Source organism: Thalassolituus maritimus, assembly GCF_900156675.1.
In the GTDB taxonomy this organism is placed as follows: domain Bacteria; phylum Pseudomonadota; class Gammaproteobacteria; order Pseudomonadales; family Oceanobacteraceae; genus Thalassolituus; species Thalassolituus maritimus.
Genome location: NZ_FTOH01000001.1, coordinates 1 through 115,343, shown reverse-complemented (window position 1 = coordinate 115,343; position 115,343 = coordinate 1). Strand labels below are relative to the sequence as shown.

Below are 115,343 nucleotides of genomic sequence, written 5' to 3'. Positions count from 1 at the left end.
TGAGACGTATTGGTCTTCCTGAATGACTTCGAAAATAAATCCCGTACGCCCGTTCCACTCTGGATGTTCAGATTCGAGTATGGGTGTAAAACTGAGGTTTTCGCCCTGAGTTTCCCATTCCCGGAATTCTTCGAGCAGGTAGAAGTCATCAATATCCTTATTGGACCAATACACTCTGACGTCTGCACTCGGATCTCGTGCCACTATTTCTTCGGCCAGGCATTTTATTTTTGATATCCCCGACCCTGCCGCGACCAGCAGATGGGGTTTTTTCAGGTTGCTTTGTAAGAACGCGCGCCCCATTGGCAGTGCCACGGTCAGGTGTTCCTGGCGGCCACAAATTTGCACAAGGCGGCGTAACAGCTTCTCGGTGAACAGACTGCCGTTCTGTATGAAGAGTTGTAACCTGCCCGGTTGTTTACTGTCAGGTCGATTAGCGACCGAGTAAAACAAAGAGTGAGCCTGCCCATCAATATCGATATTCAACTGTAAATAATGGCCAGCGATATAGCGTAGGGCAGCACCTGTCGACGATTCCAGTTCCACCTGGAATGTCCCCCGGTTAAGGAAGCGTACACTCGCTACCCGGCACTCAAGGGAATATCGTTCTGGTACTTCTACTGCGGCCACTTCACTCATTATTCATCCACTCACGTTGTTAGGGCCTGTTAGCACTAATTAAGCAGGTCCTCGGTGCCCACTTCCGGGCTATGACTTCTGATAGGGATAAGCTTAGAAAACTCGTTTGATGAATGAAAATGGTATATTTTCACCATTCAATTACTTTTCCTCATTATTAGATGGATAAGCTATGATCGAACGTAGTCATCTCAGAATCATTCAGGCCGTCGAAGAGCATGGCTCACTGACGGCCGCTGCCAGAGAGCTGTGCGTCACTCAGTCCGCACTCAGTCATACGGTGCGCAAACTCGAAGACAACCTGGGAACGCCTGTCTGGCTTCGCGAGGGTCGCAGTCTCAGACTCACTCAGGCAGGCCGGTACTTGCTCAACATCGCCAACCGGGTGCTGCCTCTGCTCTTTCACGCCGAAGATAAACTGAAGCAGATGGCTATGGGGGAGCGTGGCACTCTGCGTATCGGGATGGAATGTCACCCATGCTACCAGTGGCTCCTGAAGGTAGTGTCTCCGTTTCTGGATGCATGGCCGGATGTGGATGTCGATGTTAAACAGAAATTCCAGTTCGGCGGCGTCGGTGCCCTGCTCGACTATGAAATTGATCTGCTGGTTACCCCTGACCCCTTTTACAAAAGTAACCTGAGCTTTACCCCGGTGTTCGATTATGAGCAGGTACTTGTAGTGCCCAAAGATCATGCTCTCACGAATCAGCCATTCGCGGAGCCTGAAGACTTACGCAATGAGGTCTTGCTGACCTACCCCGTCGCCACCGACCGTCTGGATATCTACTCACAGTTTCTGACGCCTGCCGGCGTCGTACCAAAGCAGCATAAAACCAGCGAGACCACCGAGATCATGCTGCAAATGGTCGCCTGTCAGCGCGGTGTAGCCGCTTTGCCTCGCTGGTTAGCGGAAGAATACTGCCAAAAACTGCCACTCGACGTTGTCCGCCTCGGAGAACAGGGCATCGCGAAGCAGATCTATCTCGGAACCCGTGAAGGCGACGAGGAGATCGGTTACCTGAAGGCCTTTATTGATCTCGCGAAGGATTATGAGCACCCGTTTTCCGGCTGAGCCAATGAGTAATCTACTCTACTTCGGTATACGACCATTTCCACAGTCATAGTGGGCAAGGTGTCCTCGCCGCCCATCATTTCATTATATTTACTCATACATTGATTATATAAAATCAATTTTACTCATGCATAAAACAGCGTAAAACGTGCTCTCAGATCGCATCCGAGACGGTTATCAGCCAGTTTCGGAACAATGACATCGAACACTGAACCTGGGAAACGGGAGATACGCAGCCATGAGTAACGGTTTTTCATACACGATCAAGCGTGTGATCTTTGATGAAGATTACACGCCCTCTGATGCCACACGCGTCACCACTAACTTCGCTAACCTTGCTCGGGGTGAGCAACGCGAAGAAAACCTGCGCAGCGCCTTGCGAATGATTGATCGTCGCTTTAATGCTCTGGCTCCATGGGACAACTCACGTGGCGACCGCTACTCGCTTGAGCTCGAAATCATTTCTGTCGATATTGATGTCGAGGGCAATGGCCACGGCTTCCCCTCTATCGAGATACTGAAAACTAATATTATCGATCACAAGACCAGTAAGCGTATCGAAGGGATCGTCGGTAATAACTTTTCATCGTACGTGCGTGACTATGACTTCAGCGTACTGCTTCGTGAATACAATGCCGGCCAGAAACAATTCAGTATTCCTGACGACTTTGGTGAACTGCATGGCAAGCTATTTAAAGACTTTCTTAAGTCCGATACGTACAAAGAGAATTTCAGCAAACTACCGGTTGTCTGCCTCAGTGTTTCAGACACCAAAACGTATCACCGCACTGAAAACCAGCATCCGGTTCTTGGGGTTGAATACACTCCAAATGAAACCTCGCTGACAGAACAATACTTTCGCAAGATGGGCTTCGACGTCCGCTATTTTATGCCACCAGACAGTGTCGCTCCGCTGGCATTTTACTTTATCGGTGACTTGCTTACGGACTACACGAACCTGGAACTGATCAGCACCATCAGCACCATGGAAACCTTCCAGAAAATTTATCGACCTGAAATTTATAACGCTAACTCGGCCGCCGGGTACGAGTACCAACCTGACCTGACACACAGTGACCACTCACTTACTCAGGTTGTGTATGACCGCGACGAACGCAGCCAACTGGCGATTAAACAGGGCAGGTTCGCTGAGGAAAACTTCATTAAACCGTACCAGAAAATTCTTGAAAAATGGTCAGCCGATTTCACCTGATCCGTTACCTGTATTCAGATAGAGCCAACGATAGACTTAACAACAGAGCTAACAATGAAAAAGCTATTTCCAACGTCAACGGCAGGTAGCCTGCCTAAACCCACATGGTTAGCTGAACCCGAGAAACTCTGGTCGCCATGGAAACTCGAAGGTAAAGCGCTCCTCAATGGGAAGCAGGATGCGCTGCGCGTCTCACTTCAGGAACAAACTGTCGCGGGTATCGATATCGTCAGTGATGGCGAACAGACCCGCCAACACTTTGTGACCACCTTTATCGAAAACCTGAGCGGCGTCGATTTTGAGAATAAGAAAACGGTGCGTATCCGCGACCGTTACGACGCCAGCGTACCTGGAGTGATTGGGCCAGTAAGTCGTCAGAAGTCGGTATTTGTTGAAGACGCTAAGTTCCTGCGTAGTCAAACAGATCAACCGATTAAGTGGGCTCTACCCGGACCTATGACCATGGTTGATACCCTCTACGATGATTACTATCAGGATCGTAAGACACTCGCATTCGAGTTCGCCAAGGCTCTGAATGAGGAAGCTCGCGAGTTACAGGCGGCCGGCGTTGATATTATTCAGTTTGATGAACCGGCTTTTAATGTATTCCTCGATGAGGTTAATGACTGGGGTATCGAAGCGCTGGAAAGGGCGACGGAAGGTCTGACCTGTGAGACCGCTGTGCATATCTGTTATGGCTATGGCATTAAAGCCAACACCGACTGGAAAAAGACGCTCGGGGCTGAGTGGCGTCATTACGAAACAACGTTTCCCGCGATCCAGAAATCCAGCATCAATATTGTTTCGCTGGAATGCCACAACGGCCGTGTTCCGATGGAAGTTCTGACTCTACTTAAGGGTAAGAAGATTATGGTGGGCGCCATCGACGTAGCAACCGATACGATTGAAACGCCAGAAGAAGTCGCAGCGACGCTTCGTGAAGCACTGAAATACGCCGATGCCGATAAGATTTATCCTTGCACTAACTGTGGCATGGCCCCTCTTTCACGGGAGATTGCGCGTCAGAAGTTGCAGGCTCTGGCGGCTGGCGCAGAGATCATTCGCAGAGAACTGGCGGATTAAACATGAATATTATTGAATTTATGTCGGGTCATCTGATGACCATTCTGGCATTAGTAGTGACAGGGGTATTCGCTGGAATTCTTGCTGGGCTGCTGGGCGTGGGCGGTGGTATTGTGATTGTGCCTGTGCTGTATTTCCTGTTTCAGGGATTTGGCGTTTCGGCCGACTCAGCCATGTTAGTCGCGACAGCCACTTCACTCGCAACGATCATTCCCACCTCCATCAGTTCAATCCGCTCACATCACCGGCTTGGCAATGTAGATCTTGATCTGTTTAAACGCTGGAGTCTGTTTATCCTGACGGGTGTTCTGGCAGGAAGCTGGCTGGTAACTCGCGCAGACGGCGACTGGCTGACCCTCCTGTTCGGTATCATTGCAACACTTGCGGCACTGAACATGTTGTTCAGAGCAGGAAAGCCCGCATTGTTCCCGGGATTACCCAATTCTGGCGGCCAGGCCGTTATGGGATCGTCAATCGGCTTTTTCAGTGCGATGGTCGGGATAGGAGGGGGCACACTTTCTGTACCACTGCTTACGCTGTTTAACTACCCAGCACATAAAGCCGTGGGAACGGCAGCGGCAATCGGGCTAATTATTGCTTTGCCAGGCGCACTGGTGATGCTTTTACTAGGTGCGGCCCCAGAAGATGCACCCGTTGGCACCTTTGGTTTAGTCAACCTGATCGGCTTTATCTGCATAGTGCCGTTGACGGTACTGTTCGCACCCGTGGGCGCCCGGCTTGCCTCATCACTTGATGCGGGATTGCTCAAAAAAATCTTTGCCATTGTTCTGCTGTTTACCGGGTTACGTATGTTGGTACAACTCTCGCTGTAGTTAACGTCATAAATCGCCTGACTGCCTGGCCAGACTCTAGCGGACACTCTCTGCAGGAGACTGTATGAGCGGTCTGGCTTTCTCTCCACTCATAGTCGTCTCACTTAATTGCATTACTCCTCGCTTTAACCTTATCCTCTTGAGCCCGATTCGTGGTTACTAGTCATCGCCACGACGTAACCCCCCAATCCAGGCCCACCTGTATTCAACAGTTCCTTTACTCTTCTTGCAATGCTCAACACCCAGCCAGATAGACACCCGTCAATGAAAGGTAAATTTCCCGGTCAATAAGATAGATTGTGACTTGTATGCACTACTTTGCTGCCACTTGAGGCTATTCTGGGCATCAAGAAGCTGAGTTTTACCACGTGTAGAGCAGCTCAGAATCTAACAATAAGGAGCACGATTAAGTGCCAGTTCCGAGCATCATCAGGGGATCACGCCACGCAGTACAATTGAGTGCTGGGTTGGTTGTCGCCTGCTTGTTACTGATGTTCAACGTTCAATCGCACGCCAGTGACATACGGACACTCGACCTGCAGCAGCTGACGGATGAGATCTCGCTTTCCAGTTATGTTGTTCAGGTCCAGCCGGGCTCCGGTGAAGACAGCTTGTCGGAAATCATGGCATTGCCCAACAGCCGCTGGTCTGGTGTTCCTCAAACCAGCCGAAGCCTGGGGCGCGACTATGGTACCACCTGGTTCCGCGTTGATCTTACGAGCACGAATAATCTGAAGGCAGACAGCGCTTACTTACTACTCGGTTACCCTCACTACGATTTCGTCGATGTCTTTCTGGTATCTGAATCGGGTGTGGTACAGAGCTTTTATACCGGCGACCAACGTGGCTTTCACTCCCGCCCTGTCGACCAACGAACGTTTCTGTTTCCTCTTGAAAAGCTGAATCAGTCGACAGACGCTAAGGTGTATTTCCGCATCAGCACTCCAGGTCCACTACTGATCCCTTTCAGCCTGGTCACCGGTGCTGAGAGCAAACTCCAGGATCGTAATACATCGATGGCCCTTGGCATTTACTTCGGTATTCTGCTCATCATGTTCGCCTACAATGCCTTTATTTCAGGCTCTCTGCGCGATACAGCTTACATCTATTATCTCGTGTATATGGCGAGTGTCGGGCTACACCAGTTAACTCTTCAGGGGCTTGGGTATCAGTACTTCTGGCCAGACACGTCTCTGTTCGACAATAACTTTGCAGTCGCATTGAGTAGCGCGCTGATGCAAGGCACTGCTGTTGCCTTCGTTATCCGCTTTATCCGCCTGTACGAGAACTTCGGCCGTTTTGAACGGGTCGCAGGAACGGTTCTTCTTATTTACTCCTGGTTGCTGGTCACCGGGGCTCCATTTATGGAGTACGCAAGCTTCCTGACCGTAGTCAACGTTACCGGTGCGGTCAGTGTGTGTTGCGGTCTCTATATCGGAATTATCGGCTGGCGGAAGCGGGTCCCCTACGCTCGCCTGTTCGCGATGGCCTGGTTTATCTACCTGATCTTTATTGCATGGTATTTGCTGGAGCTTGCTTCCATACTGCCAACCAGTCCTTTTGGAGAACACATTCTGGCCTTTGGTTCGGTCATAGAGCTGGCGCTGCTTTCTATCGCGTTTGCTGACCGAATCAACCATGAACGTGAACTACGATTACGAAGTCAAAGCAAACTTATGGACGTTCAGGTGGCCATGAACGCAGAACTGGAAGAAAAGGTTCGTTTACGTACCAGTGAGCTGGAAGAAGCCAACCGACGTCTGGAAATACTGAGTACGACCGACGGCCTGACAGGCTTATTCAATCGCCGCCACTTCGATGAACTGTATGAAAAAGCCTACCTTCAGGCCTGCCGGGACGGTAAACCTCTGGCCGTACTCATGATCGATATTGATCACTTTAAACAGCTCAACGATAACTTCGGTCACCGATTCGGGGACTTGTGCCTGATAGATGCTGGCCGTCTGATCCGCAATGTGGTCGCCGGTCAGGAAGCGATCTGTGCACGCTACGGTGGCGAAGAGTTTGTCGTGATTCTGCCCGATGCCAGCCCGGAAGAAGCACAGAACAAAGCAGAAGCTTTACGTTTGGCCTTCGCACGCCACAAAGTAACCGATGGCGCCAACGAGAAGATAATGACGATCAGTGTTGGCCTGACTGTCGAGCAGCCCGTCGACCGCTCGGCCTGGGAAAAACTTCTGCAAGCCGCAGACAGCCTGCTTTACACCGCGAAACGTAACGGCCGGAACCAGGTCGCATTCCTACGTAATACCGGGTCCTGAGTCGTTGACTCTGCCCCAATCTGAACTAGCTTTAATAGATAATATTCGGGGAAGTACAGGGTCCGGAATGCCAATTCCAAAAATACATCCAGAGTCGCGTGGTCAGCGACACAGTCTGCTAATTCATTGCCTTCAGGCACTGCTGTCTCTGACGATTCTGATTGCCGCTCTTCTGGCACACCGGGCTCACGCCATCGAAACCGTCCATTTCACCGGTGACAAAGTCAGTCTCTTACCGCTACTCGAGTTCGTATCAGAGCGGAACGGAGAAACGCTGGACGAAATACTCGTGCGTCCGGAAGAAGACTGGCACCACCGCCAGAACATTAACAACAACCTCGGGCAAACCAGCCAGCCGGTCTGGGCGAGAGTACGCCTTGCCGGCGTGTCTGAAGCCTTCGGGCAACCCATTGTGCGCCTCAACTACCCACATCATGACTACGTCGACTTCTACCTTTTTGAGCGTGGAAGAATGATCCGTCACTTCTCAGCAGGTGACCAGCTGCCATTTGATAGTCGCCCTATTGATCAGCGAACCTTCTGGTTCCCGCTTGACGATGCGAGCGCCGATGAGCAGGAAATCTACATCCGGATATCTACACCCGGCCCGCTGCTGATGCCACTGGACCTGATGAGCTACAAGGAAGCCGCTGAAGAAGAAAAGCTGCTCTATCTCTGGGCTGGCGCCTTTCTTGGAATTATCGCCATCATGGCGCTGTATAACCTGTTCCTGTACTTCTCACTCACAGAAAGCTCGTACATTCTTTATGTACTGTACCTTCTCAGTGCCGGTGTCATGCAGGCAACTATGTTTGGCTTTGGTGAGCAGTATTTCTGGGGTGACAGACCCGGCGTAAATAACCAGGTCATCGCCTTTCTGGCACCGTTTGTTCAACTTACCGCCATGGCCTTTGTGCTCAAATTTATCGACCTGAAGAACTTCGGTTCTGTACTGGACCGTTCGGTTGCATACCTGATGCTATTCACCCTGATCGTCATGTCGATTGCGAGCTTCACTGTGCCCTACAGTCTGATTGTTAAGCTCGGTCACTCCATTGCCTTGTTTGGCGTTGTCTGTGCTCTCTACATCGGCATAAAAGGCTGGGTCATGGGGATGAAGTCAGCTCGACTGTTCACTATCGCCTGGTTTGCGCATCTGGTTTTCATAGGCTGGTACCTGTTGGATATGACCGGCAAGATTCCAGCGACAGAGCTCGGAAACCATGCCTTTGCGATTGGCTTTATTGCGGAACTTTCACTCCTTTCCATCGCCTTTGCAGATAAGATGAATCAGGAGAAAGAGCTGAGGATTAATTCTCAGACTAAGCTTCTTGATATGCAGGTCGCCATGAATCAGGAGCTGGACAATAAGGTTAAAGAACGTACTTCGGCGCTGGAGAAAGCCAACCGCAGACTTGAAGAGTTAAGTGTGACCGACGGCCTGACCAAGCTTTTTAACCGCCGATACTTTGATCAGGTTTTCCGTGACCACTACGAGCAATCATACAAAGACCAGCACCCGATCAGTGTCATGATGGTCGATATCGATTTTTTCAAAAAGCTGAACGATAATTATGGCCATGCGTTTGGTGATTTGTGTCTGGTACGTGCCGCCCAACTTATCCGCAAGGTGGTCACTATGCCGGGGGCATTTGCCGCCCGTTATGGTGGTGAAGAGTTCGTTGTTGTCCTGCCTAAAACAACTGAAGAACGCGCTGCTCAGGTTGGCGAAATACTTAGATCAGCATTTGAAAAAACAACCGTGACTCAAGGTAATCAGAGCAAAAACATGACCATCAGCATCGGTGTCGCATGCACCATCCCGTCGCAACCCGGACTGGAAGAGAAACTATTAAGCGTTGCTGATGCCTGCCTGTATCAGTCCAAAGAGAACGGCCGCAATCAGGTTACGCGCTCAGAGCAATTAGACGAAGCAGGCTGATGATACGCTGACCTAATAGACATCCCGACGGTAGCGTCCCGCTGCCGTCAAAGCTTCCACCTGATCACCGCCTAATATAGTGCAAAGCTGGTGATCCAGATCCTGAGCCATACCGTCGCGGCTTCCACATACGAGAATCGTGGCCCCGGCATTCACCCAACGTGTGAGCCGCTCGCTGTTTTCTGCAACAACATCCTGAACATAGCCCACGCTTGCTTCACCAGCTACTGAGGCCAACTCAGAAGACTCAGCGCGGGAATAACTCCGGTTAAAATAAGAAAGGTGTCCGGATTCATACCAAGCGGTCAGTTGGTCATCCCAGTGTCGGTCAAACAGTGGAGAACGCTCTCCGAATATCAGCCAGTTGTCATGTTGATCAGACAATTCTCTTGCTTTCAGGTGGGCCCTCAGGCCCGCCAGACCAGAGCCATTTCCAACCAAAATGAGTTTCTCAACGTCTGCGGAGCAGTGAAAAGACGGATTACAGCGTATCGAAACATCAACACTATCGAGAGTAGCCGCCTGGTGGCACAACCAGCCAGACCCCAGGCCTCGGGTGCCATCCGGATGATTCTGTTCGCGAACCAGCAGCATCAGCTCAGATTCCTCGGGGATGCTAGCAATACTGTATTCGCGAATCTGCCCTTTCATATGCAGCTGAACTATATCCCCCGCCTGCCAGCTGAACTGGTTCAGGGTCTCCAGTGTCACCTCAAATATTGGAGCTCCCAGGCTTCCGGAATTGAGATGGCGACGGCCTTTAAAGGTCAGCGAGTAATGAGGATTGACTGGCGCTCTATCCGAAAACTCCATCGCACTAAGTTGATCAGAATGAATCACGCCAGCCTCTGCGAGTTGAGCAAACCAGGATGCAATCGTTTCGGGATCATTGCGATCTACTGCCACCAGAGGCGCCAGCACCTGAGCATCACGCTCAAGCAGAATTGTATTGATATCGTAGGAGAAGCCACAGAAATGCTCATAGCTTGTATCCCCCAGGCCGAGAATCGAGAAGCACAGCTCTGGATAGCAGGCTGTCGTTTTTTTTATGGAAGGAATAAAAAACCGACCATTGTCTGGCGCGTCGCCCTCACCGTAGGTACTTGCAATCGCGAACAGAGAGCGTGACTTAGTCAGCCGTTCAGACGTGACCTGATTAAGTGGCAGGTGAAGTACCTTCGCGCCCTGGCTTCTCAACATTTTAACCAGTTGCTGCGAAAGTGACTCAGCAGAGCCACTCTCACTCGCAAAAGCGACAATGGTATCGGCATCGGTGTGCTCCCTTACTTCGATACTTCGCGCTATCACTTGTCGATAACACCAGAATGTAAAAGCTACCCAGGCCAGAAAAAGAGCTCCGGCCTGAATGTAAGGAGCCACCGTCAACATAAATCAGTCCGGTAAGACCTCAAGCACAGTCACGTATGAGCCCGTGCGTTCCGTGGCCGGTTTCTTCGCTTTATCGTCTTTATATTCGACTTCGATAAAGTAGCGGCCAGCACCTTTCCAATTGAGTTTAACCTCGCCTTTTTTGTCTGCAACGGCACTGATTTCATCCTGACTGTTGCGATAACGGGTTCCTTCACGAATGGCGGTCAGTTCAGCGCCTTCAGCAGGCTCACCATCAATCAGAAACTTAAAAGTCGCCTGCTCACCGGAATACAGATCGTTCGGATGCGTTACTGGCACAAGCTCCAGCCCTTTATTCGTTGGCTGCAGCGTTTCAGTGGTCGGCCCACCAAGCGTTACGAACGTTTCCATACGACGTGAAGACTGCATTACACGCAGCTTGTCCGCTTTTTCAGGAACGTTCTCAGCAAAGCCTTCTTCGGTATATTGTTCGCCACGGCCAGGATACATACGACGTTTACCGTCCTCTTCCCACATAGCGCGCATACCATTGCTCGCTGTGAAAATTTTATACGTGCCTTCGTCCTCAAGTTTTACGTCGAAGACAGTACGGTACTTACCGGTATGCAGGTTTTCCGCTTCGCTCTTATCGCCGTCTGGCTGTAGCACTGTGAGGTCATTGAAGCGAACGGCGTGATAGTTCGCGACAAATATATCGTTAGACACTGCTGCTTCAAAACCGACCCAGCGATCCTCACCCGAAAGCTGTGTTTCCTGTGGAAGAATCCAGGCGCGATGAGCTTCCGCGGACAGAGTTCCGGCAACAAGAGCCCCTAGTAAAAGAGGCTTTAATACGTTCATTTTCATCTGCATTTCCTTAAGGTTTGATGGTCAGTTCGATAGCGCCCAATTCAGAGCTACCCTGTTCTTCAAGTTTCTTTTCACTGCTCTGAGGCCAGCTGAAAGGAATGTTGATCAGTTCGCGGCCACCGACTTCCCGTGCTGCTTCAACACGCAGGCGGTAGTCGCCAGGCTTGAGGTCTGCGAGAGGTGCCTTGCCAGGCGTAAACTCCAGCTCGTAAGCGCCCGGACCATAAGTCGCACCGCTGACGCCATCAACCGGCATCTCCAGAGAGCGGCCACTACGACGCCACCATTGACGCATATCTTTCAGCCACTTTTCACCTTCGGCATTGCGCATATCGACGTCGTACCAAACGGCCAGATTACTGACGACCTGATTACGATCATCTTCAATCCAAACGGCGACATAAGGCTTGTGGTATTCAGCGACATCTAACTCTGGGATCTCGATAGAGACAGAAAGATCAGCTGCCTGCACCTGCGCAAATGATGCGAAAGTAGCAACCGCCATCAGTCCGGATGTAATTAATTTCATAAGCGACTCCTTAGTGCGCAGCGAGAACAAGTAAAATAATGGGTGCAATAACGCCGAATGCCACAAGTGGCCAGGTACTCGGGCGTTGTCTGGCATAACGAGCGAGCAACCATAATCCACTCAGAGAAAAAACCAGACAAAGCACAGAAAAAATATCGATAAACCAAGACCAAGCGGTATTGGTATTCCGACCTTTGTGCAGATCATTGAGATAGGAAATCACCCCGCGATCTGTGTCTTCATAGATAAAACTGCCAGTCTCCAGATCAATACTCAGCCAGGCATCGCCGCCAGGCTTGGGCATGCCGAGGTAAACTTCATATTCATCCCATTCGGCATGACTATCTGGCGTGGAAATATCATGTTCATCGTTCAACCACCGACGAACGGCCACAGGCAATGGACCGTCTGAGCGATTCTGAATTGCACTGAGCATTCCCGGTGACAGTTCTGCTTCTACCGTTGTGCGCTCAGGATCTGCTGGAATATCGGCTGCGTGATTAAGGGTGATTCCAGTGAATGCAAACAGAATCATGCCCACCAGACAAACAGCCGAGCTGACCCAGTGCCACTGGCGTAATGTGCCTGGGATAAATCGAGAAAACATGACAACATCCAAAGAAAAGAAGCCGCTCAGCGAACGAACAGAATACTAACAAACGACTAGCTAATGAGAAGTATTTTTATTTGATAATGACACTTCTATGCATTATCAAAAGATGATATCCGTCCGTAAAAAAAGGGCCATCTGGCCCTTTTCTATTCATTCTGATCTCTGATCAGAAACGTACGTTCAGACCTACCCAGAGGTTACGACGCTTGTCTTTGTTGTTGTAATCGTCTTCGAAAGTAACTTCATCATCACCCGCATCGAAAACGCCATCATCATTCGCATCATCGTAGCGCACGCTATAGGTGGTGAAGTCCTGATCCAGCAGATTATTAACGCGGCCATACACACTGAAGTAACTATTCACCGCATAGGTTGCGCCGAGGTGCAGTACGCGATAATCCTTGTAGTACAGAGGATCGTTATCATCATCTACGCCGCGGAAGCGAGCCGAGCGCGTCTCACTGGTCAGCTGCACATTCAACTTAGTATTCACATCCCAATCGAGAGTGACATTACTCATGTGCTCCGCCGTATTCGTCAGCGGCTGTCCTTCCTGCGAACCAGAAAGCTGACGGCTGTCGGTGTAGGTGTAGTTCCCACGCACAGCCAGTGCATCAATGATCTGGAAACGACCAGCGACTTCAGCGCCGCGAATCAGAGCATCATCGATATTAATCACCTGCGCCCAGGAGTCGTAACCCAAGTCTTCATACTCGCCAAGATTCACACAAGGACGTTCGCCGCCCGTCTGAGTACAAGTCTGTACTGAGTCACCACGGGCAATTTTATCTTCGAAGCGATTGTGGAAAATGGTCGCGTTAAAGCTGTGGCGATTCTCCATCGACTCCCAATAGATCGCGGCTTCGGTATTGCGGCTTTTCTCCGGCTCAAGATCCGGGTTCCCCGCAAACGGCATGGTACCCTGACGACCGAAGCCGGTTACGCCGTCGTAAAGATCGGTTGTTTTTGGAGTTTTATAACCACTGCTCACACCGCCTTTCAGCGTCCACTCAGGCGTCAGGCTGTATACAGCGTACAAGCGGGGGCTGACATTGCTACCGAAAGCATCGTGATCGTCGTAACGCAGACCCGCAGTCAGCGTAAAGTCGGGCACCATGGTCCAGCTGTCTTCTGCAAACAGAGAATACGTGGTGAAATCGGATACACCACTGGAAGCACCATCTTCGCGACCGAATACGCCGTCGGTCAGTTCGGCATCAATGTACTGACCACCGACGACAATCAAGTGATCGCCAGCCAGGTCTTCGACCGGAATTTCAAGCTTGGCATCCAGCGTATACTGACTGCTTTCCATGGTTCGTTGAGGGCGAGGCAAGAAAGTGTCTTCGGCAATCGCACGGCGCTCGTCTTCACTCAGGCCTGCGTAATCACCCGTACCATCGTACATTTCCTGCAGCAACTGACGTTCTGACACAGAGAAGGGTAAAGTGCGACCGTTGTTGTTAGTCTCGATATTCTGCAGAGACACCAGGCTCTTACCAAAACTCCAGCTGCCCTCGTGTGAAATCGCCCACTGATCGCGGGTAAACTCCTGGTCCTTAGCATATCCAACCCGAGGCTGCACGGCGCCGCCCGAGGCTCGCCAAATGGTATCAATGCTATCTACCGTTCCCACACTGAAGCCACCATCCGCCAGAGGTTCATTATCATAAACCTGCTTCGACGTGTCGTAGTCGAACGTCAGGCTCTGGTTATCGGCCATATTCCAGTTAAAACCGATGCCGATACTTTGATTTTTGTTATCGGGGGTTTTACCGCCACCGCCGAAACCGAGAGAACGTGTTTGTTCAACACCGCTCGGGTCGGTGACTGAGTCGTACTCTGGCTCTGATGCATCACGCTTATAAATACTGCCACGCAGTTCCATACCAAGAACATTTTCAATTAACGGGCCTGCCGCACTGAAGTCAGCCGTGGTATCCGCACCGTACTCGTCGTATTCCTGGAAAGTGCGGCTGATACTTGCAGAACCTGTCCAGTCATCGGTCACCTTCTTGGTGATAATGTTGATTACACCGCCCAGAGCATCCGCTCCGTATAGGGTAGACGCTGGCCCGCGGATAACCTCAATACGTTCGATCGCATCCATCGGTGGAATGTGGTTGAACTGATTACCACCGAAATTATTCGGATAGATATCACCGTGGTTATTCTGACGACGACCATCAATCAGGATCAGAGTGTAATCTGCTCCCATACCACGGATCGAAATAGTGCCCTGGCCCGTTTTATCCCGGGTCTCACCGATGTCGACACCTTCCAGTTCGCGTACCGCATCCAGGAGTGTGACGTACGGGCGTGAGCGCAGATCTTCCTGAGTGATTACAGAGATACTGGCAGGAGCATCAACCACTTTCTGCTCGTAGCCTGCCGCCGTAACGACAAACTTATCCAGTTCAATGGTCTGCTCTTCTGCTGTGGCAGAGAGAGAAGCAACAACCGCAGCGGCGAGCGCACTCATAGGGAATATCTGACTTCGGAACTTCATCACTATCATCCTGGATGGGGGAAAATTTTCGCGCATGGTATTTAGGTGCACCTACAAATGCAAATCCTTTACATTTATACTTGATACCAATTAGCATTATTGAGTAACCTATGAGCATTCCCCCGGACATAGCCTGCCTCAAAGACTACGAGCGCCATGCACAGCAAGCACTACCACCTCAGGCCTGGGCTTATATTTACGGCGCCTCGGCTGATGAGCACACCGCCCGTGGCAACGAGCAGGCCTACGCCGAACTGAAAATACTCAATCGAACTCTGGTCGATGTCAGTGCCGGACACACCCGACTGGACCTTCTTGGCCACTCTCTACAGCACCCAATCCTGCTGGCCCCTGTGGCTTATCAGAAACTCGCACACCCAGATGGAGAACTGGCTTCTGCAGCAGCAGCATCTGCCCAGGACGCGCTGTTTGTCCTGAGTACGCTGTCGAGCTCTACCATTGAAGACGTCGCACGCAGTGCCGCCGGACCAAAGTGGTTTCAACTGTATTTTCAGAACAGCGCTGAACAGACACTGCAACTGGTCAGGAGAGCAGAGCAAAGTGGCTTTTCGGCAATTGTCGTTACGGTAGACGCCCCCATTAATGGACTGCGTAACCGGGAACAGCGGAGTGGCTTTCGCTTACCCGATGGCATTAGTGCCGTAAATTGCCCGTCAAAAGAAATACCCCAGAGCAATGCCGGAGAGAGCCATGTTTTTCAGGGCCTTATGAGTCGTGCGCCAACCTGGAAAGATATTGAATGGCTGAAGTCACAGACCAGACTCCCACTACTCGTGAAAGGCATCATAAATCCTGCAGACGCCATCATGGCTGCTGAAACGGGGCTGGATGGTATTGTGATATCGAACCACGGCGGCCGGACTCTGGACACCCTACCCTCTCCAATTGAAGTCCTTCCGCTGATCTCAAAACACATCAATGGTGAAATACCACTGATCGTGGATAGTGGCATCCGTCGTGGCACTGATATTTTTAAGGCGCTGGCACTGGGCGCAGATGCCGTAATGATTGGCCGCCCTATTATGTATGCACTTGCTACTGCTGGAGCCCTGGGTGTTGCTCATACAATTCGATTATTGCGGGACGAACTGGAGCTGACGATGGCATTGTGCGGTTGTGAAACCCTGTCCGATATCACGACAGAGTGCCTTTGGCAGCCCGCTTAAGTTTCTGACCATTGACGCAGTAGATTGTGATATACCCCTGCTAATCGCACTAACTCCGGATTTTCGGGGTTTTCCTGAGTCAGTGCCTGAATACTTTTATCCAGATCGTACAGCAGGCGCCTCTGTTCATCACTGCGAACCAGACTCTGCATCCAGAAAAAAGAGGCAAAGCGCCGGCCTTCGGTTACTGGGGTCACCTTGTGCAAACTGGTCGAAGGATAAAGAACCATATCTCCGGCAGAAAACTTCACCCTCTGGTCGCCATAGGTGTCCTGAATAATTAATTCACCGCCTTCATACTCATCGGGCTCTGAAAGAAATAATGTCATCGATACATCAGTACGGATTTTAACCGCCGTACCGGCAACGCGACGTATGGTGTTGTCGACATGATAGTTAAACTCCCCACCACCCTGATAGCAATTGAACATGGGAGGATAAATTTTATTGGGAAGTCCTGCGGCAAGAACTTCCTGAGATTGCCCGAGCGTTGCCAAAATAAAATCCCCCAGCTGACGGGCAACCGGCGAATCTTCAGGAAGCTGTAAGTTATTTTTTGCTAAAGCAGCCTGATGACCGGCCGTCACACTGCCGTTTACCCAGTCGGCATTTTCAAGAAGTGCGCGACACTCAGCGACCTGAACTTTACTGATAAATTCGGGAATACGGATCAGCATATGATTACCTTATCCAGTTATTTTCTTCATCTATATACACGGAAAAACCGGGCATATGCCCGGCTCTTCTTCAACGGCTGAACTGAGAAGATCAGAAGTCGTATTTTACATTCAACGCGAAACTACGTGGTGCTCCAGGGCGGAAGTGACCCTTCGCACTGTAGTCAGTAACGTATTCCTTGTCGGTCACGTTATCGATGTTCAACTGAACTTTCAGATCATCCGTCGCCTGATATGATGCCATCAGATACGCGGTTGTGTATGGGTCAACTTCGAAGTAAGCAGTGTTACGACGCCAGAAAGTCTCACCTGAGTTGTAGTTCAGACCACCACCGACGTTCAGTTTATCTTCCATTGCCGCGTAGGAAACCCAAAGGTTCGCAGTTTTATCCGGAGAACCTTGCAGGCCGTTACCCTCAGATTCCGCCGTCAGATCCTGTGTCACTTCGGTATCCAGTTTAACGAAGTTTGCAGAAACAGACAGATTATCAGTGATACTACCTACAGCGCCTAGCTCAAAGCCCTTGGCTTGCTGTTCGCCAGTCACGTAGTAATTTGTCACGGTTTCACCGTCGACATCTACGCGCTCAGAATCAACGACATCTTTCGTGGTCTGGAAAATAGCCGCGCTCAGCATGAGGCCATCATTGAGCAGTTCCCACTTGGTGCCCAGTTCAATAGTTTTCGCAGATTCAGGCTCAAGTTCATTTTGCTCTTCGGCGGTGCTCAAAGCCAGCTCGGTACCCGGAGGCTGCTGCGCATTGCTATAGCCAATATACACGGTACCATTTTCTGTTGGCATGTAGCTTACCGCCGCGCCATAGCTGAAGTAGCCTTCCTCTGCATCCAAGCCATCTGCGCAGCCGCTGCGACGACCACAGGCTTCGCCTTCAATCTCGAAATTATCATAACGGGCATTCAGATCGACCTGTACGGTATCGGCAATCTTGATGGTATCCAGTACATAGAATGCAAGCGTCGAAGCTTCACCCGTATTGTTGTTACCGTTGCGCTCTACGCTGCCGCTCGCCGAGATATCGTTTGAGTAGTTAACCGGGTCGATAGCCGGGTTAGCGAGTTCATTGCCTGCGCCATCGTAATAGGTGAAATTACTATCCAGACCGTAGGCTGTTTTTTTCTCTTTTGCGTATTCCACCCCAACAACGATGTCCTGCGACACAGTATCGTTGCCGACACTGAAAATACCGTCGAGCTGGGTCACGAACAATTCATTTTTCTCGTCGATCGCTTGAAGCCTGGTTGCGTTCAACAAGCTGTTGTCGCCATCCGATCCCCACCACGGACGTCCAATAACCGATTCTTTCTCGTTGGTTCCCAAACGGGTCTGGCTTCGTAGCGCAAAACCATCCGTCACTTCATGATCCAGAGTCAGCGTGAACATACGGGTGCTGATTTCTTCGTAGTCACGACCTTTGACTGTGTAAACTTTATCCCAGCCATCAGAATCAATCGGACCTTCCGCAAGACCCGTTGCTTCCGCCGCGCTTTCAGTCACAAACGGGAGACCAAGTACCGGAACATTATCCTGCTCCATCAGCAGGACATCGAAGGTGATGTCTGTTTTCTCACCGATATTGAACAGAACTGAGCCACCACCAGCGATGGTTTCATAATTCTCTTCGCCGTTATCGAAGGTATCACCGCCATCGGTGTATAGAAGGTTTACTCGACCGGCGAGAGACTCGGTCAGCTGCTGATTAACATCTGTGCTTACACGCTTAGTATCGAAGCTGTCATACCCTGCACTAACAGAAGCAAAAGTATCCTGCTTCGCTCTTTTCGTAGACAGGTTGACACTACCACCACCCGTCGAGCGGCCGTCCAGGCTACCACTTGCACCTTTAACGACTTCTACCTGCTCGTAGTTGAAGAGATCCCTGCTGTAACCTGCAACATCACGGATACCATCCACGTAAATGCTTGAGCGTGCATCAAATCCACGAATGGTTACCTTATCGTTCGCGGTAATAACACCACCACCGCCTTCGCCGCCGCCGAAAGTAGACACACCAGCGACGTTACGCAGTGCATCATTCAGGCTGGTCACACCCTGATCCTCCAGCACATCACCCGAGATCACATTGATTGTCTTAGGTGTGTTTGCAACAGGCTGCGTCAATTTTGGAGAAGACGCTTTATCAACCTTATACCCCTGCTCTTCGGAAGCAGCAGCTTCAGTGACTGGCAGCTCGCGTGGTTCCTCAGCAGCGTGCAGTGGCAAAGCCGCAGTGACTGCAAGCGCCAGCGCGCTGCGTTTAAAGTTTTGCATGTTCATGTTCTTTTTCATTGTCTTCCCCAATGTTTCAACCAGGTAATAAAAATCTCAGGTCTGCTCTTTGGCAGCGGGAGGGGACTTTAAGAGCAAAGAAATGTAATTGCAAATCATTTTTATTTAGATATTTATTGGCAATACTTTACCAAGCGGGCATAATGCGAGCCATTACTGACACCAAGCTCCTCTGAAATTCTGCGGGTAACCCTGTGAACCGATGCATTCTTCCACACGCACATCGTTGGCTACTGGCAACGATATTCTTATCTACAGCTCCGTGTGTTATTGCGGATATTCGAGCTGAACAGATCGATGCTCTTACCCAACAATGGCTCCAGACCGAACAACAGAAAAGTCGTTTAGTCAGCGAGTGGCGGTCACAAAAACCCTTGGTAGAACAACGGATTGACCTGCTACAGGCCGAAAAGAAACAGCTAACAGAAATGCTTCAGCGTCGGGATGAAAAAAGCGACGAAGTTGATCAGAAGCGCGAAGCCTTAATGGAGCAGCAATCCACCCTCGAAGTACAACAGGCGGAGACAGATAAGCTCATTAAAGCGCTGGCAATGCGTCTTGATGCCCTTGAACCAAGGTTGCCACCGCCGCTACAGAATGACTGGAACAGCGAAGCGAACGAAGAAAGCAGTAATCAGTTACGCCTTCAACTGGCGCGTCTGAGCCGCATGAAAGAATTCAACGAGCGCACAACACTGCACAGTATGCGTCTGACTGAGCCATCGACGGGTGAAGAAATTCTGGTCAAACAGTTATATCTGGGACTTTCACAGGCGTGGTTTGCCAGCAGTGATGGTAGTTATCGAGGCGTCGGTCACGTTGATAATGGCCTCTGGCGCTGGACCTTCCGTGACGATATTTCCGCAGAAAATATCCTTACCGCGATCGCCATCACTGAAAAACAATCTCCGGCACAGTCAATTGCACTACCAGTATCCCTAGCATCGGGCGACCCAGTGTCGGCGAACTCAATTTCCGCACACCAGGAAACGACTGACCATGAAAACTAAACAGACCATCAAACAGTTTTCTGTGTCCTGCTTGGCAGCACTAATGCTGTCAGCGCCTGCTACTTATGCTTCTGACATTGAAGCAGACCTGCAGAAACGTATCAGCGCGGCTCAGGCATCGCTGAATAAAACGGAACAGAGCATCAGCCGGGATCGTGCAGAACTGGCTCGTAACATTGGCCAGCTTGAACGCTCAGTCCGTGAGCTTGATAAGCAAACTGCCGCAGCACGCCGTCTGGAAGACGAACGTAACCTGTCGTTAAGTGCGCTGGAAGAGCGTCTCGCGAAATGGACAAACCAGCGGAACTACCAGAGCAATCTGGTACAACAGTTCTTGCGACAACAAGGAAATACCGAGCCGGGAACATTCGCAGAGCAATTGAGCGCGATCAATAGCATTGCTTCCGCCAGTGAGCGCTGGCTCGAACCTGATTTCACACCCATTGAACTGGCACTGCCTGATGGCACTGTCACAGACGCACAGAAACTCAGCCTGGGTCCAGTGCATTGGGCTCTTCATAACAGCCGGGCGTTCAGTATTGCCGAAACTGGAGGAGAGTGGCAGGTCGTGAAAGCCTCCGAGGTATCTGTTGCAGACGCGCTTGAACAACTGCGCGAGGGAAAAGAAAGCCCTCTCGCGTTTGATCCAAGCCTCAGCCAGTTTGATCAGATTCCGGATGAGAGCCTGCTGGACCATTTACAGAAAGGTGGCATCTGGGCACTGCCTATCCTCCTATTTGCATTGATTGCTCTGGTTATCGGCATAATCAAAGCCGTGCAACTACTGCGTTTGCCGGCGGTTGTCAGCTATACGCCTGCGGCGCTGCGCAACGCCCTTAAGAAAAATGAGCCGCTGTTTGATCGTGAGAGCATGCAGCAACGTCTGTTTGAAACAGCGCAAATATCAGGCTCTGCCAGAGAACGCGACGACCAGCTATTTCTGCAGCTTCAGCAGGACCGACTAATTCTCGAAAAGCGACTCACCGCTATCGCGATTACCGCATCAGTGGCTCCCCTTCTTGGTTTGCTTGGGACGGTCAGCGGCATGATTGAAACCTTCCGCATGATGACCTTGTTTGGCTCGGGCAATCCAGAAGTTGTTTCGGGTGGTATTTCGCAGGCGTTAATCACCACGGAGCTTGGCTTAGTGGTCGCGATTCCGGCGCTGGTTGTTCATTCACTACTTTCACGTCGTGCGCGCTCGTACTACCTGTCGCTCGAAAACTTTGCCGTCCTCCTCAGCCAGGACGAGGGGAAAAATCCGAGCGGAAAAGACACAACATCGCGATCACAGACAACAGCAACCAATGAGGTAGCACCGGCATGACAAGCGACCTGATATCTCAACTCTCTGGCAGCGTTATCTGCTGGATAATTCTCACAGTAGCACTGATCTGTTATCAGCGACTCGCTGCACTCTGGTTTGCACCTTCAGAGGAGCGTGACTGCGACAACTGCATCAGCCCTACTCTTATCAGCATTCTGCCTCTACTCGGTTTATTGGGCACCATCATTGGTTTGCTCGAGAGCTTCACCGCCATGCAATACGGGTTTACCGGAACTGAACTGTTCAGTGCCGGTATTGGCGACGCACTATTAACGACGCAGCTCGGCCTGCTTTGTGCGGTTCCTGCGTGGCTGATACACAGTGCGCTACTCAGTAAACAACGCAAAGAGGGCTGATGGGATGCAAAGTCGCCTGCAGCATCGCCTTGAACAGCAAGCACCTCAAGGGATCGATATGTCTCCCCTGATTGATGTCGTTTTTATTCTTTTAATCTTCTTTATTGTCACCACAGTGTTTGTCCGCGAGACCGGCGTAGAAGTGGATAAGCCACAGGCAGTCTCTGCGACAACACTGGAGCAGAGTATCATCCTGATTGCCGTTACAGATTCAGGTGAAGTGATTTACGACGGCAGTAACATCGGCATTGCCGGCGTCAGGTCGGTTGTTTCTCAAGCGCAACAGAATGGTAATCAAAGCTCAGCGGCCGAAGGCAAGCCAGTCGTTATTCAAGCGGATCGTTTAGTTGAAGCTGAGCGACTGCTGGCGGTTATCGATGAAGCCAAACTGGCGGGTGCCAAGCACGTCAGCATCGCAGCCCTTAAGCCCTGAATACACATCATGATGAAGCTGCAACAAAGTATTGGCTCCTTATTCGCTGGCGTTCACTGGCGTCGGCAGGCACTGGCATCTGCGACAGGTGCTCTGGTTCTCCTTGTAACTCTGGCCATTCTGCTTATTGGCCAACGCTTGCCGGAGCTGGCAGAACCCACTCTGGAAGTACGCAATATTAATATTGCCTTACCTCCACCACCGCCACCGCCGCCTCAGCCCGTAACTCAGCCGCAGGTCGATATTCCTCTGGATGTCAGCGCTGCTGGTGCAGGGCCGTCCATACCTGATATCGAGGTGCCGGCAGAAATCACTCTGGCGAAACCCGATGCACCGCGAATAGAAACGCAGAGTCCCGTGTTCGACACCATGGCGCCAGACCTGGATGTTTTTAATCTCGATGAACTCGATGGTTTACCGAAACTCCTGACGCGACCGAGCATTACTTTTCCGAGTAGCCTTCGCCGCCGCGGAATTATAGAGGTCAGTCTGAAACTCGAAGTAACGATCGACGAAGGCGGCCGACTGACATTGAATCGCATCGTAGAAAATCCGTATCCAGAACTGAACAACGAAATTAACCGATTAATTAAGCGCAGTCGCTTTACGCCACCCAATAAAGGCGGCCAAAAAGTTCGGGCTCGTTTTATCTGGCCGATTGATATCAAATCCTGAGAATTATTATGTTTAAGTACTTACACCTGTCACTGATATTTTCAGCACTGACGATCAGTTTCAGTAATGTGCATGGGGCATTACCGGAGTTAGCGTTGTCACTGGAAGAGCCATCCTGGTCTTTTCTTATCGATAATCAGAGCTCGCAGGCGACCGAGCTTACCGACGATGAGCGGCGCTATCTTAGAGACCTCCAGCCGGCACTTCAGCAAGCGGATTATGACGCCGCTGAGCGTTCCTTAAATCAACGTAGCAGTTCAGATGACAGCGCTGCTTTCAGCTTATTGCGTGGTCAGATATTACTTGCTAACGGGAAAGATCAACAGGCTATTGTTCACCTGAAAAAAGCCGTTGAAAGCCACTCTGATTTTGCTGCATCACAACGAAGCCTTGGGCTCGCCTACTTGCGAACGGACAACAGCAAGCTCGCTCGACGACACCTGCAGAAAGCAATTGAGCTGGGTGACCAGAGTGCTCAATTATATGGTCAGCTCGCTTACCTCAATCTACGCGAAGGCATGGCATCTTCGGCAATTTCTGGTTACCAACAGGCCCTGTTTCTCGATGCCGATAATGAGGAGTGGGCGCGTGGGCTGCTGTACGCCCTGACCCGTGCTGAAGCCTTGCCCCAGGCGCAGGCTCTTGCCGAACAACTGCTAGAGAAACAATCTTCCAGTAAAGAGCTGTGGATGCTGCGAAGCCAGATCGCGTTGCGCCAGAGTAAGCCTCTGCAGGCGCTGAGCAGCCTTGAAAGTGCGATCAGCCTTGGCGAAGACAAGGCCGAAAATCTCATCATTGCGGCACAACTGCATCTGAACCACGGTAGCGTTGAACGGTCTGTGCAATTACTGACGTCCGGTAAAATAATGATCCCATCCATGACAGAGCAACAGCAGCAAGCTGTTATCCAGACCGCCGCCTGGCTTGCCCAACAGCAACAATGGGATCAACTTCAGACATTACTACGAGCCAGTAGAAATAGTGGAATTCCGGCTAAGGCACAGGCTTCACTGTCTATCAGTAAAGCGCGAATGGACATTGAAACCGGCAATCACTCTGGTGCAGAAAAAGCACTGAAATCGGCACTCAGAAATGATCCAACGCTGGGGGATGCACTTATTACTCTGGCAGACCTTCTCAGAGACCAGAAGCGTTATCAGCAAGCCATTATGTATTATCAGCGCGCCGAGGTATTGCCTGACCTCGAAGAGCGAGCCCTGCTTGGGCGAGCTCAGGCACACATTGAGCAAAGTGAATACGACGAAGCGCTTCGTCTGCTAGGTCAGGTAGTGCGTAATAACCCAACACGTCAGGATCTGCATGCCAGTATGCGGTCGTTGCGTAACATGACGCGCAACCGCCGATAACACAACTGCGTCATTCTTTGTTTTTTTCAGACGCTCGAAACTGGGTGGGCGACACGCCGTACCATTTTTTGAAAGCGCGGGAAAAGGCACTGACGTCTGAAAAGCCGAGCATAAACGCCAGCTGTGTGATGGTAGTACCGGGCAGTGCCAGGTGACGCTCCACCAGCGTCCGACGCGTTTTTTCGAGCAGTGCTTTCCAACTCAGGTCTTCATCAGTCAAACGTCGCTGAAGACTACGCACACTCATGTGAAAGTGCTCAGCAGCGTCGGACAAGCTGGGCTCGCCTTCGGGAAGCTGCCCCTCGAGCCATAGCGATAGCTGAATCACAAGTGAGCCTTTTTCCTGCGCAGCGAGTCGCTCATTCAGTGTTGCTTCGAGCATGGCAACCATCTGGTTGTCGCTGGAGTGAAGCTCGGCAGCTGCCTGCTTCCGGTCGAAGGTCAGACCGTAGTAATCGCTTCTGGTTGGTGCCACACGAAAGTAGCGGGCCATCGAGGCGCAATAATCGTCGTCATGATGTGCCACATGAACTTCGAGAGGGTTCAACGCCGGATCTACCCTGAGTCTGACTAATCGCATCAGACTGGACATCACATACTGTATTCCCTGCGGGTGAGGCACGTGCCCGCTTGAAGGGCGAAACTGCACGCACACGGTCGTATCTTCAACCACCAGTTCAGCCTGAACCGCGTCACTGATCAGCCTCTGGTAACGAGCAAGACGCTGCAGAACACTCAGCATGCTACCACCGGCAGACAGTGCCAGACCCAAACCACCAAATGCAGAATATTCACTGCGGCGGGCCATATTGATGCCCAGAGAAGGATCCTGGAGACGATTTTCAGCAGCCGTCAGTAAGGCAGAGGTCGCATCCACACTGATCCAGACCTCCGGGTTAAACGTATCTTCTACCGAGACACCATACTCCGCAAACAAGGCCGCAGGATCATCACCATGCTGTTGCAGCAGATTGGCCAGCGGGCGCAGAAACATGGCCACCGCTTTGGGTTGCTCAGTCATTGGCGTCTCCGGTCAACTGATTGGCGGTGAGTGCAAAGCATGGAAACAGGTTTCTCTCCAGTATGTAATCAAAGGCCTGTGTACGTCTGCCGGGCCACGAGTTTGGAGTACAAGTATGACTGATACCACGGATAAAAACAGCGAACGCTTTCAGGCACTGCGTGCTAAGGATCGTCAGATTCAGAAAGAACTGATGCAGGTGAGCGACAAGGTTCGAGCTCGTCATCCGTTTCTGGTTAAGCACCAGAATGCCGTCGGCATGGGCATTTTTCTGGTCAGTATTGCCGGGATGATTCTGAACGGCGTACTCTGGATGGAAGGCATCATGCCGGCTTGGCTGGTCATCGTATTAAGTGCGTTCTGGACATCACTGCTGCATGAACTGGAGCACGACCTGATCCATTACATGTACTTCCGTAAGCAGCCTGTATGGCATCACTTGATGATGGCAGGTGTCTACCTTGCACGTCCCCTTACCCAGAACCCATGGATTCGTCGCTACCTACACCTGCATCACCACAAAGTGTCGGGCACAGAAACAGATCTGGAAGAACGCGGTATTACCAACGGCGAAAAATGGGACTGGAAGCGTTTCCTGATGGTCGGCGACAACATGCTGGCTTTTTATCTGCGCGCTGGGAAGTACTTCGTCGTGCCGAAAAAGTTACTGAAGCAAGGTAAAATCAATAAAACAGACATTAAAAACTTAAGAATTATCGGTGCGCTCAGTTTTAACCCTGTCGGTTATATCTGTTACACCATCTGGCATGGCTTCGTGCTATTTCACCTGGCTAATGGCATTGCCTGGGCATTGGGAGCGACAATTGACTGGCCCCAATGGCTGCTGGCCCAGGAAGCCTGGGTAACTGCGACCGTTGTTATCCTGATTGCACCTAACGTGCTGCGTACTTTCTGTCTGCACTTTATTTCATCGAATATGCATTACTTTGGTGACAACACGCCGGGGATTATTCATGAGCAATGTCAGGTGATGAATAAGTGGTATTTAATTCCACTGCAACTGTTCTGCTTTAACTTTGGCAGCACTCACGCGATCCACCATTTTGTAGTGCGTGATCCCTTCTATATTCGCCATTTAGGCGAGAAGGAATCCCATGAAGTGCTCCGCCGTCACGGTATTCGATTCAATGATATGGGGACGTTTAAGCGCGCGAATCGTTTGAATGAGCGTGCTGCCTAGTGAGTTATTAGCTCAGTGAGTGCTGCATGTGCGCCAGAGATGGCGCACATGCCGCTCTTCTCGCCCCTACCACGCAGCCAATGACTGTAGCGTTATCCTGACAGCCGGAAAAGATTCAGATCCCCGCCTTCCAACCGTTTGTCACAGGGTAACGACGGTCACGACCAAAGCCGCGTCGGGTGACCCGGACACCGATCGGCGCCTGACGACGCTTGTACTCGTTCACATCCACCAGCCGCACTACCCGCATCACGTCTTCCCGGTTATGTCCGGCCGTGATGATCTGTTCTGCACTTTCATCGTGTTCGATGTACCGCTCCAGAATATCGTCCAGCACAGGGTAGGCTGGCAGGCTGTCTTCATCGACCTGATCAGGCGCAAGCTCCGCGGAAGGGGGCCGGTCGATCACACGCTGAGGGATCACAGGTGAAATAGAATTCCGGTACTCGGCAAGGGCAAAGACTTTGGTTTTATACACGTCTTTTAATGCACCATAGCCACCAGCCATATCACCATAGAGCGTCGCATAACCGACTGCCATTTCACTTTTGTTGCCGGTTGTCAGAACCATGTAGCCCGTCTTATTCGATAGCGCCATTAACAACACACCGCGACAACGGGACTGAAGATTTTCTTCGGTGGTGTCGACCTTCAGGCCCTCGAAGTCCGGGGCAAGCGCAGACATAAATTCACGGTACATAGGTTCAATCGAAATAGATTGATACTTAACTCCCATGGCCTCAGCCTGCAGCGCCGCATCCTCTTTGCTCATACCAGAGGTATAAGTAAATGGCATCATCACAGCACGCACACGTTCTGGCCCCAGCGCATCAACGGCAACGGCGAGCGTCAGGGCTGAATCGATCCCACCGGAAAGACCAAGTACAACCCCTGGAAAGCGGTTTTTATTCACATAGTCACGAACGCCAACGACCAGAGCGTTGTACAGGCTGGCAAGACCATCTTCCCGCGCTTCCCGCGATTCAGACTCAGCACGTAACTCGCCTTGTTCGAACATCACGTAGGCCTGATCCTCCCGCCAGGAGGCCATCTGAAGCACGCATTCAGACGCAGCATTCACGGCAAATGAACTGCCATCGAACACCAGTTCGTCCTGTCCACCCGACTGATTCACATAGAGAACCGGCAATTTGTGCTGGGATGTATGCTTCTTAATAAGGTCGATGCGTTCCTGCTGTTTACCGCTATGGAACGGAGAGGCATTGAGGTTCAGGATGACATCGGCTCCGGCGTCGGCAGCCATGGCTATCGGCGCATCGAACCATATGTCCTCACACACGGTAAGCCCCAGTTTAACGCCATGTAGCTCTATCACCTTGGCGTCTTTACCGGCTGAGAAGTAGCGTTTTTCATCGAAGACCTGATAGTTCGGTAGCTCCTGCTTGGCATACTCTCCAAGACAAACACCCTCAGACCAGACCCCTGCGCAGTTATAGAGACGATTATCCCTGGTGACTGGGTAACCGACCGCGATAGCGATGTCATGACTGACCGCAGCGACTTCTCTCAACGCCTCGTTGATACGGGGCTCAAGACTTGGACGCATCAGCAGGTCTTCGGGCGGATAGCCCGACAGAGCGAGTTCACTGAATACAATCAGCTGAGCACCATCGTCGGCAGCTTTCTTGGCTGCTTCTATAATTTTCGCCGTATTGCCGGGGATATCGCCGACGTGAAAGTTACATTGCGCCAACGCAATTTTCAGGGTGGCAGTCAGTGACTTGGACATGGTCTGGGGGTACTCTCTTCAGTAATGCGCGTATTGTCTGGAAATACGCGTCAGGACGCAAACCGGAAGACCAATGAAAGACCAATGAATCATCCAATTTCCATCGGACGGGGCAGTCGCCTGCTGTCGCTATACAGCTACTATTCGCTGATTCTTGCTTTGTCGATTGTCGTCGTCGACGGTCTCGATTCAATGGACGTCATCGTTGGTAAAGAGGCTCCCCACCTCTTTCTCGTTCTTTCATCGCTTTATGTGCTTGCAGCCGCGGTCTTCGTCGCCCTAATAACCCGGACAACCGATTCGCAGGGTGCTACCACTTACCTGTTTCTCGAAACAGCGCTGCTGACCGGCCTGATGTTCGCATCAGGCGGACTGACTGCCGGCTTCTCAAGCCTGTTGCTGATTCCAGTCGTTATGGCCAACCTTCTCGCCCCGGGCATACTGGGGTACAGCGTTGCTGCCTGGCTCAGTCTTGCAGTCATCTATACAGAACATATCGCACCGGGCGAGTTTGGCATCAGGGATACAGCCAATACCGGTGTGTATGGGGGCATCTGCTTTGCTCTCGCCTGGTTAACTCAGCTGCTATCCCACCGGATCAATGCGGCACTCAGCCTCGCTCAGGACAATGCCCGCGACGTCCAGCGTTTGCAGCGTCTGAGTCAGCAGGCATTGATGAAACTGCCCGACGGCATCATTGCCTGTACGAAAGACAAACAGATTCTGTTTATTAATGACACTGCGACCTCCTGGTTTAAGCTGCAACCCGGTGCCGCAGTACCTGAATGGCTCATGGCAGCGCCGTCTCATGCCAGCCCCCAGGGAAAACTGCAGGGCCTGACCGTCACACGTCTGGAGACCGATGGACCAGATGACGATTTTTTACTGCTCATTGAAGACGAAGCACGCCTCTCAGCGGAAGTTCAGCAAGCCAAACTGGCATCCTTAGGTCGCCTGACCGCTAGTATTGCCCATGAAATACGTAACCCACTTTCAGCACTGAATCAGGCCGCACAACTTCTGGACGAATCTGATCACCTCCCCGCTGAAGATAAAAAACTGACTGCGATAATTGAGAACAACAGCCAACGAATTAACCGGATTATCGGGGACATCCTACAGCTCTCTCGAGGCAAGCGCCCCGCTTCAGCACCTGTAAAAATACATAGTTACGTGCAGAACTTTTGCCAGAACTTCCATCACGCCAGTGGTGAGAATTGTCTGAAGTTCTCCTGTGATACCAGCAGCAATTTAACAGTACTGTTTGACCCGGATCATCTGAATCAAGTCCTGACTAACCTATGTCAGAATGGCTTGCGCCATGCCAGGAAGGCCCGGGAGCAGGATGCTGAAGTAGTCTTACGTATACTGTCAGAGTCCGGGAGTAGCGTATCCATTGAAATCACAGACAATGGCTTCGGCATAGCCGAGAACCAGATATCGAGACTGTTTGAGCCTTTCAGCACGACTGAGCACGACGGTACCGGCTTAGGGCTCTATTTATGTCGCGAACTGTGTCAGGCCAACCAGGCAACGATAGAGTTTATTGGTAACCATCCAGGAGCGCGCTTTTCGATTGACATGAAATGCGCGTAAAACTGCGGCGTATGTCACACCAGCGTCAATTCAACTCATGAATAATACAAGGCCACGATGACAGACAGGAAAACCACAGCGATGTTGCCGGACTTATGCGCACTGATTGTCGATGACGAGCAGGATATTCGCGCGTTGATAGGCATGGCACTGGAGCGCATAGACATCCAATGCGAGCAGGCTGCCAATGTCACTGAAGCCATGGCATTGCTTGAATCGAGAAATTTCCATTTCTGCATCACGGATATGAAATTACCTGATGGTGATGGTGTTCAACTAATCCATCACTGCAATCGCAACTATCCTGATATGCCGGTCGCAATGATCACCGCATTCGGCAATATGGAAGTCGGTGTGAACGCCCTTAAAGCGGGCGCTTTCGATGTCGTAGCCAAGCCGCTGGATATTCAACAGCTGCGAAATCTGGCGACAGCTGCATTACGATTGTCAAAAGTAACGGGCACACTCCCGGAACAGTGCACCAACCTGATTATTGGTGACTCCAGCCCAATGAAAGAGTTGCGCACGACACTGCGCAAAGTCGGCCGTACCCAGGCACCGGTATTTATTCAGGGCGAATATGGTACCGGTAAAGAAGGCATTGCCCGAGCTATTCACCTGCTCAGTACGCGAGCGACTCATCCTTTTATAACGGTCAACTGCGACGCCCTTCAGGACGAGAACGCCGCTGCAACCCTATTCGGCTACTGCGACGACAGCGGTACTCTGCATCATGGCCTTGTCCAGAACGCTAATCTGGGCACGCTGTTTCTGAATAACATCGAACATCTCAGTACGGAATTCCAGGCTCAACTTCTGCAACTCCTGACAGACAAGAAAGTCAGGGCATTGCATGACGCACAAGAACAGGATCTGGACGTCCGTATTATCAGTGCCAGCAGCGCAGACCTGCCGGCATTGGCAAGTGCTTGTCATTTCCGCCAGGATCTGCTGTTCCGCATTCGCGTAGTACACCTCAGCGTGCCACCATTACGCACTCACCGTGAAGATATCCCGCAGCTCACCACCCACCTGCTACAGACCTATGCCAGCCAATGGGATATGCCCGAAGTATCGGTCTCTGATGAGGCATTGCAGGCTATCAGCGAATACGACTTCCCTGGAAACACCCGCGAACTCGACGCCATACTTCAACGAGCCTTTACGCTCATGGAGGGCGAAGAGATTCAACTAAGCGACCTGAGTTTTGAACCGGAAACGCCGCAAGGTGGCTATCACTCCAATAGTGAAGCCGTCGGTGACCTGGAAGGGTACCTCGAACGACTGGAACGGGAAGCAATTGAAGAGGCCTTGAACGCGACCCGCTGGAACAAAACCGCCGCGGCAGAGCGCCTTGGCATCAGCTTTCGTGCGTTAAGATACAGATTGAAAAAGCTCGCCATTGATTAGCCGTTATCATCAAGATGATTAGACGGCCTCTGACACAGCCCCCTATAAGTGCAGAAACACCGTACCAAAATACGAAAAGCGCCTGAGTGCGCTCCCCATTTCAACTGATATGGTAACCGGTTACATATTAATCAAATGGGGGTTCAGGGATGAACACCGGAACAATACTGGTACAGAATACCATCAAAGGCTTCACCTTACTTGAGTTGCTGGTCGTGGTGGCGATCAGCGGAATACTCCTTGGAGTCGGACTACCAGCAATGGGAGCACTGATCGAACGCAACCAGTTCGAGGCAGAGGTATCAGCATTGCACCGGGCCGTCGCACTCAGTCGGTCAATGGCGGTGTATCGAGGAGAGGCTGTGAGTCTGTGTCCGCTGGACAACCTGGGCAACTGCTCGGATCAATGGAGCAACAGCCTCAGTATTTTTGCGGATACGGACAGGAGTGGGTCACTGGATGAGAATGAAGTTATTATCAAAGTATTGCCTGCACTCTCCGGAGACTCTTCAAACCTGATACGCGATTTCAACAGATCAAGCGCAGTCATGTTCTATCCCTCAGGTAGTGCTTTTGGTCGAAATGGAACGATGAAAGTCTGTCTCAGAAGCACCCCGAATTTATCAGCAACCATCATCATATCTGGATCAGGAAGGATCCGCATGGGGAAGGATCAGGACGACGACGGACTGGTAGAATCCAGTAGTGGAGACCCCGTTGACTGCACCTGATATGACTGTTCGCGCCAGCCAGCTCCGTTGAGTTCGGAATTCCTGCCGTTTATCTGAGCGCATTCGGAACCAGCGCACGAAGTTAATACTATCTCATAGTGTAGAATAGGCTTTTTCTGAGTGGGCACAGAGCAGCATAATGAGAACACGCGATCACGGTTTCACGTTAGTAGAGATGATTATAGCGATATCGATTCTTGGGATTATCGTTGCCGTTGCCGTGCCGTCATTCCGCACTCTCAATGCGAATGGTACCGCTCGCAGTGTGGTTGCTCTGTTTGAAATGGACCTCACGTATGCAAGAAGCCATGCGGTAACGAAGGGCGATACTGTGAGTCTTCAGGAAAGAAACAACGATATAAGTAACGGCTGGGAGGTTGTTTCTCAATCGACTGGAGATGTGCTCAAACAGCGGGGTGCCCTGGATACTGGCGTAACCATTACCTCCCCTGACAACCTGAATCGTGTAACTTTCTCCCCTACTGGCTCTATCACGACGCCGGGGACAATCAATATCAGTACTTCAGGATGCACAGGCTCGCGAGACGCATCCTTTCAATTGATGATCTCAGGTCAGATCATCAGAACAGCGGTAGATTGCCAATGAAATATTATATGCAAGGGCTGGGTATCTGGGAGGTACTCGTCACACTCGCCGTAACAACGGTCGGTTTGTTGGGCTTAAGCGCCCTTCAGCTGGAGTCGATCCGGGCAGTTTCAGACAGTGGTAACCGAAGCCATGCGATCTGGGTTGCCAGTGATCTGATGAACCGTATGCGCGCAAACGGCGCAGGCATCGATTCATATCTCAATCCGGGTGATGCTGAACTTCGCTGTGAAGACATGCCTGACAACCTACTCCTCTGCGCTTCAACATTCAGTGATGCTGTCCAGCAAGAACCTGCGGCAAACTGTACCAACCAGACGCTTGCACAATTTGATGTATGGGAAGCCCTGTGTGGTACATCTGCCGTCCTGGGCTCCACAGAAATGAGTAGTTCTGCATCAAATATTGTCGAGCCAGGTCTGCTCATCAGCACCGTAGATGGTGATGTATACAATATCACCATCAGCTGGACTTCCCGTACCAGCGGTACAGATGCAGACGGCAATGCCGTTTACTATAAAGAAGATGGTGAGCTACTCGATCAGCAGAGAGAGTCATATACGGTGGTATTCAGACCATGAAGATCATTAACCACTCGCGCCAGAACGGTTTTACGATTGTCGAACTGATGATATCTCTGTTATTGAGCACCATTCTGATTTATGCCATTGGCGGTATTCTGATCGCCAGTAACCGCGCAGCCTCAACATCAGATACCCTGGGCGATACACAAGATACGGGGCGCTTCGTTGCGGACTATTTGCACAGGCAAATTCTCAGGGCGGGTTTTAACCCCAGCCCGGACGTGACAAGTGGTTTTGACCCATTCCCCGGGCTCTGCGCTGCTGTTGATGACTTCCTGTGCAGCCGTGAAGTTAGTAATGGTACTGGCGACAGAATTGCGATTCGGCGTGTTGCTGAAGCGGCTGAAGAAGCTGGGGACCCTGTGCCAGTGTCGTGTGCAGGGGCCGAATTAACAGATACTGATGGCAACGCAATCGTAGAGGATGTTGTTGTCGTCGATGCATACTGGGTCGAAGAAGTTAACGGGTTGAGTAATCTTCGATGCCAGACATACGACGAAAATGGCACTATCAGAGCTGCAGGAGCAGGCTTCGGTAACGCCCAGTCTTTGGCATCAGGAGTGTTATCAATACACGCACTCTATGGCGAGAGCGACAGACCTCCTGACAGCAAGGAGGTTCTGGCCGTAAGACAGTACGTAAACGCTGATCAGGTAGACAGCTGGAATCGTATTTACTCTGTACGCCTGGCAATAACTACGCGCGCAGCAGAGGAAAGTGCTGGTAGCCCGTGGAGAAAACAGATTCAGGTATTGGACTCACAACCACTGGATGTCACCGACAGAGTTGCCAGGCAGGTGTTTACAACAACCACAGCCCTCATGAACTTGAGAGAGGATTCCGCGATATGAAAAGTCAGAAAGGTAGTGCACTGATAGTCAGTATCGGCATGCTCACTGCAGTGACCTTACTCGCGGTGGTCAGCCTGCAGGGGTCAACGACTCAGCTAAAAATTGTTAACAACTTTCAGATCCGCGAGGAGGTTTTTACGACAACCAACCGCGAATTGAAAAGCCAGTTCAGCGTATTCCAGGACAAGCAGCTGACATCTGCCCCCCTGCATAATGCACGTACGAAAGTAGCCAATGGAACTTCAGAAGAGTTGGAGCCTTTGGTTGAAACTGCGGGAACCAAAATTGGTAGCGTTGAGACCTCAGTAAAAGTAACCAACATGATCGGCACTGGCCTTAACAATAGCCTTATGAAGGGATCAACTTCCGGCAAATCAAGCTGGATAAACTTCGAGCTTACTGCCAATTCGAAAGACCAGACTGAAAGATTCTCTTCCAATCAGTTAATGGGTTTCAAAATCAAGACCTTTAACAACGCGAACTAAGGAGTCAAAAATGACGATTTCTAAATACGCTGTAATAGCATCGCTCCTCGTTATTAGTTCCGTTACTAGGGCGGATGATACTGAAATTTTCACCGGCGGAGGCGGCGCCGGTAATGAGAATATTCTTCTGATTATGGATACCTCAGGCAGTATGTCCGCTTGGGCGAATGACACAGATACACCGCCCTATGATCCATCAGTGACCTACGAGGCCTATGGTTTCGCAGCCGATTCCTATTACCTGTACCGCAGTGAGAGTGTTGGTGATATTCAGGCACTGACTAACAGTGAAGTAGCCGCTATTAAGGCTAACGAAATTTCACTGAGCGCCCTGAACTGCTCCAGTTCAGGTGCAATTAATAATGATATTGTAAACTCCGGCTTCAGCTCTAATACATACTCATTCTTTGAGCCGGGTCATGGCTGGGAAGGCTCAGACGTCAGTACTGCCAGCGGCTCCATCCTCCAGTGTCGTGAATCAGGGGATTACAACTACGGCGGCTCGAATTATGACTACCTTGTTAATGCAGCAGGGTGGACAGAATTCAGCTACCCATACACCAACACACGACGCGTCCGTGGAGCCTGCCTGCTTGGAGGCGGCTGGCTTCCCTGTTTTGTCTGGGATTACACCGACACCTCCTATGACTGGGATAATTCCACCTACAATGTGATCTGGTCAGGTAACTATCTGAATTACCGCGGTTCAGACCTTGGTAATCAGCAAAAAGTTATGCGGATTGATGTGGTGAAACAGGCAGCGAAAGATGTTGTCGGCGCCATGTCTTCGCCAAATAAGAGTGTTGCGCTGATGCGCTTCAATAGCTTCTATTACTCAAGCGGCTGGAAAAATGGTGACGGTGCATACGTTGATCTTCCGATGACCCCTGTCACCGAGCTTGGAGACGATTTTGACTCTGCTATCGACTCCTACGATGCCTTGGGTGGCACACCTATTGAACAGAGTTTGTATGAGGCTTACCGCTATCTTAGTGGTGGTAATGTCAAGTATGGAAAGTCTGCACATTATGCTACTTGGTACGACCCTATCGACCCAGACTGGCGTGATGAAAACGACCCAGCTAATCCCGGTATCATTGAAGCTATAAGATACAATAACGGTGCCACTGGAAACTTCGAAGTTGTCGGTACCAGTAGCTCATCTGGCTCACGCACAGGCTGGACCTACAATGCTCCCGAGTTCGATGGCTGTGAACCATCAACCAAGATTGTTTATTTCAGTGATGGTGCGCCATCTGGGTATGACAATGCGAGCAGCGACATCCAGGCTCTGATCTCTGGTAAAACATTGGGCTCAGCTACTTACCTCAATTACTACTGCGAAACTTCAAGCAATATTGGTGGTGAGTGCGCAGAGGAGCTGGCTTATTACCTGAATAACTACGACCACAGAGACGATATCATCGGTCGTCAGAATATTACTGTAAGCACTATTGGTGGCTTTATTTCAGCCGATGAGACGGCTAAGCAGAAATTAGAAGATATTGCCGAAGCAGGTGGCGGTAAATTCTATCTTGCCGACAACTATGAAGACCTTGTTGAATCTTTCACTCAGGAGCTCGCCGGCGATGTTCTGAGCGATCCAGCAACCTTCACCTCTCCCGCGATTGCAGTGAGTTCATACAATAGCCTCGAACTCAGCGATGAACTGTATTACGCGGTATTTGAACCACGAGAGGACGGCACCTGGAGCGGTAACCTGAAGCGCTATAGTGTTAGCTCACAAGGCGTTCTCGACAGGTACGGAAATCCTGCAGTAGACCCGGATTCGGGGTACTTTAATGAAACGGCGGTCAGTTACTGGAGCGATACTATTGACGGTGCCGAGGTGAGCAAAGGCGGAGCCGCTGAGCGTCTTGGTGACAAGGCACGTAATATTCTCACAACTTCAGGAAGCACAGTTCAGGCTTTGACCGAACAAAGCATCCTAGCGCTGTCTGACGATGTTCTCGGCCTGGAGCTATTGCAGGACGACTCATTGTTATCGCTGCCTGACCTTAACCTGAGTGCTAAGCAGCGACTTGCCAAGTGGATAACCGGTAAAAATGCTGACGATACAGCACGACTCGAAATCGAAGATCCAATTCATAGTCGTCCAGTGGTGATTAACTATGCAGACGAGAGAAAGATCGTTTATGTAGGTACAAACAGTGGTTACCTGCATGCTTTCGATACTGAAAACGGTAAGGAAGTTTTCTCTCTGATCCCACGGGAAGTTCTCAGAAACCCTCTGTTCTACGTAGACGGTGAAGATAACGGCTATGCAGAGAAAATTTATGGTATCGACGGTCCAATCACCTATTGGCATAACGATACCAATTACAATGGTACTGTAGATGGGGAAGAAACTATCTACCTCTACGTAGGCCTCCGCCGCGGTGGACATAGTTACTATGCATTCGACGTTTCTGATCCCTACAACCCTGAACTGGCCTGGGAACAACATGGCCCATACACGGATTCAATTACCAAAAACGCACCTGCCGTCAGTGACGGGTATAGCTCACTTGGGCAGACATGGTCTGCACTGCGCCCAGGATTGGTAAATTATGAAGATACTCAAAAGGTAGTTCTTTTTGCAGGTGGCGGTTATGACCCGGACGAAGATGGAACGAACCTGACTGGCCCTGAGACCCGCATTACTCATGACATCGGAAACACTATCTACATGATTGATGCGGAGACTGGGGAAGTACTGTGGAATGCACTTGAAGACGTGTCCGGAATGGATGAGAAAATGACAAGTAGCTTCGCAGCAGACGTAACCCCCATTGATGTTGATGCGAATGGCACGGTTGATCTCCTTTACGCAGCAGATGTCGGTGGTCGCATCTGGAGATTTGATTTCAACGATACTGAAACGTTCTCTGCAACCGGCGGCATTATTGCCGATATCAACACCAGTGATGTCGATGGTCTGTCCGGCAACCGACGCTTCTACAACAAACCTGATATAGCGTATTTTGAAGAAGGCGATGAGAACTATATTCTGATCAGTATTGGTTCAGGATATCGAGCGCACCCTCTAAATACCGGAGTGAATGACAAGTTCTATCTGATTAAAGATCCGCATGGTATTGTGGCCCCAGAGACGTACACAACCCTGCTATCGTCAGATCTCGCAGAATGGGGAACAGATGAGGCTTCCAGTCCAACCGGTAGCAGTAATGGTTGGGTAGTATCACTCACGAATAGTGGTGAAAAAGTGCTGAGTCCGTCATTAACATTAAGCGAAATCACCACATTCAATACGTTTGCTCCAACAAGTGACCTGGACGCTGCACAATGCTCAGGCAACCTTGGTTTTTCGAGAACATTCACACTGGCAATCACTGCAGCAGCTAAGGCTAAATGTGGTGACGAGTGCGATGCGCAGGATGAGACGCCCGAAGGTCGCGGTGAAGTCCCCAGGCTGAAACCTGATCCAACCATCACTGGAGGTGGATGGAATGGAAACACAGGTGAAAACGGTGAAAAAGACTGTATCAACAATCCAGCTGATTGTGACTGTGAAGACTACACCTATGATATTTTGTCTGGCACGACACTCAGCTCCAGCTTCACAAATTCATGCGACACCTTTAAGTTCAACTACTGGAAAGAAGAATAATGTCGAGAAGAGCGGGTTTCTCCTTACTTGAGCTAATGATTGTTGTCGCCATCGTCGGCATCCTGGCCTCTGTTGCACTGCCCTCTTATAAGAACTGGGTGCAACAGGGGAATCGGTCTACCGCCTACGATCGCCTCCAGTTACTCCTGAATGCTCAGGAGCGGTATTTTCTGGCGAACAGACAATACGCTGCAGATCTCACTACACTCGGGCTGGACGCCGACAACCTGGATAGTACTTTCTACAGCATAAGCGCAAGACAATGTACGGACGACGATGGAAATACAGTCAGTCTGGCGATTTGCGTTGAGCTAATCGCTGAGGGTAATGATGACCAGGCTGAAGACGGCGATATTGTTGTTAATACGATAGGTAGATCAGAACTTCTTATCGATGGCACCGACACCGTTAAAAAGCAGCTGTAATCTTTCAGATGAACAAATAAAAAACCCCAGCACTAGCCGGGTTTTTTATTACCAGAGAAATATCGACTTACACTTCGGTCATGCGTAACTCTTTCGGTAACGAGAAAACCACGTTCTCTTCTCGGCCCTGCAATTCCTCAGGCTCTTCGCCACCAAGTGATACCAGTTTAGCAACGACTTCTTTAACCAGAACATCCGGAGCGGAAGCACCTGCAGTAATGCCAACGGCTTTAACGCCCTCGAGCCATTCAGCCTGAATTTCGGAAGCATTGTCGATGAGGAAAGCTTTAGCCCCCATACGCTCACCGAGCTCACGGAGACGGTTGGAGTTACTGCTGTTGGGCGAACCCACTACCAGCATCAGGTCACAATCAGACGCGAGGATTTTAACGGCGTCCTGGCGGTTTTGTGTGGCGTAACAAATGTCGTCTTTCCGAGGCCCGGTAATCTCAGGAAACTTCGCACGCAGTGCATCAATAACCCGGGCAGTATCATCCATCGATAATGTTGTCTGAGTTACGTATGATAGAGCAGAAGGATCTTTGACCTCGAGAGCCTCAACGTCCTCTTCATCTTCAACAAGGTAGATATTTCCGCCTTTGCTGAAGTCGTACTGCCCCATGGTACCCTCGACTTCCGGGTGCCCTTTATGGCCGATAAGAATGCACTCTCGGCCGAGAGCGCTGTAGCGGGTCACCTCAAGGTGAACCTTAGTTACCAGCGGGCAGGTCGCATCAAATACTTTAAGACCGCGGTCGGCTGCATTTTTACGCACAGCCTGAGAGACGCCATGAGCTGAAAAAATAACGATATTATCGTCTGGCACTTCATCCAGCTCGTCGACGAATATAGCACCTCGATCACGCAGATCATTCACTACAAACTTATTGTGGACAACTTCGTGGCGAACATAGATAGGCGGTTCAAACAGTTCCAGTGCGCGATTAACGATATCGATCGCCCGATCAACACCAGCGCAGAAACCGCGTGGATTAGCGAGCTTAATCTGCATCCTTCACCTCGAGAATCTGAACTTCAAAATGGAGCTCTTTTCCTGCCAGCGGATGATTGAAATCAACGGTAACGTAGTCACCTTCAATAGAGCTGATTACGCCAGGAAGCTCAGCCCCCTGAGCATCTGCGAATGACACCATCAAACCTGGCGCCACCGGCATATCCACCGGAAAATCGGAGCGTTTCATATCCTGAAGATTCTGCGGGTTTGGTTGCCCGAATGCTTTTTCGGGCGGCACGGTAAAAGTCTTGTGATCACCCGTGGTTAAACCGATCAGACATTCTTCAAAGCCTTCGGGTAAGTTTCCATCACCTACCGAGAGTTCAGCCGCGTCATTTTTGAAGGTGGAGTCCACTTCCTGCCCATCTGCCAGACGCAAGGCAAAATGCAGTTTTACCCGACTTCCGTCAGCAATAATTCCGAGAGACATATTCACACCTTTTAATGGGCCACACACTATGGAGGTGCAGCGTTAGTACGCAGATGTCAGGCTTTCGCCCGCTCTTCTTTAATTTCCCGAATCACATCAAGCGCCATCATAATCGCGCCTAATGTAATCGCGGAGTCGGCGATATTAAATGCAGGGAAGTAACTGTTGTTCCAGTGCACCGAAATGAAATCGACGACATGCCCATACAATACCCGGTCAATCAGGTTGCCCACGGCGCCACCGAGTATCAGCGTCAGCGCAATAGGCAACCAGACACTTCCTCGCGGAAGTCTGGCCAGCCACACGAGCAACATAACTGAGACGCCCGCCGAGATAATCGTAAAGAACCAGCGCTGCCACCCCGCCTGATCCGCCAGGAAACTGAAAGCCGCACCAGGGTTGTAGAGTAAGGTAAAGTCCAGAACAGGCAGAATGTATACCGGCTGGGCGTAGGTCAGCATGTTCTCCGCAGTCACTTTGGTCACCTGATCCAGTACCACGGCCAGCACGGCTAACCATAACCAGATCAGCGGCGAACGTCCGCTGTCCGCTACAGCACTTGAATCAGTCATCAGGCGTAATGACGGACTTCACCGTCACCCTCAACGTTTTCGACGCAACGGCCGCACAAGGTTGGATGACGATCGTCGCTACCCACCGTCTCACTGTGATGCCAGCAACGTTCACATTTCTCAGCGTCGGATGCCATAACAGCAACGCGAAGACCATCAAGGTCGGTCGCTTCGCCACCCTCTTCGCTCAGAGGTTTTACAACGGCACCCGAGGTAATCAGTACAAAGCGTAATTCGTCACCTAAGCGATCCAGTTTGGCTTTCAGCTCGTCAGCAGCAAACAATACGACTTCAGCACTCAGAGATGCACCAATGCGTTTTTCACTGCGTGCTTTTTCCAACGCGCCGTTGACCGCTTCTTTGGCTTCCATGACGGAGCGCCAGTAAGCATCATTAAACTCGGATGCGGCAATCTGCGGAAAGTCTGCGTACCACTCGGAAAGCTGAGCTGACTCTTCGCGCTCACCGCTCACTGGCGCAGGTAATGCGCTCCAGATTTCTTCAGCGGTGAAAGACAGTACAGGCGCAATCCAGCGCGCCATCGCCTCAGCAACATGATAAAGCGCCGTCTGCGCACTGCGACGTGGCAGGCTATCAGCTTTACAGGTGTACTGACGGTCTTTAATTACATCAAGGTAGAAGGCACCCAACTCAGACACACAGAAATTCATCAGCGTCTTAGTCAGCGTTTTCAAATCGTAGTTGTGGTAAAGCGCGATGACTTTTTCCTGTAGTCGCTCTGTGTAACTGACCATCCAGGCATCCAGTGGCAACAGCTCATCGGCAGAAACCATATCCGTCGCAGGATTAAAGCCGTTAATGTTCGCCAACAGGAAGCGGCAGGTATTACGTACGCGGCGATAGGAGTCGGCGTTGCGTTTCAGAATTTCATCAGAAACCGTCATCTCGCCTGAATAGTCGGTATCCGCTACCCACCAGCGAAGGATGTCGCCGCCCAGTTGATTAATAACCTTCTGAGGTTCGACCGTATTACCGATCGACTTGGACATCTTGCGGCCCTGACCATCAACGGTGAAGCCGTGAGTCAGTGCTGTTTTGTAGGGTGCTTTGCCATAGGCTGCGACGCTGGTCAGCAGTGATGACTGGAACCAACCACGGTGCTGGTCAGAACCTTCCAGATACAAGTCCGCAGGCATTTCCAGCTCATCGCGCGCCATACAGACCGCCGTGTGCGTCACACCAGAGTCAAACCAGACATCCAGCGTATCCACGACCTTATCGTACTGACCCGCTTCATCACCCAGCAGTTCCGCCGGATCAAGATCAAACCAGGCATCAATGCCAGCGCCTTCAACACGCTCTGCTACCTGAGCAATCAGCTCCGGCGTACGCGGATGCAGCTCGGCGGTTTCTTTGTGCACGAACAACGCAATCGGCACACCCCAGGTACGCTGACGCGAGATACACCAATCCGGGCGATCGTTCATCATGCCCTCGATGCGCGCCTTGCCCCAGGACGGACGCCACTCGACGGTGTTTTCCACTTCGTCCATCGCCTGATCCAACAGGCCTGCCTGATTCATGCTGATAAACCACTGTGGCGTCGCGCGGAAAATAATCGGCGTTTTGTGACGCCAGCAATGCGGATAGCTGTGCGTGATGTTGGCTTTTTTCACCAGAGCACCGCGCTCATTCAGAATGCCCAGTACACGGAAATTACCTTTATCTGCCGTACTTAATCCGGTCAGTTCGAGCGCTTCGAGCGCTGGGTTGGCGATAAAATTACCCTGCGAATCAACCAGCATTTCGTCAGATTTAACGCTGTAAACGTTCGAGACAACGTAGTCATCCACACCGTGCATAGGCGCAGTATGAACGGAACCCGTACCAGAGTCGGCCGTCACGTGTTCACCGGTGATCACAGGCACGAACTTGTCGCCGCCCTCTTTACCCGGCATAAACGGATGCTTCACTTTAAATGGCGCTTCACTCTGGTCAGGCGTCTGACCAAAAGCTTTACCTTTTGCAGTGCCCAGGACTTCATAACCATCCGCATCCAGACCATAACGCTGAGCAGCATCATCTACGAGGTCCGTAGCCAGCAGAAGAACTTCGTCCGCTTCTTTCAGCAGAACCAGTGAGTATTCCAGTTCAGGGTGAACAGATACCGCTTCGTTAGCAGGCAAGGTCCAAGGTGTTGTGGTCCAGATCACAATGCTGACTGGCTTGTCGACATCGACGTTGAATGCACCAGCAATCGCCTGCGTATCCGGGAAGGTGAACTTCACGTCAATCGCGACGGATTTCTTGTCGTGATATTCAACCTCGGCTTCAGCAAGCGCAGAGCCACAGTCAGAACACCAGTTAACCGGCTTGAAGCCTTTGTGCAGGTGTCCGGCATCAATGATCTTGCCAAGGGTGCGGATGATGTCGGCTTCAAATTTGAAGTCCATGGTCAGGTATGGGTTTTCCCAGTCACCCAGAACCATCAAGCGTTTGAAATCGTTGCGCTGACCATCAACCTGCTCAGCCGCGTATTCACGACAATGCTGGCGGAACTCGCTGGCGCTGACCTTCTCACCGACTTTGCCGACCTTAGCTTCAACCTTCAGTTCAATCGGCAGACCATGGCAGTCCCAACCCGGAATATACGGCGCATCTTTACCGCTCAGCGTCTGGGACTTGATGATGACGTCTTTCAGAATCTTGTTAACTGCGTGACCGATGTGAATATTGCCGTTCGCGTACGGAGGGCCATCATGCAGAATAAACTTATCCCGTCCTGCGCGTGCTTCACGGATTTTGCGGTACAGACCAATTTCTTCCCAGCGCGCCAGCATTTCAGGCTCACGCTTTGCCAGATTTCCACGCATTGGAAATTCTGTATCCGGCAGGTTCAATGTCGGTTTGTATTGGCTTTCCACTTTATCGTTCATAAATTCACTGATTGCGTCAGGGGCCTGCTGCGTTAATGCGCGGCCTGTTATCGGTCAAATCGGAAAGAATCCGGTCGCGAAGCAAAATATGCCCGCGCCGCTTTCTTATCAGAGTCTATTGCAGACTTGAGCGCATCAAGTCCGTCGAATTTCATTTCATCACGAATCTTTTGCATAAAAGAGACGGTCAGGTGTTTACCGTACAGGTTTCCACTGAAACCAAACACGTGGACTTCCAATGATGGCTCAGGTTCACCACTGATCGTCGGCTTTACACCCAGATTAGCTACGCCGATGTATTCCTCACCGCCTTCCTGCTCAATCAGGTGCACTGCGTACACACCGGTCATCGGCAGTCGGCTACGTTTAATCAGCACATTAGCTGTCGGTGTATCCAGCGTCCGCCCCAGTTGGCGACCATAGGCTACACGGCCTGACATCTGATATGGACGCCCCAACAGCTCCGCAGCCATCGGTAAATTGTCACGGGCCAACTCTTTGCGAACGCGGGTACTACTTACCCGATCACCTGCGATTTCATGCGTTGGGGTATCGTCAACACTGAACCCTGACACCTTACCAGCGGTCTCCAGTGCGGCATAATCACCACTGCGATCGCAACCAAAACGGAAATCATCCCCGACAATCAGGTGCTTCACCTGAATGCCGTCGATCAGAATACTCTGGATAAACTGAGCAGCAGACATACTTCGCAGTGATTCGTTGAATGGCAGGCACAGAAGATAATCAATGCCAGCGTCGCGTAGATCCTGAAACTTATCGCGAAACCCTGCCAGACGCGGTGGCGCCAGATCAGGCGCAAAGAACTCTTTAGGCTGAGGTTCGAACATCATCACCAGAGTAGGCTTACCTTCCTCTGCTGATACCTTTTGCAGTGACTCCAGGATACGGCGATGGCCAAGATGAAGACCATCAAAATTCCCGATGGTCGCGACGCAACCATCGAAATCGACGGGCAAACTGGCGTTCAGATTGTGCAGGCCACGAATCAGGCGCATCACAGATACCGCTGCAAAATTAAAAGCACGGATTATAGCGGTTTAACACTGATCAGAACAGCTCGCCGCGGAGATGACGCAGACGCAACCCTGCCGCTGTCATTACGGCGAAATACACCACCACACCAGCCCCAACCAGCACAGACAGCCAACCTATTCGTTGCATCGTCTTCCAGGTTAACCAGTCTCCCGGAGCCCCCATCAACCATACAGATACGGCGGCCAGAGCCGAGTTAGCCAACAAGAGAATCAGCATGAACTTCAACCAACCCGACTGTGGTTGATACACCCCACTTTTACGCAGTCCGCGGTACAGCATGAAGACGTTGTAATAAGCAGCCAACGAGGTCGCTAATGCAAGACCAGCGTGCTGCAGTGGATACACCAGTGCCAGATTCAACACCATATTCACGACCATAGCCTGAATACCAATTTTCACTGGTGTTTTCGTATCTTGACGGGCGTAGTAGCCCGGCGCCAGAACTTTGATCATCATAAAGGCCAGCAAGCCAACCGCGTATGCCTGCAAACTCAGAGTCATCTTACCGACGTCGTAAGCCGTGACTTCACCGTAATAGAAGATCGTCGCCATCAGAGGCGTTGCGAGAAGCACCAAAGCAAGAGCAGCAGGCGTCGCTATCATAAACACCATACGAACTGCCCAGTCGATGGTTCGGGAGAACGCCTCTTTGTCTGCAGCCGCGTGCTTACCCGACAGTGCCGGAAGAATGACCACGCCGATAGCAATCGCAAACACCCCCAAGGGCAGGTTATTCAAGCGATCTGAGTAATAAAGCCAACTGACACTGCCGTCCTCGAGAAAAGACGCCAGCAGAGTATCCAACAAGAGATTGATCTGACTGACGGACACACCAAACAACGCCGGTACCATTAGCTTACCAATGCGCCGCACACCTTCATCTTTCGGTTTTACGGAAGGCAAAACCAGCAGGCGCATGCGCGCAATAAAAGGCAGCTGGAACATAAACTGGAACAGTCCGGCAAAGAAAACACCCCATGCCAGAGCGTATAGCGGCTCTTCGAAGTAATCCGTGAAGCCAAGCGTAGCAGCGATCAAAGTGACATTCAGAATAACCGGCGTGAAGGCCGGCACTGCAAAGCGCCCGTAGGCATTAAGCACACTACTCGCAAAGGCCGTGAGCGATATAAAAAACAGATAAGGAAAGGTGATACGCAGCAGATCGCCTGTGAGGGCGAACTTTTCGGGGTCACTGCGAAAACCCGGAGAAAATACCCAGGGCAGATAATCGGCGCCAAGCACGGCCAGACAGGTGACACCTAAAAGTGCCATACCCAGAACACCCGAAACCCGGGCGACTAATAAGCGCACTTCATCGAAGGCTCGCTGTGTCCGATATTCACTCAAGACCGGTACAAAGGCTACCGAGAACGCCCCCTCGGCAAACAGGCGGCGAAAGAAATTCGGAATCTTGAAGGCGACAAAAAATGCATCCGCACGCGCACCGAAGTATTGAGCCACAATAACATCGCGCGCCAGCCCCAGAACCCGACTCAGCAGGGTCATAACACTGACAATGGATGATGAGCGGAGCAGACTGCTGCTTTTCGCCTCTGGGCCGGATTCAGGCGTAGCGGACATAAGCGTTTCCGTGCGGATATGCGATATTTATACACAAAAAAACCCGCCGTTGGCGGGTTTTTTCTTCGATCTGAAGCAGGTATCAACCTTTCAGAGCGACAACCTTAGTGTTCAGACGGCTCTTGATGCGGGCAGCAGCATTCTTGTGCATGATGCCTTTAGTCACAGACTTGTCGATGTAAGGTTTGCTTTGAGTAAACGCAGCCTGAGCCTGCTCGTAGTCAGCAGTTTCGATGGCGGCATTAACTTTCTTAACATAAGTGCGCACCATAGAACGCAGTGCCATAGTACGGGCACGACGTTTGATAGCCTGACGGGCGCGTTTACGAGAACCAGCGGAATTTGCCACAGTCGGCTCCTCAAATTCGGTTATTAACTTTAGTCGGGAATCTACGCGCTTGTGTGTAGGTACCCAGAGAGGGCCGGAATTATCCGGATATAAGCAGGGGCTGTCAACAGCTACAGCCCCTTTACCTTAAGCTCAATGCGAGCCAGAGATCAGAATCAGTCAATAACCACAGGTTCGAAGGATTTCACCAGATCATCAACCGCCTTCATCTGTGCCAGATACGGCTCCAGCTTATCCAGCGGCAGCGCGCACGGGCCGTCACACTTGGCTTCTGCAGGATTCGGATGGGCTTCGATAAAGAGACCAGCAATGCCCAGTGCCATACCAGAACGCGCCAGCTCAAACGCCTGCTGGCGACGGCCATCGGCGGAATCAGCACGACCACCCGGGCGCTGCAGTGCATGTGTCGCATCAAAGATCACTGGCGCCTGCTTTTTCATTTCGTCCATGCCCAGCATATCAACCACAAGGTTGTTGTAACCAAAGCTTGAACCGCGCTCACACAGCATGACCTTGTCGTTACCGGCTTCAGCAAATTTCTTGATGATGTGACGCATCTCATGTGGTGCCAGGAACTGAGGCTTCTTCACATTGATCGCCGCACCGGTTTCAGCCATCGCAACCACCAGATCAGTCTGACGCGCCAGAAACGCTGGCAACTGGATAACATCAACCACTTCAGCAACAGGCGCGGCCTGATATGGTTCGTGGACGTCAGTAATCACAGGGACGTTAAAGGTCTTTTTGATTTCTTCAAATATTTTCAGACCCTCTTCCATGCCCGGACCACGGTAAGAATTGATCGAAGAGCGGTTGGCCTTGTCGAACGATGCCTTGAATACGTACGGGATGCCCAGTTTTCCTGTCACCTCGACGTAGGTTTCACAGATTTTCATCGCCAGATCGCGACTTTCCAGCACGTTCATACCACCGAAAAGCGTAAATGGCTTGTCGTTGTTTACGTCCAGACCGGCTACGTTAACCGTCTCAATCATGTCTTTTATCTCCTGAAGTAAAATCCTGTTGAGGCCCACACATTCTGGTTCAGAGAATAACCAGATTATCCCGGTGAATCATCTCGGGTTCTGTTACCGTTCCCAGCGCTTCTTCAAGCCCGGACGTCGGTGTTTTTAAAATCTTCTGCGCTTCGCTGATGCTGTAATTCACAAGCCCCTTGGCGACCAGCTGCCCACGCTCATCACGGCATTCAACCACCTCACCGCGCTCAAAGCGGCCTGTGGCCTTGCTGACACCAATTGGCAACAGACTGCGTCCGCCCGTGCGGAGCGCCTTCACTGCACCATCATCCAGCGTGAGTATACCGTGGGTCTTAAGATGGCCTGCGATCCATTGCTTTCGCGCAGCCACTGGCGCCTGCCCGGCTTTCAGCAGAGTGCCCACCAGTTCGCCCTGATGCAGGCGGGAAATAACATTATCTATGCGACCACCAACGATCAGGGTATCCGCACCGGAGCGCGCAGCTAATGTTGCTGCACGCACTTTGGTGACCATACCGCCACGTCCAAGCGCACCGCCCCCGCCTGCCATCGCGGCGTATTGTGGGTCTGAGGCCATGCCCTCGAAGATCAGCGTTGCATCGGGGTTCGAGCGTGGATCAGCCGTGTACAGGCCATCCTGATCCGTGAGAATAACAAGCAGGTCTGCTTCAACCAGATTGGCCGCTAACGCACCCAGCGTGTCGTTATCACCAAAGCAGATTTCATCCGTTACCACTGTGTCATTTTCATTGATGATGGGAACAACACCCATATCAAGGAGAGTACGCAGCGTGGTGCGGGCATTGAGGTAGCGCTTACGGTCGCTCAGATCATCATGCGTCAGTAGCACCTGCGCAGTATGCCGACCGTGTTTTGAGAAAGAGGTTTCGTAGGCCTGTACCAGCCCCATCTGACCGACGGCAGCCGCCGCCTGCAGTTTATGAACTTCATCCGGCCGGGCCTTCCAGCCAAGGCGGGTCATACCTTCAGCAACTGAACCTGAAGAGACCAACACCACTTCATGACCGGCATGGAGCAGACCAGCAATCTGGTCCACCCAGCTTTGCATACCCTCACGATTCAGGCCTTTGCCGTCATTCGTCAGCAACGCACTGCCGATTTTAATCACCCAGCGTTTTGCGTCTTTCAGATTGTTACGCGAAGCCTGCCACTGCTCTGTTGTCATGCGTTACTGTCCGGCACGGATTAGTCTTTTGTCGAGTTATTCGTTTGTGTAGACGACTTCCACATCGTAGTCATCGTCATCATCGTCCTGCTTAGCAGCTTTACGCTCTGCCCGCTCCTGACGACGACGCTCATGCAGCGCCTCGAGGTGCTCGCGCGCCTCTTCTTCGACCTGCTCGCGCTCGGCCAGAATAGCCTCAGCAAACTCTTCGTCTTCGGCTGCTCGTTCGCGACGCTCTTCCATATACTCCATGATGTCGCACACCAGCTTATGAGTACCGTCACGGTTGATCGCAGAAATACGATACACCGGACCATCCCATTCAAGCTTCTCAATAATTTCCTGGCAACGAGCCTCGCGCTCTTCTTCAGGCAGCAGATCGAGCTTGTTCAGCACCAGCCAGCGGTCACGCAACGCCAGTCCGGGCGAGAAATTCTCAAGCTCACGACTGATGGCTTCTACGCGTTCCGCAGGATCAGAATCATCAAACGGCGCCATATCGACAATATGCAGCAGCAGCTGAGTACGTACCAGATGCTTGAGGAAGCGTGTGCCAAGGCCAGCACCGTCTGCCGCACCCTCAATCAACCCTGGAATATCCGCAATCACAAAACTGCGGTGCTCCTCAATGGAGACCACGCCAAGGTTCGGTACCAGAGTGGTGAACGGATAGTCCGCCACTTTCGGTGTCGCTGCAGATACCGAGCGGATAAAGGTCGATTTTCCGGCATTTGGCAAGCCCAACAGACCGACGTCTGCCAGCACCTTCAATTCGAGCTTCAGGTTACGCGACTCACCCGGCTGCCCCGGCTTTGACTGGCGCGGCGCCTGATTCGTCGATGACTTGTAGCGGGTGTTACCCAAACCATGGAAACCACCCTGAGCCACGAGCAACTGGTCACCATGCGCAGTAAGATCGCCCAGCACTTCATTAGTGTCGTCATCAATCGCTGTCGTACCTACGGGTACTTTCAATACGATATGATCGCCTTTGGCACCGGTACAGTTACGACCCGCTCCCGGACGACCATTTTCGGCCTTAAAGCGACGGGTGTAGCGATAATCCACCAGAGTATTGGTATTCTCGTCGGCTTCAAGGTACACAGAACCGCCATCACCGCCGTCGCCGCCGTCCGGGCCGCCCTTAGGGATGAATTTCTCACGACGGAAACTGACGCAGCCATTGCCGCCTTTGCCAGCTTCTACAGCGATACGGACTTCATCAACGAACTTCATGGTAATAACGCTCTGGTTTGGGATGTACAAATAAAAACGCCCCAACTGCTATGCAGTCAGGGCGCATCAGCATATTCCGGTGCAATTAAGCCGCTGGAACGATGCTTACGGTCTTACGGTTGTTCTTACCTTTGACCTCAAACTTCACTGCGCCTTCAGCGGTAGCGAAGAGAGTGTGGTCACGACCAATCTTAACGTTTTCACCAGCGTGGAAACGAGTGCCGCGCTGACGAACGATGATCGCGCCAGCTTTAGCAGTCTGACCGCCAAACAGTTTTACGCCAAGGCGTTTACTTTCGGAATCGCGACCGTTCTTGGTAGAACCACCAGCTTTTTTGTGAGCCATTGCTTTACTCCTAGCTGCGAGGTCACTGCAACACTGCGGATGCGGCGGTGTTGACCGCGCGGACCTCTGAAATTAGTGTTTAGCCAGCGATGCTGGTGATTTTCAGTTCAGTGAACCACTGACGGTGGCCCATCTGCTTCATGTGGTGCTTACGACGCTTGAACTTCATGATCTTCACTTTCTTGTGACGACCGTGATTAACAACTTCAGCTGTTACTTTAGCGCCTTCAACCACTGGAGCGCCGATTTTAACATCGTCGCCGTTACCAATCAGCAGAACTTTTTCCAGTTCAACGTTTTCGCCAGTTGCTACTTCCAGTTTCTCAACTTTCAGAGTCTGACCTTCTTCAACACGGTATTGCTTACCGCCAGTGACTACTACAGCGTACATAACTGTAATTCTCCGCTAGCACTTAGTGTGCATGACTTTTCAGTGCGTGGCCTTTGTCGCCGCTACTGACGCCATAGCGCCAGTCTTTCGCACTGCCTTTCCCTCTCGCTACTTAAGCCTGCTTCTATTGGCAGCACTCTGGCGTCCATATGGCAGGGAGCGTAATTTCGGGGCGCGAGACTATACCGCACTCCTGTTTTGGCCGCAAGTATGGAACAGGCCTTTTTCTTGACAGGGCGGGTCGGCCTCCCTAGCATTCGTTGCATTATAAAGCAGGCACCCGAATCCATGCATATCAAAGACGTACTTGCCACGGTTAACGACGAGTTTCAGGCCGTCGACAAGCTGATCCACGAGCAGCTCGAGAGCCGAGTTCCTCTGGTTGAAAAAATCGCCGAATACATCGTCAGCAGTGGCGGAAAACGTATCCGCCCCCTTCTTGTCCTACTGACAGCGAAAGCATTCGATCGTGCCGATGCTGACGCAGTGAAACTCGCCACTGTGATTGAGTTCCTGCATACCGCGACATTGCTTCATGATGACGTCGTTGACACGTCTGATATGCGCCGCGGAAACCCAACTGCCAATGCCCGCTGGGGCAACGCTCCCAGCGTTCTGGTCGGTGACTTTCTTTACAGCCGCGCTTTCGAAATGATGGTCGAGCTACGCTCTATGCCGGTCATGGAGATACTTTCTAACGCCACCTGCGTCATTGCAGAAGGCGAAGTCATGCAGCTCACCAACGTCAAAAACCCCGACACTACTGAAACTCAGTACATGGAAGTCATCCACGGCAAAACCGCCATGTTGTTCGAAGCTTCTACCCATTCAGCGGCGGCACTGCTCGAATTAAGTGACGCGGATCGCACTGCCCTTAAAGAGTACGGTAAAGAACTGGGCATGGCTTTTCAGCTGGTTGATGATGTGCTCGACTACGAAGGTGATGCTGAAGAGATGGGTAAGAACGTTGGTGACGATCTCGCCGAGGGGAAAGCCACTCTGCCCCTGATTCACGCCATGGCACATGCAAATGAAGAAGACCGACAGCTTATACGCAATGCTATTCGTAAAGGAGGACTGGATGACATGAACGAAGTCCTGCGTGTTGTGAAAAGCTGTGGATCTCTCGACTATACGCGCCAACAGGCCATTGCGTGTCGCGACCGCGCTCAGAAACATCTGGAAAACTTACCAGCATCAGGCGCACGCGACGCTCTCGCCGCACTGGCAGCCATTGCAGTAGAACGAACCACCTGACGGAGTAACAGATCACATGATGCGCGCGGGACTTTGGCTATTGTTGTTTATTACCAGCATCCCGGCGCACTCCGGTCTGCTGGATGGCCTCGGCGGTTCGGATGATTTCCTGCCTGTCGAACGAGCCTTTCCTCTCGACGTAGCTTCAGATAAAAGCAAGGTTAACGCTCGCTGGAACAGTGCCGACGGCTACTACCTTTATGAACACCGTATTTATCTGACTCAGGGGGCGGTGCGACTTGACCCTGCCACCTGGTCTAAAGACGGCAAAGAGAAATACGATGAAGCCTTTGGTGACATCGTCGCCTATTACGGTGAACTGGAAGTCTCTTTTGACACCGCCAGCCTGACACCCGGAACCGCGACTCTCCATTATCAGGGCTGCGCCGATGCGGGCTTGTGTTACCCACCGCAGACCAGTGAAGTCGTCATTACTGACCCCATCGCCAACCCCATCGCCAACCCCATCACTGATGCAGCCAGCACCGGCGATAGTGCGATTTCCAGCAGCCAGTCATCCGCCAGCAGCGACGACTCTTTCTTTTCTGGCCGCTCGCTACCCGCGGTCATTGGTATCTTCTTTCTGCTCGGTCTGGGCCTGACATTCACCCCCTGCGTACTGCCTATGGTTCCCATCCTTACCAGTGTTGTACTGGGTGGTGGCAAAACCAGTGCCGGCCGGGGCTTCTGGCTCTCTTTTCTGTATGTAACCGGCATGGCCATTACCTACGCCGCCGCGGGCCTGACCGTAGGCTTGCTGGGCGCCGGTGCCAACGTACAGGCCATGATGCAGAGTCCACCTGTACTCATCGGTTTTGCGATCTTTTTTATCGTGCTCTCGCTGTCCATGTTTGGTGTGTATGAGCTGCAACTACCCTCGGGCATACGTAATCGCCTGAACGCAGCCAGCCAGAAACAGAGCGGTGGCCAGGCTGGCAGCGTATTTATTATTGGCGTCTTATCGGCACTCGTCGTCTCGCCATGCGTGTCTGCACCGTTAGCCGGTGCGCTCGCCTATCTGAGCACCACAGGTGATGCCACAAGCGGAGCACTTGCCCTGCTCGCGCTCGGCTTCGGCATGGGAACGCCATTAATTGTCCTCGGTACTACCGGAGCCAGCGTTTTACCGAAAGCCGGAATGTGGATGGAGCGTATTAAGTATCTGTTCGGCATCATGCTGATTGGTGTGGCGATCTGGTTGGTCAGCCGATTATTACCCGGATATATCGTATTGGGCTTGTGGGGCGCACTCGCCGTCGGCGCGGGCGTTTCGGCAGGTGCACTGAATACTGCCAGCGAAGGACCTCAGCGCCTGATTAAACCGGTGGCAGTAGGTGTTTTTGCCTACGGAATCATCGCGCTTGCAGGTGCTGTCAGCGGCCGTTCAGACCCTCTGAATCCACTCGGTCACGCTGAAGAAGTTCATGTCAGCCCGTTTTACCAGACAGAGTCAGTTGCAGAAGTTAAAAGCCTGATCGCAGATGCACACACACCCGTCATGGTCGACCTGTACGCGGACTGGTGTATCTCATGCAAAATCATGGACAAAGAAATCTTCGCGACTGACGAAGCACAACAACGTCTGAGCCATGTACAGTGGATACAGCTGGATGTCACCGACAACACTGACGAGCATCAGACCTTTATGAAAGCTCAGGCAGTCTTTGGCCCACCTACTGTACTGTTTTTCGAGCCCGGTGCTGACAACGCCAGCGGCCGGATTATTGGTGAACGCGGTAAGGAAGAGTTTCTGGCAGAGGCTGAGCGGTTGGTTCCTTAAGCAAACACTCTGCCGCATCAAAAGTCCCAGGTAACAGACGCAGAATACGCGGCGCCGGGCCCGTAAAATGCCTGATTATTGTCCGCTGCCCAGTAGAAGCTGGTGTAATACTTAGAGTCAGCAATATTCGTTGCATTCGCACGCAACGTAATATTATCGAACACCTCATAAGACGCCATCGCATCAATCAGGGTGTAGGCTCCCTGATTGACAGAACGGGCCTCTATTTCATCCTGCCAACGCAGACTGAACCCCAATCCAATGCCCGTACCTGAGGTATAAAGTGATGTCAGACGGAATGTATTTTCTGGGTTGAAAGTACGTATCTGTTCATCGTCTTTATTGGTGATTTTTACATGGGTATAACTGGTATTAATGGCAACTGCGGGTGACACCATACCTGACAACTGCAATTCGTAGCCCTGACTGAAATATTCCTCGCCCGCGCGATAATACGGCCGTCCCGTTTCATCACTGATACCTGCAATCTCGGCAACGTTCGTCTTCTCAGTTTTGAATAAGCCTGCGGATGCCAGCGCTGCTTTGTTAAACAGGTCCAGCTTAAATCCTACTTCGTAGGCATCGCCGGATTCCGGTTCCAGTAGTTGCCCTCCCTGAGTCACCTTGTCGGTTTCTTGTGGGCTGAATATTTTTGTCGCACTGGCGTAGGCAGCAAGTGAATCGGTCAGGTTGTAGACGACACCCAGGTACGGCACGACTTCATTTTCAATCTGAGTATCGACTTCTTCTGAGTATGACTCGCCCTGAGTATCCAGATTCATTAACCGAAGACCCGCAGTAACCAGCACATCTTCGGTTACGTCCAGTCGGGCAGTGGAGTACAGGCTGAACAACATCTGCTCCAGATCCCGACCAGAACTACCACCGGTAAACTCTGGCTCCTGAATATCGCCATCCCAGGTCCGAAGCGACTCCACCGCGACTTCACCCAACTCACTGGCAGTGGATACGTCATCGGTTTTCGAGCGGGATAATTGTGCGCCTGTCACCAACTGCAGATCCCGATGACCCAGTGTCAGATAACCCTGTGCATAGAGGTCAAAAACAGATTGCTCAGTCGTTGCCTGGTAAGCACTGCCCCGCCCTCTCAGGCCGTCACCCGATACGCGGTCTTCGGTCGTAGTAAAAAAGAACAGACGGCTATCGGTATCCGTCGTAAATTGCTGTATCTGCACATGAGCTTCCCAGGTGTAACTCAGATAGTGCGTAAGTTCGGCAAACAGCATTTGCGTATCGTTGTGCGTGTAAGCCCACTCAGGCCCTGTGTTGGTTGCACGCAAGTAATCTGTCGGCGTGCCATCGCTGTATACGATAGGCAGCGCCCCCCAGCTTGGGCTGTCGGTCTTTTGCGCCTGCTGGCTGGCTCCCAGCGTAAGGACGGTATCTGGGCTGACATCGTAGTCAACGACACCGTAAAACAAACCTGTTTCCCGGTGATAGCGGTCAAGATACGAATCCGCCGACTCACCGACGGCGACTGCGCGCCCTCGCAAGCCTTCGGTCAACGTGCCTGTAATATCAGCCTGCAAACGCAGCTGGTTCCAACTGCCTACACCAAAAGATAGATCCCCACCGAATGCATCCTGCGGCTTTTTACGGACGAAGTTCACCGTTGCAGAAGGGTCGCCGTACGCAGAGGTAATGCCGTTCGCGCCGGACAAGACTTCGATACGATCAAACATCGCCGTATCGATTCCACCGCGTAATAAGCCATCCGTTAACGGCAAACCCACACCGTCATACTGAAAATTCGTAATGTTGTAGCCGCGGGCGGTAAAGTAGGTCCGCTCAGTTTCAACACGCTGAACGTTCACACCCGAGGAATATTCCAGCGCCTGGTTTACGTCACTCAAATCGAATTGCGTTAACTGCTCACTACTGATGGTAGAAATAGACTGTGGTAATTCCTTCGCGGAAAGATTTATTTTTAACGCAGCGTTAGAGTCTTGTGTACGAAAGCGTCGCGTTTCTTCTTTTTCCCCCTCCACCACGACATCAGACAGTTCAAGCAAGTCGAGACCAAAATTCGGATCGGTATCTGTTTCCGCATAAACATTGCCTGCCAGAAATACCCATACTGGCACTACAAAAACTGGTATTACCCAAAAAGGATATTTCACCCCCATCAGAAACCCTCATACAACAGGCTGTAGTCGGCCTGGGTACCGCTCAGGTTGCCATCATAAGACAACACCTGAATTTTAAATCGCGCGCCGGTATCCGTACGTACGTGGTACACGCGTTGGTTGCTGGAAATACTGCCGTCAGCATTAAACAGAAGGTGATCGTACTGAGACACGGGAGATTTTCCTTCGCCACTTAACAGATGACGGAAGTCATCCAGGTTATCCAGCATAGGACTGAGATTACCGTCGCCATCCTCGGTACGGGTAAAGCCTTGTATTGCTGCTACACCGCCGGTTCGGTTACCGTTAATCGCCGCTCGTACGCGGGTTGCACTGGCACGGCGAATACCCAACCAATTCTTCTCTGGACGGAACGCAATACCCAATACCATATCCCAATTTTCCAGCGCCTCTGTTGCCGACGCCACGCCATTCGATACCTGTTCAAACTGACTGGTACGGCGGTTCATATCTGGCGCAATATCCACGTCGAACGTTAGCGAGCCAGAATAATCAACGTAATCGCCCTGATCACAGCCAAAGGGCTTGTATTGGGAAATGTAGTCAAAATCAAAGAAGGTTTGTTTGTACCAGACATCGCCTTCTCCGTCCGGATCACCTTCTGGGTAACTGCCATGACGGAAACTCAGACACAACTCCTGCTCCGGGCCGAATTGTGTGTCGCCAGCATCCACATCCAATACGGAGTAATAGAAATATCCATTATTCGTTTGTGCGACACCGTCGCTGTTGCGATCGCCGAAACTGACTGCGCGCATGCGGACGTAACGAGTACCTTCAGAGGTACGGAGAATAAAGTAGTTCTCAGGTTTTACCGGTAAATCGTCGACGACTTCATCCGCAATGCCCTCATCACCAGCAACATCGTAGACACGATAAAACTGATTTCCAAAGGCCTTTTCTATATTTTCAGAGTCATTGTCAGAAGCCCAAAGGCCCCAGTTGTCATTCCAGCTATCGGCATTATCTTTGGTTTCGGCTGCAAGAGTGGGCAGGTAGTCCGACGAGCCTAACGGGCCGTTCACTTCATCGAATTCGCGGGTGTTCGCGAATGCAGATGCCGCTGTGCTGTTCAGGCTGATAAAGTCACCGCTGACGCGTAGATCCCAACCAGAAACAGCCGATGTCGATACCGTCGCAGTATCCAGATCAATATATCGCGCGCCAAATAAAGCACTGAACTCCAGCGTCTCCGCTGCGGTATCCAGCACCGTCACTGTAATATCGACCGATGCCGAATTGGCATCATCATCCGTCGCTGTGTAGGTAATCTGGTAGTTGTTGTCGCCATCAGCATCGGTTGGAGCCTCGAAATCAGCCATATCGGTCAAACGGATACGTCTATCATTATCCAATGTAAATGCACCCGCATCTGCGCCCGTGATCTGATAGCTCAGCGAACCAATTGGCGCATCCCCAGAAACCACGGGTACCACCCCAACGTCCTGAGTATTTTCATTGACGCTGTAATCCGAGTTCTGAAGGCTGAAATTGGCGACCTCCATAACATCATTCACTGTGATGATGACAGACTGTTGTTGCACGCCACTGATGCCGTCATCAACATTGACGGTCACACCGTAGGTATTATTCAAATCACTGTCGGCCGGAGCTTCAAAATTCTGTGCTGACAGACGCAGCGTCGTTGCAGGCAGGCCTCCATTGAGACTGAAGGCATCAGAGTCCGTACCCGACAGACTCAGGGTGTAATTCAGTGTCACGGTTTCTGAGCACACCTGATCCACGCTTTCGGGCACGCACGGTATTGGATTGGTGTAACTCAGTGGCGTCACTGACAGCGGCACTTCCGTGAGTGCATTCTCGTTGGCGCTTTGATGACTCAGAGGCGCGAATTCAAACCCTGCGTATTCAACGACATCCCGTACGCTGACGGTGATGGCCAAGGTCGCCGTGTTGCCGTCGCTGTCTGCGGCTTCGATAACCACATTCAGGGCATAGGCCGGGCCAGCACTCTGCGCTGGCTCACTCGCGCCAGCCAGCACCTCGTAGTCCTGTGGTTTCAGGCGCAGGGTACCCGTGGCACTGTCGATGCTGAACCGGGCGGCATCACTGCCGGTTAACCGGTACGTCAGGCTGCCAACATAACCACTGCTGGCCGTCGGCGTGCGTGGACTGTCGACGGTGACTTCGTCGATGCTGTAATCGCTGATGCCGCTCAAGCTGAAGCTGCTGCTTTCGGCCACGTTGTTAATACTGATAGCAATATTCGCCTGAGCCTGGTTACCGTCGCTGTCTGCGGCACTCAATACCGCCAGGTATTGGTTGTCGCCGTTCAGATCCTGCGGGGTTTCGAAGTCGCGCGCACTCAGGGTCAGGCTGCCATTCTGGCTCAGGGTAAAGAAGCTGGCGTCGTCGCCACTCAGGCTGTAGTTCAGTGTGCCAATCGGAGCATCGCCACTGAGTTCTACAGGAACGCTGATGACGCTGTTTTCGTCGCCACTGATCGTTTGTGATGTCAGTGTGAAGTCTGCGACTTCGGTGACGTCTACAACAGTGACAGAAACCGTGACTGATTTTGAACCGCCAACGATGTCGGTTACCGTCACCAGTGCCTGATAGACTTGATTCTGGTTAGCATCAGACGGTGCTTCAAAGTCCTGAATATTGAGCCGCACTATCGCCGGGCGTACGGTATCGTCGATTGTAAATTGAGCCGCGTCCGCACCGGATAATTCGTACGTATACGACAGTGGCGCGCCCGCGACGGTATCTGGAGATACCCGAATTTCAGCACCCGAATCGATAGTATTTTCATCGACGCTGTATGGTTCGATGGCCTCCACGTCGAAGCCATCGTATTCATCGACGTCGACCACGGATATACTGATCCTTGTGCTGGCGACATTACCATCCGTATCTTCGGCGATCAGGGTCACTGGCAGAGCCACCGGCTCTCCGCTGTCGCTGCCCGGCAGGGATTCATAGTCCTGTGGTTGCAGGCTGGCGACGCCGGTGCGGCTGTCGAAGTCGTAGTAATCGCGGTTGTCGCCTTCCAGACGATACACCAGCGCTTCCTGACCTCCGATAGGCTCACCATTAATCTGAGGCGTAACGCCGGTATCACTTTCGTTTTCATTCACGCTGCGTGGCGCGATGTCGGCGATACTGAAGCTTGCGCTCTCGGTGACGTTAGTGACCCTGACGGTATGGCGATGGATAGTGCTGTTGCCATCGGCGTCCGTCAGAGTCACCAGCACCAGATAGGCGTTATCGGCGTTGCTGTCGGCCGGTGCTTCGAAGTCGGCTCCGGTACCTGTTTCTGAACCAGTAAATTCTATCGTGCCGCTGTCGCTGATGCGGAAGAAGGCTGCGTCGTCTCCGCTCAGCACTGCGGTCAGTTCACCGATGGGCTCATCACCTTGAAGTTGGTAGGTGATGGTCGCCACGCTGTTTTCGGCCACGTCGGTGCTGCCCTCTGGAGCGCTGAAGTCGGCGTTTTCGATCACGTCGGTGATGTTTACAGTCCACGATAAAGTCTGGCGATTGCCTTCGCCGTCCGTCAGTTCAGCGCCAATTTCAAACTGGCCATCCGCGTTCGCATCCATCGCGGATTCAAAATCTGCGGCTCCATCAAAAGACACGTCAAATTTATTCGACGCCGAGCGCGTGACGACGAAAGATGCGGCGTCTTCACCTGTCAGAGTCACCTCATAATTCAACTCTACGTCTTCCTGACAAATAGCCGTGGCCTGCGAACTGCCCGAAGGTGCGCAAGGGACTTCCTGAGTGTAAGCGGCGGGATTCGGCTGTAATGTCACACCGGAATCACTGCTGTTTTCCGCCAGTGAGTAGCTTGCTACCTGGTCAACATCAAAACCTGCGTATTCAACGCGATCCTGAATCAGGACGGCATAAGACGTCGAGGCGATATTGCCATCATCATCGGTTGCGACAACGACCACATTTAAAGCAATAGCCGAACCGTCTCCAACACTCTTATCCAGCGCCAGTGCTTCATAATCTTGCGGCAACAGGGTGATCAGACCAGTGGTAGCATCAATATTAAAACGCGCACTGTCACCGCTGCCGGACTCGGCATCAACCAGTCTAAAGCCGAGATTCCCCACCGGCTGGCCGGATATACTGGCATAGATACCTGTGTCCAGAGTGACCTCATCGATACTGCGCACCATAAGAGGATTCAGTGAAAACTCTGCACTTTCAGTCAGATCCAGTACCGTGACCGACACAGAAAGCGAGGTCATATTTTCATCGCCATCGCTCACAACCAGAATCACATCGTATGTATTGGCCTGATCTACATCGGCGGGGCGTTCAAAATCCTGCGCGGACAGTTTCAGTTGTACGCGATCATTGCTGCTATCGAGGTAGAAATAACGCGCATCGCCACTCTGCGCGTTAAAAATAGAATAACTGAGCGCGCCATTCGGCGTATCACCTTCGTCTGGCATCTCTGGCAAGGTCAGTGACCAGAGCCCGTTTTCATCTACGCTGGCAATGCGTGGCTCGAAACTGAAGGCGGCAGGCTCATTCGCATTTTGGACAATACCGCTGACGGCGATGACATCTGTAGAACTGCTGTTCTCAGCACGAAGAAACGCCTCGTAACGATTGTCACCGTTTGCATCTTGTGGGCTCTCAAAATCCGGCGCATTAAAGATCAATTTAAAGTCGGAGGTCAGTTCAAAGAATTCACGGTCGGCCCCCGTAAGCGATAATTGCAGGCCGTCGATCTCAGAAATAGGGATCTCACCAAACACCGAAATACTGCTGCCATTGGATGCCGTATTTTCAATCGCAGACAGGGTATCAATCGGGTTCAGAATAATTTCAACACGCGCCGGTGCCTGCTGGCCTGATCCCGGATCAAAACCTTCAAAGCGAACGGTATTTCGTCCATCCCTAATGTCACTGACCTGGAAACGGTAGGCGTAGCCCTCTGTGCTTTCAACGATATATACACGCCCTGTTGCTACCTTCTGCTGAGGTTCAGTGGCCGTGTACCACATGGGGCCATAGGTCGGGTTATACCCGTCGACCTGCCAATCCAGACCTGCAAACCGGCTGTCTGAGAAGAAGTCTTCCATACCGCTGAATCCCCACACCTCTTCCAGCGTCTGATCGGGATTGCGGAAATTAGTGGATTGAGCGTTGTACTGGGGGTTATTAAAATTGAGGAAGATAACAGCGCCGAGTCCACTCTCGGACGCGCCACCATTCAATCGGGCAATGGGCTCACCCACGATTTGAGCTGACCCGGATTCCGTCGATGTATCAATCTCAATTTCGGCGCTGAAAAAGAAATCCCAGCCTTCCATGGGCTCGTCGTCTGCAACGACTGACGTCATCGCCCGGGTTGGGTGATTAAAATAGAGTTCATCAGAAAGGGGCTGCTCAAAGTAGGCGTCCATATCGAAATAAACGCCAAGAGTGCCGTCCTCAAGCTCGCGCATGACCAGACCGACAAATTCACGAGTGGAAAACACGTCCGTGCCCGCAACCTGCTCACGCAGGTACAGATCAATCTGACGACGATCGGCGTACGCGGTTGCAATATTCATGTAGACAACACGTTCAGCCTGATCCGTACGCACCAGCCAGCTATTACCCTGCTGAACCGTGCCATTAAGAATGGTCAGGGGATCAATGGCGACGGTGTAAGCCTCGGTCTGATATGAAAGCAGGCTGGTATCAATGTTGGCGCTGAAATCCACCGCTTGAGTTGCAGCGATACGTTGACCAGTAACATTGGCGGCATTTTCGTTAACACGAATATTATTGCCATCAATGACCACATCCCAGTCACCATTGAGTTGCGCCTGCTCAGTTGAAATAGAAAGTTCAGACCCGGTATCTAAATCCAGATAAACAGGCTGCGTGGCGTCAACGTCCAGACTGACTTCTTCAGCGTCAGAAGCCAGCGGCAGTGGTCCATTATCGACCGGAGCCTGATCATCGCCATCGGCGGGTTGCGACGGCGAAGCAGGAATCGGGGCATTGGGTGCTACTTCGGGAGACTGGATATCACATCCTGTGATAACCAGCATGGTGAAGAAGACCATATTGATGGGATTTAACAGTTGTCGAATTAACCGAGCGGCGACTTTCACATGTGGCATAAACGTACGTCCATGTCTTTCATTGATATTTTATTCAGGCGACTGCAGTGTCTACATCGAACGACCATACTGAACGTCAGGCGACCTTCTCTGAATCCCGTGGTTGCTCATCAGATTTATCTGCAGAAAACGAATCAATAAGTTTTTTCAGCAGATAGTCCAGGAGTAGCGTCGCCGCGATCATAAACGGGAATAGCATCAGTAATTGACCACTGTTCAACGTCTGGTAGCCAATAATTCCCATTAACCAACACACCAGCGTCCACTGAATAATATAAATAGTGGTGACGCGCTGGCTCAGGTACACCATGCTGTTCATAAACCAGGCTTTGCTTTTTAAAGGCTTGAAGATCATCCAGGACACACACCAGAATGCGAACAGGTTAATGCCAATCAGATAAATCGCACCGCCAATACCGGTATGGAAGAAATTACGGAAAAACAGATCCCAGTCATACAGAATCAAAGGCACACCAATCGCCATCAAGCCAACACCCAGCTTAAGTGACATGTCGTACACGGCCTGCTCGTCTTTATCACGCTCGAGGAAGACCATGCCCATAAACATGCCGACAAGGATATTGCTGATCCACGGGAATACCGGAAAATACACGTTCCACTGATCTCCCCAGAGCAAGTCAGCAACATAGTCCAGCCCGGTAATGCCAGGACGATAACCGCGTATCACCTCAGCGACCAATACAGACAATAAAGCAAGAGCGAGAATGACCCACTTATTCGAGATGTAATGACGTACAAAGGTAATAATCAGGAAGGCGATGCCGGCAAACTGAAGAATGTCACCGGTACGGAACAGGTACCATAGCTGCGAGCTGTCCAACGGCGAGCTCCAACCATAAGCCTCGATAAAGTTCTCCGGCATAGTGCCAAACACAGAAATCGGCACAATAAACTTCAGCGTGTTGAGTAGATACCCTGCCGCCAGAATCATCAATGCCCGTTTAATGCCATAACCAATGGAAGAGTGACGGGTAATAACAAACGAGAAGCCCATACAAAGTAAAAAGGCCGCTGTCATTTGCCCAACGATATGAATCGCCGTACCGAGCGGCGCATGAAACTGAGTTTCAACTGAACCATACATCCACAAGGCATGAACGATTACCAACAACAAAGCCGCCGTTCCACGGGCGAAATCGATAATATGTACCCGGCCGTTCTGTTCACTCATGTGAGTTTCCTGTCTTAATATTTATACGTTTCGCGGACAACCCGGACACAGGTCATTCGCCGATTTAAGGTAATGTAAGCAGCAGCTTTGTCGTTGATAATCCGGCTGCCAATGGCCCGGCAACACCGCCAACCCCAATGTCTCGTTAGTCGCCTGCACAAACGCGTTCGCAATCTTAAGTGACTGATCAGGCGACACATCCAATGCAGCCAATCGCTCCAGTAATGCATCAAGCACAAGTTGCAGGGCAAAACGCCGGTTGATGCGCTTAAGCTCAGAGACCGACGCCAGCAACTGATCGCAACAACGTACCAGTATCGTCATTTGTTTCTCGGCGCCCCGTTGCGAACGCTCAGCAGCCGTTTCAGCATGCTGCGTCGAACTCGCAAAACGACTATGGTCTTGCCGCCGAACGCCGCTGAAGCCAACCACAGTCCCCTCTGCCCAATGCAAACGGAACTCGGAGAGATCGACGTGGCTGTCCTGACAACAAACAACGCATGCCACCAGATAAAGAGGTCGCCAGAACATCAGCGCCCACAAACGGTGACGCGCGTATCGCCCCGGATTGTCCGCCCCCAAAGCCAGTAACGACTGATACAAGGCGCTGGCCTCAGGCTGCACTGGCAGGCGTTCTTCCTCCGCTGAACATTCACTTTGCCAGGCAAGACGGCAACGTTCGCAAGACACCCGTTATGCCCCCCGTTATACCCCGCTAGTCACCAACCTCACCAATCGTCCGGTCTGAACTGAGCAACCGGATTAGGCAGGGTTCCAATCAACTGCAAACTGCTTCCCGGGTCGGCGAGATCAACCATTTGCTTGTTATTTTTCAACTGCAAACGGTTCAGGCACGAGTTGGCAAACTCACCGACAAAGGGATCATGCTCGCGGATGCGTTGCTGAATGGAATCGTCGTTCGCCATCGCCCGACGGTAGTCGATAAAGACATCCGCCACGGCCTGCCAGAAGGCAGTTTCAGTGATATCACCGGTTTCAATTAATGCCGGCGCCAGATAACGCAGAATGCCGTCAAACACATCGGTAAAGATGGAAAGTATTTCCATAGACTCGGGCAGAGGAATGGATATACGACGAACGGCCTCCGGGAGTGCATTGGTTCGTTCTTCACCGATATTTAACAAGCAGATCTCTTCACCCAAGTCTTTCATGATGGCGCGTACCGGCGTGTTATTTTCGATCACCAGAATCACGTTTTCACCGTGCGGCATGTACACCAGGTTGTGAGCGTAGAAACAGTGAACTACTGGCGCCATGTAAGCATTCAGGTAGCTGCGCAACCACGCATCAGCACCGATGCCTGAGGCCCGCATCAGTTCAGCGGCCAGGGAATTTCCATCGGGATCGCGATGCAGCAGTGCGGCCATCGTCATCACCCGCTCATTATCGGCAATTTGATTCAGGGGGTTTTCACGCCAGAGACCCGCCAGCATTTTGCGGTACGGGTTGTCGTAGAACGCTTTTTGACTGAAATACGGCGAACGGTAACCGGTTCCTGCGAATTCACGCAAAAGCCCCATGCCGTTGTTTTGCAGGTAAGCATCTTCTTTTACCAGCGAACTCAGCCAGTCATTAATGGCCGGCGTTACTTCCATATAATCGGCAGACAACCCCCGCATAAAGCCCATATTCAGAACCGAAAGCGCCGTCTTCACATAGCTGCGTGTCGGTACAGACTTATTAAAAAATGTACGAATGGATTGCTGCGCCTGAAAGTCATCCGGGCTTTCGCCAAGCAGTATCAGATAACCACCAGCAATATCCGGCGCATAGGCCTGATAGAGCTTGTTATGCCACTGCCATGGGTGGACAGGGACCAGAACAAAATCATCTGGGTTCTGGCCTTTTTCCCTAACAATATTGCGCCAGTGCACCAAGGTACTCAGGTCGAATTCCTGCTCCAGCACCGCGGCTTCTGTCAATCCTTCTGAACAGGAAAACACTGATCGATCGCGACGCGCCGCCACCCACAGCAAGCGCACAGGCGCTCCTGTTTCAGGTGCGAACGAGCGAAAATCAGCGGCACTGAAACCGATACGACCATTGTTCGCAATAAATACCGGATGGCCTTCGGTCATTGATGCTTCTATGGTCTGAAAATCGGCTTGCGCTAATTCAACCGCAGGTACGTTCCGGTGCTGGTATTTCCAGGCAAGACCACACAGCGTTGCTGAAATTTCCTCGAGATACGTGGGCATATTCGCTGGCGGTACGCCAAGGTCTTCTGAAAACGCCAGTATCATCTGCATGACATCGACCGACTCAGACTGGCCTGGTTGTTTAATCGTATCCGGGTCAACCTGCCAGTGATCCAATGCGTATTGCGTCGCGCAGAACTGATACTTCACGTCACCGGCTTTATTGGTGACAGACCAATACTTATCCGTTTCGCCTGCTGTGCTGCTATTGTCAGGGACGGTCTCTTCAGGTGTGACCAGAACCTCATGAATCATTTCACGAATGAGCTTTGCCGCGAGATGGCGGTTCGCTTTCTGCCACAGTTCAGCACTCAGATGCTCGGTCGCCAGTGCTGGATTTTTTTGCAGGCGATCAAACCAGCGACGCTCGCGGGTCGCGTCTTCATGGGCGCAAGCTTGTTCAAACTGTTGCCGGGCACAGAATCCTAATAGCGCCTCTTTATGTGGGAGTGTGACTTGCGCGACATGACTGAAGCCTGCACGCAGATTCAGCTGGTGAATTTTTGCGTTGCTGGCATCCGGCTCGACCACAATCCGCTCAATACGAGAATCGGTGAACAGATGCGTCATGACGGTACGGAACACTTGCCAACTGAAGCCGGAGCGGGGCTGATCCGGCGGCGACAGCAATACATGCATGCCACGATCACCCGACTGTACATCGTAGTGCTGGCCGATCGCATCTTCAGACGGGTCGTAATACTCGACCATAAATTCGGCCTGTCCGTCGATCAGACCCATAAAAACTTCGTAGCCGGGAATGGCCAGAAGTTTACGGTACTCTTCATCGACCTGTGCGATCGACATCCCGTTATATCCCCAAAAACGAGCATACGGACGCGACGCCCAGTCATACAGAGTTTCCAGGTGCTGGTCCGTAGCAAACGGAACAAACTCAACATGTCCAAGTGCAGTATCAAACTTCGATTGCATCAGGAAATTGCCTCTTCAGCATCGTTAATAGAGTGGTCAGGTTCCTCGGGGCCAGCCGCTCGGGTAAACACGCCTAACCTCCAGGCGACCATGACCACGGCAACGATTCCAGCCGTTGCCGCCGCGAATACAGCGGTGTGGCTGACGTCTGCAACTAAGGCACCTGCAGCAAATGACGCCAGGATAATGCCGATATTCTGGCCAAGGTGAACTCGACTGAAGTCCTCACCAAACCGTTCCGGTCGACTATTGGCAAACAGAAGGACCTCGATATGGACTACCCCCATAAACAGTCCCCAGCCGAAAATAAGCCGGCCAATAACCGTCCACAGCGGGTCACCCAACCCTTGAAGAACCAGCCCGACCAGAATCACCAGCAAGCCACGAATAAGTAATTGCTGACTGGTTAATTGAGGCGCTTTTATGCGCTGCCAAACGACAGTAAGCAGGGCAATGATTGCCGGAATGGCATACACAAGACTGCTCGGAAATTCACCATTCCAGGGGGCAAAGCTGATGTCGGCCCAGTACAAGGTAAAAAATGGTCGAATCAGGAATACACTGAAATAAAACAACATTGCCACGACAGCCAATTTCAAAACCATCGGGCTTCGAGGGGTATCGGCTACTTCTTCAGGGGTGTATCCCGGCTCAGTCAGACGAATTTTCAACGCCAACATCAAGGCAATACAAATGACGATTTGCACCAGATCACTGGCGATCATGACCAGATAGGCGTCGCGCCCATCCCAGAATTGCAGCAGATAGCCACCGAGCACTGCGCCACTAATGGTTCCGATGTGCATCAGCACCGCAAACAGCGCGACAAATCCACCGATCTTACCGGTACCTTCAAGGCGGATAGCAAATGGATAGATCAGCAGATAGCTGGCCTTCATCATCAACATCAATTGCGACACGATCCAGAAGGTCAGCAGTGATTCTGTGAGATAACAGATAACCCCTAACACTGCTGATACGGATTGAGTGACCACCCACAGCGGCAGCTCATGCCACCGACGCGCCACTTTTGCCCACAACGGAAAACACAGCATGACGGTCGTACAACAGGCGGCGATGTACCATCCCGCATGCGCAGGGTCAGAGACCCCAAACGATTCTTCAAAGAATTGCGGATAAAACGGCAACAGCATGGTGTCGGCCATTACCGACACCAGCGTCATCAGAATCAGGCTCCAGCGAATGACTCTCATAAAGAAAAAACATCCTCAGGAGAAGAAGCCAATACCGATTTAATGTCAGCACCACCCTCTTCCGGCACACCAAACTGCTGGAAGGCAATACGCTGCTCAATGGGGTAATGTTCGGTCCCGGTAATTTCCTTAATCAGGTAGCTGTTGCGATAACAGGCCATCCCAAGGTCCGGCGAAACAAAACCGTGAGTATGTAATTCGGCGTTCTGTACGAAGAGACGAGAATTGTCTTTATCAATGGCGTAATTACGCGCCACATCAAACCGGCCCTGACTGTCCCAACGAATCTGTCCACGCAGCCCTTCCAGAAAGTCGGGTAGCTGGTAACGATAACCCGTCGCCAGCACAACCGCCGAGGTATCCAGTGAGTACGACTTGTCCTGTTCATCATGGTGCAGCTTGAGCTTAATACCGGCCTCGGTATTTTCAGCATCACACAGTGTTGTATTGGTCAGCAGATGCGTGGTGAAGTCCGATTGAAGGCGCTTAACGTACAAAAGATCGTAAATCTCATTAATCAGGCACTCGTTAATGCCTTTATAAAGATGCTTTTGCTTGGTGATCAGTTCATCACGCTTAGACGCGGGCAAATTGTAGAAGTAATCAACGTATTCCGGAGACGTCATTTCCAGCGTCAGTTTTGAATACTCCAGCGGGAAGAAACGTGGAGAGCGGGTAACCCAGTTGAGTTCATAGTCGTGGTCATCAATTTCCTGCAGTAGATCATGATAGATCTCAGCCGCACTCTGCCCACTGCCGACGATGGTGATGGAAGACTGTTTCTGCAGTTCTTTCTTGCGGTGTAAATACGCAGAAGAGTGAATAACAGTACCATCAAGCTCTTCTGTGCACTCTGGAATATAAGGTACTGGCCCAGTGCCCAGAACCAGTTTGCGAGCGAGCGTAATGGTTTCTGACCCATCTTCTTGCTGGGCTTTGATTACGTAAAGATCCCGCTCTTTATCATAGTGCACATCCTGCACGCAGTGACGGAAGCGAATATTACCGACCTGTTCTGACGCCCACTGACAATACTGGTGATACTCACGGCGGGCCAGAAAGAAATCTTCGCGAATATAAAACGAGTAAATACGCCCCTGCTGCTTGATATAGCTCAAGAAGCTCAGCGGGTGAGTCGGGTCCGCCAGTGTCACGAGGTCTGACATAAATGGCGTCTGCATGTGCGTGCTTTCCAGCATCATACCCGGGTGCCATTTGAACTCGTCGCGCTGTTCAAAGAACACCGACTTGACGTCACTCAACGTGTCGGTCAGACAGGCCAATCCCAGATTAAATGGACCAAGGCCGATCCCTGCAAAGTCGAATATTTCTTGTGTTGATGTGCTCATTTTGATGACTCCACAGAGTTTACGTCAGCCGCGTTTAACCTTTCCCAAAGACCCGCACCGATGGTACGAATCTGGCCAATGATGTACTGAATGTCTTCCATCGACGTTTCCGAATTCAGGACAGTAAATTTCAGATACTGGGCGCCTTTTACTTTGGTCCCAGCGATCAAAGCCGCACCACCCGAAAACAGGGCTTTACGGATCTGACGATTGCATTCGTTAAGCGTGTCACCCTCTGTCGCGTTCGCCGGCAGATAGCGGAAAACAATGGCACTGATGGAAGGCTCATGCAGGCACTCGACATCCTCCAGAGTTTCCATCCAGCGATGGAATGCGCGCGCCGAATCGATGACAGCATCAAACTCTTTGCCAATACCTTCCGCACCCACTTCCCGCAACGTCATCCACAGCTTCAGAGCATCGAAACGACGGGTCGTCTGAATACTTTTATTGACCAGGTCTGGCGTGCCTTCCTGCGCTGCGCTCAGAGGGTTCAGATAATCAGCGTGATGCGTAACCACATTCAGGTGACTCTTATCGCGTGCAAAGAAACCGCTGCATGCAACGGGCTGGAAAAACGACTTATGGAAGTCCACGGTGACAGAATCGGCGAACTCAATACCACCAATGAGAGAGTTGTATTTCTGCGAAACCAACAGACCACAACCGTAGGCTGCATCAACGTGCATCCAGATATGATTCTGCTCACAGATTTCTGCAATCGCAGGCAGTGGGTCGACACTACCGAAATCCGTTGTCCCCGCAGTCGCCACCACAGCCAAGGGGATTAAATCCTGCATCTGCGCGTCGTGAATCGCCTCTGAAAGCGCCTTGACGTCCATGCGGAATGCCGAATCGCCCGCAACCGGCACAACCGAGTCATACCCCAATCCCAACATGGCAGCCGCCTTACACACACTGAAGTGGCTGTACTCAGAGGTAAATATACGGAAACGATGGGCACACGCCGGCAGGCCTTTTTCTTTGATGGAATAGCCGCCAAGGTAGCGCAAGGCGTAGTTATCCCGCGCCAGTAGCATGCCCATCAGATTGGATTGCGTCCCCCCACTGGTGAAGATGCCATCGGCATTTTCACCAAGGCCAATGCGGCCAATGGTCCAATCCACCAGCTTTTGCTCAATCAGGGTCGCACCCGCGCTCTGGTCCCAGGTATCGACTGAGGTATTAATTGCGGCCTGAATGGTTTCGGCCGTCACCGCAGGCAAGGCCACTGGGCAATTCAGATGAGCGACATAACGTGGATGATGAAAATAAACCGCATCGCGCAGGTAAACACGCGATAACTCGTCCAATACATCAGACGAGGAAGCGAGTGGCTGGGACAGATCAATATCCCGCACTTCAGGAGACAACTCAGCGGGGGTGACGCCTGAAAATGGTTGAGACACCGATTCGAGGTGACGTTTCACCAACGATACGGCCTCATGCGTGCGCTGCTGATAACTCTCAGCCAAACACGATCGGAACATGGGAAGCGGGGTAAGAGCGGATAAGCCTGATTCCGCACACCAGGAAAACGCCAGACTCGGATCATTCTGCATCTACTACTCCTACTTCCGTATCCTACCTTTCAGAGGGTGCACACTACTGAAATTGTTAGTTTATGTAAAGCTAAATGCAAACTATATGCATTAATAAAAGCATTATTAACAATTTCTATGATAGAAAAATGACAGGATAGGTCTCTGGGAAACCTGCTGAGATGGTATTCGGACAATAGAGAAACGAAGAGCAGGAAGTAACTTCCATTTCAAGGAGACTTGAATTGCATAACTATCACCTCATATAGATTCAAGGCACCTCTGAACAATACAGGAGACCGTTATGCACACAACCTGCCCCGATTGCGGAGCCATTAATCGCATCCCAGAGAACAAACGCAATCAGCCGGGACAATGTGGCAAGTGTAAAAGCACGTTGTTCACCGGTACCGTAGCCGAACTCAATGATGCCAGCTTCCAACGTTTTATCGCGAAGAACGACTTACCTGTCGTCGTCGACTTCTGGGCAAGTTGGTGTGGTCCATGCCAGATGATGGCGCCCATCTTCAAAGAGGTCGCAGCGACTCTGCCGTTCCAGGCGCGATTTGCGAAAGTGAATACGGAACACGCCCAACAGACGGCTGCGCAATTCGCCATCCGTAGCATTCCGACCTTACTGGTATTCAAAAATGGTGAAGTGGTCGATCAACTGGCAGGCGCATTGCCCGCTCAGCAACTGAAGCAGTGGGTTCAGCAGGCGTTAATCAAAGCCCGCTGATGTATGGATGTCAGGCGGTCTGCTCCCCACCGCTGACAACATACTCAATCGCCTGCATGACCGGCTCCAGATCTTCCTGCCAATCCATAGCCTCGTTGTAGAGGCCCTCGAGGCTCTTCAGAAAATCCATCACCAGACTCAACATGCGCTCTTCCTGCTCTTCATGCAGACCGAGAGTCAGGAGCTCCTCGCGCAGCTCAAGCTTAACGTCGTCCCGCTCATTCGCTGCACGAATCTTCATTTCATCCTGACGCTTCTGAACATCCAGCAGCGTGTGTTTAACATCAGACACGACATCAAGAAGACGATCTTTCTGACGCAGACGCTCTTCCATATTCAGGCTACTCACGCGAGCGTCGGTAGCGCTAAGCACCACAGCCAGATGGTCTTTAATGCGCCCAAACCGGGCTTCGTCTTCATAGGGTACGTTTTTTATAAGAAGAGCCGTGCGCGGATAATTCACCAACATCCGGCGGCCGAACTCCATGATACGACCACCACCGTGACCGGACTGCATCAGATCTTGTTCAAGTGGAGAAGCCGCTCCAGAATGCGAGTAATAATGCGGCCACTCATCGCCTTCGAGCCAGCACGAAAAAACGGCATTCAGACCAAAACGCGAGAGAAGATTCAGCAGTGCCTGTGCCAATTCATCCAGCTTCTGACACATCGAGATCTGCTCCATGTAGCGCACAATTTCGCCCTGTTCCGCAGAGTGCGTCATGGCTTCAAAAGCGGCTTGCTTGGCATTTTCTGCGTTGTCGAGTAACTCTCGCTCATAGCGCCGCTGGTGAAGGGCGCGCGAAACCTTCGCCTGCAGGTCTGCCACGTCAAATGGCTTGCTGACGTAATCGTCGACACCCGCCTCATAAATCGCAAGGCGGGTATCGATACTCAGGTTATCGCCTACGTAAATCACAGGAATGCCTGAAGTATCCGGATGTTCGCGCAACATTCTGAAGAGCTCATCATCGCTGCTGTTCATTCCCGAACCATCGAGAACAATGCAGTCCGAGTCTTTTTCAGTGCAGGCCAGGTAGTCTTCAACCGTACTGAAGCCGGCGACATCGAGATGACTGAGGATATGACCTAACAAGGATATCGAGTGTGCTTCATTGTCCAGAACAACAACCTTACCTGGCATTTTCTTCCTCGTGGCTGAATAAACTACTTACTAATTGAGTTACCTATAAATAAAGACCACAACCTGAAATTCGTCCAGACACAATGTATGGAATAGTACATCTGAGGAACTCATCTACCTGACACAGGTCAATGCCGTTACGTACAACAGGGGTAATCTGAAATTATCCCAACAGGAGGAAACTTATGAACGTCGAACATCATGACTTACACCACGACTTCCCAGACATGGCTGACCAGATCCGCGAGCTGAAAATGAATGACCGGCATTTCGCCCGCCTCTTCGATGAGTACCACGAGCTGGACAAAGAAGTACGTAAGATTGAAGAAGACACCACTCCCGCCTCGGATGACACCCTCGACGCTTTACGACTCAAGCGCGTGCACCTCAAAGACGATCTCTACGCAATGCTGAAAGAAGCGTGAGCTCAGCTCCTCAGTTCCTGGGAATATCGCCCAGGGTCAGGTAAAGAGCCGCCAGAGCCTGCAAGTGACTCTGGCGAGCGCTGAGCATGGCATCGCGTGCACTGAAAAAGGTGCGCTGGGCACTGAGCAGGCTGGTAAAGTCAGTATCACCCGAATCAAACCGGATAGTGGCAAGACGGAGAAGTCGACGGTTATTCTCGAAAACCGCTTCGCTGTTCGCCAGCGCCTTTACCTGATAGTCCAACTCTCCCAGAGCATCCAACGCCTCTAGCATGGCGGCAGTAACAATAGCCCGGTACTGAATTCGCGCAGTACGCTCAGCTGATTCTGCCTGTGCAATCTGCGCTTTAATTTTTCCAGCGTCGAACAATGGCATCGATAGGCTTTCTCCAAGAGACAAAGCCCACCCGGTGGGGTTAATAACATCAGATGCAGACAAACCTGCACTCAGACTCAACGACGGCCACCGGCTACTTTCTGCCTGCCAGACATCGGCGTGAGCCTGCCACAGAGCAATACTGGCCTGACGGATATCTGGCCGTTGTTCCAGCAGACTGGCCGGTTGTATCCTGGCGACTTGCGGAAGATCCAATTCCTCAAGCGTCATCGTCAGTTCAGGTAGTCTCAATTCATCAACACCAACCAGATAGGCCAGCGCCCGCTCTTCGCTATGTAGCGCAGTTTCGAGCGCCGCAAGTCGTCCTACCAGAGACAAGGTCGTATTTCGCTGCTGTGCCAGCTCTACGCCAGACACCGCACCGGCATCAAACTTCACCTGCATAATACGCTCAAGTTCCTGACTGGCGGCGAGATTGCTGCGAGCCAGGCACAGACTCTCCCGGGCCGCCAGCAGAGCAATGTACTGCTGCACTACTTGTCCGGTGAGCGTCATTTCTACGCTGCGAAGCGCTATTCTCTGACTTTCATAATCGAGTTCAGAGCTGTCTATATCCGTTGCACGCCGGGCCCACAGATCGACTTCGTATCCCGCAGAAAAGCTGAGACTCGATCCACTATTGAAGCCCTCGCCAGAGCCATCCAGGTCTTTCTTGTGACTGGCTCCGGCGCGAACCGAAACCGAGGGCCAACGATCCGCTCTGGCCTGGCGTAGTGATGCATCTGCAGATATCAGACGCTCACGGGCTATCTGAACGTCCGGATTATCACGCATGGCTATCGACAGAAGCAGGTTCAGCTCATCACTGCCAAGTTGGCGCCACCATTCTGCAGCCGGAGCCACGGCCTCACTCTGGTGAAACCATTCGTCGGGAGGAGTGTTTACAGTGGGAGTAACTGGCGCCTGCAAGGGGCTTGTGCAAGCAATCAGAAGTGCACAGGCTGGTGCCAGAAGCGATATCCGGAACAGGGAATAAGGCGTCATTCAGTCCTCCGCCAACGCATCAATCGGGTTCAGTCGGGAAGCCTGGCGGGCCGGCGCGTGACCAAACACCACACCCACGAGTACAGCCGAGCCAAAGGCCAGCACAGGCGGCATCACAGAGAAGGCGACCGCAATATTAAACTGGCTGAGCAGCCAGGCGACTGCGGCCCCGAGCAATAAGCCAATGGCTCCGCCAAAACAACAGACCACCAGCGCTTCGATATTGAACTGCCGCAGAATATCGCCGGGCTTCGCGCCCGTTGCCATGCGCAGACCGATTTCCCTCCGGCGTTCGGAGACACTGACGAGCATAATATTCATCACACCGATGCCACCAACGAACAATGAAATAGCTGCCACAGAACCGAGTAACCAGGTCATGGTATCTTGAGTTTCTCCCACCGCTTCTATCAGTGATGCGGTATTGCGCACCATGAAATCCTCCCGGCCATGACGCAGTAGCATCAACTGCTCGACGGCCGCCTGAACCTCATCCAGCTGCTCCGTCGACTCGACTTTGATGGTAATGGTGCTCAGATGATCCCGCCCAAACACCCGGACCCGGCCGGTCGACAAGGGAATCAACATCATCTCATCCATATCAGAACCGCCCGACGTCGCGCCTTTAGCCTCCAGCACACCGATCACCTGATAGACGGCACTTTTGAGAAACACGTACTGACCTATGGGCTCTTCCCCATTGGTAAACAACTCTTCGGCCACCGTCTGACCAATCACAATCACCGGTGCCATGCTGTCCATGTCCTGCTGGGTAAAAAACACGCCACGAGCCATCCCCCAGTCCCGAACGTGAACATAATCCGGCGTCGTACCCTGGATTCTTCCGTTGTAATCGCGGTTGCCAAAGCGAATAGTGGCCCGGCTATTCCGCTCCGGCGCAACATAACTGACACCGGGTAACTGACTGACGGCTTCGCCATCTTCTACAGTCAGTGTCGCCATATCACCGGAAGAGCGGGTATTTCCGCCGCCCGGCCTCAGCAAGAGAAGGTTGGTACCCATCGACTCAATACGGCTCAACACCTGTTGCTTACCGCCTTCGCCGATCGCCATCATGGCCACCACGGCGCCAACGCCAATAATGATACCTAGCAGCGTCAGGGCCGTTCTGAACCAGTTAAACCGCAATGCCTTAAGCGCCGTAGTCACTGACTCAACAAGCCCGACCGAAGCATATGCCGGCGGCGCTGCTTGCCCGGCCGAAATATCAGCCGGAATATCAGTAACGGAGGCCAGTGCTGAGTCTGATTGAATACGGCCATCGCGGATTTCGATCTGGCGGTCGGCATGCCGGGCGACTTCTGCATCGTGAGTAATCAGGATGACGGTTACGCCCTCCTGATTGAGTTGCTTGAGCAAAGCCAGAACCTGCTGCCCGCTCTGGCTATCCAACGCACCGGTAGGCTCGTCGGCGAGGATCACCTCAGCGCCATTAATCATGGCTCGGGCGATAGACACGCGCTGCTGCTGACCGCCGGATAACTCCCCCGGTTTATGGCCTGCCCGCTCGGCCAGACCCAACTTATCAAGCAGCTGATCGGCACGCTGCAGCCGCTGTTCCCGGGCCGTGTGAGCATACGTTGCAGGCAACGCAACATTCTCTCGCGCGGTCAGCGGTGCAAGCAGTTGGTAGCGTTGGAAAACAAAGCCGAATGTTTTTAGACGAAGCGCCGCAAGCTGATCGGGGGTCATATCTGAAACGCTGTGCCCATTCACCCGATACGTTCCTGCGGTGGGTTTATCGAGACATCCGAGAATATTCATCAGCGTCGACTTACCAGAACCAGACTGCCCCATCACAGCGACGAACTCGCCCCGGCGGATAGTCAGCGTCACGTTATCCAATGCCCTGACCACAGTCTCACCCGCTTGATAATGACGACTGACTTGGCTGATCTGGATAAGAGGTGGAGCTGTATTGTCAGAAGCCACGACGACCACCGATACGCGGGGTACTGGTGTTACCAAAGGTCCGCGCCTGTTCGCCAGTTGCTGCGTTGATACTTCCAGCAATAACGTCATCGCCTTCTTCCAGACCCGACAGGATCTGAGCATGAGTACGGCTGACAATACCCAGCTCTACGGCCACACGCTCTTCCTCATTCGCTCCCGGTACCCGGACAAACGCCCCCCGAGGGGTTCGCCTTACTGCCGCCAACGGTACCAGCAACACATCGTGAGCAGCTTCCTGTATGAAAAATACCTGAGTGCTCATCGCTTCCATTAACGCATGATCTGTATTCTCAACATCAACTAACACCTGGTAGAGAACGACGTCATTAACAACATTCGGGGTCGGCAGGATTTTCTTCAGTGTCGACCATCGGTAATGATCAGGCTGCCCCAGTGTTGCAAAACGGACATCCATACCTGGCTCAAGCTTGGGGATATCGGCCTCTGACACTTCAACGCGCAATGTCATGACAGATACATCAGAAATTTTCATCACCACCGGCGCGCTATTAGTCGCGTTCAGTGTCTGTCCTTCGCGCACGGCTATACTTGCAACCGTACCGGCGATAGGGGCGAACAGGCTTGTATACCCCAGCGACACCTTGTCTCCTGCCAGAGATGCTTCGTCAGCTTTGATCTGAGCCCTTGATGCTTCAATTTTTGCCTTGAGAATTTTCACCCCGGTACGGCTTTCAACCAGCGCATCTTCGCTGATAGCCTGGTGCTGATAGAGCCCTTCATTCCTTTTTAATCTGAGTTCCTGAAGCTCCAGTTCAGCCAGCTGCTGTTGTAAGCCAGCGCGTTTGTTCTCAAGGCTGGCCTCAGCATTCGCGACCTTAGTTTCAAAAACCGAAGCATCTATCTCAGCAAGCAGCTGCCCTTTGGTGACAACATCACCTTCCTCGACATAAATCGCCTTAACCTGGCCCGAGACTTGTGCGCCGACATCAACGTAATTTTTCGGCTCCAGGGTTCCCGTGGATGCCACGTGGTTTTCGATAGAGCCTGTCTTTGCCCTCTGAATCAGCCAGGCCTGATCATCGGAGTCACTAAAAAGCCAATACCACGCAGCCAGAGATATCAGAATCAGCAACAATAAAAAGAGTGCGACTGGACGAAAGATCCATTGCCACTTTGGCCGCATCGAGAGCGCAGCAGAACGTCCATCAGACATATAGGAAACCCACCAGAAACAGAGGCTGTTACGAGAAGGTTGCGAAATTTAATGCAAACCTTAATCAATCTCAATAATGATTTAAAAATATCACCGGTAAAGTTATTCAGATGACTCGGGAATTAAGCCGGGCCTGACGTTTTATTACACGTCATAGATGCCTGAATCAAAGCGCCGGGGCAATTCAGAGGAGCGAGTAATTTTATAAGTAAGGAAGTGTCGATGCCGGTGGCCCGGCATCACTTATACCTGCAAGTCAGACAGCAGATACGGTATCAGGAAACAGGTACGCCGCTGACATCGATGCCCTCGGCCTGCTGATCAGCGTGATAAGAAGAGCGCACAAGCGGCCCGCTGGTCACCCGGATAAAGCCCATCTCTTTTGCGATATCACCTAATTCTTTGAACTCTTCCGGTGTAACGAAGCGCTTCACTGGTGAGTGATCACGGCTCGGCTGCAGGTACTGACCAAGAGTGATGTGATCAATGTTGTGCGCACGCATATCACGCATCACATCAACCACTTCTTCATTCGTCTCACCCAATCCAAGCATCAGACCTGACTTGGTGATGATCTCAGGATTACGGGCTTTGTATTCCTTCAGCAACGTCAGAGACCACTCATAGTTGGACCCCGGACGACACTCTTTGTACAAGCGCGGTACCGTCTCAAGATTGTGGTTAAACACGTCAGGCTGAGTTTCCGTCAGGATATCGAGTGCGACCTCCATGCGACCACGGAAATCAGGTACCAGAACTTCGAGCTGAATCCCTGGGCTATGCTCACGGGTCAGGCGAATGCAGTCGGCAAAATGCTGGGCGCCACCATCACGCAGGTCATCACGGTCGACCGAGGTAATCACCACATACTTCAGACCCATATCAGCAATCGCGGTCGCCAGGTTGACTGGCTCTTCGGTATCCAGAGGATTAGGACGGCCGTGGCCAACGTCACAGAACGGGCAGCGACGTGTACAGATGTCGCCCATGATCATAAAGGTGGCGGTACCGCCGCCGAAACACTCGCCCAGATTAGGACAACTGGCTTCCTCGCAAACGGTATGCAGCTTATGCTTACGCAGTTTCTGCTTAATCTCATTGATCTTCGGAGTCGCTGGAATACGAACGCGGATCCAGTCTGGTTTACGCGGTATTTCTTCAGTCGGAATGACTTTAATCGGGATGCGGGCAACTTTGTCTGCACCTCGCAGCTTTTCGCCCTGCACTACTTTGCGTCGTTCTGACATCAATTACTCCGGAGTCGTTTCGTCAGTACCTGAACCGTCATTGGCTAGCAGGCACTGTAAATGATAGTCGAGACGGTCGGTCACTGCGTCGAAACTCACCGCGCTGTCAGTTTCGGCAGTCATCTGCGTCATCTCCATTCCCGCATACCCACAGGGGTTAATCCGGCGGAAGGGTTCAAGATCCATGTCTATATTCAACGCCAGCCCATGAAATGAGCGCCCATGGCGTATTCTTAAGCCCAGCGAGGCAATTTTCCGTTCGCCCGTGTAAACACCTGGCGCGTCGCTGCGCGGCGAGGCTTCGATATTCCACTCTGCCAGAGTATCAACGATGGCTTGTTCGATAGCACTGACTAACTGGCGAGGCCCCCAACCGCGGCGGGCGATGTCGATCATCAGATACACCACCAGCTGACCAGGACCATGGTAAGTTACCTGACCACCACGATCGGTCTGCACGACCGGGATATCACCGGGAAACAGAACATGCTCCGCCTTGCCTGCCTGCCCCTGAGTGAACACAGGAGGGTGCTGTAAATACCAGAGCTCATCTGGAGTTTCGTCATTACGCCCTTCGGTGAAGGCCGTCATGTCGTCATAGACCGTCTGATAATCTGCCAACCCCAACATGCGGGTCTGCATCAGATCACCATACGAACGTTAGCGTGGGCCATCAGGTCTTTGTGGATATTCACCAACTGATCTTTACCCGTCGCGGTGATATACAGGGTCACAGAACGGAAGCGTCCATTTGAGCTTTCCTGAATACGGATTCGTTCCATGTCGCAGTCTTCCGCATGGACACGAACAATTTCTACTATGACCTGTTCGTAGTTTTCCATCGCCTCGCCGACCACTTTGATCGGATAGTTCTCACAAGGAAACTCAATTTTAGGGGCTTCAGGTTGACTCACGGCGGTATCTCAGAAGATAAACAGAACAATGCTTACAGTTATGGATGCTGCCGCCTGAATTTTCAAGCGGCAGGCATGAAACTGTGATGTAAAAACTGCGCCGCCGGTCTGGTCAGCGCAAGGGATCAGTTTCAGGCGAAGAGACGTACGAAGAAGAGCTTGATGGATCCGAACAAACGCCCGAAGAAGCCTGACTCTTCAATGTCCGTCGCGGCTACCAGATCGTGCTTACCCAGCACATCTTCGCCCATCTTCAACGTCAGCGAACCAACACCCTGCCCGGCCGACAAGGGGGCTTCTGGATAATCAGGGCTAACGACTTCTGCGACTAACTCATCCCGCGAGCCACGCGGCAGAGTCATATAGATGTCTTCAGCAACAACCAGGTCGACCGTATCCTGCTTAGCCAGCCAGACTTTCTCAGTCGCCAGCACATCGCCCTTGCTATAGAGCTTGTGCGTTTCAAAATAGCGGAAACCGTAGCCCAGAAGTTTCTGAGTCTCACGTGCACGCGCTTCTTCGCTGCGTGTCCCCATCACAACGGCAATAAGGCGAGTGTCATCACGCTTAGCTGATGCCGCGAGACAGTATCCTGCTTCTTCCGTATGGCCGGTTTTCAGGCCATCCACGCTCGGATCACGCCACAGCAGTTTATTGCGGTTTGGCTGGCGGATGTCGTTGTATTCGAAATACTTTTCAGCGTAAAGACTGTAATAAGTCGGGTGGTCTTTAATAATGTGCTTCGCCAACAAAGCAAGATCACGTGCCGTTGTCAGGTGGCCTTCAGCGGGCCAGCCTGTCGCATTCTCGAAGTTGGTGTCGAACATACCAAACTCCTGCGCGTACTGGTTCATCCACCCTGCAAACGCACTCTCAGACCCGGCGAAATACTCAGCGACTGCGATGGACGCGTCGTTACCTGACTGCACAATAATACCGCGCAGCAAGTCGATCATTTTCACTTCAGTGCCTTCACGGACCCACATCTTAGAGCCGCCTTTTTTCCAGGCGGTCACACTGATCGGCACCATGGTGTCTTCGGTCACATTGCCTTCAACCATTTCGTGAACAGCAATGTAGCTGGTCATCATCTTGGTCATACTCGCAGGGGGCAAACGCTCACCCGAGTTGTGCTCAACCAGAACTTCGCCGCTATCTGCATCCATCAGGATATAGGCTGTGGCGTCCAGGACAGGAGGTTTAGGGATAATGACAGCAGCAAGAGTCAGAGAAGAAAAGGAAAAGAGTAACGCAGAAATAAACAGACGGAATAAGTACATGGTTCGCTATCAGTATTGGCTGAATTAAAACAATAATGGCCCGGATTGTATCACGGCTGACGCGCTTGTCAGCGCTATCCGCTCATACGACCCGAGCCACAGGTATTGGTTCCACCCGAGGGAACCAGGACCGGCATTTCCGACGGCTTACTGACCGACCTGCTTAAGCAGAGAAGAATCGCGCGGTGGGTGCAGCGCCACGATCGCAGACTCTCCAACGGCAACTGGCTGATAGCTGTGGCGCAGGCGGTATCCACGGTCAATGCGACGTGCGCAGAGAGTCAGGCGTACAGCCAACCAACGGTAATCCGACTTACTGGCCGAATGAACAACCACCGAAGCGTCTTCGTCCACCATCTTCTGGCAGATATCGCCCATTTTTTCGGCAATAGCACGGTCTTTAGACTGGAGTGCCTGAGGTGGCACCGTATATTCAGCAATAGCGTCGCTCTCTTCTTTCGCCTGGGCCCAGAGTCGCGTGGACTGAGCCGTCGGTGTCTTCGCAGCGGCCTTCGGCGCCGCCAGACGTGGCTTAGGCGCAGGTGCCGGAGCAACAGGGTCCAAAGCAATATCATCGAGATCGATCGGTGAATTCAATACTGGCGACGAACTTGAGGCCTTCTGCTTGGCCGCGGCTGCAGCGGCAATCTGGCGCTGACGCTCCTGTTCTGCGCGACGCTGACGTTCCTGCTCTGCTCTACGCGCCTTTTCGGCGGCTTCGCGACGTCGTTTTTCTGCGGCTTCGGCAGCGGCTATCTTGCGTTGCTTCTCAGCTTCAATACGTAAACGTTCTTTTTCTTTCTCAGCTGCCGCAGCCAGCTCACGCTGACGGGCCTGTTCTTCGGCGTCGGCTTTTTCTTTCGCGGCGACGGCGCGGGTATCGACGCCAGAGCTTGCCTTAGCCTGATCCAGAGCACGCTGCTCATCTTCAAGGCCCGGCGTCAAAGCGGCTACTTTCCAGACGTTATCCAGATACCCCTGAGCTTTGCTCAACTGGCCCTTCTCACGCGCCTGCGCAGACAAGGCCACGTACGCCTCACCCCAGTCATAAGCGAGCGGCACCACGCGATAATCGAAAGGCGCTTCACTGCGGAACTGAGTTATTTTTTCCAGCGCATTGTTGCCTTCCGGTGACGAAAGACGTTTCGCTGATATGTCGTTTTTGATCTGCTGCAGCAGCTGATCCAATTGCTCAGGCGTTGCAGACCAGGCATTCGACACCGCGAGAAATGCGGACAAAACAAGCAAAGAAATCTTTTTCATGAAACACTTATTATCGTTGTGGTGAACCAGCAGTGAGGGGTAAGATGCAGACTTCTTATAACTTCTGTCAAGTTTCCTTTCTGCGTTTAGAGAGATTGCGCACATGCTGACGCGTTACGGCTCCCTGTTATTCGCCCTTCCTGCGATTACCCTGATTGTTGCCTTCGGCTTTGAATTAATGTCAGCCGGTCAATGTACCGATGCCGGGCTGCACTATGACTATACCAGTGGTGCCTGTTCAGAAGAAGCAGTTCCCCAGCTAAGCTACTACCAGCGCAACACCGTCTTTATTAACGTGATGTTATTGCTTTCTATGGCCGGTGCATTAGCCATGACCTGGGGCATGCTACTCAAAGGCATGCAGCCCTCAGATAAATAAGCAGCCCTCAAATCTTCAGAAAAGGCTGCTGTCAAAAATCAGAAGCGACTCAGCCGCAGCACTTTTTCCACTTTTTCCCCGAGCCGCACAGGCAGGGGTCATTCCGGCCGACATCGGGCGAGCGAAAATCGGTTTCTCCGGCAAGGTAATACCATCGCCCACCCAGCCGTTCAAAACGCGACTTTTCTTCAAGCAGAAGCCACTCACCATCTTCGTTAAAGGTGGCAATAAAATGAACCGTGCCTGTGTCTCCGTCGCTGCCTTCCTCCAGAATATCGAGCCCTGTCCACCGGGTATCGGCGGCGAACTCCAGGGTTTGCGGGCGATAGTCCTTATGCCAGGTAGCTAACAGATAATCGGCATTTTCCAGAGCGAAGGCCGAGTAGCGAGAGCGCATCAGTGCCGTAGGCGTCGGTGCGACTTCACCCTCATGGTACAAACCACAACAAACTCTGTAGTCTTTACCACTGTTGCAGGGGCACAAGGTTCCCGGTTGGGCCTCATTCAGACTCATTGCACACCACTGCGGGCTGCGCTCATCAGCACACCAATAGCAGCTCCCAGCTCATCGCTGCGCTGCGGATTACGGAAGGCTTCTAAAATCTGTTTACGCTTGCCCGGTAAAGTCATCAGATCGGCCACCAGAGCAAGGAATACATCCTGTCCTGCCTGAGCAAGTTTCTCGAGATACAGGCTCAGCGTGTCTCCTTCGAGGTCATTCCAGCAGCGACTTCCGACAGCACTGAGAATCTCGACTTCACTCGCCAATGGATGCTGCAACACCAGCTGCAAAACCTCCCGACGGTGGTTAACGCTGACACTCTGCGACATCGCGCGGCAATAGAGCGCGAGTGCTGTGGCGTCGGGCTGGCCTTTCATAGCTTCAGCCAGCGAGTCTGTCAGGGCAATGGTCAGATTCACATCAGGTTCGGCATTCTCAAGAAAGCCCAACAGAACATTGCGCGGAACACTCGCACCAGCGTTATCCATTTCGGGTAGTGCCTTCTGCAACAGCTCGCTGTTATTACTTTCATCCAACCTGGCGACAACTTCAGCAATCCCTTGCAGCCCCAACTGCTGCCAGTTCTGCCAGCCAGTATCGCCGCTGAAATAAGCGCGTGCCGTCGCGTAGTACTGCGTCTCTGGCTGCTTCAGGGTTTTCAGAGCAATAGAGTGGAAGTAAGACATACGGTTGCCATCGGGCTTAAACGCACAAGGCGCCTCACCGTGATCTTTATCCGGATGCTGTACGACACGGAGCCAGTGCTGCAGAAACTGATCACGCGGTCCCGGCTGCAGGATATTCTGCTCATCCAACGGCAACTTCAGAAACCAGATATTGTGTTGCCCCGGTTCATCCGGGTTCCAGCTGAGAATACCGACCCAGGCATGACGTAGATAAGGTGTTGGATAAGGTCGGGCCAGATCCTCAATCGCTTCAAACTCGCTCAGGCCGATTTTTGCTATTCGACGTCCAAGATCAAACACGCGCATACGGGCGCCTGTGCTGGCAACAAACTGAGTGATAGACACAACCTTCTCCTACTGTAATTCAGGTGCGCATGGTATCAGGTTTTCGTTATCATTGAGTCTCAATCAAGACACCCTGAGGACCATAAAATGATGTTAATTGCAGCCATTATTGCCAGCTTCGTATTAGGAGCCGCGCTGACTGCATCCGTTCTGGGTAAGCGCTGGAAAAGCGCCGTCAATGAAGCACAGCAGGAACTGGAAGGTATGGCTGAGCGTTACAAAGCCCATGAGCAGGAGAACCGCGAACTACGCCAGAAGAACGCCGACCTCGAATACCAGATGGGTTCGCTTAAGAAAGACCTCGCGTATGAGCGCAGCCGCCATTCCGACGACTCTGCCAGTCATTGATCAGCGATGACGCTGATTAACCAGCACACTGACCACCAGTGCAATCAGGGTGGCAAAAGCGAGCAGTGAAGCAATAACGGGGAGGTCAAACGTATCGCGGAATGCCTCACCCAACCAGTACATGGTCGCCAGATACGCCATGCCCCAGGCAGGCGAGGAGATGGCATTGGCAAACCAGAACTGACGCGGTGACATACGCATAGCACCCGCTACCAGCGGCACCACAGGACGAATAGGCCCGATAAATCGACCTGTCATAATGCTCCATATGCCCCAACGCTGGAAAAAGGCCTCTCCGCGTCTCAGCCAGTGTGGGTGTCGCTGAAAAAAGCGCCAGCTATGAACCGAGGGACCGGTGCGCTGCCCGAGCAGGAAGCTGACGCCGTCCCCGAGAAAAGCCCCAGCAGTGCCACATGCGACCCATAACCAGAGAGGGATATCACCCGCAGCCGCAGCCAGAGTCAGGGCCAGCAACAGGCCGATTCCCGGCACCAGTAAACCCACCACAGCCAGTGACTCCACCATTGAAATACTGAAAACGGCGAGCAACAGCAGACCGGCGCCCCACTCAGAAACATTTATTTCGCCCAAAAATCCTCCAACGCGTACTTTCCGGCCAACACCTGTCCATTACGCAGGCTTTCGTCGATTTTGCATAGCATTTGCACGATTATTGACAGGTAAATGCATTGCGCCCCACGTAGATATACAGTTAACCTTCGTCCCACCAATATAAACAATAAGGAATGGCGTGCGATGAGCCCCGGCTCACGACACTCCCCCGGATACTACAATGAAGTCAGCGTCTACAGACACCTCGCGAATCAGCGTCAGTGCCCATTACACCGGTTACATCTGGTACAAACACGGCCTCTCAGCACGAGGGTTTGTCACCCGAGCCGGACAGTTTGCAAACGCGACTCTGGCTCCCGTCAATGCTCTGTTACGAGCACTCGCTGGCGCCGACATTGATATCTTCCTGCTACAACGCCACTCGGTCATTGATCATCAGGTCAAAGAACTAATTGAAAAAGAGGGCGTGACCCAGGTGGTCGAACTCGCGTGTGGCCTTTCGCCCCGTGGCTACCGTCTGAAACAAGCCTACCCGCAATTGCGCTACATTGAAGGTGACCTTCCTGGTATGGCAGCTCGCAAAAAAGCGCTTCTTGAAGAAGTAGGACTGGTCGAAGGACATGAAGTTCGCGAGTGCAACATCCTCAATGCAGACGGCCCCGCTTCGATCGGCGCCCTCCTGAGCGACCTGGATCCTACGCAGCCAACATTGATCATCACCGAAGGGCTGGTGAACTACTTTGAGCTGGATGAAATCCGTGAAGTCTGGTCGCGTATGGCGAGCGGATTGAAAGCTTTTCCGAAGGGATGGTACGTAACGGATTTATACCCTGACTTTGCCGAACATCCGTCTTATCGCTACGTAAAATTTGCGCAGAAGCTCGTCGGTCTTTTTACTCGTGGGCAATGGCCATTGCACTACCCTTCCGATACCGCCATCAAAGAAGGCTTTCAGGAAGACGGTTTTGACGACGTTGAGGTCCACGACCCGGCAAGCTTTTACGGCAAGCTGAGTCACTTGCCGGAAGTAAAAATTCAGACGCTGGTGCGCATCATTAAAGCGGGCATCAGTCGCTGAAAGCCGCCAACTGAAGACTGGTTTTCTGCTGTTTATTGAGCCGCTTAAGTAAGCGTTTTTCAATGGATTCGCTGTCTTCATCGGCATTGCGCGTTACCGCAGCGATGCTGATGGATACTTCAGCAAATGGTTTCCAGGATTGCTCCTGCACTTTGCGCTTAATCCGTTCCATCAGAACGATTGCGCCCTCTTCACCGCAATTGGGCAGAACCAACATAATCAGGTCATCTTCGAGCCTGAATATGTCGTCTTCGCCACGAATCAACTGACGGATCTTTTTCACGAACTGCGGCATAAACTGAACCACAGAACGATTACCGTGCAAGTCTATTAACTGGCGATAATCATCAAGCACAATGCCGATCATGCTGACGCTCTGCCGCGTCGCTTCGCCCCGCGCCAACTCCCGCTCAAGAAGATGATAAAAGTGCTCCCGGTTATAGGCGCCTGACACCTGATCGGTCAGCGCCAGCCGCTGCAGAGACGCACCCTTCAACAGCGTCAGATAGGAAAAACACCAGGTAGAGAGCACCAGCAGAGAAAAATTAGTGGTGTAACGCACGGCGGTCTGGACATCCACCTTACCCCAGAGAATCACCCCCATCGCGCTGGCAACGAGAACATTCACCACAGTGGCATGCTGCATGGGTAAGCAGAAGTACGTAAACATCGGCATCGCGAACAGGTAGTGGATCATAAGATCGGGATACCTTGGTAATTGCAGCAGAGCTAACCCAGCAAGCGCCGCCACTAAGGGATAGTTCACCCACAGAAAAGAATCGCGATCACGATTGATATAGATGTACGCCGCACTGAACAGAAACGCCGGAATCGAAATCGCATTCGCCAGTACCAAAGAATACAGCCCCTGACGGTACTGATCGTAAATCAACAACAGCAAGGCGAAGGCCACCAGCGAATAAACGATAACCTGCAATCGGGGCAGCAGTTGCTCCTGCGGCGGCGTATTAAAGCTGATCATTGAGCTTTCTCTCTATCCGTTCTATCAGTACATCAACATCATCTTCCGGGCTGTACACATCGCGGTGCAGCCGGATATCGGCGAGCCCTTCGAAACGACCACTGCCTTCAAGATCATCCATCAGGTTCTCACACAACGCGTCTACAACGTTTTCGGTACTGTGTGGCAGCAATACAACAAAGACATCAGAATCCAGGCGGTAACAGGTATCAAAACGACGCAGGCAGCGCTTGAGGCGTTTGCTCAGATAGCCCAGGCGGCTTTCGTATTCCTCGGTTTTCAATACCTGCCAGCTGGCCGGTACCGCAATGCCAACCAGACTGAGCAGGTCAATCTGGCGGTCAGCACGGGTCATTTCCTTGGAAAGGTCGAGCCCCAATTGGTACTGGTTGTACACCTGCGTCACCGGATCGGTATTCACAATGGCGCTCAGACCATGATTGTGGCGATCATTGATCAGCGCATACATAACTGCGAAGGCGTAGCAGGCGCCGTAGGTGAACAGAATCTGCAGACGCAGATAACTGTCGAACTCGCTGATTACCATAAGCACCATGGCGGTGCTGTAAATCAGGGCAAAGTAGCTGGCAACATGAAAGGGAAATAAGAAGTAAATATAGCCGGGGACGAAGTAGACCCAGTGCACCACATCTTCGCTGCGCTGCATGCCGAACAAAGTAAACAGACACAACCCAAAAATCATCAACCATTCGGTCACGGGCGATGATCGCTGCTGACCTCGTAACAGAAGAATCAGTGCATACAACAACAGAGCAAGAGCAAATCCAGCAGCAACCGCCGCGAAGACAGTACGTGCTTCGACCAGATCCAGCACAGCGATGATGCTCAACGCCAGTGCTGCAAACAGACAATAAATAACCTTAACCTGCAGCACTACCAGACTGTGAAAGCGTGCTTTTTCCATGAATAACGGGTTCCTGACAAACTCTGACCTCTCGGCCTCCGCTAAACAGTGTAGTAGTTCGTGTATACTATCGCACACTCTGACTTACAGACTTTCCGTTTTAAGGTATTCCAGATGAACGTTGCTGACTATATGCAGACCCTTGGCCAGCAGGCCCGGACTGCATCCCGCGCTATGGCCCGGGCGTCCACCAATGACAAAAACCGCGCATTGCTCGCCATTGCTGACGAAATCAGCAATAGCCGCGACGCTCTGCGTGCCGCAAATGCAGAAGACATGGCACGCGGCGCAGAAAACGGCCTGGATGCAGCCTTGCTGGACCGCCTTGAGCTGACTGACGCGCGCATCGACACCATGATCGAAGGCCTGCATCAAGTCGCTGCTCTGCCTGATCCCGTGGGTGAAATCACCGACATGAAGTACCGTCCGAGCGGTATTCAGATTGGTAAAATGCGCGTTCCACTGGGCGTTATCGGTATCATTTACGAAAGCCGTCCGAACGTGACCATTGAAGCAGCCAGCCTGTGCCTGAAGTCGGGTAACGCCGCTATTCTGCGTGGCGGCTCTGAGGCCATTGCCTCTAACAAGGCGCTGGCTGAATGTATTACTTCTGCACTGAACGCTGTCGGTCTGCCAGAAGCCTGCGTTCAGGTAGTAGAGACCACGGATCGCGAAGCCGTCGGTCAACTGATCACTATGCCGGAATACGTGGATGTCATTGTACCGCGCGGTGGTAAAGGCCTGATCGAACGCATCAGCCGTGACGCACGCGTTGCTGTGATTAAGCACCTTGATGGTATCTGCCACGTTTATATTGACCGTGAAGCAGATCGCAGTAAAGCAATCAACATCGCGATCAATGCCAAAACGCACCGTTACGGCACCTGCAACACCATGGAAACTCTGCTGGTTCACGCAGACATTGCCGGGACCATTCTGCCTGAGCTGGCCGAGGCCTATGAGCAACTGGGCGTAGAACTGCGAGGCTGTGAACAGGCGCGTGCAATTGTCTCCGATATGGTTCCTGCGACAGAAGACGACTGGCACGAAGAATACCTGGCACCCATCCTGGCTGTGAAAATTGTCAAAGATATGGATGAGGCCATCGACCATATCAACACCTATGGCTCGCACCACACCGACAGCATCATCAGCGAGAACTACACGCTTGCCCGTCAGTTCCTGACTGAAGTAGACAGCTCATCTGTGATGGTGAATGCATCTACGCGCTTTGCCGACGGTTTCGAGTATGGCCTGGGTGCAGAAATTGGTATCTCCACCGATAAAATCCACGCTCGGGGTCCTGTCGGCCTCGATGGTCTTACCTCTCAGAAATACATAGTGCTGGGCAACGGTGAAGTCCGCAAGTAACAACGCCTCTATTGCCATACTGGGCGGGACCTTTGATCCCGTCCATATTGGTCACCTGCGGATCGCAATACGTCTGCGTGATGCAGGTTTCGATCAGGTGTTACTGATTCCTAATTGTGTCCCCCCTCATCGTGATCAGCCTCTGGCAACAGGAGAACAACGCCTGCGTATGCTGGAGCTCGCGGTCGCAGAACTGAACGGTATTGCACCCAGTGATATCGAGTTGAGTCAGGGTGACACCAGCTATTCAGCTCGCACGGTCGCCCTGCTCAAGGAACAATACCCTCAAGCCAACCTCACCTGGGTTATGGGCACCGATGCCTGGAATGGCTTTGATCGCTGGAAAACACCCGAAGACATTCTGGCCCGGGCCAATGTACTGGTGATTTCACGCCCCGGAGACCAGGCTCGCACTGATGGCTGGCTTGGGCAGGTTATCGACAAAAACCGCTGTCAGCTCAGTGAGTTACACGAGACTCAGCACGGAGGCGTCTGCCATCAGGCCTGGCCAGAGCTGGATATATCTGCATCCGACTTGCGTCAGGCACTCAAGCAAGGCGACAATATCGCCTTTCTGACACCCCAGCCGGTGTTGGACTACATAGAAGAACACCAACTGTACCGATAACTTTACCGACAGGTCTGCATGCAAACTGAGCAAATCAAAGAGCTCGTCATCGACGCTCTGGAAGACATGAAAGCACATAACATCACTGTGCTGGACGTACGTGGCCGCACGTCCGTCACCGATTGGATGATCATCGCCAACGGTACCTCTAACCGCCACGTCACTGCCGTTGCAGGCAATGTCGAAGAAAAAGCAAAACACGCAGGCCTGAAACCGAACGGCACCGAAGGCCGTGCTGCTGCTGACTGGGTACTGATCGACCTGATCGATGTGGTTGTGCATGTCATGACTGAACAGGCCCGCCACTTCTATGATCTCGAACGTCTCTGGGGAGAAACACCCGACGCTGGGCAGGCAGGACAGAAGGACGCATGAAGATACGGCTGCTGGCCGTTGGCAATAAAATGCCTGCGTGGGTAGAACAGGGTTATCAGGAATACGCGAAGCGCCTGCCGCGTGATTGCAGCCTTGAGCTGGTCGAAATTTCTCCCGGCCACCGCGGAAAAAACGCCAGCTCCGACAAAGCCATGCAACAGGAAGCTGATGCACTCAAAAAAGCGATCCGACCGGGCGAGCATGTCGTCGCATTAGCTGTCGAAGGCAAACCCTGGTCGACCGAGCGTTTAGCAGAAGAGCTGGAAGGCTGGCGCAACCAGGGTGGCGATGTTGCCCTGTTAGTCGGCGGTCCTGACGGTATGACGGACGACGTACTGAGGCTGGCCAAGCAACGCTGGTCTTTATCCCCCCTGACACTGCCCCACCCGCTGGTCAGGGTGTTATTGTCAGAACAGATTTATCGCGCCTGGACGATTCTCCAGGGTCACCCGTACCACAAGTAAGGCTGGAGTATGTGGGAACAGTCGATCAGGGATAAGGCCTACGAGCGCAGACTCTTCCGCGCACGAGCCATCGTCGCTGCGGTTCTCGTTGTCTCGGCACTGCTGACCCTCGCCTGGCGCATGACCTACCTGCAGGTCACACTGCACGAAAAATATCAGGACCTTTCTGAAAACAACCGGGTAAAAATACGCCCTATCGCACCTAATCGCGGACTGATCTACGACCGCAACGGCATACTTCTGGCTGAAAACATTCCTGCCTACAGCCTGACTCTGGTGCCCGAGAAAGTAGATAACCTCCAGGAGACTCTCGCCTTTCTTGATGAGCTGGTTGGCGTGTCTGAGCGGGATCTCGAGCAGTTTGAGAAACGCTCGAGTTACCGGCGCCGTCCATACGAACCTGTGGTACTGCGTCAGCGGCTGAGCGAAGAAGAAATTGCCGCCATCATGGTTAACCGTTTCTATCTGCCCGGCGTTGATGTTGAGGCGCAGCTTATTCGACACTATCCGCACGGCGATGCCTTTGCACACGTGCTGGGTTACGTCGGCCGGATTAACCAGCGGGATCAGGAACGCATTGAGGACGATGAAGAAAGCCAGCGACGCTACAGCGCGACCTCCCATATAGGTAAAACCGGTATCGAAAGACGCTACGAAGATATTCTCCATGGTGACGTAGGTTATGAGCGTATTGAGACTAACGCCCGCGGACGCCTGCTCAGAACCATGCAGCGAGAGAACCCGAAACCGGGCACCGATCTGACGCTGCATCTCGACAGCCGGCTCCAGTTGCTTGCCGCAGAATTACTTGAAGGGCGCCGCGGTGCCGTTGTTGCTATCGAAGTGGAAACCGGCGGCATTCTCACGCTATACAGTAACCCCGGTTACGACCCGAACGCCTTTGTTACAGGGATTTCCTTCGATGATTACGAAGCGCTGACCAGCAGTCTCGACAAGCCACTCTTCGATCGGGCGACGCGTGGTACTTACCCACCCGCCTCGACCCTGAAACCTTTTGTCGGTCTTGCCGCTCTGGAAGCTGGCAGTACCACCTGGAACTATAAAGTGCGCGATCCGGGCTGGTTCCAGCTTGAAAATGATGACCGCTTTTATCGGGACTGGAAGCGCGAAGGACACGGCGTCGTCGATCTTGAAATGGCCGTGGTGGAATCCTGCGATACCTACTTCTACGACGTTGCCGTCAAAACAGGCATCGATGATCTCACGCCATTCCTCGGCCAGTTTGGCTTCGGCCGGGATATGTCGGTCGATGTTATCTCGGCGGTATCCGGAATTCTGCCAGACCGTGACTGGAAGCGAGCCACCGGTCGTGGCCCATGGTACCCGGGGGATACGGTCAACCTCGGCATTGGGCAGGGCTTTATGGCCGTGACGCCATTACAGCTGGCAACAGCGACCGCTGTTCTGGCCAATAAAGGCAAATGGGAAGTTCCAAGACTGCTGGCTGCCGAAGACAATGTCCCGACGGAGTTTCCTCACGGCGATATTCCCGACATCACACTCAAAGATCCGTCCGACTGGGATCGCATGTTCACAGCCATGGATCACGTGATTACGGGTCGCCACGGTACTGCCCGCGCGTTGCGCGCCAACCTGGACTTCCCGATTGCTGGCAAAACCGGGACAGCACAGGTTGTGGGTATTGAACAGGATGCCGAATACGATTCGGAAGCCCTTCAGGAGCGTCTACGCGACCATGCCTGGTTTATGGCGTTCTCTCCGATAGAGAAACCACAGATCGCCATTGCCGTCATCGTTGAAAATGGCGAATCGTCCGGGCGCACGGCGGCTCCGATCGCACAGTCCATCATCAATGAATACCTGGGAGGCGCAGAGGGCTGATGGCCAGTACAGATTTCAGTCGCACGGTCTCCACGCCGTCACAGCATCATACCTTCGACCGCAGCGGTGCCTTTTTCGCGCGATTGCACATCGACCTGATACTTCTACTGCTACTTATTGCACTCGCCACCACCGGGCTGGCTATCCTTTACAGTGGCAGCGGTCAGGAAATCGGCATGGTGAAACGTCAGGCTGTGCACTTTGGTATCGGCACCCTACTGCTATTCATTACTGCCCAGATTCCACCGCGCCTCTACCAACTTATCGCGCCTTGGGCGTTAGCCGTAGGTACTTTACTATTGGTCGGCGTATTGGTTGCGGGGGTCGGCGCAAAAGGCGCTCAGCGCTGGCTGGACTTACCCGGGCCATTACCCCGCTTTCAGCCGTCTGAGCTGGTGAAGCTGGCGCTACCATTAGCGGTCGCCTGGTTTATGGCCAAACGGCCCGTACCGCCGCGCTTTCGTGACCTTCTTCAGGCACTGGTCATTATTTTTATTCCCACGATCCTGATCCTGAAACAGCCTGATTTAGGCACGTCGATACTGATCAGCACCTCGGGGTTGTTAGTACTGTTTTTTGCCGGGATGTCCTGGCTCCTGATTTTTTCCATGATCGGCATAGTCGCGGCGATGGCGCCGGTTATGTGGTTCTTCGTAATGCACGCTTATCAGAAGCAACGTGTTCTTACGTTCCTGAACCCCGAGTCCGATCCGCTCGGCTCAGGCTGGAATATAATTCAATCGAAAACGGCGATCGGCTCGGGCGGTATTCATGGCAAGGGTTACCTTCAGGGGACTCAATCCCAGCTCGAATTTCTACCAGAGAGCCATACCGACTTCATCATTGCCGTCCTGGCAGAGGAGCATGGATTAATTGGCGTCTGCCTGCTACTGGCGCTCTATGCCTTAATTATTCTGCGCTGCCTTTACATTTCCAGCCGGTGCGAAACTCTTTTCGGTCGACTGCTGTCTGGTAGCATGTCAGTCACGTTTTTTATCTATGTCTTCGTGAATATAGGCATGGTCAGCGGCATTCTTCCGGTCGTAGGCGTACCCCTACCACTGGTGAGTTACGGCGGAACGTCTGTCGTCAGTCTGCTTCTGGGCTTTGGCCTGATTATGTCGATGTACACTCATCGGCAAAGGAAATAACAGGGTTATTACTATGTTGAAACATGTGTTAGCTGCAATCACCTTGGCAGCTTCTGCGCCCTTCGCAGGCGCAGCCTACGACCAGCACGAACGTACCGACGAGTTCGTCGCCGAAGTGGAAAAGGAATACGGCATTCCGGCAGAAGAAGTACGCAACTGGCTGAAACAGGCTGAAAAGATGGATTCAGTGCTCGAAGCCATTCAGCGTCCTGCCGAACGCACCATGAACTGGGCGCGGTATCAGGATATTTTTCTGACAGAAAAACGGATCAGTGCAGGTAAGAACTTTCTCGAAAGCCAGGCTGATATTCTCGCCGAAGCTGAAAAGAAATACGGCGTACCGCCGGAAATTATTGCAGCTATCATTGGCGTAGAAACCTTTTACGGCACCCGCCAGGGTGGATACAGAGTGTTGGACTCGCTCTCAACACTCGCTTTCGATTACCCGAAACGTCCACTGTTCTGGCGCGAGCTGAAAGCCATGTTCGCCCTCGCCCGTGAAGAAGGCGTCGACCCGGGTACCATCAAGGGCTCTTATGCGGGCGCCATGGGCTATGGGCAATTTATCCCCACCAGCTATCTGCACTACGCTGTCGACGGTGATGGCGATGGCAAACGTGATCTGTGGGGCAACCCAGTGGATGCCATCCACAGTGTGGCTAACTATTTCTCAGAGCACGGCTGGAAAACAGACGAGCCTGTGACGCACAGAGTCACCGTCAGTGGCGATAAGTACGAACCGCTGGTCAATGTCAGCCGTAAACCACAGCACACGGTTGCAGACCTGACAGCCGCAGGTGTTGAGTTGCCAGTCGATATCGAGAGCGAGAAGCCAGCCAACCTGATGCGCCTCGAAGGTAAAGAAGGCGATGAATACTGGCTTGGTGAATATAACTTCTACGTTATAACTCAATACAACCACAGTAAGCTGTACGCCATGGCGGTGTATCAGCTCAGCCAGGCTCTGAGTGAGGACAAGCAATGATGCGTGGGCTGGCCGTTCTGGTCAGTCTAGTTCTGCTTCATGGCTGCGCAACGTCCCGTTATCAGCACGCGAACGATTTTACGCCGGCGCCAATCGCTGACATCAAGGCAATTGCTGATCCCGTACCGGTATCCGAACCGCGCAGCAGTCTGGGCAATCCGTCGCGCTATCGCGTGCTGGGTAAGGACTATAACGTTATGAAGGATGCGGAGGGCTTCACGCAGGAAGGCATCGCTTCATGGTACGGAATGAAATTTCACGGTCACGACACCTCAAACGGCGAAACCTTCGATGTCTACAAAATGACCGCAGCACACAAAACGCTCCCACTGCCGTCGTATGTAAAAGTTACCCGCAAAGATACCGGCCAGTCGGTCATCGTCCGGGTGAACGACCGAGGGCCATTTCACGAAGGCAGGATTATTGATCTGTCGTACGCAGCGGCCGTAAAACTGAATATTCATAACGACGGCACGGCACCAGTAAAGATCGAAGTATTAAAAGCACCATTATCTGAAGCCGTACTATGGATTCAGGCGGGTGCACTAAGCAACCCGGACTCAGCAGAGCGTCTGCGTAAGAAATTATCCGGGATTACTGCCAACGTAGGAGCAGGCGACTGGACAGTCGGTATCTACCCGAAAGAAAGAGACGACATCACCCTTCACAGGGTGCGCATAGGGCCTGTTCCTGAATCGGAAGTCCCCGCGTTAATCGAATCCCTCAACGATGAAGGCATCACTCAGCCGGTTCTGCTCTCTCAGCATCAACTGGAACGCTGAGAGACCAGACCTCACTCGCCAGTGCCGTGCTTTTTAATGTCTTTCTTCACCGCAATATATACGCCGACAAAGAAAGCACAGGTAAGGCCGACAATCGCAAGACCAGAGAATACAACTTCGTCCATAAACATAATAAGCACCTCGCATTGAGAAGAGACATAAGTCGTTGTTTCAATCTCAATATAGCGAGGCTGTCAGCTCCATCGTTGACCTGTGTCAAATATGCTTATAAAGGAATGGAGGACTCGCAGACAGCTTGACCCAAGTCAGTATTCTTATCAGAACACCCGACTTAGCCCGGTACTTAATTGACGGAAATGCGGCAACCTTTGCACCGCTTTATGACACATAAGCTGCCGTTGCACTATGAAGGAACAGATTTAAGCTTCGACGAGTTGCCCACGATACATTTTCTGTTTCGCTTGTCGCACCCGTGGCGAGTCATCCATCAGAATTTCACTGCCACGATACACCTTCCGGCTTTCCTGCATCTGTGGCTCAACCGGTGGTGCCTGGCTGGGCAAAAAGTCTTCTACCAACGCGAGAAGTTCAGCACTGACGCCGCTTCGCACCAGCACCCGCAAATCATTTTCGAGAGTATTTGAATCAAAGTGAATTTCGCAACCCACTTCGTCTTTAGCGATTTTTTTTATTTTTCGGAGTAACGCAATACTACGGCGGTTGAATTCCACCATAACTTCTTCCCCCTACAGATATACTTATCAAGAAGTCATCTGCAAGGGGTGTACCACTCCACGTGATTCGCAATGAGTCGCTAATAAAGCTTCTACGCGGCGCTCAAATTGCCGCGCAACCATATCCCAGGAAAGCTGTTCGGCCTGACTCCGGGCATCCAGCCCCATCAGGGTAGAATCAAAGCGTAAGGCAACGCGAAGCGCATCAGTAAATGCCTCATCCGTTTCATCAGACGCAAGAGAGCCATCGACACCTGTCCGAACAAATTCTCTGGCTGCGGCCATGTCATACGCGACCACAGGTAACCCACTGGCCATCGCCTCGAGAGTCACCAGACCAAAGGTCTCCGTCTGACTGGGCATTAAAAAGAGATCAGCAGACGCGAAGCACTCAGACAACGCCTGACCGGTTTTCACGCCAGTGAACACCGCTTCAGGAAACTCCTCGGACAGAGTTTCACGTAGTGGGCCATCACCGACAATCACAGGTCGTATCTGGCGTCCTTCCCGACGCATTTGTCGCACAGCTTTCAGGGCCACGATCAGATTTTTTTCCGCTGCGACGCGCCCGACACAAAGCGCCACCTGCTCACCAGGTTCAACGCCCCATTCCTCTCTCAAGGTCGCAGATCGATGTGCAGGATTAAAACGACGACAGTCTACGCCGTGAGGCAACCACTCAACGCGCTGCATACCTTCACTGGTCAACTCATTCACCATAGAACGTGATGGCACCAGGGTAACGTGCGTCCGGTTATGGAAGCGGCGCATCCAGGCCATAATCATACGACGCATAACACCGAGACCATAGTAGCCGCTGTAACGATGAAAATTAGTGTGAAACGCGCTGATGACAGGCAAATGATATTCGCGGGCCATCGCGACCGCAGAAGCACCAAGCAAGCCTTCCGTTGCCACATAAACCAGATCAGGTGGGTTGGCTTTCCAGTGAGACCGGAGAGCCGTCTTTGAAGGCAGGCCTAGCTGAAGGTCTGGATACTGCGGAATGCTGATACCTTTTACCCAGACTTCATTATCCGGTGCCTCCATGTCGACCCTCGGAGCTGGTCGCACAATGGTGACCTGATAAAGATCGGGATTGAGGTGAGTGAACAGGTGCTGCAGAGAATTAGCAACACCATTCACTTCAGGAAGATACGTTTCTGTAACGACACATATGTGACGAATGCTCATGTCATACCCAGCAATAACTACTCATAAGAGCTAGTTTGCCGGGCAATCAATGACAGTTTAATTACGCCTCAGCAGCTTCTTCGCTGAGTTTTGAAAGGCGGTAACGCAGCTGGCGTGGCGTCAGTCCAAGTACTTTGGCCGCCATCGTCTTGTTGCCGTTGCACTTATCAATAGCCGCGTGAATATCATCCAGTTCGTTTTCCTGAACCCGCTGATAAGGACGCGCATAAAGTGTTTTGAAATTCGGCACAACCTGAGTCGCAAGAATGGTCGCAATCTGAGCACCAATAAAGCGGATCTCCGCAAGATCCAGGGTGCCCGCATCATGACCGCGCAGATCAACCACCATAACTGCCATGACAGACTGACGAATAGTCAGCGGGACCAGCAGACAACGCATAGAGCCAGAAAGAGATTCAAGCTGTGGATCAAAGTGCTCTGGGCGCTCACTGTTATCACCAATCGTCAACCACTCACGGCTTTCAAACTGACGGCACAGAGCATGCTGAACTGCAAAGCTGTAAACGCCGTTGCTGATGCCTGTCGAACAATACTGAGCTTTAAAACGGCTCGGAGAATCCGGTACGGCGATTGAGATATTGCTAAGACCTGTCACCTGAGTCGCTAGCATCAGCAACTGCTGAATAGCTTCATCATCGTGGTAACGACTTTCCAATACATTGGCTACTTCATTCACCCACGCTGATGGGGATGACTTGATGCCGCTGTCTTTACGGTATTCCTGGATATCTGCGATTTTGTACATAGGCTGCTCCTCCTGAATGCTTATGCTGTCGCAAAACCCGTACCAGCTTAATCGGGTCGAATTAAATTAGGCAAAAGACGCATAAATGAGCCTCGATAACCACGCACTGCAGCATTGCGATAGCCGACGCTGCAGCCTAACTTGTTGATGATGAAAGAATTTTTTCAGTGATGTGACAATCAGAAAAAAACGCGACAACCACCTATTCCGTCAAGCGTTTGTGACACCCGGATAATTACTGCTTCATCCAGATGCAAAAAAAGAGCTTAACGCCCTTTTTTAATGCAGAAAATGATTTTATTCAGCCGGACACCTGTCAGGCGCACCCCGGATCATCGGTAGGTAAATAGGTTTTCTTTAACCAGGCCGAAAAACCTTTCGCAGCATCTTCCAGAGTGAATATTCCTGCAAGACGGTCACCTTTCATAATCAACACCGCATCAAAGTCATCCTGAACCATCCGATCAAGAACAACATCGAGGCGGGTATGAAGGTCTATGGCGGGAATCTCCCGGCGGCACATATCTAAGGCCGTCAGTTCGCTGATATCACTGGCTGGGTGCCCAGGGCTTCGTGCGAGTTCGATATCAGCCCACGTAAGAAGTCCCGTGACTTCATGGTGATTCATGACAGGGACGTGATGACAATGATGGACCTCCATCACGCGGGCGGCTTCTGCCAGGCTCGTGCTCTCTTCGACATGAGCCGGAAACGCCGTCATGAGTTCGGTAATGGTCGGCATATGACGCATTTGGGATGCTCCTTAGACGCCAATGCGCCCCAGAGTGTCGGTCAGTTGACGAAGTATAGCCGCGATCGCTGGATGTTCATGTTCAAAGCGGATGACCTGCTCCTGTACCGCATCGCTCAATTCAGGTGAGCCTGCTTCATTACTCTCCAGCTTGGCGATGTCATCAGCAATTTTGAGCAACAGCTCGTGGGTTTCAGAGTCGAGTTCTGGGCTTTCTTTGAGGGTACGATGAAGGGATTCGAGTTGCTCGTTGAGAACCTGTTTGACCATAACCTTCTCCTTTTACTGGAAATAACAATGCTTTGATAATTTCAGCATTACTCAGTTCCAGTCTACTCCGTGAAAATAGTTTTCACACTATATAAGAAGTAAGGTAATGGCGCTGGTGGACGGACTCAGATCAATAAAACGCCTGAAAGCAGAACTTCATTCCGCATTTCTCGGCGAGCTGCTGCAGCACTTCCCTCAGTCCTGCATCGCCCACATAAAGAAGCGTCATATCCCTGAGGCGACTGTCAGACTTAGACGGTAACACCTGTTTCAAGGCACTGATCAAAAGACTGGCGTTCGCGGCAACAGGCATCCATACCAGGCTTTCGCCTTCATGCTGCTGCAAAAAATCGGTCAATCGGGCATCGTCGTTGGCTTTTTTGTCTGCGAAATCACAATGCAGCATAAAGAGAGGGCTGGATTCGTATTCCGGATAGCGACTCAGAGCGTGCAATGCCAGAGGAAGTAAATCTGACACCTGTTCTTCTACACATTGCACTGTTTTGGCGCCTGGGTACTGCAACACAGAGACTGGCCGACCTTTTAGAGTGCGTTCAGAAATCGCTCCGTGCGTCGCTGTTTCAGTAATTCCGTTTTCTGCGCCCGGCAGAGTCGCGCTGTATGCGGTCATTCTCGTGGCTCCTGCGGGGAAACTGTGTCCCTTGCAAATGTAGTGATACATAAGCGTTACAAGGACTGTGCCACTTCAGACCAGGCTGGATAATTCCAGCCAGAATACAGAAAAAGGCGCTAAATCAGTTCTCCAGCACGTATTGCAGAATCACCTTAATCAGATATCCCGCCATGCCTACACCCAGCCCCAGAAGGAGAATCATGGTGCCAAATTTACCTGCACCCGAACGCCGACCAAGATCAAAAATGATAAAGAACATAAACGCAATCAGTCCCCCCACCCCCAGGGTCATACCAATCTGCTCAAGTAACGCTGTGTCCATCCGGCAATCCCGACAAAAATAAAATTGGGCCCAATGGTACTCAAACTACGCCAGTAATGCAGCTCAGGCGTGCATGCTTTGCGGCATCAGGCCTTTTTTTTGCCCCGCAGATATGCGTATCATTGGCCGAAACAATCACACAGCTCTGATTACTTCGGTGAATATCCTGAAACTAAGCAGAGCGAATAACAATAAAATCATTGGGGATACTAAGATGCGCTTGATCGCAGTCGCACTGACGCTGTTCAGTTTTGCCTTCGCTGCGGAGGGAAAGGAGCTTCCACAAAAAACGTTTTGTATTTTTGATCCGGTGGGAGCGAATGGCCCTATTTTTACCCGGATGCAGGACTTCCGCACAGCAGCTCTTGAATGGGGCGTAGAAGCCGAACTCAAAGCGTATACCAATGAAGCCGTTGCTCTGGCGGACTTCCAGTCGGGTGTTTGCGACGGCTCACTGATCACCGGCACACGTATTCGTCCGTTCAACGTTTTTACTGGCAGCCTGGAGGCCGTCGGCGGTCTGAACAGCTATCAGCAGCTGCGCGAACTGATCAACATGCTGGCCCGCCCTCAGGCAGCTAAATACATGGTCGATGGTCGCTACGAAGTGTCTGGAATTATTCCTGGAGGTTCTGTCTACGTATTCGTTCGCGATCGCGCCATCGATTCTGTTGAAGCAGCGGCTGGCCGCAAAGTAGCAACACTGGATTACGACCTCGCATCTAAAAAGGTCGTCGAACACATCGGCGCTACCATGGTACCGGCTACGGTCGCCACCTTCGCTCCGCGCTTTAATAATGGCGACGTAGACATTGCTTACGCGCCGGCTGTCGCCTATGAGCCGTTCGAAATGTACAAAGGTCTGGGACAGGCGGGCGGTATCTACCGCTTCTCCTTCGCCCAGATGAATTTCCAGTTGATTACCTACAAAGACCGTCTGCCAGACGGCTTTGGTCAGGCATCGCGAGAGTTTTTCGCCGAGCACTTTGACCAGGGTATGGAGCACATCCTGACGGCGGAGCGCGGTATTCAGGAAAATTACTGGATCGACCTGCCCGACGAACAGGAGCTCGAATACCTTGATATGCTGGCTGGCATCCGTGACGAGCTGGCCGCTCAGGGCGTATACGACACACAAATGATGAAGCTGATGAAAAAGCTCCGTTGCCGTGCAAATCCAATGCACCACGAGTGTGCTACTGACCTGCTTTTCTAAGCTATGCCCGCCGACTTTGACGTAATCATCATTGGCGGCGGGGTTATCGGACTGGCGTGTGCACACGCACTGTCTGCCGACCGTTCAGTACTATTAGTCGAACAACACGACCTGTTTGGCAGCGAAACCAGCAGTCGCAATAGCGAAGTCATTCATGCCGGTCTCTACTACCCTCCCGGCTCTCTTAAAGAGTCGCTTTGCATAGAAGGGCGTAAGCGCCTTTATGCTTTCTGCGAACAGTACGATGTACCTCACCGTAAAACCGGCAAACTGATCGTCGCTCCGTCGGCGGATCATCCTGCGCTAGATCATCTGGAACAGAAGGCCAGAGGCCTCAATATCCCAACAGAACGCCTGAGCCGCGAAGAAATCAGCGAGCGGGAACCCAACGTCCGTGCCGAAGCGGCCCTTTTCTCACCCGAGACCGGCATACTCGATAGCCATACCTACATGCTACGTCTCCAACAGGAAGCAGAACGTCAGGGCGCGCTGCTAATGAAGCGGACCCGCTACCTGCGAGGTAAGGCAGAAAACGGCCTGTGGCATATCAGTTTACAGACCAGCGACGGTGAATTCAGAGTCACGTCAGAGCGAATGATTAATGCGGCCGGACTTCATTCCCATGATGTGGCCAAACGCTCAGGTGCCGACACATCGCTATTTCCGCGACTGCACTATTGTCGGGGACATTACTTCACATATAACGGTAAATCGCCCTTTAACCATCTTATCTACCCGCTCCCGGAGAAAGACCTGGCTGGGCTTGGTATTCACGCAACTCTGGACCTCGGAGGGCAAGTACGATTTGGTCCGGACACCGAGTTTATGAGTGACCACAGCAGGGTTTATGAGGTCTCCCCCACCCTTAAAACCAAGTTCTGCCGAGCAATTTCATCGTATTTTCCAAATGTTGACGTTTCTCAGTTACAGCCCGCTTACGCAGGTATTCGCCCAAAACTCAGCGGCCCGGGCGAATCCACCCAGGATTTTGTCATATTTCGTGACAATCGGGCGGAAGCCGCGTCATTACTGCATTTGCTTGGGATAGAGAGTCCGGGTTTAACCAGTTCTCTGGCGCTGGCCGATAAAATCACCGCCAGACTTTCAACGGAAACATGACTTTTGTGTAACATTGTGTGGCGAGTTCTTACATTGCGACTACACTCTTATTAATCGCAGCGAAATGCCGACGGTATGGGGTTTACATTTGTTCACCATAAATGACATGGCGGACACCGGAAGCCAGGGAGTAGCTGCTAATCTGAAAGTACGTTCAGAAAACGAAACCAATAAAGGGCGAACCATGACTCAAGCGATGCGAGTGACTGCAGACAACAATAACGATATCAGCACTATCCTATCGGAACGTGTACTGATTCCTGTTGGTTGTGATCACTGCGACAAGGAAACGGAAGTCAGTCTGGAGACTCTCAAGAGCACCAGTACTGTGATGTGTGAACACTGCTGCCATGTACGGCCATTCAGCAACGCTGAAATGAACATGCTCCTGGCGGTACTCGGTCGTGCGGGATACCGGGTACCCTAACGAATCTGAGCTCTGAGAGATCAGAGCTCTGGCTGCACCAGCATAGGAAGCAGCATACTCAGATAGCGCCGGAGAATCCTCTCTGGTGCATCACTGTCCCCCTCATCAAGCAATAACTGATACTCAACAGAATGCAGGATGGCCATCACGATGGCGGTATCTTCCTCAACCATCTGAGATCCCATCAGCATGGTGATTTCCCGAACGGCCTCTGTCAGAGCCTTACGATGCATCAAGGCGAGACGTCGCACTCTGTCTTCGACAAATACCTCATAACGGAACGCCTGCTCGCTGATCAACATTCGCGTGTCCTCGGCAAGCTTACCCCTCGAGAAGCCGCTGAGGCTGGTCACTAAGCGCTCAATCGCCTCAAGCTGCTGTCGCGGGTCCGTCATGTCGTATCCGCGGATATCTCTCGCGGTGTCACGGAATTCCGAAGCAAACTTCTGCACGTACGCAAGCGCCCACTCGGTATACAGAGTAAAGGCATCCGCAATCAGCTCATGAATGTCTTTGAAATAGTAGGTCGTCGCAGCCAGTGGAACTTCTGCTTCAGCGGCTACTGCTCTGTGCCGGACACCCCTGACGCCATCACGAACAATGATGCGCATCGTCGCTTCAAGAATCTGCCGACGTCGCTGTTCGCTTTTCTCGCGACTGGTTCGTCGCCCCCGATATTTAAGCTCGGCCTTCCCATCTGGGGCAGGGCGGCTGTCATTATTATTATTCATTATTGTCCCTCGCTGAGGGCTATTATGGGGAATTACCAAGGGCGAATGAAGCACCGAAGCGGCAAGACATACGCTAAATTTCCGTCAGTAGCGGCAAGATTCGACGAAAACCACTCTTAGAGTCATCCACGATAGCGCTAAAAGTCTATATTTATCAGGCAGTTACATTCTTGGCACAGCCCATGCTATCTCCTATCAGAACAGGAGAATTAACATGTTGCTTAACGCGCTCACTAACTATCTGCAGAACCAGCCCGCCAGTTCCGACCTGCAAAGCCAGCAGGCCCAGGCGCCTTCCGGTGTATCCGAGCGCGCAGAAACCGGCTCTGACGATACCTCTCCTGCGCTATACACCGTCTCTGACCGCGCTGTGATGATGAGCGCTGTCGCTATGGAGTTTGATATCCACGCGCTGGCACCAGAGCAACTCGGGCAGTTTCAGAACCGCCTGCAGGAATACGGCCTGATTGATAACCAGGGTATTCAGGCACTGAGTATTGTGCACACTGCCCGCCTCAACAGTGAAGACGACGGCGCTGTTGATGCAAAAGCCATCATAGATAAGGCGTACCAGCAGACTCAGGAACCGGGAACGACCTACAGCCAACGCAAGCAGATTCACCAACTGCACACGCTCTTCAGTAACCTCGATTCGGCAACTCCGCAGCAAAAAGCTTCATAATTCATCAAGGATGGTACACTGGATCTCCCATTTTTAACGGAGACCCGTAACGTATGTTTCGTCCGCTTCTCGTGCTGACCCTGATTCCCCTCCAGACTTTTGCTATCACCAATATTGAAGAAAAACGCCGCGCCGCGGATGCCGACGGCTGGCAAAGCAGTGCCACTGTAGGGCTGGATGCACAATCAGGAAACACCAAAGAACGGGAATGGAATCTCGGACTGAACACCAGCCGGCAGAATGCAGAACACCGCGCCTTCGGCTGGTACACCAGAACTTATGAGTCTGTTAATGACGAACGCACCAGCGACAATACCTTCGCCCACTTACGTTACGTGCATAACTTTCGTGCGACAGTAGGCCAGGAAACGTTTCTTCAATACGAGCGTGATCCGTTCGCTGAACTGCAATATCGTTTTCTCGCCGGTGCCGGCGTACGCTTTCAGAAAACTTGGAAAGAAGACCAGCTGATTCGTCAGGGCGTTGGGGCTTTCCATGAGTCGATTAAAGAAGATAACGGCGCAGGCGATGAAGAAGCTCAGCTTACGCGTCTGAACCTATACACCCATGGTGAAACACCGCTGGGCTACAGCCATATACTGGGTACCGTGTACTTCCAACCGTCCGTTGACGATACCGATGATGTTCGAGCGCTGGCGCGCTTTAAAATGCGTTTGCCGTTAGCCAGCAACACCGATCTCAACTGGCAGTGGCAGACCCGCTGGGACAGCCGTCCGCCGGAAGGCGCTGAAGAACTGAACCATCAGACTCAGCTATCGGTCGCTGTGCGCTTCTGATCCTCGCGCATGAAGGCCCGTGACGTTTATACGACGGGCCTTCATTCATCAGAGCGCTTCTTCCATCCACTCTTTCAGCCAGAACAGTGCATCGTCGTCTGGCGTCTGAGTTTCTGTCGCATCAATGGTCACACGCGGTACAGGCGCCTTGCCCTGCAACTCAATGAAACGTGCTTCCATCAAAGCGCCCGCCTGACAGAAGGTCATATCATAAGAGCTGTCTCCCAGGCAGATCACACCAAACGGACGACCATTCTGACCTGGAGCCTGTTCTTCCAGAGCAATATAGAATGGTGACAGGTTGCTTGGGATATCCCCCCGACCTGTCGTTGCAGTAACCACCAGAACCGCATCCCAATCACCACTATTTAATGCACCAATACTCGCTTCTGTATCGACCTGGGCCTGATGCCCTTCTGTACGCAATGCGGCAGCACATGCCTCGGCCACCGCTTTTGCTGTACCGCTGACCGTACCCACAGGAATATAAACTCTGGCCATAACACCTCCCGAAAAGCGCGGAGTATACCAGCTCCTGCAGATCTCCCCGTCGTCTGCTTTACTTATATAAGTAGCATGTCTTGAGTGAGGCACTATGCAGGATACATTGATCAACCGCATCGAATCGGCAGTCAACTCGCTGCTGGTACGCTTCGCGCCCGTCTGGTACGCAACCCAGTCGGTCCAGAACATGACACTGCCAGACTATGCGCCGCTCAATCCACTCAGCACGGACGCAAAGACCTGGTTTGACCTGCCTGCGGCACTGATGCAAACAAGTATTCTGCTGGTTGATGAAGCCCATGGCTGGCAAGGCCTGGGGAAAGAACTGGAGCACCTGGCCGTCCAGAAGCAGGTTCACCGGCCGCTCTCAATTACCCGATTAACTGGCGCCAGAGAGCTGCCTTCCAGCGACGCTATCACCCAGGCACAGACACTACGGGACGCTGCACTGACTGATCAGGAGCTGGAAGCGCCAGAAAACGAAGAAACCTTTGATCAGCAGATGCGTGAATTGCCACGCACACTGACGGCCACTCACCGTGAGTGGGACGGACGCCTGCTGCTCACTTCTCACGAGCTGCTACCTCAACTGCTGCCGCTGATTCGCTATGCCGGCGCACGACAGCGGGATGCCATGGTGCCAGCGACGGTCACCATCGAAGGCATACGCCAGGAAGCCCTCGAACGCATAAGAAACAAGTATTGGTGGTTTCTGATGCACCCGCAGAGCGCCGAGGCGCTGGTTGTACTGTTGAGGCAATGTGGCTTCTCTGCAATCTCATCCGGGCCATTGGGTAAAGACGGAAAACACGCCTTCTTTTTCTGCAACAAGTCCTCACAGGGCCTGAATAAGGTCATCTTGCACCTGATGTCGTCCAAGCGCAGCGCCCAGCTGTCAGAGTTTGGGCGATTTCTGAGCAAGCACCGCCACCGCTTCCGCACGCCGTGATAAATTTGGTTACATTGCCGTATGGCGTTAAATGCCCTCTTTATAGTAAGGTATGGCGTCATCGAACACGTTAAAATTCGGCCAGTGATTAAAAACCACCGAATCGAACAACGTAACGCCCTGTGCGACAGGCATAACAATAAGACGGATATCCCATGATCAGAGGCACCTGGAGTCTGACGGACCCACTGGTACCGGTGAACATTCCGGCCACCATGCTGAAAGTCGGCGAAGATAAAGGCGTCAGCCGTGACGACCTTCTTAAAAATACAGGCATCAGCGCTGAAGTGCTGGATGACCCATCTGCACGCCTGACCTATCAGCAGCTGTTATTTCTGGCTGAGAACCTGATCCGTAACTATCCGGACGACCGTGTCGGCCTTGATCTCGGTGCAGCCATTAACATCAACCAGTTCGGTATGCTGGGCTACGCCATTCTCAGCTGTGCTGATCTGCGCAGTGCACTGCAACTGGGTATTAAGTACCACACTCTGGTCGACCCGGCGTTCACGTTTGAAGTAATGAACCTCGGCGATACTTCGGCTGTACGCCTCACCAGTCACATTCCATTCGATCATATCTACCGCATGATCTGTGATGTGTTTGTGGCGTCGTTCTCGACGCTGGCCCGCTTCCTCACCGGACGCTACGACGCTCAGCCGATTGAGGTACACCTCAACCACCCAGAGCCTGAGTACGCCGCACGTTACAGAGAATTCTTCGACTGCACGGTAAAGTTTGATCAACCTCGTACTGAGTTCATCATTGATAACACGGTACTCGACTTCAAACTGGTCATGGCCGACAAGGCAACAGCCGCCATGGCTGAAAGCCAGTGCGAAGAGATCCTTGCGCGTATGGGTCCGAAAGAAGGCATCATTGCCAAGGTACGCCGCATACTGCTGAGCAACCCCGGGCACTTCCCACCGGTCGACGACGTCGCCAGCCAGCTGGCCACTTCAACCCGGACTCTCAGCCGCAGCCTGCAGGATGTAGGTACGTCGTATCAGCGTATTCTTGATGAAGTGCGTAAAGAGATGGCGATTGAATACCTGCGCAGCTCTAACCTGCCGATTGAAGAGATCGCAGCCTTGGTAGGTTACAGTGATCCATCCAACTTCCGTAAAGCGTTCCGCCGTTGGACACAGAACGCACCTTCGTATTATCGCGAAGGTAAATCCTGATATTTCAGTGCCCCTTCACCGGGGCACAAAACCTTTTTACCCCCCGGTAAAACAACCTTTCCTTTCGTCATCATAGCTTCACCGAGCTGAAACCTTTCTGTCATATCGCAATTGCAAAGTAGTGTATATGCACGAAGAACAGGCAAATGCGATGACACCAGAGCTATCAAGAATCACCATTGTGACCGAAACTTACGCCCCTGAAGTCAACGGCGTAGCGCACACACTGGCGACTCTGGTATCCGGCATGCGAGCGCGCGGGATTGAAGTTCAGATCATTCGTCCACGCCAGAATAAACACGACCACGGCGACGAGTATTCACTGACTCTGCCGGGCCTGCCAATCCCGGGTTATCCGGAACTGAAGTTCGGTCTGCCTTACTACCGCCGTGTTCTTTCAGCGCTGCAGGAATTTAACCCTCAGGCCATTTACGTGGCGACCGAAGGGCCTCTCGGCTGGGCCGCCTGTAAGGCAGCAGAAAAGCTGGGTACAGGCGTTGTCAGCGGCTTCCATACGAACTTCCACCAGTATGGCAAACACTACCGCCTCGGCCTGATAGAAAACCTTGGCTACCGCTACATGCGCTGGTTTCACAACAACACAGCCGCCACTCTGGTACCCACACAAGCACAGGCCGATGAATTAAACAGCCACGGCTTCGAGCGTGTCAGTGTGATGGCACGCGGGGTAAACAGCGAACAATTCTCGCCTGAACATCGCAGCCAGGAATTGCGGGCCAGCTGGGGCGTTAACGATGACACGCCGGTACTTTTATACGTGGGTCGTATCGCTGCCGAGAAAAATCTTCAGCTTGTCGTGCGTACCTACGAAGAACTGAAAAATCAGGACAACAGCATTCGTCTGGTACTGGTCGGCGATGGCCCTGAATTAGAGAGCATTCGTCAGCGCCACCCAGAAATTATCTGTGCAGGCATCCGTCGCGGAGAAGACCTCTCCCGCTATTACGCCAGTGGCGATATTTTCCTGTTCCCAAGCCTTACCGACACCTTTGGCAACGTCGTCACCGAAGCACTCGCCAGCCAGCTTGGCGTCGTGAGCTTCGATTACGCCGCCGCCCACGAGCATACAAAGGACGAAGACAGCGCAATGCTGGCTCCGTTTGGCGATGAACAGGCATTTATCCGCGCCGCCCTATCGCTCAGTGAGCGTCCGAACCTGCTCAAACATATTCGTAAAAACGCCCGTGATATTGCTCAAGGCATTTCATGGGACAGCATTATCAGTGAGTTTCTGCAGCAACTGACTGCAGCTCAGAAAGAGGTAACATCGAATGGACATTATCAAGCAACGCGAAGCAAGAGCCGAGTTTCTGTTCCGCAGAGCGGATCACTTTGAACTGAGCCTCTGCCAGCGCCTCAATCGAATGGGGCACATGCGGGCAATCCGCCTGTTTTTCAAAGGCGTCAGTCGCCTCGGCGATGGAGTGTTCTGGTATTCACTGGCATTAGCACTGCCACTGCTGGCGGGCATGGAAGGCCTCGCAAAACTTGGCCATATTACCGTCGCTGGACTGGTGTGCATTCTGGTCTACAGTCAGCTTAAAAATCGCCTGGTTCGTAAGCGCCCGTTTATTTCATTTCCGGACATTCACGCACACACAGCGCCTCTGGATAAATACAGCTTTCCGTCTGGCCATACGATGAACGCTGTGAATTTTGCGGTACTGTTTACCTGGGCGTATCCACCACTCGCCTATATCGTTATTCCGTTCGCATTTCTGGTTGCACTGTCTCGCGTTATCCTGGGTATGCACTACCCCACTGACGTTGTTGTCGGTGCCGCACTGGGGATTATCCTGAGCTGGACATCACTGCTGCTGTTTCCGCTAGGAATGTTCGCGAACGTTCTTAATTGAAAGAAATAACACGAAAAATTCAGTCAGCTCGATGTATTAATCAGAGCTGACTGAATTAAAGAAACTTCCCTGCCATACCACTCCCACCGCATAGCGGTTCTGACCATCAGCAAACGTCTGGTCTGAGATATATTCAGTACGGAACTGCACCTGAGGCCGCCACTGATACAACCAGGCCGCAGTAAAACGCTCGGGCGTATGACCCTCTTCACTTAACGCGCCTGCACCTTCACCAAGAGTCTCTGCAGCCGCACCGGTAAGCGTATTATCCGCGACGAAGCGTTCAGCCCGCAGAGCAATCGTGTGTTTGTTTAATGTCAGATACGGCTGTACCCAGACGGCATACTGATCGGCCGTGACGTCAGCTTCGCGGCTACCTGAATCGTGGAGAATACCTTCCATGTTCAACTGCGCCCAGGCGCCTTTTATGCCAACACGAGCAGATTTTCCGACGCCGACACTGGCCCCTGCATGAACGCCCGTCAGATCGAGATCACAGGTATAACGAACATCCGGAAATTGCACAGCCTGCTCACCCGGCGCCGCGACCGGTGTATGTTGATGCCCACCACCGTAACGGTGGTCTGCCCGCGAACTGGCCTGCGCCCGGTAATGCCAGGCGCCGATATTGGCTTCGACAGAACCAACAGAAAACGAGTAGCGCGCAAAGGCATCCCACGCGCCGCCATCAGTACCATCAGTTGCAGGGAAGGCTTTTCCCTGCCAGATCTCTGCTCCAGCAGACCAGCCAGCCGTTTCGTGCAGCCAGATACGTATTCCCTGATCGTGAAAATGACGGCCAAAAAATACATCGGCAATTAACGAAGGTTCAGTAAATTTCGACGTCGACCTGTGCGCCAGCAGTTCGGGCGAAAATGCTGCCGACATCCGGCCGACGTCAACGACCCAGGGGCCTTTCACATCGCAGCAGACAAATCCAATACTTGCGTGTTCGATACCCACACTCTGATGACCATCGCTGCCATCGTGTGTGCTGACTCCCAGCTTAACGAAGGTATTTTCGTCGAGGCGTTTCGCTGCCGTCACGGATACTTCATCCAAGCTTACACCCTGTGATACTGGCCATGCATCGCCGCCCATAAAGGCGCCCGGAATTTGCCAGAACTCATACTGATCGACCGGTGACGCAGAACGCCATGTCGTCATCACAGTGCCATGCACCTGCGTGGGCTCGCCCTCCGCTGGAATGTAATGGGCATACACCTGAGACGGTAAAGCCAACACGAGAGACACCCCCGCCGCACTGGCCAGACGCTTAGCAGGAATCATGGTTATCTTCATACAATAAATTTCCAGCGAATCATTAACATTATCTGGCGCTTAATCAGCGCGCCACGGATTGGAAAATCGAGGATCTGTGAGAAAGGCGTCGTCGGTCAGAGATTCAAGAAATGCCACCAGATCGCTGACCTCTGCATCAGTAATCTGAAACGATACCAACACGCCATCTTTATACGGGCTGATACGTCCATCACCCGCATTCTCACCTGAGGCAATCACCCGGCCGCCTGCGGCATAATTGCGTATAACGTCTTCAAGGGTCGCCACTGACCCATCGTGATTATAAGGTGCAGTGACGGCGACATTTCGCAAGGATGGCGTACGGAACTGCCCCATATGATCCGGGTTACCCGTGACTTCGTGGCGCCCGGTATTCGGGTCTGGGTAAGCGCCCATACCGTCAATGTTATAGAGGCCGGTGTTATGAAAAAGAGGTTCGAGGAAAGTGACACCACGGTCTATGGTGGCATCACTGAAGTTATAGCCATCGTGGCAATGAAAGCACTCAAGACGCTCGCTATTAAACAGGGCTTCGCCGCGCTTCGCAGATTCGCTCATCTCGCCGCGATCAAATGCGCTGTCGAACGACGTCATCCCGCGTACAAATGACGCAATGGCTTTGACAGAATTATCCCAGGCCAGCTCACCCAGTAACGGCTCCTCCTGCTCAGGAAAAGCTGCGGCATACAAACGCAGGTAGGTTTCGTCTGCCTGAATCGACATCAGTACCTGTTCGAAATTACTCTCGTTAATGCCATGCTCAATGGGCGATTCGCCAAACAAGGGCAGCATGACCTGCTGCTCGATTGTGGCCAGAGCTGGGTTGCCCCACGTCAGATTATTAAAGTACGCCGCATTGGTCAGCGACTGGCTATTGCGTGGATGCACCTCGCCAGTCGCACCCAGCGGATGCTGTACACCATCGCTGAACGCACGCGCCTGTTCGTGACAACTGGAACAACTGATTTCACCATTAACCGATAAACGCGCATCGTAAAAAAGATGACGCCCGAGCTGGAATTTTTCTTCCGTCATCGGGTTATCGTCGGGCTCGTAAGGGAGCGGAACAGACGCTGGTACGCGCCAGTCAAACGCCGATTCGCGCGCACCGGCATCATCGACGAATGTCTGGCTCTCTGTCTGGCAACCACTCAAAAAGAGAGCGGCTGCAACAAGAGCGAATAATCCGGTAACGTTAATTCTGAACACAGCAAACACAGATCTGATCACTCAGCGGATGCTTTCTCACGCACGGAAAATACCGATTGTTCAGACTCTGCATTTTCACCCGCTCCTAAATCCAGGCCCAAACCCAGATTAGCGAATACAGCCTCACACTCAGGGTCGGTCGTGCCCGACATACACCCCGGTGCACCACCCTCGTCCTGTGCCACACTGACGCCACTGACCAGCGCCGCGTAATCGATCACGATCTCAGCCTGCTCGACATCAATAGCGCCAAGCTCAATCGTGATTTCAGGGCGGTTAGGATTTTCACAGGTTTCTGGCTCGGTGCCCGACTCCAGATCGGATACCGACACTGGGCAACCCGTGCTACCGAGGTGCATATTCCAACGATTGCCTGTGCGTTCGCCGTCTTGCGGGTCAGTCCAGCCACCTACCGGAGCCACATCAATGCCCGTGAACTTATATCCGCCCTGCCAGTTCCAGCCGGCGCCAGATGCCCGCCCAGGATTACGCAAAGGCTCATCAGCCGCTGCCTGATCCTTGTGGTTCAGATCAAAAGGTACTCCCAAGGTGAAACGAATGGCCGCGACCGTTACGCCCTCTTCGACTGTTGCGGTGACTTGCACACCATCATTAAAGTTCGGGTTAACATCGGCCTCCGCTTCGCACCCAAGAGTGTCACGGAAATCGAGCTGAGCTACGCGGCTGTTCTGTGACGGGCTGGTTTCAGAAGCATCACTCTCACCTGAACCGGTTGTCGATACATCATCAAGGCTTACTTCAATCTCAGCGCCTGTGTCCGTCACCAACTTAAAATCGTGAACATAAAAACGGAAATCAACAAAACTGACGGTCGTCGCGTCACTACCCACATTCAGGTAATCTTCACCGCAAACAACATCAGCATCGCCCACCACGGCCGCAAACGGGATAGTCGCGGCAATCTCACGAGGGCCTACGATTTCAGTCGACGAGCTGCTGTCACCACCACATGCGGTCAAAAGCGCAGAAGAAGAGAGCACGGCTGAAGCAATCAGCGCAGTCGAGAAAAAAGACGTCGGAGCAGTAAATAAGGGGCGCACAGTGTCATCCTGTCGGTAGGTTACAAGTGCGACGAATTATAGAGACGGTGCCGGGATTGAGAATGCGACAGGTTGTCGCAGTTGGGCAGACCCAGCCCTCAGGGGGAGTTATAAGAACTCAAAACAGATTCAGCTGCTTTTCACTGATCTGAGGAAAGCGCCCACCGATACCTAACAGGCGTACAGGCTTGTCTTCTCGCTTCAGAGCCTGAAGCAACAACCGCTGAAAACCCTCGGGCGTCGCCGACTCCTGAATATCGGCCATGGTGGTCTGAGTGAAATCAGCAAACTTCACTTTTACGAAAGGCGCCAGCGCTTCTGGCTTCCAGGAGGTTCGGCTTACCCTTTCCTGCCACTTCTCGTACAGAGCCGCGACCTCAGCCACGCACTCTTCATGGCGGGTCTTATCCTGAGCATAGGTACGCTCGACACTGACGGACTTGCGCTCACGATCCATACTCAACGGGCGGTTATCCTGCCCCCGGCAACGCTGATATAAATGCACACCTGAGCGACCAAAACGACGTACCAGTTCATTGAGATCCCAGCTTCGTGCGTCGTCGCAGGTTTCGATGCCCAATACCTTTAAGCGCGCCTGAAACGCCGGGCCAATGCCCGGAATACGGCCAACAGGCAACGCCTTCACGAATTCATCCACTTCTTGAGGCGGAATCATCTTCTGGCCATCGGGCTTATTCCAGTCACTCGCGACCTTCGCCAGAAACTTATTCGGTGCACCACCCACCGACACACTGATACCTACCTCGTGCCTGACGCGCTCACGAATCTCAGCCGCTACCTGACTCGCCTGCTGATCCGGATCTAACTCAAGATACGCCTCATCAACCGATACCTGCTCAAGTAAGGGTGAATAATCACGCAGGATATTCATCACCTGAGCAGAGACCTCACGGTACAGCTCCATACGACCACGCAGTAGAACCAGATCAGGGCAAAGACGACGCGCCGTCGCCGTCGCCATCGCTGAACGAACCCCAAATTCACGAGCCGGATAATTACAGGTCGCGATAACACCGCGCCGGTCAGACTCGCCACCAATCGCAATCGGCACATCACGCAGATGCGGCTGCTCACGCATCTCAACCGCCGCAAAAAAGCAGTCACAGTCGATATGCAATACCTTACGGCCAGGCTCACTCATGGGAACGTCACTCCTGCCCCAAGCGAAGGGCAAATGCTCATGATGAAATACTGTATACATAAACAGTATATTTGGCAACACCGTTAAATTCAGTGCTCATTTGCAGGATCAGAACAAAACGAGCATGCACACTATGAAACCTATCAATAAGAAATTCTCTATTGAAATCAGTCAGTTACAAATCCTGCTGGGGTGATAGTGTGCGGAATGTAAAGCCAATAGAGGTGTGTAAACGCGCATGCTCACTTTCACACTGGCAAAAGGCGTCGCCTCAGGCACTTTTCATAGTGGTGACAGGGGGTTATGCTCGAAACATCGAAAGGAAGCGAGGCGTCAAAACACGCACGCTCACGAAGAAACTGTTAGCGATACATAGGGACTCTAATCTTGTACCAAATACGATACTGGAATTTGCTGAAAGAGTTGAAAGCGCAAGTTGCGTACCTCCATGAGTATGCGGCAAGTGATGAACTCCTCGATAAATCGGTAAATATATTCCTCGCTGTTACATCATCTGCAAGTATTGCTGGTTGGGCTTTGTGGAATGAGTATCAGATAGTTTGGGCATGTATAATTGCAGCATCCCAAGTAGTAACAGCGATCAAGCCTTTTCTTCCTTTTAGGAAACGACTGAAGGCAGTCTCAGACCTAAACACACAAATACAATCTATCTTTCTGGACGCAGAAACAGGTTGGTACAGGGTTTCTGAAGGCTGTCTCACTGAAGAAGAAATTCATCAAGAAACAGTAAGGCTTAAAGGGAGGGTCTTAAGTGCCGAAAGAAGCACTTTGAATGGACTAGTCCTTCCTAGAAAGCGAACATTGAAAGAACTTGCAGAGCAATCGGCAGACGAATATTTTACAGTCAACTACTTAGGAGAAGGATGATGGGCGGTAAACAGAAGCAGGATAGCAATCGCGGGAGTATCACCCCAAATAGTGGCCGAAACTTACCTAACATGACTGTTAAAACACCTATGCCACCCGTTAAACCACCAAAGTCTTCAGGTTCTGGAAATAGCGGCAATTGTAATAGCTAACAAGCGACTGTGGTTCAACCGTAGCTAAATAATTATTCATAAGACCACTCCTGACCATTCCGGATCATCGCATTCAGGATGGTCAAAAACTT

The 115,343-nt window shown here is 52.1% G+C and carries 106 protein-coding genes (1 of these 106 running past the window's edge); 48 read left to right on the top strand and 58 right to left on the bottom strand.

Going from position 1 to position 115,343, the window contains the following annotated elements; all coding sequences use genetic code 11:
- Positions 1-639: the 5' portion of a ferredoxin reductase domain-containing protein gene (locus tag BW941_RS00525; RefSeq protein ID WP_076513319.1), read on the bottom strand. The gene continues 144 nt to the left of window position 1, outside the view; the window shows 639 of its 783 coding nt (coding positions 1-639); it begins with the start codon at positions 637-639; the stop codon falls past the left edge of the window.
- Between the two features lie 172 nt (positions 640-811).
- Between BW941_RS00525 and BW941_RS00520 the strand changes: the two genes are divergently transcribed.
- From BW941_RS00520 to BW941_RS00495, 6 genes are all read left to right on the top strand, one after another.
- Complete coding sequence (locus BW941_RS00520) at positions 812-1,711, top strand: LysR family transcriptional regulator (RefSeq protein WP_076513317.1); 900 nt, start codon at positions 812-814, stop codon at positions 1,709-1,711.
- 238 nt (positions 1,712-1,949) lie between these two features.
- Positions 1,950-2,924 (top strand): DUF1852 domain-containing protein, encoded by a 975-nt coding sequence (locus BW941_RS00515; protein WP_076513315.1) that lies wholly within the window; start codon positions 1,950-1,952, stop codon positions 2,922-2,924.
- A gap of 54 nt (positions 2,925-2,978) precedes the next feature.
- Positions 2,979-4,007: a methionine synthase gene (locus tag BW941_RS00510; RefSeq protein ID WP_076513313.1), complete on the top strand. Its 1,029-nt coding sequence runs from the start codon at positions 2,979-2,981 to the stop codon at positions 4,005-4,007.
- A gap of 2 nt (positions 4,008-4,009) precedes the next feature.
- Positions 4,010-4,840, top strand: coding sequence for a sulfite exporter TauE/SafE family protein (locus tag BW941_RS00505; protein ID WP_076513311.1), 831 nt, complete (start codon positions 4,010-4,012; stop codon positions 4,838-4,840).
- Positions 4,841-5,250: 410 nt separating this feature from the next.
- Positions 5,251-7,122, top strand: a complete 1,872-nt coding sequence (locus BW941_RS00500) for a sensor domain-containing diguanylate cyclase (protein ID WP_139325704.1) — start codon at positions 5,251-5,253, stop codon at positions 7,120-7,122.
- A gap of 67 nt (positions 7,123-7,189) precedes the next feature.
- The gene (locus BW941_RS00495) at positions 7,190-9,064 is read left to right on the top strand and encodes a sensor domain-containing diguanylate cyclase (protein ID WP_076513305.1); all 1,875 of its coding nucleotides are present in this window, start codon (positions 7,190-7,192) and stop codon (positions 9,062-9,064) included.
- A 12-nt stretch (positions 9,065-9,076) separates the two neighbouring features.
- Here the strand turns inward: BW941_RS00495 and BW941_RS00490 are convergent, their stop codons facing one another.
- The 5 genes from BW941_RS00490 to BW941_RS00470 form a co-directional block, all read right to left on the bottom strand.
- Complete coding sequence (locus BW941_RS00490) at positions 9,077-10,453, bottom strand: sulfite reductase subunit alpha (protein ID WP_076513302.1); 1,377 nt, start codon at positions 10,451-10,453, stop codon at positions 9,077-9,079.
- 3 nt (positions 10,454-10,456) lie between these two features.
- Positions 10,457-11,281, bottom strand: a complete 825-nt coding sequence (locus tag BW941_RS00485; RefSeq protein WP_076513300.1) for a DUF4198 domain-containing protein — start codon at positions 11,279-11,281, stop codon at positions 10,457-10,459.
- A 10-nt stretch (positions 11,282-11,291) separates the two neighbouring features.
- The gene (locus BW941_RS00480; RefSeq protein ID WP_076513297.1) at positions 11,292-11,813 is read right to left on the bottom strand and encodes a DUF2271 domain-containing protein; all 522 of its coding nucleotides are present in this window, start codon (positions 11,811-11,813) and stop codon (positions 11,292-11,294) included.
- A gap of 10 nt (positions 11,814-11,823) precedes the next feature.
- Entirely contained in the window at positions 11,824-12,420 is a 597-nt protein-coding gene (locus BW941_RS00475) for a PepSY-associated TM helix domain-containing protein (RefSeq protein ID WP_076513295.1), read from the bottom strand.
- Between the two features lie 172 nt (positions 12,421-12,592).
- Positions 12,593-14,935 carry a TonB-dependent receptor domain-containing protein gene (locus BW941_RS00470; RefSeq protein WP_245820014.1) on the bottom strand — a complete coding sequence of 781 codons (2,343 nt, stop codon included), beginning with the start codon at positions 14,933-14,935 and terminating at the stop codon, positions 12,593-12,595.
- Positions 14,936-15,045: 110 nt separating this feature from the next.
- On the opposite strand from BW941_RS00470, the gene BW941_RS00465 reads away from it, so the two are divergent.
- Positions 15,046-16,122: an alpha-hydroxy acid oxidase gene (locus BW941_RS00465; RefSeq protein ID WP_076513292.1), complete on the top strand. Its 1,077-nt coding sequence runs from the start codon at positions 15,046-15,048 to the stop codon at positions 16,120-16,122.
- Here the strand turns inward: BW941_RS00465 and BW941_RS00460 are convergent.
- Entirely contained in the window at positions 16,119-16,799 is a 681-nt protein-coding gene (locus tag BW941_RS00460) for a Fe2+-dependent dioxygenase (RefSeq protein WP_076513289.1), read from the bottom strand. The genes BW941_RS00465 and BW941_RS00460 overlap by 4 nt on opposite strands.
- A 91-nt stretch (positions 16,800-16,890) precedes the next feature.
- On the bottom strand, positions 16,891-19,107 hold the full coding sequence (locus BW941_RS00455; protein ID WP_217693553.1) for a TonB-dependent receptor: 2,217 nt from the start codon (positions 19,105-19,107) through the stop codon (positions 16,891-16,893).
- 194 nt (positions 19,108-19,301) lie between these two features.
- On the opposite strand from BW941_RS00455, the gene BW941_RS00450 reads away from it, so the two are divergent.
- The 6 genes from BW941_RS00450 to BW941_RS00425 are packed head-to-tail and all read left to right on the top strand — an operon-like array spanning position 19,302 to position 24,275.
- On the top strand, positions 19,302-20,117 hold the full coding sequence (locus BW941_RS00450) for a DUF3450 family protein (protein WP_076513287.1): 816 nt from the start codon (positions 19,302-19,304) through the stop codon (positions 20,115-20,117).
- The gene (locus BW941_RS00445) at positions 20,107-21,444 is read left to right on the top strand and encodes a MotA/TolQ/ExbB proton channel family protein (protein ID WP_076513284.1); all 1,338 of its coding nucleotides are present in this window, start codon (positions 20,107-20,109) and stop codon (positions 21,442-21,444) included. The genes BW941_RS00450 and BW941_RS00445 overlap by 11 nt, the downstream gene beginning before the upstream one ends.
- Positions 21,441-21,800, top strand: coding sequence for a MotA/TolQ/ExbB proton channel family protein (locus BW941_RS00440; protein WP_076513281.1), 360 nt, complete (start codon positions 21,441-21,443; stop codon positions 21,798-21,800). Before BW941_RS00445 ends, BW941_RS00440 begins: the two co-directional genes overlap by 4 nt.
- Before the next feature lie 4 nt (positions 21,801-21,804).
- Positions 21,805-22,233 (top strand): ExbD/TolR family protein, encoded by a 429-nt coding sequence (locus BW941_RS00435; RefSeq protein ID WP_076513278.1) that lies wholly within the window; start codon positions 21,805-21,807, stop codon positions 22,231-22,233.
- Between the two features lie 9 nt (positions 22,234-22,242).
- Positions 22,243-22,908, top strand: a complete 666-nt coding sequence (locus BW941_RS00430) for an energy transducer TonB (protein ID WP_084188453.1) — start codon at positions 22,243-22,245, stop codon at positions 22,906-22,908.
- Positions 22,909-22,916: 8 nt separating this feature from the next.
- Complete coding sequence (locus BW941_RS00425) at positions 22,917-24,275, top strand: tetratricopeptide repeat protein (protein ID WP_076513275.1); 1,359 nt, start codon at positions 22,917-22,919, stop codon at positions 24,273-24,275.
- 10 nt (positions 24,276-24,285) lie between these two features.
- On the opposite strand, the gene BW941_RS00420 is transcribed toward BW941_RS00425, so the two are convergent.
- On the bottom strand, positions 24,286-25,296 hold the full coding sequence (locus tag BW941_RS00420; protein WP_076513273.1) for a helix-turn-helix transcriptional regulator: 1,011 nt from the start codon (positions 25,294-25,296) through the stop codon (positions 24,286-24,288).
- A gap of 115 nt (positions 25,297-25,411) precedes the next feature.
- On the opposite strand from BW941_RS00420, the gene BW941_RS00415 reads away from it, so the two are divergent.
- Complete coding sequence (locus BW941_RS00415) at positions 25,412-26,497, top strand: fatty acid desaturase (protein ID WP_076513270.1); 1,086 nt, start codon at positions 25,412-25,414, stop codon at positions 26,495-26,497.
- Positions 26,498-26,612: 115 nt separating this feature from the next.
- Here BW941_RS00415 and BW941_RS00410 read toward each other — a convergent pair whose 3' ends face one another.
- Positions 26,613-28,247, bottom strand: a complete 1,635-nt coding sequence (locus BW941_RS00410) for an NAD+ synthase (RefSeq protein WP_076513267.1) — start codon at positions 28,245-28,247, stop codon at positions 26,613-26,615.
- Between the two features lie 84 nt (positions 28,248-28,331).
- Here BW941_RS00410 and BW941_RS00405 point away from each other — a divergent pair, with 84 nt between their 5' ends.
- From BW941_RS00405 to BW941_RS00365, 9 genes are all read left to right on the top strand, one after another.
- Positions 28,332-29,843 carry a sensor histidine kinase gene (locus BW941_RS00405; RefSeq protein ID WP_076513264.1) on the top strand — a complete coding sequence of 504 codons (1,512 nt, stop codon included), beginning with the start codon at positions 28,332-28,334 and terminating at the stop codon, positions 29,841-29,843.
- Positions 29,844-29,924: 81 nt separating this feature from the next.
- Positions 29,925-31,253 carry a sigma-54-dependent transcriptional regulator gene (locus BW941_RS00400; RefSeq protein ID WP_076513261.1) on the top strand — a complete coding sequence of 443 codons (1,329 nt, stop codon included), beginning with the start codon at positions 29,925-29,927 and terminating at the stop codon, positions 31,251-31,253.
- Between the two features lie 149 nt (positions 31,254-31,402).
- Complete coding sequence (locus BW941_RS00395; RefSeq protein ID WP_076513258.1) at positions 31,403-31,984, top strand: GspH/FimT family pseudopilin; 582 nt, start codon at positions 31,403-31,405, stop codon at positions 31,982-31,984.
- A gap of 139 nt (positions 31,985-32,123) precedes the next feature.
- Complete coding sequence (locus tag BW941_RS00390) at positions 32,124-32,591, top strand: GspH/FimT family pseudopilin (RefSeq protein WP_076513255.1); 468 nt, start codon at positions 32,124-32,126, stop codon at positions 32,589-32,591.
- On the top strand, positions 32,588-33,172 hold the full coding sequence (gene pilV / locus BW941_RS00385) for a type IV pilus modification protein PilV (RefSeq protein ID WP_076513253.1): 585 nt from the start codon (positions 32,588-32,590) through the stop codon (positions 33,170-33,172). The genes BW941_RS00390 and pilV overlap by 4 nt, the downstream gene beginning before the upstream one ends.
- Entirely contained in the window at positions 33,169-34,026 is an 858-nt protein-coding gene (locus tag BW941_RS00380) for a PilW family protein (protein WP_076513250.1), read from the top strand. The genes pilV and BW941_RS00380 overlap by 4 nt, the downstream gene beginning before the upstream one ends.
- Positions 34,023-34,511, top strand: coding sequence for a pilus assembly PilX family protein (locus tag BW941_RS00375; RefSeq protein WP_076513248.1), 489 nt, complete (start codon positions 34,023-34,025; stop codon positions 34,509-34,511). Before BW941_RS00380 ends, BW941_RS00375 begins: the two co-directional genes overlap by 4 nt.
- A gap of 10 nt (positions 34,512-34,521) precedes the next feature.
- Positions 34,522-38,142, top strand: a complete 3,621-nt coding sequence (locus BW941_RS00370) for a PilC/PilY family type IV pilus protein (protein WP_076513245.1) — start codon at positions 34,522-34,524, stop codon at positions 38,140-38,142.
- Positions 38,142-38,567 carry a type IV pilin protein gene (locus BW941_RS00365; RefSeq protein WP_076513242.1) on the top strand — a complete coding sequence of 142 codons (426 nt, stop codon included), beginning with the start codon at positions 38,142-38,144 and terminating at the stop codon, positions 38,565-38,567. Before BW941_RS00370 ends, BW941_RS00365 begins: the two co-directional genes overlap by 1 nt.
- A gap of 67 nt (positions 38,568-38,634) precedes the next feature.
- Here the strand turns inward: BW941_RS00365 and ispH are convergent, their stop codons facing one another.
- The 12 genes from ispH to rplU form a co-directional block, all read right to left on the bottom strand.
- Entirely contained in the window at positions 38,635-39,579 is a 945-nt protein-coding gene (ispH, locus tag BW941_RS00360; RefSeq protein WP_068444479.1) for a 4-hydroxy-3-methylbut-2-enyl diphosphate reductase, read from the bottom strand.
- Positions 39,569-40,012 (bottom strand): FKBP-type peptidyl-prolyl cis-trans isomerase, encoded by a 444-nt coding sequence (fkpB, locus tag BW941_RS00355; RefSeq protein ID WP_076513240.1) that lies wholly within the window; start codon positions 40,010-40,012, stop codon positions 39,569-39,571. Before fkpB ends, ispH begins: the two co-directional genes overlap by 11 nt.
- 56 nt (positions 40,013-40,068) lie before the next feature.
- On the bottom strand, positions 40,069-40,584 hold the full coding sequence (lspA, locus tag BW941_RS00350) for a signal peptidase II (protein ID WP_076513237.1): 516 nt from the start codon (positions 40,582-40,584) through the stop codon (positions 40,069-40,071).
- The gene (gene ileS, locus BW941_RS00345) at positions 40,584-43,481 is read right to left on the bottom strand and encodes an isoleucine--tRNA ligase (protein ID WP_076513235.1); all 2,898 of its coding nucleotides are present in this window, start codon (positions 43,479-43,481) and stop codon (positions 40,584-40,586) included. The genes lspA and ileS overlap by 1 nt, the downstream gene beginning before the upstream one ends.
- 47 nt (positions 43,482-43,528) lie before the next feature.
- A complete protein-coding gene (ribF, locus tag BW941_RS00340) occupies positions 43,529-44,500 on the bottom strand; it encodes a bifunctional riboflavin kinase/FAD synthetase (protein ID WP_076513232.1) in 972 nt (323 codons plus the stop codon).
- A 52-nt stretch (positions 44,501-44,552) separates the two neighbouring features.
- Entirely contained in the window at positions 44,553-46,121 is a 1,569-nt protein-coding gene (gene murJ, locus BW941_RS00335) for a murein biosynthesis integral membrane protein MurJ (RefSeq protein WP_076513230.1), read from the bottom strand.
- 82 nt (positions 46,122-46,203) lie between these two features.
- Positions 46,204-46,470, bottom strand: a complete 267-nt coding sequence (gene rpsT / locus BW941_RS00330) for a 30S ribosomal protein S20 (RefSeq protein WP_076513228.1) — start codon at positions 46,468-46,470, stop codon at positions 46,204-46,206.
- Positions 46,471-46,625: 155 nt separating this feature from the next.
- Entirely contained in the window at positions 46,626-47,465 is an 840-nt protein-coding gene (gene kdsA / locus BW941_RS00325; protein WP_068444465.1) for a 3-deoxy-8-phosphooctulonate synthase, read from the bottom strand.
- A gap of 49 nt (positions 47,466-47,514) precedes the next feature.
- Positions 47,515-48,654, bottom strand: a complete 1,140-nt coding sequence (gene proB, locus BW941_RS00320) for a glutamate 5-kinase (protein ID WP_076513226.1) — start codon at positions 48,652-48,654, stop codon at positions 47,515-47,517.
- Between the two features lie 36 nt (positions 48,655-48,690).
- A complete protein-coding gene (cgtA, locus tag BW941_RS00315; RefSeq protein ID WP_068444459.1) occupies positions 48,691-49,890 on the bottom strand; it encodes an Obg family GTPase CgtA in 1,200 nt (399 codons plus the stop codon).
- A gap of 85 nt (positions 49,891-49,975) precedes the next feature.
- Entirely contained in the window at positions 49,976-50,236 is a 261-nt protein-coding gene (rpmA, locus tag BW941_RS00310; RefSeq protein ID WP_068444456.1) for a 50S ribosomal protein L27, read from the bottom strand.
- Positions 50,237-50,315: 79 nt separating this feature from the next.
- Positions 50,316-50,627, bottom strand: a complete 312-nt coding sequence (rplU, locus tag BW941_RS00305) for a 50S ribosomal protein L21 (RefSeq protein WP_068444452.1) — start codon at positions 50,625-50,627, stop codon at positions 50,316-50,318.
- Positions 50,628-50,915: 288 nt separating this feature from the next.
- Between rplU and BW941_RS00300 the strand changes: the two genes are divergently transcribed.
- Positions 50,916-51,884: a polyprenyl synthetase family protein gene (locus tag BW941_RS00300; protein WP_076513224.1), complete on the top strand. Its 969-nt coding sequence runs from the start codon at positions 50,916-50,918 to the stop codon at positions 51,882-51,884.
- 16 nt (positions 51,885-51,900) lie between these two features.
- Positions 51,901-53,664, top strand: a complete 1,764-nt coding sequence (gene dsbD, locus BW941_RS00295; protein ID WP_076513222.1) for a protein-disulfide reductase DsbD — start codon at positions 51,901-51,903, stop codon at positions 53,662-53,664.
- A 17-nt stretch (positions 53,665-53,681) separates the two neighbouring features.
- Here the strand turns inward: dsbD and BW941_RS00290 are convergent, their stop codons facing one another.
- The 8 genes from BW941_RS00290 to BW941_RS00255 form a co-directional block, all read right to left on the bottom strand.
- Complete coding sequence (locus BW941_RS00290) at positions 53,682-55,769, bottom strand: TonB-dependent siderophore receptor (protein WP_175607837.1); 2,088 nt, start codon at positions 55,767-55,769, stop codon at positions 53,682-53,684.
- Between the two features lie 41 nt (positions 55,770-55,810).
- Positions 55,811-61,933 carry a cadherin repeat domain-containing protein gene (locus BW941_RS00285; protein ID WP_076513217.1) on the bottom strand — a complete coding sequence of 2,041 codons (6,123 nt, stop codon included), beginning with the start codon at positions 61,931-61,933 and terminating at the stop codon, positions 55,811-55,813.
- Positions 61,934-62,009: 76 nt separating this feature from the next.
- Positions 62,010-63,125, bottom strand: coding sequence for a heparan-alpha-glucosaminide N-acetyltransferase domain-containing protein (locus BW941_RS00280; RefSeq protein WP_076513214.1), 1,116 nt, complete (start codon positions 63,123-63,125; stop codon positions 62,010-62,012).
- A gap of 21 nt (positions 63,126-63,146) precedes the next feature.
- Complete coding sequence (locus BW941_RS00275; RefSeq protein WP_139325702.1) at positions 63,147-63,815, bottom strand: hypothetical protein; 669 nt, start codon at positions 63,813-63,815, stop codon at positions 63,147-63,149.
- 38 nt (positions 63,816-63,853) lie between these two features.
- Positions 63,854-66,277 (bottom strand): GNAT family N-acetyltransferase, encoded by a 2,424-nt coding sequence (locus BW941_RS00270; RefSeq protein WP_076513208.1) that lies wholly within the window; start codon positions 66,275-66,277, stop codon positions 63,854-63,856.
- Positions 66,277-67,461 (bottom strand): MFS transporter, encoded by a 1,185-nt coding sequence (locus BW941_RS00265; RefSeq protein WP_139325701.1) that lies wholly within the window; start codon positions 67,459-67,461, stop codon positions 66,277-66,279. The genes BW941_RS00270 and BW941_RS00265 overlap by 1 nt, the downstream gene beginning before the upstream one ends.
- 26 nt (positions 67,462-67,487) lie before the next feature.
- The gene (locus tag BW941_RS00260; protein ID WP_076513204.1) at positions 67,488-68,840 is read right to left on the bottom strand and encodes a lysine N(6)-hydroxylase/L-ornithine N(5)-oxygenase family protein; all 1,353 of its coding nucleotides are present in this window, start codon (positions 68,838-68,840) and stop codon (positions 67,488-67,490) included.
- Positions 68,837-70,402 carry a pyridoxal phosphate-dependent decarboxylase family protein gene (locus BW941_RS00255; RefSeq protein WP_076513201.1) on the bottom strand — a complete coding sequence of 522 codons (1,566 nt, stop codon included), beginning with the start codon at positions 70,400-70,402 and terminating at the stop codon, positions 68,837-68,839. Before BW941_RS00255 ends, BW941_RS00260 begins: the two co-directional genes overlap by 4 nt.
- Positions 70,403-70,685: 283 nt before the next feature.
- On the opposite strand from BW941_RS00255, the gene trxC reads away from it, so the two are divergent.
- On the top strand, positions 70,686-71,120 hold the full coding sequence (gene trxC, locus BW941_RS00250) for a thioredoxin TrxC (protein WP_076513198.1): 435 nt from the start codon (positions 70,686-70,688) through the stop codon (positions 71,118-71,120).
- A 10-nt stretch (positions 71,121-71,130) separates the two neighbouring features.
- Here the strand turns inward: trxC and BW941_RS00245 are convergent, their stop codons facing one another.
- A complete protein-coding gene (locus BW941_RS00245; protein ID WP_076513196.1) occupies positions 71,131-72,264 on the bottom strand; it encodes a response regulator in 1,134 nt (377 codons plus the stop codon).
- Between the two features lie 185 nt (positions 72,265-72,449).
- Between BW941_RS00245 and BW941_RS00240 the strand changes: the two genes are divergently transcribed.
- Positions 72,450-72,689, top strand: a complete 240-nt coding sequence (locus BW941_RS00240; RefSeq protein ID WP_076513193.1) for an HP1242/YdcH family protein — start codon at positions 72,450-72,452, stop codon at positions 72,687-72,689.
- 10 nt (positions 72,690-72,699) lie between these two features.
- Here the strand turns inward: BW941_RS00240 and BW941_RS00235 are convergent, their stop codons facing one another.
- From BW941_RS00235 to BW941_RS00200, 8 genes are all read right to left on the bottom strand, one after another.
- Entirely contained in the window at positions 72,700-74,070 is a 1,371-nt protein-coding gene (locus tag BW941_RS00235; RefSeq protein ID WP_076513191.1) for an efflux transporter outer membrane subunit, read from the bottom strand.
- Positions 74,071-76,113 carry a MacB family efflux pump subunit gene (locus BW941_RS00230; protein ID WP_084188449.1) on the bottom strand — a complete coding sequence of 681 codons (2,043 nt, stop codon included), beginning with the start codon at positions 76,111-76,113 and terminating at the stop codon, positions 74,071-74,073.
- Positions 76,013-77,218, bottom strand: coding sequence for an efflux RND transporter periplasmic adaptor subunit (locus BW941_RS00225; RefSeq protein ID WP_084188447.1), 1,206 nt, complete (start codon positions 77,216-77,218; stop codon positions 76,013-76,015). The genes BW941_RS00230 and BW941_RS00225 overlap by 101 nt, the downstream gene beginning before the upstream one ends.
- Positions 77,219-77,493: 275 nt before the next feature.
- Positions 77,494-78,465 carry a lipoyl synthase gene (lipA, locus tag BW941_RS00220; RefSeq protein ID WP_068444438.1) on the bottom strand — a complete coding sequence of 324 codons (972 nt, stop codon included), beginning with the start codon at positions 78,463-78,465 and terminating at the stop codon, positions 77,494-77,496.
- Positions 78,466-78,468: 3 nt separating this feature from the next.
- Complete coding sequence (gene lipB / locus BW941_RS00215) at positions 78,469-79,107, bottom strand: lipoyl(octanoyl) transferase LipB (protein ID WP_076513188.1); 639 nt, start codon at positions 79,105-79,107, stop codon at positions 78,469-78,471.
- Positions 79,107-79,379, bottom strand: coding sequence for an HP0495 family protein (locus BW941_RS00210; RefSeq protein ID WP_076513186.1), 273 nt, complete (start codon positions 79,377-79,379; stop codon positions 79,107-79,109). The genes lipB and BW941_RS00210 overlap by 1 nt, the downstream gene beginning before the upstream one ends.
- 131 nt (positions 79,380-79,510) lie before the next feature.
- The gene (locus tag BW941_RS00205; protein WP_076513183.1) at positions 79,511-80,659 is read right to left on the bottom strand and encodes a D-alanyl-D-alanine carboxypeptidase family protein; all 1,149 of its coding nucleotides are present in this window, start codon (positions 80,657-80,659) and stop codon (positions 79,511-79,513) included.
- 147 nt (positions 80,660-80,806) lie between these two features.
- The gene (locus BW941_RS00200) at positions 80,807-81,922 is read right to left on the bottom strand and encodes a hypothetical protein (RefSeq protein ID WP_139325700.1); all 1,116 of its coding nucleotides are present in this window, start codon (positions 81,920-81,922) and stop codon (positions 80,807-80,809) included.
- A 103-nt stretch (positions 81,923-82,025) separates the two neighbouring features.
- On the opposite strand from BW941_RS00200, the gene BW941_RS00195 reads away from it, so the two are divergent.
- On the top strand, positions 82,026-82,301 hold the full coding sequence (locus tag BW941_RS00195; protein ID WP_068444427.1) for a hypothetical protein: 276 nt from the start codon (positions 82,026-82,028) through the stop codon (positions 82,299-82,301).
- 49 nt (positions 82,302-82,350) lie between these two features.
- Here the strand turns inward: BW941_RS00195 and BW941_RS00190 are convergent, their stop codons facing one another.
- Complete coding sequence (locus BW941_RS00190) at positions 82,351-82,815, bottom strand: YchJ family protein (protein WP_076513178.1); 465 nt, start codon at positions 82,813-82,815, stop codon at positions 82,351-82,353.
- A complete protein-coding gene (locus BW941_RS00185; protein ID WP_084188445.1) occupies positions 82,812-83,834 on the bottom strand; it encodes a DUF3549 family protein in 1,023 nt (340 codons plus the stop codon). The genes BW941_RS00190 and BW941_RS00185 overlap by 4 nt, the downstream gene beginning before the upstream one ends.
- A gap of 87 nt (positions 83,835-83,921) precedes the next feature.
- Here BW941_RS00185 and BW941_RS00180 point away from each other — a divergent pair, with 87 nt between their 5' ends.
- Positions 83,922-84,182, top strand: a complete 261-nt coding sequence (locus BW941_RS00180) for a DUF1761 domain-containing protein (RefSeq protein WP_076513174.1) — start codon at positions 83,922-83,924, stop codon at positions 84,180-84,182.
- Here the strand turns inward: BW941_RS00180 and BW941_RS00175 are convergent, their stop codons facing one another.
- Positions 84,183-84,773: a DedA family protein gene (locus tag BW941_RS00175; protein ID WP_076513171.1), complete on the bottom strand. Its 591-nt coding sequence runs from the start codon at positions 84,771-84,773 to the stop codon at positions 84,183-84,185.
- Between the two features lie 202 nt (positions 84,774-84,975).
- Between BW941_RS00175 and BW941_RS00170 the strand changes: the two genes are divergently transcribed.
- Positions 84,976-85,833 carry a class I SAM-dependent methyltransferase gene (locus BW941_RS00170; protein WP_068444418.1) on the top strand — a complete coding sequence of 286 codons (858 nt, stop codon included), beginning with the start codon at positions 84,976-84,978 and terminating at the stop codon, positions 85,831-85,833.
- On the opposite strand, the gene BW941_RS00165 is transcribed toward BW941_RS00170, so the two are convergent.
- Complete coding sequence (locus BW941_RS00165) at positions 85,823-86,815, bottom strand: diguanylate cyclase domain-containing protein (protein ID WP_068439149.1); 993 nt, start codon at positions 86,813-86,815, stop codon at positions 85,823-85,825. The genes BW941_RS00170 and BW941_RS00165 overlap by 11 nt on opposite strands.
- Positions 86,802-87,740 carry a GGDEF domain-containing protein gene (locus BW941_RS00160; RefSeq protein ID WP_068444416.1) on the bottom strand — a complete coding sequence of 313 codons (939 nt, stop codon included), beginning with the start codon at positions 87,738-87,740 and terminating at the stop codon, positions 86,802-86,804. Before BW941_RS00160 ends, BW941_RS00165 begins: the two co-directional genes overlap by 14 nt.
- A gap of 114 nt (positions 87,741-87,854) precedes the next feature.
- Between BW941_RS00160 and BW941_RS00155 the strand changes: the two genes are divergently transcribed.
- The 8 genes from BW941_RS00155 to BW941_RS00120 are packed head-to-tail and all read left to right on the top strand — an operon-like array spanning position 87,855 to position 95,359.
- Positions 87,855-89,111: a glutamate-5-semialdehyde dehydrogenase gene (locus tag BW941_RS00155; protein WP_076513169.1), complete on the top strand. Its 1,257-nt coding sequence runs from the start codon at positions 87,855-87,857 to the stop codon at positions 89,109-89,111.
- Entirely contained in the window at positions 89,095-89,739 is a 645-nt protein-coding gene (gene nadD / locus BW941_RS00150; RefSeq protein WP_076513167.1) for a nicotinate (nicotinamide) nucleotide adenylyltransferase, read from the top strand. Before BW941_RS00155 ends, nadD begins: the two co-directional genes overlap by 17 nt.
- An 18-nt stretch (positions 89,740-89,757) precedes the next feature.
- Positions 89,758-90,114 carry a ribosome silencing factor gene (gene rsfS / locus BW941_RS00145; protein ID WP_068444159.1) on the top strand — a complete coding sequence of 119 codons (357 nt, stop codon included), beginning with the start codon at positions 89,758-89,760 and terminating at the stop codon, positions 90,112-90,114.
- On the top strand, positions 90,111-90,578 hold the full coding sequence (gene rlmH / locus BW941_RS00140) for a 23S rRNA (pseudouridine(1915)-N(3))-methyltransferase RlmH (protein ID WP_076513165.1): 468 nt from the start codon (positions 90,111-90,113) through the stop codon (positions 90,576-90,578). The genes rsfS and rlmH overlap by 4 nt, the downstream gene beginning before the upstream one ends.
- A gap of 9 nt (positions 90,579-90,587) precedes the next feature.
- Positions 90,588-92,441: a penicillin-binding protein 2 gene (gene mrdA / locus BW941_RS00135; protein WP_068444410.1), complete on the top strand. Its 1,854-nt coding sequence runs from the start codon at positions 90,588-90,590 to the stop codon at positions 92,439-92,441.
- Positions 92,441-93,592 carry a rod shape-determining protein RodA gene (gene rodA, locus BW941_RS00130; protein WP_068444406.1) on the top strand — a complete coding sequence of 384 codons (1,152 nt, stop codon included), beginning with the start codon at positions 92,441-92,443 and terminating at the stop codon, positions 93,590-93,592. The genes mrdA and rodA overlap by 1 nt, the downstream gene beginning before the upstream one ends.
- A 13-nt stretch (positions 93,593-93,605) precedes the next feature.
- On the top strand, positions 93,606-94,577 hold the full coding sequence (mltB, locus tag BW941_RS00125) for a lytic murein transglycosylase B (RefSeq protein WP_068444403.1): 972 nt from the start codon (positions 93,606-93,608) through the stop codon (positions 94,575-94,577).
- Positions 94,574-95,359 carry a septal ring lytic transglycosylase RlpA family protein gene (locus BW941_RS00120; RefSeq protein WP_076513163.1) on the top strand — a complete coding sequence of 262 codons (786 nt, stop codon included), beginning with the start codon at positions 94,574-94,576 and terminating at the stop codon, positions 95,357-95,359. The genes mltB and BW941_RS00120 overlap by 4 nt, the downstream gene beginning before the upstream one ends.
- A gap of 11 nt (positions 95,360-95,370) precedes the next feature.
- Here the strand turns inward: BW941_RS00120 and ccoM are convergent, their stop codons facing one another.
- The 8 genes from ccoM to BW941_RS00085 form a co-directional block, all read right to left on the bottom strand.
- Positions 95,371-95,490: a cytochrome c oxidase subunit CcoM gene (gene ccoM / locus BW941_RS18010; protein ID WP_281251162.1), complete on the bottom strand. Its 120-nt coding sequence runs from the start codon at positions 95,488-95,490 to the stop codon at positions 95,371-95,373.
- Positions 95,491-95,739: 249 nt separating this feature from the next.
- The gene (locus tag BW941_RS00115) at positions 95,740-96,054 is read right to left on the bottom strand and encodes a hypothetical protein (protein WP_068444397.1); all 315 of its coding nucleotides are present in this window, start codon (positions 96,052-96,054) and stop codon (positions 95,740-95,742) included.
- A gap of 27 nt (positions 96,055-96,081) precedes the next feature.
- A complete protein-coding gene (locus tag BW941_RS00110) occupies positions 96,082-97,248 on the bottom strand; it encodes a glycosyltransferase family 4 protein (protein WP_076513160.1) in 1,167 nt (388 codons plus the stop codon).
- Positions 97,249-97,309: 61 nt separating this feature from the next.
- Positions 97,310-98,014 carry a helix-turn-helix domain-containing protein gene (locus tag BW941_RS00105; protein WP_068436726.1) on the bottom strand — a complete coding sequence of 235 codons (705 nt, stop codon included), beginning with the start codon at positions 98,012-98,014 and terminating at the stop codon, positions 97,310-97,312.
- Between the two features lie 316 nt (positions 98,015-98,330).
- Complete coding sequence (locus BW941_RS00100) at positions 98,331-98,765, bottom strand: CBS domain-containing protein (RefSeq protein ID WP_068439412.1); 435 nt, start codon at positions 98,763-98,765, stop codon at positions 98,331-98,333.
- A gap of 12 nt (positions 98,766-98,777) precedes the next feature.
- A complete protein-coding gene (locus tag BW941_RS00095) occupies positions 98,778-99,035 on the bottom strand; it encodes a DUF4404 family protein (protein WP_076513157.1) in 258 nt (85 codons plus the stop codon).
- 130 nt (positions 99,036-99,165) lie between these two features.
- Entirely contained in the window at positions 99,166-99,666 is a 501-nt protein-coding gene (locus BW941_RS00090; protein ID WP_068436622.1) for a hypothetical protein, read from the bottom strand.
- A 124-nt stretch (positions 99,667-99,790) separates the two neighbouring features.
- Complete coding sequence (locus BW941_RS00085; protein WP_068436625.1) at positions 99,791-99,991, bottom strand: DUF2788 domain-containing protein; 201 nt, start codon at positions 99,989-99,991, stop codon at positions 99,791-99,793.
- A gap of 214 nt (positions 99,992-100,205) precedes the next feature.
- On the opposite strand from BW941_RS00085, the gene BW941_RS00080 reads away from it, so the two are divergent.
- From BW941_RS00080 to BW941_RS00070, 3 genes are all read left to right on the top strand, one after another.
- Positions 100,206-101,207 carry a putative solute-binding protein gene (locus tag BW941_RS00080; RefSeq protein WP_076514164.1) on the top strand — a complete coding sequence of 334 codons (1,002 nt, stop codon included), beginning with the start codon at positions 100,206-100,208 and terminating at the stop codon, positions 101,205-101,207.
- A gap of 3 nt (positions 101,208-101,210) precedes the next feature.
- Entirely contained in the window at positions 101,211-102,326 is a 1,116-nt protein-coding gene (locus BW941_RS00075) for an NAD(P)/FAD-dependent oxidoreductase (RefSeq protein WP_076513154.1), read from the top strand.
- Between the two features lie 88 nt (positions 102,327-102,414).
- On the top strand, positions 102,415-102,753 hold the full coding sequence (locus BW941_RS00070) for a hypothetical protein (RefSeq protein WP_139325699.1): 339 nt from the start codon (positions 102,415-102,417) through the stop codon (positions 102,751-102,753).
- A 20-nt stretch (positions 102,754-102,773) separates the two neighbouring features.
- On the opposite strand, the gene BW941_RS00065 is transcribed toward BW941_RS00070, so the two are convergent.
- A complete protein-coding gene (locus tag BW941_RS00065) occupies positions 102,774-103,484 on the bottom strand; it encodes a TetR/AcrR family transcriptional regulator (protein ID WP_068439406.1) in 711 nt (236 codons plus the stop codon).
- A 214-nt stretch (positions 103,485-103,698) separates the two neighbouring features.
- Between BW941_RS00065 and BW941_RS00060 the strand changes: the two genes are divergently transcribed.
- Positions 103,699-104,166, top strand: coding sequence for a hypothetical protein (locus BW941_RS00060; RefSeq protein ID WP_068439405.1), 468 nt, complete (start codon positions 103,699-103,701; stop codon positions 104,164-104,166).
- Between the two features lie 53 nt (positions 104,167-104,219).
- On the top strand, positions 104,220-104,963 hold the full coding sequence (locus BW941_RS00055) for a DUF481 domain-containing protein (protein ID WP_076513152.1): 744 nt from the start codon (positions 104,220-104,222) through the stop codon (positions 104,961-104,963).
- Between the two features lie 48 nt (positions 104,964-105,011).
- Here BW941_RS00055 and BW941_RS00050 read toward each other — a convergent pair whose 3' ends face one another.
- Positions 105,012-105,464 carry a flavodoxin domain-containing protein gene (locus BW941_RS00050; protein WP_076513149.1) on the bottom strand — a complete coding sequence of 151 codons (453 nt, stop codon included), beginning with the start codon at positions 105,462-105,464 and terminating at the stop codon, positions 105,012-105,014.
- A 94-nt stretch (positions 105,465-105,558) separates the two neighbouring features.
- On the opposite strand from BW941_RS00050, the gene BW941_RS00045 reads away from it, so the two are divergent.
- From BW941_RS00045 to BW941_RS00030, 4 genes are all read left to right on the top strand, one after another.
- Positions 105,559-106,416 (top strand): DUF6685 family protein, encoded by an 858-nt coding sequence (locus BW941_RS00045; RefSeq protein WP_076513146.1) that lies wholly within the window; start codon positions 105,559-105,561, stop codon positions 106,414-106,416.
- 155 nt (positions 106,417-106,571) lie between these two features.
- Complete coding sequence (locus tag BW941_RS00040) at positions 106,572-107,600, top strand: AraC family transcriptional regulator (protein ID WP_076513144.1); 1,029 nt, start codon at positions 106,572-106,574, stop codon at positions 107,598-107,600.
- Between the two features lie 127 nt (positions 107,601-107,727).
- Complete coding sequence (locus BW941_RS00035; RefSeq protein ID WP_245820013.1) at positions 107,728-108,957, top strand: glycosyltransferase family 4 protein; 1,230 nt, start codon at positions 107,728-107,730, stop codon at positions 108,955-108,957.
- A complete protein-coding gene (locus tag BW941_RS00030; RefSeq protein WP_068439396.1) occupies positions 108,893-109,477 on the top strand; it encodes a phosphatase PAP2 family protein in 585 nt (194 codons plus the stop codon). Before BW941_RS00035 ends, BW941_RS00030 begins: the two co-directional genes overlap by 65 nt.
- 36 nt (positions 109,478-109,513) lie before the next feature.
- Here the strand turns inward: BW941_RS00030 and BW941_RS00025 are convergent, their stop codons facing one another.
- The 4 genes from BW941_RS00025 to dinB form a co-directional block, all read right to left on the bottom strand.
- Positions 109,514-110,779 carry a hypothetical protein gene (locus BW941_RS00025; protein ID WP_217693552.1) on the bottom strand — a complete coding sequence of 422 codons (1,266 nt, stop codon included), beginning with the start codon at positions 110,777-110,779 and terminating at the stop codon, positions 109,514-109,516.
- Positions 110,780-110,818: 39 nt separating this feature from the next.
- The gene (locus BW941_RS00020) at positions 110,819-111,988 is read right to left on the bottom strand and encodes a methanobactin export MATE transporter MbnM (RefSeq protein ID WP_245820012.1); all 1,170 of its coding nucleotides are present in this window, start codon (positions 111,986-111,988) and stop codon (positions 110,819-110,821) included.
- A gap of 17 nt (positions 111,989-112,005) precedes the next feature.
- Positions 112,006-113,049 carry an MbnP family copper-binding protein gene (locus BW941_RS00015; RefSeq protein ID WP_245820011.1) on the bottom strand — a complete coding sequence of 348 codons (1,044 nt, stop codon included), beginning with the start codon at positions 113,047-113,049 and terminating at the stop codon, positions 112,006-112,008.
- Positions 113,050-113,167: 118 nt separating this feature from the next.
- Positions 113,168-114,211 (bottom strand): DNA polymerase IV, encoded by a 1,044-nt coding sequence (dinB, locus tag BW941_RS00010; RefSeq protein WP_076513140.1) that lies wholly within the window; start codon positions 114,209-114,211, stop codon positions 113,168-113,170.
- 411 nt (positions 114,212-114,622) lie between these two features.
- Here dinB and BW941_RS00005 point away from each other — a divergent pair, with 411 nt between their 5' ends.
- A complete protein-coding gene (locus tag BW941_RS00005) occupies positions 114,623-115,099 on the top strand; it encodes a hypothetical protein (protein WP_076513137.1) in 477 nt (158 codons plus the stop codon).
- The last annotated feature ends 244 nt before the right edge of the window (positions 115,100-115,343 follow it).

Bases quoted from the DNA above. Each gene is read 5' to 3' on its own strand.
- BW941_RS00520 (WP_076513317.1), top strand. From the start codon at position 812: ATGATCGAACGTAGTCATCTCAGAATCATTCAGGCCGTCGAAGAGCAT.
- BW941_RS00515 (WP_076513315.1), top strand. From the start codon at position 1,950: ATGAGTAACGGTTTTTCATACACGATCAAGCGTGTGATCTTTGATGAA.
- BW941_RS00510 (WP_076513313.1), top strand. From the start codon at position 2,979: ATGAAAAAGCTATTTCCAACGTCAACGGCAGGTAGCCTGCCTAAACCC.
- BW941_RS00505 (WP_076513311.1), top strand. From the start codon at position 4,010: ATGAATATTATTGAATTTATGTCGGGTCATCTGATGACCATTCTGGCA.
- BW941_RS00495 (WP_076513305.1), top strand. From the start codon at position 7,190: ATGCCAATTCCAAAAATACATCCAGAGTCGCGTGGTCAGCGACACAGT.
- BW941_RS00490 (WP_076513302.1), bottom strand. From the start codon at position 10,453: ATGTTGACGGTGGCTCCTTACATTCAGGCCGGAGCTCTTTTTCTGGCC.
- BW941_RS00485 (WP_076513300.1), bottom strand. From the start codon at position 11,281: ATGAAAATGAACGTATTAAAGCCTCTTTTACTAGGGGCTCTTGTTGCC.
- BW941_RS00480 (WP_076513297.1), bottom strand. From the start codon at position 11,813: ATGAAATTAATTACATCCGGACTGATGGCGGTTGCTACTTTCGCATCA.
- BW941_RS00475 (WP_076513295.1), bottom strand. From the start codon at position 12,420: ATGTTTTCTCGATTTATCCCAGGCACATTACGCCAGTGGCACTGGGTC.
- BW941_RS00470 (WP_245820014.1), bottom strand. From the start codon at position 14,935: ATGAAGTTCCGAAGTCAGATATTCCCTATGAGTGCGCTCGCCGCTGCG.
- BW941_RS00465 (WP_076513292.1), top strand. From the start codon at position 15,046: ATGAGCATTCCCCCGGACATAGCCTGCCTCAAAGACTACGAGCGCCAT.
- BW941_RS00460 (WP_076513289.1), bottom strand. From the start codon at position 16,799: ATGCTGATCCGTATTCCCGAATTTATCAGTAAAGTTCAGGTCGCTGAG.
- BW941_RS00455 (WP_217693553.1), bottom strand. From the start codon at position 19,107: ATGAAAAAGAACATGAACATGCAAAACTTTAAACGCAGCGCGCTGGCG.
- BW941_RS00445 (WP_076513284.1), top strand. From the start codon at position 20,107: ATGAAAACTAAACAGACCATCAAACAGTTTTCTGTGTCCTGCTTGGCA.
- BW941_RS00440 (WP_076513281.1), top strand. From the start codon at position 21,441: ATGACAAGCGACCTGATATCTCAACTCTCTGGCAGCGTTATCTGCTGG.
- BW941_RS00435 (WP_076513278.1), top strand. From the start codon at position 21,805: ATGCAAAGTCGCCTGCAGCATCGCCTTGAACAGCAAGCACCTCAAGGG.
- BW941_RS00430 (WP_084188453.1), top strand. From the start codon at position 22,243: ATGATGAAGCTGCAACAAAGTATTGGCTCCTTATTCGCTGGCGTTCAC.
- BW941_RS00425 (WP_076513275.1), top strand. From the start codon at position 22,917: ATGTTTAAGTACTTACACCTGTCACTGATATTTTCAGCACTGACGATC.
- BW941_RS00420 (WP_076513273.1), bottom strand. From the start codon at position 25,296: ATGACTGAGCAACCCAAAGCGGTGGCCATGTTTCTGCGCCCGCTGGCC.
- BW941_RS00415 (WP_076513270.1), top strand. From the start codon at position 25,412: ATGACTGATACCACGGATAAAAACAGCGAACGCTTTCAGGCACTGCGT.
- BW941_RS00410 (WP_076513267.1), bottom strand. From the start codon at position 28,247: ATGTCCAAGTCACTGACTGCCACCCTGAAAATTGCGTTGGCGCAATGT.
- BW941_RS00405 (WP_076513264.1), top strand. From the start codon at position 28,332: ATGAATCATCCAATTTCCATCGGACGGGGCAGTCGCCTGCTGTCGCTA.
- BW941_RS00400 (WP_076513261.1), top strand. From the start codon at position 29,925: ATGTTGCCGGACTTATGCGCACTGATTGTCGATGACGAGCAGGATATT.
- BW941_RS00395 (WP_076513258.1), top strand. From the start codon at position 31,403: ATGAACACCGGAACAATACTGGTACAGAATACCATCAAAGGCTTCACC.
- BW941_RS00390 (WP_076513255.1), top strand. From the start codon at position 32,124: ATGAGAACACGCGATCACGGTTTCACGTTAGTAGAGATGATTATAGCG.
- pilV (WP_076513253.1), top strand. From the start codon at position 32,588: ATGAAATATTATATGCAAGGGCTGGGTATCTGGGAGGTACTCGTCACA.
- BW941_RS00380 (WP_076513250.1), top strand. From the start codon at position 33,169: ATGAAGATCATTAACCACTCGCGCCAGAACGGTTTTACGATTGTCGAA.
- BW941_RS00375 (WP_076513248.1), top strand. From the start codon at position 34,023: ATGAAAAGTCAGAAAGGTAGTGCACTGATAGTCAGTATCGGCATGCTC.
- BW941_RS00370 (WP_076513245.1), top strand. From the start codon at position 34,522: ATGACGATTTCTAAATACGCTGTAATAGCATCGCTCCTCGTTATTAGT.
- BW941_RS00365 (WP_076513242.1), top strand. From the start codon at position 38,142: ATGTCGAGAAGAGCGGGTTTCTCCTTACTTGAGCTAATGATTGTTGTC.
- ispH (WP_068444479.1), bottom strand. From the start codon at position 39,579: ATGCAGATTAAGCTCGCTAATCCACGCGGTTTCTGCGCTGGTGTTGAT.
- fkpB (WP_076513240.1), bottom strand. From the start codon at position 40,012: ATGTCTCTCGGAATTATTGCTGACGGAAGTCGGGTAAAACTGCATTTT.
- lspA (WP_076513237.1), bottom strand. From the start codon at position 40,584: ATGACTGATTCAAGTGCTGTAGCGGACAGCGGACGTTCGCCGCTGATC.
- ileS (WP_076513235.1), bottom strand. From the start codon at position 43,481: ATGAACGATAAAGTGGAAAGCCAATACAAACCGACATTGAACCTGCCG.
- ribF (WP_076513232.1), bottom strand. From the start codon at position 44,500: ATGCGCCTGATTCGTGGCCTGCACAATCTGAACGCCAGTTTGCCCGTC.
- murJ (WP_076513230.1), bottom strand. From the start codon at position 46,121: ATGTCCGCTACGCCTGAATCCGGCCCAGAGGCGAAAAGCAGCAGTCTG.
- kdsA (WP_068444465.1), bottom strand. From the start codon at position 47,465: ATGATTGAGACGGTTAACGTAGCCGGTCTGGACGTAAACAACGACAAG.
- proB (WP_076513226.1), bottom strand. From the start codon at position 48,654: ATGACAACAGAGCAGTGGCAGGCTTCGCGTAACAATCTGAAAGACGCA.
- cgtA (WP_068444459.1), bottom strand. From the start codon at position 49,890: ATGAAGTTCGTTGATGAAGTCCGTATCGCTGTAGAAGCTGGCAAAGGC.
- rpmA (WP_068444456.1), bottom strand. From the start codon at position 50,236: ATGGCTCACAAAAAAGCTGGTGGTTCTACCAAGAACGGTCGCGATTCC.
- rplU (WP_068444452.1), bottom strand. From the start codon at position 50,627: ATGTACGCTGTAGTAGTCACTGGCGGTAAGCAATACCGTGTTGAAGAA.
- BW941_RS00300 (WP_076513224.1), top strand. From the start codon at position 50,916: ATGCATATCAAAGACGTACTTGCCACGGTTAACGACGAGTTTCAGGCC.
- dsbD (WP_076513222.1), top strand. From the start codon at position 51,901: ATGATGCGCGCGGGACTTTGGCTATTGTTGTTTATTACCAGCATCCCG.
- BW941_RS00285 (WP_076513217.1), bottom strand. From the start codon at position 61,933: ATGCCACATGTGAAAGTCGCCGCTCGGTTAATTCGACAACTGTTAAAT.
- BW941_RS00280 (WP_076513214.1), bottom strand. From the start codon at position 63,125: ATGAGTGAACAGAACGGCCGGGTACATATTATCGATTTCGCCCGTGGA.
- BW941_RS00270 (WP_076513208.1), bottom strand. From the start codon at position 66,277: ATGCAATCGAAGTTTGATACTGCACTTGGACATGTTGAGTTTGTTCCG.
- BW941_RS00265 (WP_139325701.1), bottom strand. From the start codon at position 67,461: ATGACGCTGGTGTCGGTAATGGCCGACACCATGCTGTTGCCGTTTTAT.
- BW941_RS00260 (WP_076513204.1), bottom strand. From the start codon at position 68,840: ATGAGCACATCAACACAAGAAATATTCGACTTTGCAGGGATCGGCCTT.
- BW941_RS00255 (WP_076513201.1), bottom strand. From the start codon at position 70,402: ATGCAGAATGATCCGAGTCTGGCGTTTTCCTGGTGTGCGGAATCAGGC.
- trxC (WP_076513198.1), top strand. From the start codon at position 70,686: ATGCACACAACCTGCCCCGATTGCGGAGCCATTAATCGCATCCCAGAG.
- BW941_RS00245 (WP_076513196.1), bottom strand. From the start codon at position 72,264: ATGCCAGGTAAGGTTGTTGTTCTGGACAATGAAGCACACTCGATATCC.
- BW941_RS00240 (WP_076513193.1), top strand. From the start codon at position 72,450: ATGAACGTCGAACATCATGACTTACACCACGACTTCCCAGACATGGCT.
- BW941_RS00235 (WP_076513191.1), bottom strand. From the start codon at position 74,070: ATGACGCCTTATTCCCTGTTCCGGATATCGCTTCTGGCACCAGCCTGT.
- BW941_RS00230 (WP_084188449.1), bottom strand. From the start codon at position 76,113: ATGACGTTATTGCTGGAAGTATCAACGCAGCAACTGGCGAACAGGCGC.
- BW941_RS00225 (WP_084188447.1), bottom strand. From the start codon at position 77,218: ATGTCTGATGGACGTTCTGCTGCGCTCTCGATGCGGCCAAAGTGGCAA.
- lipA (WP_068444438.1), bottom strand. From the start codon at position 78,465: ATGTCAGAACGACGCAAAGTAGTGCAGGGCGAAAAGCTGCGAGGTGCA.
- lipB (WP_076513188.1), bottom strand. From the start codon at position 79,107: ATGCAGACCCGCATGTTGGGGTTGGCAGATTATCAGACGGTCTATGAC.
- BW941_RS00205 (WP_076513183.1), bottom strand. From the start codon at position 80,659: ATGTACTTATTCCGTCTGTTTATTTCTGCGTTACTCTTTTCCTTTTCT.
- BW941_RS00200 (WP_139325700.1), bottom strand. From the start codon at position 81,922: ATGAAAAAGATTTCTTTGCTTGTTTTGTCCGCATTTCTCGCGGTGTCG.
- BW941_RS00195 (WP_068444427.1), top strand. From the start codon at position 82,026: ATGCTGACGCGTTACGGCTCCCTGTTATTCGCCCTTCCTGCGATTACC.
- BW941_RS00190 (WP_076513178.1), bottom strand. From the start codon at position 82,815: ATGAGTCTGAATGAGGCCCAACCGGGAACCTTGTGCCCCTGCAACAGT.
- BW941_RS00180 (WP_076513174.1), top strand. From the start codon at position 83,922: ATGATGTTAATTGCAGCCATTATTGCCAGCTTCGTATTAGGAGCCGCG.
- BW941_RS00170 (WP_068444418.1), top strand. From the start codon at position 84,976: ATGAAGTCAGCGTCTACAGACACCTCGCGAATCAGCGTCAGTGCCCAT.
- BW941_RS00165 (WP_068439149.1), bottom strand. From the start codon at position 86,815: ATGATCAGCTTTAATACGCCGCCGCAGGAGCAACTGCTGCCCCGATTG.
- BW941_RS00160 (WP_068444416.1), bottom strand. From the start codon at position 87,740: ATGGAAAAAGCACGCTTTCACAGTCTGGTAGTGCTGCAGGTTAAGGTT.
- BW941_RS00155 (WP_076513169.1), top strand. From the start codon at position 87,855: ATGAACGTTGCTGACTATATGCAGACCCTTGGCCAGCAGGCCCGGACT.
- rsfS (WP_068444159.1), top strand. From the start codon at position 89,758: ATGCAAACTGAGCAAATCAAAGAGCTCGTCATCGACGCTCTGGAAGAC.
- rlmH (WP_076513165.1), top strand. From the start codon at position 90,111: ATGAAGATACGGCTGCTGGCCGTTGGCAATAAAATGCCTGCGTGGGTA.
- mrdA (WP_068444410.1), top strand. From the start codon at position 90,588: ATGTGGGAACAGTCGATCAGGGATAAGGCCTACGAGCGCAGACTCTTC.
- rodA (WP_068444406.1), top strand. From the start codon at position 92,441: ATGGCCAGTACAGATTTCAGTCGCACGGTCTCCACGCCGTCACAGCAT.
- mltB (WP_068444403.1), top strand. From the start codon at position 93,606: ATGTTGAAACATGTGTTAGCTGCAATCACCTTGGCAGCTTCTGCGCCC.
- BW941_RS00120 (WP_076513163.1), top strand. From the start codon at position 94,574: ATGATGCGTGGGCTGGCCGTTCTGGTCAGTCTAGTTCTGCTTCATGGC.
- ccoM (WP_281251162.1), bottom strand. From the start codon at position 95,490: ATGTTTATGGACGAAGTTGTATTCTCTGGTCTTGCGATTGTCGGCCTT.
- BW941_RS00115 (WP_068444397.1), bottom strand. From the start codon at position 96,054: ATGGTGGAATTCAACCGCCGTAGTATTGCGTTACTCCGAAAAATAAAA.
- BW941_RS00110 (WP_076513160.1), bottom strand. From the start codon at position 97,248: ATGAGCATTCGTCACATATGTGTCGTTACAGAAACGTATCTTCCTGAA.
- BW941_RS00105 (WP_068436726.1), bottom strand. From the start codon at position 98,014: ATGTACAAAATCGCAGATATCCAGGAATACCGTAAAGACAGCGGCATC.
- BW941_RS00100 (WP_068439412.1), bottom strand. From the start codon at position 98,765: ATGCGTCATATGCCGACCATTACCGAACTCATGACGGCGTTTCCGGCT.
- BW941_RS00095 (WP_076513157.1), bottom strand. From the start codon at position 99,035: ATGGTCAAACAGGTTCTCAACGAGCAACTCGAATCCCTTCATCGTACC.
- BW941_RS00090 (WP_068436622.1), bottom strand. From the start codon at position 99,666: ATGACCGCATACAGCGCGACTCTGCCGGGCGCAGAAAACGGAATTACT.
- BW941_RS00085 (WP_068436625.1), bottom strand. From the start codon at position 99,991: ATGGACACAGCGTTACTTGAGCAGATTGGTATGACCCTGGGGGTGGGG.
- BW941_RS00080 (WP_076514164.1), top strand. From the start codon at position 100,206: ATGCGCTTGATCGCAGTCGCACTGACGCTGTTCAGTTTTGCCTTCGCT.
- BW941_RS00075 (WP_076513154.1), top strand. From the start codon at position 101,211: ATGCCCGCCGACTTTGACGTAATCATCATTGGCGGCGGGGTTATCGGA.
- BW941_RS00065 (WP_068439406.1), bottom strand. From the start codon at position 103,484: ATGAATAATAATAATGACAGCCGCCCTGCCCCAGATGGGAAGGCCGAG.
- BW941_RS00060 (WP_068439405.1), top strand. From the start codon at position 103,699: ATGTTGCTTAACGCGCTCACTAACTATCTGCAGAACCAGCCCGCCAGT.
- BW941_RS00055 (WP_076513152.1), top strand. From the start codon at position 104,220: ATGTTTCGTCCGCTTCTCGTGCTGACCCTGATTCCCCTCCAGACTTTT.
- BW941_RS00050 (WP_076513149.1), bottom strand. From the start codon at position 105,464: ATGGCCAGAGTTTATATTCCTGTGGGTACGGTCAGCGGTACAGCAAAA.
- BW941_RS00045 (WP_076513146.1), top strand. From the start codon at position 105,559: ATGCAGGATACATTGATCAACCGCATCGAATCGGCAGTCAACTCGCTG.
- BW941_RS00040 (WP_076513144.1), top strand. From the start codon at position 106,572: ATGATCAGAGGCACCTGGAGTCTGACGGACCCACTGGTACCGGTGAAC.
- BW941_RS00035 (WP_245820013.1), top strand. From the start codon at position 107,728: ATGCACGAAGAACAGGCAAATGCGATGACACCAGAGCTATCAAGAATC.
- BW941_RS00030 (WP_068439396.1), top strand. From the start codon at position 108,893: ATGGACATTATCAAGCAACGCGAAGCAAGAGCCGAGTTTCTGTTCCGC.
- BW941_RS00025 (WP_217693552.1), bottom strand. From the start codon at position 110,779: ATGAAGATAACCATGATTCCTGCTAAGCGTCTGGCCAGTGCGGCGGGG.
- dinB (WP_076513140.1), bottom strand. From the start codon at position 114,211: ATGAGTGAGCCTGGCCGTAAGGTATTGCATATCGACTGTGACTGCTTT.